We start from the raw sequence: 115,343 nt of genomic DNA, 5'->3' as shown, positions 1-115,343 counted from the left end.
AATGCGCTTGAACCCCAGACCGCGCAGCCGCGCCACCTCGCCCATGAAGGCATCGCGGACCTGCCCGGCCGAACTGAGGTCGGTGGCGCCGAGCCGGCTGTGGCGGGCGAAGCTGGTGATGGCCCCGCGCTCGAACGCGGTGCGCACCGCGGGGTCGGTCGGATCCGGATCGACCAGGTAGCCGCGCGCCTTGAGGAAGCAGGCATAGTCGATGTCACTGACCTGGATCTCGCCGCCGATGTTCTTCGCTCCCTGGCCCCACTTCAGTTCGATGATGATCTGGTCGCCATATTTGTCGATCAGATATTCGGCCACCCCGTTGCGGGTGTCTTCCACATTCATCTGGACGATGATGGCGCCGAAGCCGTCGAAATAGCGGCGGAAGATCGCGATCCGCCGATCCAGTTCCGGGGCGGACGTGATGCGGCCGTTGTCGAGGACCGCGGCGCGGTCGATGCCGACCACGTTCTCCCCGATCACGATGGGGAAGCCGCAGAGTGCGGCACCCACGGCGAACGAATTCCAATACTTGGCGGCGATGAAGGTCGACCCCAGCGCACCGGTCATGATCGGCAGACGACAGGTCGTCTTGACCTCCTGACCGAAGCGGGTGGTGATATCGACGTTCGGGAAGGTGCGATCGTCACTCGTGGTGGAGAGGCGGTCGGTGAGCCCGCGCGCACCGTAGGCGTAACCCTGAATACGCACGGCGTGGTAGCCGATACCCTCCGCCACCGCGTTGCCGGAACCCGAGGTGGTATCACCGAAATTGCGGGGATACAGGAGCTTACGACCCAGGAGCGAGGACAGCCAGGTCTCACACTTGCCCTTGCAGTCACTGCTGCACAGGGTGCAGAGCCCGGATTCACAGGGATTGCCCCGATTGGTGGTTCCCAGGGCATCGTTTTGCTTAGGTGCTTCGTACATGGATCGTCCTCGTCGTGCAGTCGTTAGCGAACACAAAGGTTTGCACCAATGCGGCGCGGCATACTACACCGCGAGATCGATACGCTACAACATAGCGCATTACTGCGCTTCAGGTTGGCGCAGGAGGAACGCAGTCATTCCCCAGGGGAAGGCGGCATCGGCCCCAGTCGGGTGCAAGATCGGGCACGGACATGCACCGCCATCGCCCATCAAACGCCTTGGTGACCAGCCCGACCGTCGGCGCGCTCGACACGGTTGCGGCCGCCTTGTTTGGCGCGATAGAGCGCCTCATCGGCGCGCCGGATCAGTCCGTCGAGCGGTTCGTGCTGCCGGCGTTCGGCGACCCCGATGCTCACCGTGACGCTCAGGGACAACCCCGGTCCCAAGGCGCAGGGGTGACGCTCGATGGCGCTGCGAATACGCTCAGCGTACTCGGCGACACCGACGGAGCTGGCCCCCACCAGGAACAAGATGAACTCCTCGCCGCCGTAGCGCACCGGGATGTCGGCCTCCCGCACGCTGTTGCGCAGGACCTCGGCCACCTGCTTCAATACCTCGTCCCCCGCGCCGTGACCATGGGTATCGTTGACGCGCTTGAAGTAGTCGACATCCACCATCAACGCCGCCACGGGGGCGCTCGGGTCGCGATCGTGAAGACTGCAATGGCGCTCCATCGCGTCCAGCATGTAGACGCGGGTGAAGAGCCCGGTGAGCGGATCGCGAATCGAGCGTTGATAGGCTTTCTGCCGCTCGGCTTCGATGGTGCGATAAATCACCTCGCGCTCCAGCGCGACCTGCAGCGGCATGGCGATCTGCCGCACCACCTGCTCCTCCTCGGGGGTGATCGGAACCTCCTGGTGCAGATGGATCAGGGCCGCTCCCTCCAGGCGGTGGCGCTCGGGTGAGAACAGGGGCAAGGTCAGCACCTGACCCCCGGCCCCGTCCCCACGACTGCAGAAGGCCCCCGTGTGCAATCGGTGCCCCGCCATCAAGGGGTCGTCCTGATGGGCTTGCGCCCAATCCTCCCGGCTCTTGCCCAGGATGCGCGTCACATCCGGCGGGGCATCGCCGACGAAACCGGAGAAGCGGGTCTCGTGGGACAGGGTGAGGACCTGATCGCCGTCGATCAGCGCGTAGTAGTCGATCCGGTCCGCCGGCAGATTGTTCTGCACGACCTGGAAGAGTTGATCGGCGATGTCGCGAAAATCGCGGTACAGCAGCATGGTCTGGGTGATTTCGCGCAGTGTCCGGTTCAGCCGCGAGAGCTTGACGAAGTCGGTGTTCTCGCGCGCGAATAGATAGATACCGCAGTCCAGATGGCGCAGCTTGTCGATCATGAAGGCCACCAGCCGCTCCGGGATGATGGATCCATGCTGGGGGGCGATGACCTTGACCGGATGACGTTCGATCTGACTCAGAGCGAAGTCGAGGATGTCGCGGCTGGGCATGTAGTGCTCATGGAAGGGCCGCAAGGCCTCGAAATAGGACTCGTCCGCGGCAACCAGGGCCGGGTGCTCGGTGAAGCCGCCGAAGAGGTCGCTGGAGAAGCAGACGCCCGTGGCCGGGTCAAAGCTCGCGATTGCCCCCGGAAAGTGCGCATAGGGGGTGAAGATGAAGCGCAGTTCCCGATCGACCAGCGGCAGGCGCCAGCCGTGCTCATCGACCAGCCAGAACGGCATCTTCAATCCATAGTGCTTGAGCAACGCCTGGGTGCGCCAATGAGTGACCAGCACCGCATCCTTGCGATCGATCATCTCGTCGATCAACGGCATGGCCGCGGCGATGTCCGGGTCCTGGTGGTGGCAGACGAAATAGCGGATATTGGTGAATGGGATCACCTCCTCGATCTTGCGCAGGGTCCCGGCAAAGGTCAGGCGCGAACCGGGGTCGAACAGCACCGATTGGTCTCCCTGTTCGAGCAGATAGACATGACACTGAAAGACATCGTCGTCCAGCACATGCCCAACCCACCAGACACGCGGCGCGATCTGCACGGCATGCTGGGTGTCGACCCCGACGAGATGGGTAAGGTTCGTATCCATGGGGAATTCCCTTGCAGGGTCCGGACGCGGGGCGGCGTCGGGAGCGGTGTGGGACAATCGCCCGAAGGCTGTCGATTGTACCCGCTCCGCATCCCGGCGCGTCGGACGACAATGCAATGTGAACGCCGCGTGAATTACCGGTAAAAAAATGAAGGAATCGCTGAATTATTGGATCGGCATCGACCTCGGCACCTCGGGCTGTCGGGCGGTGGCGGTGGACGCCGACGGCGTGACGCTGGCGGACGCGCGCGTGGGGTTGCCGCCGCCGGAGCGCCCCGCGCCGGGCTGGTCGCAACAGGACCCCGCGGTCTGGTGGGCGGCCGTGTGCCGCGTCCTGCGTGCGCTGGCCGCCCAGTTGCCCGGTCGCCGCAGCGCCGGCCTGGCGGTGGACGGGACCTCCGCCTCCCTGATGCTTGCCGGCCTCGACGGCACGCCGCTGGGTCCGGCCCTGATGTACAACGACCGTCGCGCGATCACGGCGGCCGCGGCGATCGACCGGGCAGCGCCGGCGCAGAGCCCGGCGCGCGGGCCGACCTCGAGCCTGGCCAAGCTGATCCACCTGGCAGCGGAGCACACCGGACAACAGGACATCCTGGCCCTGCATCAGGCGGACTGGGTGAGCGGACGGCTCGCCGGCCGCTATGGCCGCGGCGACTGGAACAACGCGCTGAAGTTGGGTTTCGATGCGGCCCGTCTGATGTGGCCCGCGTGGGTCCGGACGTGCCTCCCGACCCACGTCCGCCTGCCGGAGGTGGTGGCACCCGGATACCCGATCGGCACCCTGGATCCCGCCCTGGCGGACGCACTGGGCTTGTCATCAGCGACCATGGTCTGCGCGGGGACCACCGACAGCACCGCGGCAGTCATTGCCACCGGCGCCGGACAACCCGGCGATGCGGTGAGCTGCCTGGGTTCCACTCTGGTCCTCAAACTGCTCTCGCCGCACCCGGTCGAGTCAGCCCGCCACGGCGTTTACAGCCACCGCTTCGGCGACGGCTGGCTGGTGGGCGGCGCGTCCAACAGCGGCGGGGCCGTGCTCTTGCAGCACTTCAGCCTGGACGAGATCCGCATCGTGTCGGCACAACTCGACACCACCGGCGCCAGCGGTCTCGACTACTATCCCCTGCCCGGTCCCGGCGAGCGCTTCCCCCGCTATGATCCGACGCTGGCACCTCGGCTCGAACCGCGCCCGGCGGATCGCGGACGCTTCCTGCAGGGCCTGCTGGAAGGGGTGGCCGCCATCGAGGCCGAGGGGTATCGGCTGCTGCGTGAACTTGGTGCACCGCCGCCGCGGCGGGTGATCAGCATCGGCGGCGGCGCCGCCAACCCGGCCTGGACCGCACTGCGCGCACGCGCCCTGGGAGTCCCGGTGGTCATGGCCGAGCACCAGGAAGCGGCTTACGGCAGCGCCCGCCTGGCCTTGAGCGCCTGGCCCGCATCCCCGGCAGCCTGTCGGGACCGCACTTGATCGTGGCGCGCGGGGGCCGCGGATCAGCCACCCAGTTTCTTGAGCAGCGCCGCCGCATCCGCGGCCTGCGCCGAGTTGGGGTTGTCGCGCACGACCTTGCGCAGCACCCCGATCGCCTCGTCGTTGCGTCCCAGACTCTCCAGGGCGACGGCCACGTGATAGCCGATCTCGGTTTGGGTCGGGAAAGCCAGATAAGCCTGTTGCAGAATCGACAGCCCATCCTCTTTACGCCCCGCGTTGTAGAGAATCCAGCCGTAGGTGTCGGCGATCTCCGGTCGGTTCGGGGCGAGATCGTAAGCCTCCTTGGCGGTGGCCTGAGCCCGCGCATCACCCGCAGTGTGGTAGAGCCAGGCAAGATTATTCAGCAACAGCGCGTTCTTCGCCGGCGCCTTCGCCATCACGGACTCATAGATCGCGATGGCATCCTGGGAACGCCCCGTCTGCTGCAGTAAGAGCCCCAGCATCGCCTGGACATCCAGGTCATCGGGGTTGGTTTTCACCCAATCCTCGAGCAGGGCCACGGCGCCGCCGGTATCGCCGGTTTGACTCATGACCTCGGCGAGTTGCCGCGCTGCCAAGCTCGTCTTTTCATGCGCAAACGCCGTCGTGAATACCGCAACCGCGGCTTTGAGGTCGCGTCTGGCGACCTGGACGCTGCCTTCGATCCGATAGCCGATCGCCGCCTCCGGGAAGGACTGCTGCAGTTCCCTGGCGATCTGCAGTGCCGCATCGGTATCGGCGGCATCCAGCAACACCGCGGCCAGCGCCACCTTGGCATCCACGAAGTCGGGCTTGAGCGCCAGGGCTTGCCGAAACGCCTGCTGTGCACCGGACTGGTCTTGTCCTTTCAAGCGCGCCCCGCCCGCGAGGTAATGGATCTGTGGGTCGTTCGGGTTCTTTTGGAGCAGCAGGTCGAATGAACGGATCGCATTGGGCACCTGACCACCCAGGGTCTGGGCGCGCGCCAGCATCAGGAGCACCGGTTCGTCGTCAGGGAAGCGGGCGCTCAGTTCGCTGGCCACGGCCAAGGCCTTGAGATAGTCACCCCGGGTCATATAGAACCGGGCCAAGAGGAGCCCGGGTTGGGCGGCGCCCGGACTGGCATCCTTGGCGCGCTCCAGGGCGGCCACCAGGGCGTCCGGATCGTTGCGCAGCTCGGCCAAGGCGGCCAGGCCCATCATGGCGCCCAGGTGCTTCGGATCGGCCTTCAGCACCTGATCATACCGCCGCGCCGCGGCGTCGAAATCCTTGTTTGCGACATCGATCCGCGCCAGATTGGTCTCGGCGGTGAGGAATGCGGAGTCCACCGCCAGGGCCTTTTCAAAACGCTCACGGGCACTTGGCAGATCCCCCTTGGCCAGATAGGCAAGACCGGTCAAGTTGTAGGGGATAGGAGACTCGGCCCGCCGCTGCTCGAGGCGCTTGCTGGCCTCCAACGCCTGCTCGTACTCCTGTTTCTTCAGATGGGCGAGCACCAGCAACACATCCGCTTGCAGGATGTCCTGGCCCAAGTCGACCGCGGATTGCAGTGCATCGATGGCCTTGCCGGTCTCGCCGCCGGCCAGCAGCGAGAGCGCCAGTTGGGTGCGCAGCGCGGCCACGTCCGGAGCCTTTTCGACCGCCCGGTTGAGCCATTCCTGACCCCGCTCCTGATCACCTTGCAGCATATAGGCGCTGCCCAGCAAAGCCAGGGTCTGCGGGTCCCCATCCTGAGCGACGGGCTCCAGGATCTGAATCGCGCGCTGCGGCTCACGCTGTTTGATCCGCGTCGCCGCCAGCACCTTACGGGCCTGCAGATTGCCCGGCGTCGCCTCGACGACCTTGCTCAGATACTCATCGGCAATTTCCAACTCGCCTTCACTATAGCGAATGATGCCGAGCAGCAGTTGGCTCTGCAGGTGACCGGGGATGGCGGACAGGACCCGATCGAACGACTCGCCCGCCTGTGTCCAGTTCCGTTCCTGAAATTGGATGACACCACGCAGATAGAACGTCAGCGGGACCTCTTGTTGCAACTCATCGGCCTTGGCCAACTCCTTGCGCGCCTCGTCCAGGTTCTGCATACCGATCAAAACCGTGGCCCGACCCAGGCGGGCCGCCAAACGCCGCGGATCGACGGCCAGCACCCGCTCGAACAAGGCCAGGGCGGCCGCGTTGTCACCCGCGATGCGATAGGACTCGGCCCGGATCAACAAGGCCTCGGGATTATCGGGGAACTGCCGCAGGAAGGCATCCGCGGCGCTGACCGTCGCCGCCTGATCACCCTCCTTGAGCGCGACCCGCAGCAGTCCCAGACCGGCCAACTCGCTGTTGGGGTCCAGGGCCAGTGCCTGGCGATAGCCGGCACGCGCGACCTCGGGTTGGTCCTGCCCCAGCGCGACATCAGCGCGCAGAATGAAGGCGCGCACCTGATCAGCGGCGGATAGGTCGGCGGCGGCATCCAAGCGCGCCAGGGCCTCGTCATATTTCGCTTGGGCGATCAGTGCCGCAATCAATTCGAGCCGCCACAAGGACGCATCCGCCCCCAGGTCGCTCGCGCTGCGCAGTTCCTTCTCCGCGGCGGCGCCATTGCCGACCTGCAGATAGATCTGCGCCAGCAAGAGGCGGGCGGCGGCATCATTCGGGTCCTTCTGTAACCTGTTCTTCAACTCGATGGTGGCTGAGCGCAGGTCACCTTTCTCGATAGAGAGACGGGCCTTGTCCGTGGCTTCGGAGGCCACGGATGCGCCGCCGGCCAGGCCCACCAACAGCGCCAGCGCCGCCGCCACGCGACGCATGCTCATTCTTCTCAAAGCCATGCCAGTCACCTCTCTCAAGCGTACCGGTTCAGCAGGACAAGTCATGTTTCTTCATCAGGTTGTAGAGTGTCGGACGGGTCACACCCAAAAGATCGGCGGTGCGTGATATGTTGTTCTCCGTGATGATCATGGCCCGCTGGATCGCCCGCTGCTCGGCGAGATCCCGGATCTCGCGCAGATTGAATGGCTCCGGGGGTGCCAGCGTATCGTTGAGATCCAGATCCTCAGGGCTCAGTTCAGTGCCGTCGGCCATGATCACCGCACGCTTGATCCGATTCTCCAGCTCCCGCACATTCCCCGGCCAGGGGTATTGTTCAATCAGGCGTAACGCGTTAGCGGTGAAGTCCCGGATGGGCCGTTTGTGCTGCATGGCAAAACGGCGCAGAAAAGCGCGCGCCAGCACCAGGGTATCGCCGCCGCGGGCGCGCAGCGGCGGTACGACAATACTGGTCTCGTTGATGCGGTAATAGAGGTCTTCACGGAAGCGGCCCTCGTTGATCAGCGCCAACAGGTCCTGATGGGTCGCGCACACGACGCGCACGTCCACCGGAATCTCCCGCCGCCCGCCGACCCGCTCGATGACCCGCTCTTGGAGAAACCGCAGGAGCTTACACTGCAGAGCCAACGGGAGGTCACCAATTTCATCGAGGAACAGGAGCCCACCTTCGGCCAACTCGATCTTGCCCGGGGTGCTCTTGACGGCCCCGGTAAAAGCGCCCTTCTCGTACCCGAACAACTCGCTTTCCAGCAGGTTCTCGGGGATGGCCGCGCAGTTGATCGCCACCAACTTCTTACCGGCACGGCCGCTCAGCGAATGCAGGATCCGCACCAGGATTTCCTTACCCGTACCGCTCTCGCCCAGGATCAGGGTCGTCGCATCGGTCGGTCCCAATTTCTCGACCATGCGGCAAACCTTGAGCATCTCGGGGCTGACCGCGATCAACTCGCGAAACGGGGAGGTCGAGGCGGCGGAAGACAGCTTGCGGTTCTCCGCTTCGAGCCAATTCAGACGGCCGGCACGCGCCACCATGAGCGCCAGGATTTCCAGATCGATCGGCTTCTCGTAAAAGTCGTAGGCACCCATGCCAATGGCACGGACCGCGTTGCCGCGGTCATCATGACCGGTGACCACGATGACCTTGATGGTCGGGGCGATCGTCAGAATCTCCGCCAAGGTGCGGTAGCCCTCACTGACCCCGCCGGGGTCCGGCGGCAGCCCGAGATCGAGCAGCACCACCCCCGGCTCGAAACGCCGCACCTCCGCGAGCGCTCCCTCCCGATCACCCGCGACGGCGATCTCGAAGCGATCGAAGCTCCAACGCAACTGGCCCCGCAGCCCGAGATCGTCCTCGACGATCAACAACCGATTGTTCATTTCGTCCATCATTCAACCCGCCGAAACGGCAAACTCGGCCTGAGCCTCGGCCGCCTCGACCGGAATCAGGATCCGGAACACGGTACCATGTCCAAGTGCGCTTTCCACGAAGACCTGCCCGCCGATTGAAACGATGAATTCACGCGCTTCGTAGGCGCCGATCCCCATGCCGGTGAGTCCCTTGGTCGAATCGAACGGCGTGAACAGTCGCTCCCGGACAAAGTCGGGATCCATCCCGACACCGTTGTCGCGGACTTCGATGACCGCCGCGGCGCCGGACTGCTGAAGTCGCACCACCACGCGACCGTCCCGCGGCGTCGCCTCCTGTGCGTTCTGCACCGCGTGAGAGAGGACCGACGTCAAACGATCAGGGTCGACGCACAGGTTCAACGGGTTCTGCACCGACATGTCCAGCACCGGCACCGGATCCTGGACCGAGCGCGCGCGAACCACCTCCGCCACCACCCGACGCAGGTCCACTTGGACGCCCGCGGCGCGCTGCTGCTGGTCGCGGAGTTGCGCCAGCAGCCGACTCATCTTATCCACTGAATGTTTAATGGTATCGATCGCGTCGTCCACGAAGGCCGGATTCCGGCGGTGGCGCTCTGCATTTTTCACGACCAGCGACAGCTGCGCAATCAGGTTCTTGAGATCATGGACGACGAATGCGGACAACCGATTGAACCCCTCGAACTGGCGCGCATCCGCCAGCGCCTGGGCCGCGTGATCGAGGGCCAGGAAACTCGCGGCCTGACGTCCGGCAGTCTTCAACATATCCATGACCTCCCAGTTGACGACCTGCGGGGCGCGCGGACCCACCAGAATGACGAAGCCCAGCAGTGCGTCGTCGTGCCGCAGCGGCACGATCAACCACAACCGTTCGTCCGCAAGCAGCCCGGCCGGCACCTCGAGTCCGTCGTAGGCGTCGGGCTCACGGCGCAACTCCGCGAGATCGATCACCGGATGACGCCGCTCCAGAAACCCTGCCAGTTGCGTCATATCGGTGGCTTTGTCCACCGTCGCTTCCGCCAGGTTCCAGGCCCGCGCGTGCTCGTACCGCCCACCGTCATTGCGCAGCCAGAGCACCCCGCCGGGACTGTCGACGAGTTCAGCGAGCGCAAAGACCACCCGCTCCGGCAGCGTTGCCTGGAGCACCCTGCCCGATAACACGTCGATCAGGTGCAGCCACTCCTCCCGATAGTCATACCGGTGCTTGAAGAAATGCTTGCTGACGAATACCTTGAGCCGCGACCGCAGATGTCCCGAGAACAGCAGCGCGATCAGAACCATTCCCGCACCAAAGAAAAACGCGATCTGAATGGCGGCACTCCACTCGCCGCCGTAATAGCGGATGTAATAGCCGACGAGGGCCATGACGAGCAAATAGACACCGGCTGCGAACAAGGCCGTGGAATGAAAGACGGCCGTGCGCGAGACGAAAAGATCGAACGACCACTGCGGATTACGCGCCGCCGAAAGTCCGATCAGCGGTGCGGCCAAGACGCTGGCCGCGCCGCGGGCAAGCCAGATGTCCTTATCCAGGCGTTGAAACAGCAAGGCATCGGCGAAAAAAAAGAAGTCGAACGCGAAGAGCCCGCCGACACCCAGACACAGGTACTTGACTCCCCAGCGATGCTGCCAGGGCGTATTGCGGAACACCTGCTCGATGAGTACCAGACCAGCAACCGCGGTCAACAAGGCAAAGACCAGACGCAGCGCGCCGAGATCGGCACGAACCCAGGGCTGGGCCCAGGCCACGAACCCATTCAGCGGCAACACCAGCAGTAGCGTGACCCCCAGCGCGCCGAGTCGTACCCAGCGCAGCAGCCGCTTGCGCGCACGATGGCCTGCGGCCTGCAACTCCAGCAACCGGATGAGAAACAGGACCCAGGCCAGGTTGCGGAGTGCCTCGCAGATCCAGATCCATTCGATCGGCAAGGTGTAGGAGGTCGCCTGCCAGGCGAGGAACCCGCCCCACAGAGCACTGGTGAAAACGGCGAACACCAGGAGTCCGCCCTGCAGTCGGCCATGCCAACCAGTGAGCAAGACCGTGCCGAGCAGTGCGAAGAGCAACGCGCTGAGGCCATACCCAAATACGCCGATCAGGCTGGCGGTGGATGCAGCGGTCGGCACGGTCATGCCGATCAGCGCGCACCTTTGCTGAACAAGACGACCTCGACCGTCTGCAACAGGATGACCAGATCGAGGATCAGACCGGCGTGTTTGACATAGTAGAGATCGTATTCGAGCTTGCGTCTGGCATCTTCCGCGTCGGAACCGTAAGCGTAGAGGAGCTGCGCCCAGCCGGTGACCCCGGGCTTGACGCGATGACGCTCGGCATAATACGGAATGCCGGCGGATAATTCCTGCACGAACTCGGGCCGTTCGGGGCGGGGCCCGACCAGACTCATCTCGCCTTTGAGAACATTGAAGATCTGCGGCAATTCATCCAACCGCGTCTTGCGAATGAATGAGCCGAGTGCGGTAATACGCGCATCGTTCTTGGCCGCCCAGCGGGCGACCCCGTCGGCCTCCGCGTCGACCCGCATACTGCGGAACTTATGGACCTGAAAGAGCCGACCGTGCTGCCCGACGCGCACCTGGTGGTACAGGATCGGATCCCGTCCGCGTGACTCGATGAGACTGGCGATGGTGACCAGCAGCATCAGTGGGAACGCGACGCTCAGCATCACGAGCGCCGCCGTCACATCGAACAGCCGCTTGGTCAGTCGCCCTCCCATACTCATCCGGAACCCATTGGTCGAGAAAAAGATCCAACTCGGATGAAGCAGGTCGATCTTGATGATCTGCAGCTCTTTCTCGAAAAATGACAGCAGATCCAGGACCTCGAATCCGCTCAGCTTACAATCGACCAATTCATCGACCGGCAGCTTGCCCCGCTGATCGTCGGCGGCAACCACGATCTCATCGACTGAATGCGCCATGGCCAATTCCAGCAGCGACCGATCCGCGGGCAGCAGTTTGGCGTGGTCGACCGTCACCTGACTGCGCGGCAACTGGACGTAACCCACCACCAGAAAACCCAGGTTCCGGCCATGCTCCAACGCGTTGGCAATCGAGTGTGCGTTGACGCCGGCACCCAGGACCAGCACGCGGCGGCGCCGCGACTCGACGTCGACCAGACGCGCGAACAGTTCGCGCACCAGGCTGATACCGATGAACGAAAAGACCAGACTCAGCCCGACAACGCCGCGTCCCATGAATAGAAACGGCACCGCGTAGAAACCGACGGCCAGCAGCACCAAGCCCAGGACGAAGGCCAGACCCAACCGGACCACGAAGCCCGCCTCCTGCTCCTGGGCGCCGCGCTGGTAAAGACCCATGGACAGCATGGCCACGCTCATGCCGACGGCGAAAAAGAGACCGGTGGCAACCCAGGAAACGGGCGAGACATCGGGCGGCAGTACCCATCCGAACCGAAAAAAGGCCCCGAGCTGGGACGCCAGGAAAAAAACGATCGCCTCGAAAACGCCGAGGTAGACGTAAGTTCTCGACACGGTCTTGCCCTCTTTCTATACAAGCCTTCGCCTACCGAGTTCGCGCGGCCAGCGGTGCGGCGACCTGCCCGCGCACACTCGTCGACGACGCGGTTTCCGGCCCCAGCATCCTATCACAGACGACGCGGCACCCAAGTCAAGCCTTCGCCGGGACGGCAAAGCGCCGCAGTCGCAATGGGGTCGGCGCACTGTTAAGATATCGGTCGGCGGATGAACGCGATTCCCCATGTCGGCGCGGGAGCAAGCGGCGATGACCCTGGAAACCAAGAACAGCGTGTGCAGCAGCGTGGTCGGTCCTGGCGAGGTCGGATCGCGACCGGCAGTCGCGTTGGACAAACGCGGCACCACCGTCGGCTTCGAAATCAACGCAGCGCGCATCGCCGAACGGATCGCGCGTCGGAGCAGTCCGTTCAAAGTCGAGCAGATGCGTTTCAAGCGACTGATATACATTAGATTTACCAACGCGGCGGAGGACATCTCCGGCGCGACTGTCGACCGTATGACCTTTCCTGACCCCGGCGACTTGATCAGAATCCCCAGGCCTGCGCCCACGCGCGGCGGCCAGCCCCCCGCAAGCGGCGTGATCAAGGCCAACGACCTCATGATCGAGGCCGTACTCCATGACATGAAGCAACCCGTCCCCAGGGAGCAGGTGGACGGGCGGCCGTGAGTCTCAATCGATGAAAGTCTTGATCACCGGCAGCGCCGGTTTTATCGGCTCCAACCTGGCCTTGCGGCTGCTGGAGCGCGGCGATCAGGTCATCGGGGTCGACAACCTCAATGACTATTATGATGTCGCCCTCAAGGAGGCGCGGCTGGCCCGCACCCTGGGCCACCCGGCCTACACGGATTTGCGCGTCGATATCGAGGACAGCGCCCGGATGCACGAGGTCTTCGCGACCCATCGACCGGAACGGGTGGTGAACCTTGCCGCGCAAGCCGGCGTGCGCTATTCGATCGAGAACCCGATGGCCTATGTCGCGACCAATCTGGTCGGGTTCGCGAATGTCCTCGAGGGCTGTCGTCATACCGGCGTTGAGCATCTGGTGTACGCCTCCAGCTCATCCGTCTACGGGGCCAATACCAAGATGCCCTTTTCGGTTCGACACAATGTCGACCATCCGGTGAGTCTGTATGCCGCAAGCAAAAAAGCCAACGAGTTGATGGCGCACACCTACAGCCATCTGTATGGCTTGCCGACGACCGGTTTGCGCTTTTTCACCGTTTATGGTCCCTGGGGCCGGCCGGATATGGCCCTGTTCAAATTCACCCGGGCGATCATCGCCGGCGAACCCATCGACGTGTTCAACTATGGCAAGCATCGCCGGGATTTCACCTATATCGACGACATCGTCGAAGGCGTGATCCGCGTCCTGGACCGGGTTCCCCAGGGCAACCCCGAGTGGTCCGGCGATGCGCCGGATGCGGCCAGCAGCCGCGCGCCCTTCCGTCTCTATAATATCGGCAACAACAACCCGGTCGAATTGATGGAGTACATCGCCCTGTTGGAACAAAGCCTGGGACTCAAGGCCGAACTGAACCTGTTGCCGTTGCAACCTGGAGATGTCCCGGACACCTATGCCGACGTGAGTGAACTGGTGCGCGATACGGGCTATCACCCAAACACCTCGGTCGCCGATGGGGTCGCCCGCTTCGTCGCCTGGTATCGGGACTTCTACCAGGTGTGAGCCGTGTTTCAGGCGGCCGGGGCGGTGTCACCCAGCAAACCGAACAAGGTGTCGAGACGCGCGATCAACGCGCGCAGTTGCAGCGCCATCAGGGCGAATTCCGCATCCAGCCGCGCTGCCGGGTCATCGCCGTCGTCGAGTTCGTCGAGCAGGGCATCGCCGACCCGCAGGCGTTTGAGCGACAGATCGTCCGCGAGCACGAAGGCCAGTCGTTCGTCCCACTCCAGGGCCAGTTTCACCACCTGCATACCGGCACGCAGATGATTGAGAATCTCCTCACTGCCGAGATCCTGACCCTTGCAGCGGATCACGCTGCCGCTGTCCTCGCTGTCGCGCAGTTCACAGGCATCGGCGGGAACGAAATCGGCGGGCGCTCCCCCTTCCAGCAGCCAGGCCGTGAGAATCCCCGCGGGCGGCTGCCGCGGGGCCGGGGGTTTGGCCGGCAGGGTCTCCAGGGTCTGGCGCAGCATGGACACGACCTCTTCCGCCTGCTTCTCGCTCCCCGCGTCAACCACCAGCCAATCAGACTCGGTATCGATATAGAGCCAGGTGCGTCGCGAACGGGTAAAGGCGCGCGGCAGCATCTCCCCGACCACTTGCTCACGCAAGGCCCGCCGCTCGGAGCGACCGACATCGCGTGCCTCGCCGGTCTCGATCTCGGCAATGCGCTCATCCACCGCCTCGGCCACGGCCGCGGACGGCAGCAGGCGCTCCTGCTTGCGGGCGCACAGCAGCAGGCAACCGCCGACCCCATGCACCAAGGCGGCCGTTTCCTCACCCAGCGGTGCCGACCAGCCCATGACCGCCGTCTCCACCGGCCCGCACGGCCGGAACCGGCGCGTCCCCAGCAACTCCTCCAGTGCCGCGGCATCATGGCCGAACGGCGTCCCCAAACGATAGATCCTGGCGTTCTTGAACATCGTAAATCCCCTGGTGAAAAGGGGCGGGATTATGACCGAGCGCGACGGCCGGGGGTACCACAATCCTTGTCGGACACGCTTGGAGGCAAGGGAGGGTCGGGCGATGGCCGCCGCGGATGAGCCGCGGATCGCCGCGTGGTGCCCGGAGCCGCTGGCGCCGGGGTCCTTGCTTGAGCGGATCGGCACCCTGGGTCTGCCGGCCGCGACGCTCTCACTGGGGTCGCTGCTGACGCTCGTGATCGTCCTGGGGGCGGTCCAACACAGCGCGGAGCTACGCTCGGCTTACAGCTTTCCCGTGCTGCCCGCGCGCTGGTTGTGGCTGGTCGCCCTGGGATCAGCGGCCTTGGCCTGGAGCATCGTCGGCGTCGCCAGCCGGCGGCCGGGCCCGTTGTGGCCGCGGCTCTGGGCCTTGTCGCTGGCCCTGACCGCATCACTTGTCGTCGTCGGCACCCTGGCGCAACCCCTGCTGCAATCGCACTGGCTGCCCAGCGCGCAACTGCACGCGGTGGTGACCGCCGTCCTGGCCGCCGTGCTGTCCCTGACGCCGCGCCTGGCCCGAATCCGCCCCGACAGCCCCTGGATCGCGCGCATCACACCGCTGACCTTCCTGACGACATTGCTGTTGATCCTGCCTCCTGCACTGCTGGGTTCATTCTGACATGACCGCGCCACCGGACAATTGGGGCGAGGTGATCGAGGACGCGGCCGAGCCCTGGATCAGCTTCGACGACCTGCCCTCCCCGGCCGCACCGGCCGGTACCGGCCCACCCGCGGATGAGGCCCAGCCCCAGTCCCGACCGACCGCGTGGACCATCCCGAGCGAGGACTTCTTCGATGTCGAACCGGAGCCGTTCGGACGCTACCGCAAAGTCCAGCAGCTCGGTATCCTGGGCGGCAAGGGGGTGGGTAAGAGCTATCTGTTCCAGGCGATGGTGTACCGGGCTCAACATGCACAGCGGGCCGGCGCACTGTCCTACTTCCTTGATAACGCCGGGATCGAGCTGGTGAAGACCGCGAACCCCGAAGAGCGCGCACGCACCGTCAACCTTCAGCGCTTCAACGCGGAGTATGAACGCTGGACCCGGCTCCCCACGACCCTGGCCGCCCATCAGCCTTGGTACCGGTTGACCCTGCCGTATCACATCGGTCTGCTCGGGCGGTCACGTGCCGCGCTGGAGGTCGAGTTCTTCGACGGCTCCGGCGAGCAGTTCTTCGAGGCGCAGGACCCACGGCAGCGCGGGCTCTGGGCGCAGGCCTACCGTGAGGCCCGGGTGCTGGCATTCTGTCTGCCGCTGTGGGCGGTATTTCCCGCGGCGGACCTGTCCATCGCGGCGCGGCGGGAGCGCGACGCGATCATCGAGTCATTCCACGACGTGGTACAGAATTACAAGGATATGCGCCGGCACCTCAAGCTGCGGGCGCCGGTGCGCACCATCCTGGCCCTGACCATGGCCGACGACCGCCGCTGCGCCCTGACCACCCTGCGCGACACCTGGATTGCCGGTTATCTGCAACGACCGGAGGCCTTTCTGGCCCAGACGCGCACCGGCCGGGGTGTCGCGCGTTATCTGGCCAATGCTCGGCGGGTCTCGCGCCTCCTGCTGGACGCCTTTGCCGCGGCCCGGTCGCCGGGGATTGCCGGCATCCCGAACCTGCTGCGCTTCGGCGCCTGCCGACCCTGGCTGATCCCGGTCAGTGCGATCCACGGCGACGCCCTGGATGCGCTGGAGCGCGACTACCCCAACCCCGACGACCGCCCCGCGCGCCTTCCCCCGGTTCCGGTGCATGTGGAACTGCCGTTGCTCGTGGCACTCTGCGAGCACGAGAACGCCCTGATGTGAGCCATGATGTGAGCCCTGATGAAAACCGGGATGTGACAGCGTGATAGCAACCAGCCTCAACGTCTACCGCGGCCAGGCCGATCACGGCATCGGCGAGGCCGGCACCCCGATCCGGCGGGGCGAACAGTTCATCGCCGCGGACGCGCCGCTGCAAGCCGATCCCGGCCTGCTGCACGCGATCCGCGATTGGCTGACCCTCGATGCCACCACCGGCGACCAGGGCCGGCTCCAGGAGCGTCTGGCGGGCTGGTCCTGCTTCCCCTGCGGTCTTTACTATTTCGTCTGTCGCCTGAGTACCGCCGGGAAGTACGACCGCCGCGATGCCTACTTCGCGCACGGCCGCGCCTGGCCACTCACTGCCTTCGCGGCGGATTTCGATCCCGGGCTCTATCTCGGCAACGACGCCGCCTTTCTCAGTCAGGCGCCGGATACCGCGGCGGCTGGTGCCCTGCCGCCGGCAACCGCCGAACCCCTGGACCCGATCCTGACGCACCCGGGGCTCACCGTCAGCCTGATCGCGCACCTGTTTCACGGGATGGTGACGGGCTATCCGGTGATCATGGCCGTCCCGCTGACCGACTTCTCCGCCGCGGCCCCACTGGCACGCATCATCGCCTTCGCTCGCGGGGCGCTGCCTGGTCGACTGCGCCGCCGCTGTCGGATCCGTCTCTTCAGCCGCAACCCGCAGCGGTTTCTGGAGACGACCCGACTGACCGGCGACGGGACGGCGGACCGGACGGACCTCCTGGTGATCCCCGAGGACCTCGCCGTTGCGGCCCTGACCGCGGCCAGGCGCCGGGCGCTGCTGCTCGATGCCCAAGGCGAGCGGCGCGCTGGACCCGAACCGGCCGCCGGTCTGTTCGACTATGGCCGCGCCGTGCTCGACAGCGCCCAGCGCTTTCCCGCCCACCTCACCGCCTTCGGCGAACGCTTCGATCAGTGCTGGACCGACCCCGCAACGCTGCCCGGGCCGGAGCAAACCCGCTGGGTCACACTGACCTACAACACGGCGGTCGCCCTGGCCGGCACCCAGGCGCAGTGCGGCAGCCTGTTCGCAAACTATCTGCTCAATCAGGCCCGCGCCGCCGCCCAACTGCCCTGGACGGCACTGTTTCGCGCGCAGGAATGGGCCAGCTTCCCGCAGGACCCATTGATCCGTTTCATCCTGCGGGCCGATGACGACCGCAGCGCGGGCGAACGCCACCTCCAGGACGTCCTGACCGCCGCCTTTCAGGAGCGCGGTGCGACGCTCGATGCGGGTCTCGCGGCTTGGTGGGACCCGTCCGATCCGGGCAAGCGCGACCGCCTGCTGGAACTCGGCGACCTGACGCCGCCGGTGATCACGGCGGAACAGTCCGCCGGACTGATCCGGACCCTGGTCGCCGACGACCTCGCCGCGCTGCCGTCGTCCCGGTTGGCGGCCCTCGCCCAGGCGCTGCTCGCGCACCCACGGGTGCTGACCACGCCTGACCTCTCGGCCCGTCTGAGTGCACGCCTGCAGCACGAGCCCCAGATCCTGGAAACCCTGGCTGATGACCTGGAGCGGGCCGTCGAGACCATCGACGCCACCGCCTTCCCGGAGCACATCCTCGACCTCGCCGGGCTCCTGGCCCGGACGCGGCCGGCGCGGACCGCGGAACTGCAGCGCCGGTTCTGGACCGCGACCGACGCATTGGCGAAGACCCCCGACCCGGCCGGACTGCTGGCGCAGGGACTCGCCGGCCGCTGGACCATCCTGAATCTGGATGCACTGATGCGGCAGGAGCCCGCGACCACCACGGCACTGCTCATCCGGCACGACGCCTGGCTGGACTGGCGGCGCGCGGCAGACGAACGCTTGGACCAGGAAGCCAGGCGCGCGCTTGCCATGCATTGGATGATCAGCCCGGTCTTCGCCGAGTTGCGTACGGATGCGGCCTGGCAGCGACCGCCCCAATGGCGGAGACACCGGACCGCGGCCCAACCAACCGTTGCGGTGGACACCACCCTGGAGACCTGGCATCAGGTGCTCGATGATCTCGGCCGCCTCAGCCGTGACGACTGCCGACTGCTTGGCCGGCCGCCGATCCATTGGCCCTGGATTCACCCATTTCAGTGGGACCAATCCCAAGACCTGGCCGCCCGCTGCGACAGCCTGGAGGCCCTGGCCGAATTGGTCGCGTCGCTGGTGCGGACAGCGGGCGCGGACACCATGACGGCACGGCTGTGGCAGGCGTCAGGACTGCCCGAGCGCCAGCCCGGCGCCACCTTGAACAGCCTGCGCGATGCGGTCGCCGAGCTGTTGGAGCCCGGGATTGCGGCACGGCGCGCGGATGCCGCATGGATCGATGCGGTCATCGCGGCGCTGGCGGAAGACTCCGGGGAAAATCGCGTGCTGGACGATCTGCGGCAGCGCCTCGCGGACCGGGCGGACCGCGGCGAACGCGGCGCCGAGACGCATCCGCTGATCCTGATCGCCCAGGCGATCCGTGCGCTGCCGGCGGCGCAACGCGCGCCCGCCGGCCCCCTGATGACGCACGGCTGGCATAACCTGCAGCAGGTCATCGCCGGCGCGAGCACCTGTTACGATTGGGCCTTGCCGACCAACGGACAGCCGATCCTGCCCCTGTTTCCTATCGCCGCCATCCTGCGGGCGCGAACGCGTCGTCAAGCCGGCGGCCTGGCCCGTTGGTTCATCCATCAACCAGCCGTCGCCCCGTTGCGCGCGGATCAACAGTGGTGGCAAGGACTGCTCGGCAGCGTGCTGGCTGAAACAGCGCCGGTTGGCCCGGATGGGGACCGCCGGTTCGAACCGTGGCCCGAGGAGGCCGAAGCGACCAGGCAAGCGGCCCTGGGCCTGATCGACGCCGAGCGGGACGCACTCCCGGAGACCGCGGCCCAGGCATTCGCGTGCGCCTGGCAACGCATGCACAGCGATTTTGAACCAATGAACGGATGAGCAATGAACGAACGGCTCGCCTATTTCTGCGACCGCGCGACCGCGCCCTGCCATCTCTACGCCTGGCCGGGCACGGACGGGGCCGGAACCTCTTTGTACCAGGTGTTTTGCAGAGCGCCGCTGGATGCTTCCCGACTGGATGGGAACGGGTCCGCAATCGACAGCGAGACCCTGCGTCAGTGCGTCGCCGCGGCCGGCGGCGGGCTGATTGCGCAAACCAGACAAACCGACACGACGACTGAGTTACGCGTCGCCGTGATCCCCGGCGACGGCTACGCGCCATCCACGCACCTGCTGCTGCTCGATCCAGGTGCCGAACCGGAACCGTTGCCGCTCGACGATCGCACGCTCACACTGGCACCAGGCACTTTCGTCCTGCTCCCAGCCACCCGCACCGATCAATCCACCCTGGGAACCTTCCTGGAGCACCTGCACCGACTGCCGGGCGATTACCGCGGCCTCTTGCTCAACGTGCTGCGCCGGCCCGGAATCGAAGCGACCATGGGACGGCTGGAGCACCGGCTCGACCGACTCGATCGGCTGCCGGCGCCGGCCGCCGCGACCGTCCCGGAGGACCGCACACCAAAGTACCGGTTCGCTGACCGCTGGCCCTGGCTGCTGGCCGGCCTGCTGGTGCTGAATCTGTTCGGCGTGATCGGCCTCTGGGTCAAGATCACAACGGACCAGGCGGCACCGCCCAGCTACCAGATCGCGTGGCCGGACGCGACTGATCCGCCATTCCTGCCCGCGGCGATCGGATCAGCGATTGAAGCACCGTTGTCCGAGGCTCAGGATGGCCACCCGCCGCGGGAACCGGGTCCGGACCGGCACGACACCGCCGATCGCCCTGACTCAGGACGCGGCAAGGCAGGTCAATAAGCAACCCTTTTCGGACTGGGCGCAGGCCCGATCCGGTCTGAGAATCGTCTATGGAATCCGATCCGTTATCCACGGCGATCGACCCGCACCGGTCGGTCACCGCACCTGCACCGCCCGCGACCATCACCCTGACCGTGATCCCGGAGGGCGGCACAGTCCCGGAGCCGATCGCAATCGAACCAGACGCACAGGGCTGCTGCCGCATGTGTCTGGAGTGTCTCCCCGGCGCCGATGCCATCCATCTGGAGATCGCGGTCGGCGGCGTCCCTCGGTTGCGCGCCGAGGTGCGCGCCCAGGCGGGTGAACGGGTGTCCCTGGACCTGCGGATCGACGCGGACGCGCTACCGGCGCTGCACGCCGGCAGTCATCAGATCCTGTTCCTGCCCATCGAGCCCATCTACGGTCCGCTGCCGCCGATTCCGCCGCCGCGCGGGAGCGAAGCCTGGGACTGCTGCCTGGTGATCGACGCCACCGCCAGAACGTCCAGGATCGCCGACCACGCGCCCGCGGACCAGCAGGAGGCGCAGGACGCCGTGCCCGCGACACTGGACACTTATTTGTTGAACTGCCCGGACCAGTGGGGCGCGATCGTCGAGTCCGTGGTGGAACTGGTCCGACAATTGGGGCAGCCCGGCCCGAACTGCCGGCTCGCCGTCATCGCCTTTGGAGACGAGCCGCCGGAACCCGGCGTCTTCGCCGCCGATCTGGTCCCCCGCTTCCACCTGCTGCACCTGCCCGACAACCGCCCCGCACACCTGCTGATGCCGCTCGCGCCGGAACGTCTGGGCGAGTTACTGCACCGGCAGATCAAGCCAACACCAGGCGCCGATTTCGTCGACGCCCTGGCCGATGCCCTGGTTGCAGCGGGCCAACTCCAATGGGGTGACCGGACCCGCCGCCTGCTGGTGCTGATCGGCGACTCGCCCGGTCACGCCACGGCGCATCCGGTCCCTTATGGCGGCGATGCCCTGGCCCGCCGCGGCGATGTCGACGCCGAGGCGGCTCACCTGCACCGCGACGGCGTCACCATCCTGACGCTCTATCAGGCCCCGCCGGCGGCGATCACCGCCGCCCTGCTGGAGGCCCAGTGCGCCTTGGTCGACCACGCCCGCAATCAATACCGGCGTCTGGCCTCGGTCCCCGAACTGGCCTTCACCACCGCCGACTTCGACCCCCAGGCCGCACTGACGACGCTGCTCGACCGCACCGCCCCGCTGGGCCGCGGGCCTTGCTGGGGACGGTTGGTTCAGCACACGACCGACGACGAGCAGCCGTCGAAGTCTTGGTAACGAAAGAGGCAATCCGGATACGTTGTCGGCGCATCCACTATCGGCTTGACCAGCCGCGTTCGCCGGTTGACCTTTTCCCGCCGCCCATTAAGCTAACGAGGTTTCTCAGCCGCACCGCCCTCCCCGTACGGACAGCCGTTTATGACCAGTTCCCCGCCCCGCGATCCGGCCGCCCGCCCGGCCCTGTCGGTTGTGATTCCGATGTTTGACGAGGTGGAGAACGTGGAGCCGATGTTGGCCCGTGTCCATCAAGGGTTGGCGGACTATGGCGGGGATTGGGAGCTGATCTGTGTGGACGACGGCAGCCGCGACGGGACCGGCACGCGCCTGATGCAACTGGCCGCGACGTTCGGCAGCCATGTCCGGGTGATCCGGCTGCGCCGTAATTTCGGCCAGACGGCGGCGATGCAGGCGGGGTTCGATGCCGCCCGCGGTGAGGTCATCGCGACCCTGGACGGGGATTTGCAGAACGATCCGGCGGATATCCCGCGGATGGTCGATGAACTGCTGGCCCGCGATCTGGACCTGCTCCAGGGCTGGCGGCAGCGGCGCCAGGACGATCTGTTGCTGCGCAAGATTCCGTCGCGCATCGCCAATGCGCTGATCGGACGGGTGACCGGGGTGGCCCTGCACGACTACGGGTGCAGCCTCAAGGTCTATCGGGCGGAGGTGATCCGCGAGGTCACACTGCTCGGTGAAATGCACCGCTTCATCCCGGTGTGGGTGGCCGGGGTAACCGCCCCGACACGCATCGGCGAGACGCCGGTCAGCCATCAGGCGCGCCGCTTCGGTGCCTCCAAGTACGGCATTTCGCGCACTTTCCGGGTGCTGATCGATCTGCTCTCGGCCTTCTTCTTCCTGCGCTTCGGCTCCCGGCCGGGGCACTTCTTCGGGTCGATCGGCATCCTGTTCGGCGCCGTCGGCGGGGCCATGATGGCCTATCTGCTGGTGGTGAAGTTCGGTCTGGGTCAACACATCGGCCAGCGACCCCTGCTGCTGGTATCCATCCTGTTGCTGGTCGCCTCGATCCAGTTTCTGACCACCGGCGTGCTTGCCGAACTGCTGACCCGGACCTTCTACGCGTCCAGCGCGCTGTCGCACCACCGCATCCGCGTCCAGACCGATCCGGCCGCCGCCGGCTGGAGGGCGCCGTCGTGAAACTCGTCCCGGACCGGTTGGACGTTTTCTTCACCTCGCCCTGGATTCTGGCGGCGGTGGTGCTCTTCGCCTTCTTCTGGCAACTCGGCGCCCTGCCCCTCTACGACCTGGACGAGGGGGCCTTCACCGAGGCGACCCGCGAGATGATCGCGAGCGGCAACTACATCACCCCGCACAAGGACGGTGAACCGCGCTATGACAAACCGGTGTTGATCTACTGGGCCCAGGCCGCCTCCGCCCAGGTGCTCGGATTCAACGAGTTCGCGCTGCGCCTGCCCTCGGCCCTGGCCGCCGCGCTCTGGGTGTGGGCGCTGTGGCGGTTCGTGCGCGAGCGGCTGGATGCGCCGACCGCCGTAGTCGCCGGCATGGCGCTCGCGCTGTCGCTGCAGGTCTCACTGGTGGCCAAGGCGGCGGTGGCCGACGCGCTGCTGAATCTGTTCATTGCCCTGACCTTCTTTGAGATTTACCGCTTCTACACCCGGCCGGAGGCGGGCAGCCGGTCCGGCCCGGTGGTGCGCGCCTGGCTGTGGATGGGGCTCGGGTTTCTGACCAAGGGGCCGGTGGCGGTGTTCTTTCCGGCGCTGGTGAGCCTGCTGTTCTTCTGGTCGGCGGGCGCCTTGCCGCACTGGCGCCGGGCCGTTCTTTCCCCGGTCGGCTGGCTGATTTTTCTCCTGGCGGCCGGTCCCTGGTATCTGGCCATCTATCTGGACGACGGCGTCGGCTTCTTCAAAAGCTTTTTCCTGCACCACAATGCCGATCGGTTTGGCGCGACCATCCATGGTCACAGCGGCTTTTTCGGCTATTACGTCGTGATGCTGCCGCTGATCCTGCTGCCTTTCACCGGTTGGTTCCTGCGTCTGCTGCTGCCCTGGCGAACCGCCTGGCGCCAGGCCTGGGCGGACCCGCTGGAGCGCTTTCTGTGGATCTGGTTCGCGGTGGTCTTCTGCTTCTTTTCGTTTTCTGGGACGCAACTGCCGCATTATCTGCTGTATGGCTGTACGCCCCTGTTCATCCTGATGGCGCGTCATCGCGACCTGCTGACCAACCGTTGGCTCGCGTTCACGCCGCCGCTGACGCTCTTCGCCGTGCTGCTCGCCCTGCCCTGGATCCTGGGGATCATCGCCTCCGGTGACCACAAGGCGCATGAGGCGGCGATGATCAGCGAGGGCCGGACGCTGCTGGATTGGTTCTATGTCGCCGGGGTCGCGGTCGGCGCCGCCGCCCTGGTCGGTCTGCTGCTGTGGTCCCGGCCGACGCTCTGGCAGCGGCTGATGCTGGCCGGTGTGATTCAGGGTCTGGTGATCTTCGGCGTGCTCGCGCCCCGCGTCTTCACGGTCTTGCAGGCGCCGGTCAAGGAGGCGGCGGAGCTTGCCCGGCGCCTGGATCTGCCCACCGTGGCGTTTCGCACCTCGATGCCGAGTTTCAGCGTCTACCGGGAGGCCATCACCCCGAACCGTATCCCGCGCACCGGGGAACTGGCCTTCCTGCGCGTCGACAAGCTCGATGCACTGGCCCGCGAGTTGCCGGACTTGCGGCTCGATCTGCTCTATCGGCGCGGCCCCGTGGCCCTGGTGTGGGTGCGTGAGCATCTGCGTCCGACCGGCGACTGGCAGCCGCGGGAGCGCGACGGTGGTTAGGGGGCTGGTCGGCTGGCTGCGCCGCGACCTGAACCGGGCGCTCACCGCCGGGGCCGCCCGCACCCCCCTGGACCCGCCGGGCGGGGCCCTGTGGCTGTCCACCTGGGCCTGGTCCAGCCTGGCGGTCGGGCTGACGCTCTGGCTCGCCTGCGGCTATCACGCGGGCTTCGCGGCACTGAATGATGCCGGGGCCCTCTATCCGGACTGGGTCTGGCAGTGGCTCACCTCGATCGGCGGCGAGGGCGTGCCCTTCGTCCTCTGTCTGTTCTTTGCGCGGCGTTATCCGCGGGTGTTCTGGGCCCTGGTACTGGCCGGGCTGGTGGCCGTGGCCTTCAGCCGGGGCCTCAAGCCGCTGTTCGATGCAGCCCGCCCGCCGGCCGTGCTGCCGCCGGACAGCTTCAACCTGATCGGCCCGCTGCACCGGCGGGCGAGTTTCCCATCCGGTCATGCCACGACCGCCGCGGTCTTTTTCGGGGTCCTGGTCTACTACGTCCGTTGGTCCGAACTGCGGGTACTGCTGGTCCTGGTGGCGGTGCTGGTCGGCCTGAGTCGGGTGGCGGTCGGCGTGCACTGGCCGGTGGACGTGGCCGTCGGGTTCTGGGGCGGCGCGCTCGCGGCCTGGATCGGCGCCCGCCTGGCGGCACGGCGGCCCGCCCTGGCGACCGATGCCGCGGTCCATCTGGCCCTGGTGACCCTGTGCGGCTTTGCCGCCGTCGGGCTGATCCTCGGGGATGCCGAGTATGCCCAGGCGCGGCCCCTGCTCCAGGCCCTGGGATGGGCGGCCCTGGGATATGGGGTCCTGGGCTATCTGGTCAGCCCCCTGCTGCGGGGGTTGGCCGCGCCGCGGCTGACCCGCTGACCGGAAGAACCTGGATAATCATGCCGGCCGCAGGGTGGACAAGCGCGGGCCTTGTCCACCTTCCGGCCAGCCGAGGCGCCGGCCCACGGAGATCCAAGGCTTCAGCCGTATGCCCAGCGCGTCCCAACCTGAAGGCCAACCGCCCGCCCACGTCGGGTATCATGCCTGGTCACCAAAGCCAGCGCGCCGCGCTGCCTGAACAACGGAACCCAACCGACGCGCATGAACTCGGAGACCAACGCCCAACTCGCCGCTTTCATCCGGGACATCTGCAACCTGCTGCGCGGTCCCCATAAGCGCAACGAGTTCCGCAAGGTCATCCTGCCGCTGACGGTCCTGCGCCGCTTCGACTGGATCCTGGCCCCGACCAAGCAGGCGGTGCTGACCGCATGATCACGCGCCTCTATGTCGACAACTTCCGCTGCCTGGTAAACTTCGAACTGAAGCTTGAGAATTTCAACCTGTTAGCGGGCCTCAACGGATCGGGCAAGTCGTCGGTGCTCGATGTGGTCGATGGGCTGCAGCGCTTGCTTTCGGGGCAAGCCAAGGTCAACGACAAATCCGTCCTGCCCTACGCCAGCCGCACCCGCTGGAGCGACCGCGACACCCAAGTCGTCGAGTTACACACCCAGGTCGGCGGCGAGGAAATGCGCTACCGCCTCAAGGTTCAGCACGAATCGGGCGGACGCAGGGCGCGGATCATCGAAGAGCGACTCGCAGTTCCGGATGGACCTCTGTTCCTGTTCGAGAACGGGGATGTACAGCTGTATCGCGACAATCTCAGCGAGGGACCCAAGTTCGCGGCTGAGTGGAGCGAATCTGCCCTTGCCCGCGTGCCGCCGCGCCACGATAACCAGCGCTTGACGGCTTTCCTTGAACTCATGCGCAGGGTCCAGGTCTGCCGGTTGAACCCGGCCGCATTCGTCAACGACACCCCCCAAGAGAGCCAGGGCCTCAGTCGCAATGGGGAGAACTTTTCATCCTGGTACCGGCATCTGCTTCAGGAGCACGGAGACAGCTTTGAATACCGGGCGATTCTCCAGAAGACTATCCCAGGCTTCCAGAAGCTCAGGCTTGAGAAGGTTGGGTCTGAGGCCAGGACACTGGTGGCGGTTTTCGGCTCCGGTAAGGAAGAGTACGAGTTGGCGCTCGAAGAGCTATCCGACGGCCAACGCGTACTCCTGGTTCTTTACGGCCTGCTCCATTTCCTGGATAAGTCCGGGCGTCTTCTCTTCCTGGACGAGCCTGACAATTTCCTGGCGGCTTCGGAGATTCAGCCATGGCTCCTTTGCGCTGAAGATGCCATCGGCGACGGGCTGCCGCAGGTGGTGATCGTCTCTCACCACGCCGAGGTGATCGACTATCTCGGCGGGGACCGCGGCATCCTCTTGGAGCGTGAGGTCACCGGGGTGACCAAGACTCGGCCGCTGCGCGATGTCGGCATCCCCGATACGATGAAGCTCTCCGAAGTCATCACCCGGGGATGGGAGCAATGAGTCGGCGCCGCGTCCAAATCGTTGTTCTGTGTGAAGATCGCCAGCACGAGACTTTTGTGCGCCGTTTCCTCATCCAGAATGGTTGGGAGAACCGACAGATCGTCGTGGTCATGAACCCCCACGGCCGCGACGGGCGCGGTAGCGGCGAACAGTGGGTCCGGGAGCAATACGCCCAAGAAGTGCGCAAGCTGCGATCCGCGCCGCACGTTGCCAAGGCGTTGATCGCGGTAATCGATGAAGATAAGCAGGGCGGAGGCCGCCGTGATGCCCAGCTTTCCAAAGCGTTGGAAGCAGCGGCGTTGCCCGCAAGAAAACCCACCGAAGCCATACTGCACATTATTCCGGCACGCAATATAGAGACGTGGCTGGAGTACCTGAAGGGTAATGCCGTCGACGAACAGGAAACATATTCCAAATTTGACAAAAGCCTCGATTGCCGCCCCATGGTCAACACGCTCAAGGATATGTGCGATGCCGGAAAGCTACGCGAGCCCGTGCCCCCTTCGCTTGAACGCGCCTGCCGCGAGTATCGGGCGAGGATGCCATGAGGCCGCGCCTGTCTTGGACAACCGCTGGTGGGGAGTATCAAAGGTAACCGCATGATCGATCACATCCCTTTCTTGAGCCCCCGCATGGAGGGTGAGCGTTTCGACGAACATGCGATCCCGCTGGAACTGCTCAAGGACTTGGCCGTGCTGGAGGAAATGGTCATTGAGGTTGCCAAATGGCGATATCTCCAGGATCACGAGGACCGCAAGCGCACTCCCCGTGGCTTCACCGACGGCATCGCACTCAAGCTGACGGCGGTCGAGCCGGGCAGCGCTATCCCGCGGATCGACTTATTCGCCCAATCAGACGGGTATTTCCCTCCCGGTAGTCAAGTCTATTTCGAGCAGGGCCGCGAGCACATCCTTGGGGCCATCGATGCCGCCAACCGCGACGGCCGTATCTCGGATTACCTTCCTGAGTCCTTGCTCGGCTATTTCGACAGGGCACCCGGGTGCAGGTGAGGGGCATCGGGCGATTCAATCGCAACGAACGGCTTCAGGGCTTGGCCGAGGTCGAGCACATCGGCATCCTGGACGCCAACGACGTGGCGGCCAGGCTGGACGACCTGCGTGGGTTAAAAAACGGCTGGCTCGACGGCCGCGGATTTGCCCCCAGCCCGCAAGGCTTGGATTGGCTCGCCCGGTGCTTTGGCTCACACTACCCGGACCTACTCCCGCCACCCTATCTCTATCCCACTGCCGAAGGAGGCGTCCAAGCAGAATGGTCGCTCGGCACTCACGAGATTAGCCTGGAAATCGACCTGGATCGCCGGGCCGGCGAGTGGCATTCACTTGATACCGGGGCCCAAGTCGACGACTGGAAGGAACTGGATCTGGCGCAACCCGGGGCTTGGGCCATGATCGCCGAGGACGTCGGCTTCAACCGCCCTTGAGAATCTGAATCGCCCCCCGCGCCGCCGCTTCGAAGCGGCGATAGACCGGGTCTTCGAAGTCATTGCGCCGCTCGGCGAGGATCTGCTTCAACTCGTCACGCACGGCCGCCTGCAGCGCGGCGCGCTGGTCGACGTGGCGGAAGGCGTCTCCCGCCAACTGCGCCTGGGTCGCATCGACGAGCCGTTGCGCGGCGGCGAGGTCGATGCTCTCGAACACGTCCGGCAGTCCCTTACCGAGGCGGGTGCGCACCGGCAGGCCGTCAGGGTCCTCGCCGATCAGGTAGAGCTCGTTGAGGCCGGTGGTCGGGCTGGTGACGGTGCTGATGAGGCCCAGCGCCTTGGCCAGCATCAGGGCCGGCAGGGCCTTCTCGCGTTGGACGCGCTCATCGGCCAGGACAATCTCGGGCCACTGGGTGCCGTCGCCTTCGCCGTGCAACTCCAGCTTCAGTCGCTGCGGATTGTCGACTTGCGTGAGACGGCGCTCGTATTGCTCCTTGAGGAAGCGGGTGGCCTTGGCAAGGCGCAGTGGGAACAGGTTGGTCAGCCCGAGCAGGGTGATCTCGTTCGGCTTGGTCTCGCTCTTGATAATGGCCACCGGGATGTCACCGCGGAAGTTGTCGCGGAACAGGGCCTCCAGGTCTTCACTGAACTGGGCCAGCTCGGGGGTCGCCGGGAGTATGACCAGGAACTGCGAGACCTTGGTCTTGGCCGCGCCCATGACGACCGCCTGGGAGTCGAACTCAAGGAAATTCCCCGCCTGGTTGACCAGATCGTGAATGAATTTCTTGAGTTCATCGGTGCGCCCCGAATACTCCCGCTCCAATTGGCCGACGATGTTGACCCCGAGCAATGGACGGCGGTCACGGTGCGATGCCACCAGCGCGTCATGCGCCGCCTGAGAACTCTGCGCACACCGCTGTTCCATCACGTCGAAGAAGCGCTGGCGGCTGATCCGCGCCTGGAAGGCGGAGAATGACGGATCGGCGGCAATCTGTTCGATCAGGGCGAGACGCACCGCCTGCGACTGCCGGGTCTGTTCGCCGCGGTCTTTCTCCAGATCGCGCGCGAACACACGGACGTTCTCCGCATTGTAGAAGCGCACCAGTGACTGGCGCAGATCCGGGGTGTCACCATCGTTGATGCGCGCGTCGATGCGCTCCTTGAATTCTTTGATGGACTCATCCACCAGCCGGGTGCAGGCCGCGACATCGGCCGCCAGTGCATTGAATTCGTTGACGGCTTCCTGAAGCAGGCGTTTCGCGAAAGCCCAGGCTTCCGCCTGAGTGCGGGCGGTATACAGTTCGCGCAGGGCCTCGCCCTGGAGATCGAGCAGGTTGCGGCGCTTGCCGAGCAATTGCGAAACCAAACCGACCTGGGCATAGTCGGCACGATTGGCCGCCACCCGCTGTTCAGCGCTGTCGGCATTGTTCTTGGCGCGGGTGATGCGGTCGTCCGTCCCCACCAGCCGCTCTTCCAGCGCGCCGATGAGGGCGGCCAGACACCGGGTGATGTCCTGCATGGACTTGACGCCGTTCCTCCACTCATCGAACAGCTCGCCCTCGACCCGGCGGCGTAATTCACGAACGTGGTCCTTGCGCGCCTGGAGTTTGGTTTCATAAAACTTGCGCACGCCGAGGCCACGGTAACTCTCCGCGAAGCGCTGGGCCATGAGCTTATCGATCTCATTGATCCAGACCTTGTCGTCCTGGGTCTGTACCAGCCCCATGAGCTGCGGCAGCACATCCAGCCACTCGTTGACGATGGGCTTCCATTTCTTATTGTTGATCTCCTCAGGCAGGATGCCGCGCGACAGCGTCAGGTGCTCGTCGGTCAGGGACCAGCGCTCCAGGGTCTGACCGTCGCGCACGAACTCGCCGAAATCCTGGTTGCGCGGCTCATCCCGGAACCCGAAGGTATCGTCCCAGTTGTTATAGCGCAGTTGCAGGGCGGCCTGGCGGGCGAAGCGATACGTGAGATATTCCCGGATTTCCATCTCGGGGACGGCCAGGCGCTTGATACCGAAGGTGAGAAAGCGTTTCGAACGCAAGGGAGCGGTGCTGCCGGGGCGGGTCTCCGCCGTGCCGTCGCCGTTCTCGGCATTCTCCATCTTCTCCAGCAGCTTCATCGCCTCCGCATTGCGTACGGCGACCAGCTTCTGGAACAGGAAATCGGCGACGACGCCGGGTAGCGTCTTGTCGACATCCACCTGCAGACCGTTTTCGTTGCGATTGGAGAAGAGATAACAGCCGTTGAACGGATCGCTGAGGGCGAGCCGCTCACCCCGCTCGGCGATATCGTGGGGCTGATAGGCGCCGACGCTCAGCGCGTTCAATTCGACCAGCGCGGCATAGCCGTTGGCGTGGTAATTGCCGGTATCCCAGTTCGGATTCGGAATTTCCTCGGGCAACAGGGCATAGATGACGATGCGGTACATGCGCGGGTCGCGATAGAGCGCGCGAATCTGCGCCACCGTATCGATGACCGCGCCGCTGCCGGTCCCGCCGGCCAGACCGCAGCAGACATGGAAGGTCACGCTGGCATCGGCACCGGTGCTGAGCTCGCCGGCGAGTTGCTTGAGTTGGTCCTTGAACTGGCGCGCCTTGCAGGCGAACAGAAAGCGCCCCAGCCGGCGTTTCTGGCCGCCCAGAGTCTCCCCGACGATGCTGCTGAGAATGTCTTTCCATTGGTCACGGCTGCCGATCCAGGGCTGGATATTCGGGTGACCGCTGAGATTGTCGAGAATCTGGTTGAGGTTCCCGCCGGTGATCAGGAGCTGACTGCGGGTGGCCAGTTGCACGCTTTCCCCGAGAATACGCCAGGTGGCGTCGTCGATGGCCATCATTTCCTTGCTCGAATCGACATACAGATAGCGCAGCCTGACCTGATCGGGCTCGTTGCCGCGGTATTCCTGAAAGACGTTCTTACGCAGGGCACGGAGGATCTTGCCCCCGGTGCCGCCCAGACCGATGATCAGGTGGTTCTTCATAGCCGATTCTCAGGGTTGAACAGGGCAAGATGACAGCTTGTCCGCGCGGGGCGCGCCTGGCTGCCGGGCGATTATGGGCCATGCGCCGGTGATTCGTCATGCGTCCTTGCCCGTCGCTCCCGGCGTCGCTATGATCACGCATCATGTCGTGTAGCCGCCGTTTCGATGTCCTGTCCATTCATCGGCATCCGTCACCGTTGGAACCGTCGCGGCCGAGTCTGTCGCCAGCCCCGTGGACAGACCGTTCGGCGCGGGGCCGATGAGACTGTCGACATCCTTAGATTTTTTGGAGCTAAACCATGGCCGAACAGACCGTCCGCACCGGCAAATGCACCAACTTCGGAAATTGCACCCTGGCCGACACCGGGGTCGACATCAGTATCCCCGAGGGTGCCGCGCCGGTCTGCACGGAATGCGGCCGGGGCCTCATGGTGAGCCAGCCCGGCAAGGACCGTTCCAAGCTGATCGGCGGCGTCATCGCCCTGCTCGTGCTGGTGGCCATCGCCCTGGTGGCGATGAAATTCCTCTGGGGCTACCTGAGCCCCGCGGCCGCACCGGAACAACCGGCGCTCGCGATACCGGCGGAACCGCCGACTCCTCGTGACGAACCTGTGCTCCCTGTGCCCCCCCAAGCGGAACCCGTTCCGCCACCGCGTCCCCCTGCCGCGGCGGTTGATCCGAATATGGTCAAGCTCGCCGATTTTTGGATCGACCGGACTGAAGTGAGCGTCGGGGACTATCGGACCGTGTTCCCTGGTTACCAAGCCCCCAAAGGCTTCACCGACGACCTGCCGGTGGTGGATATCACCTGGGAGAACGCCGGACGGTTCGCGGAAGCGAACGGCAAACGCTTGTGCCGGGAAAGCGAATGGCTCTTTGCCCTCGGTGATGAGCTGAGCGACCCCGCCAAAGCCGCGCTGGGCGGCAGCACCATGGACAAGCCCCGCAGCGTCACCGATGACCGCGACGAGAACAGCCACGGCCTGCTCAACATGGTCGGCAATGTGAGCGAATGGGTGGACTCGGGAACCGACGAGGCCGCTTTCCTGGGCGGCTACTGGTATTGGGATCGGGAAGGCCGTCCGCTCGCCGATCTGAAGCGGGTGAACCGGCTTGGCACCAAAGGAACCTATCATCACTACATCGGATTCCGGACCTGCCGCGACGCTGATCCGGCAGCACATTAAGGAGCACGCGATGAAAGCACTGAACCGCCGGCTGTTGCTGCTCGTTGTCATGAGCCTGGTACCGGTTTTGCTCCCATGGCGCCTCGCCGAGGCTCGCAGTCTCGCTGAGATCAGGAGCAGCGGGGTGATCAACATCGGCATTCGGGAGGACATTCCGCCCATCCAATACCGCGACAAACGCGGAGAACTGGTGGGCATCGACCCGGATCTCGGGCGGGCGCTGGCCGATGCGCTGGGCGTCAAGCCGCAGTGGACCATTCTTCCCGGCGCGAAAGCCCGCGAAGAGCTGTTGCTCAAGCAGACATTGGATGTGGTGATCTCCAGCTTCTCCATTACCCGTGAGCGGCTGGAGGTGATCGACTTTTCAGACCCCTATTTCACGACCGGGTTGGCGGTCATGATCCGTACCAAGGACCAGGATCGGATCAAGAGTTATAAGGATCTCACCGGGAAGACGGTCACGGCCACCCGCGGCAGTACGGGCGAACGGCTCATCACCGAACTGATGCCCGGTGCCAATTTTTTCCTGGTGACCGCGACCGCCGATACCTATGCCGCGCTCACCGGCGGCAAGACGGATGCGCTCATCAACGACAAGGTATTTCTTGAGCACTTTGCCTCCCAGAATCCCGGCCTGCTCGTCTTGGATGGTACCCTGTCGGCCGATCAGTACGGCATCGGGGTCAACAAGTCCGACAACGAGCTGCTTGTCTTCATCAATGAATTTTTGGCGAAGATCAAGGGCAACGGCACCCTGGCCCGGATCATCGGGAAATACTCCAAGTTCGATCCGAACATGGAGCCGGAACCGGTCAAGACAGAGACGCTGAGCACCTATGTCGTCAAACCAGGGGACACGCTGTCGCGGATCGCACTGGCGTTCTACAACGATCCGACACGCTGGCCCGTCATCTACGCCGCCAATCGGGACACGGTGAAATACGCCAATGTTCTCAACGTCGGCGCGACACTGCGGATACCGTCATTGGAAAAATCGGCGGCGGCGGCCCCGGTGCCGCCCAAGGATCCGGCCGCGGGCGATGAACTCAAACGCAAGCTCAAAGAGGCGGAGTCGCTGTACAAGAACAACTATATCGATAAGCAGACCTATGAGGAGATCAAGAAGGAACTGCTGCGCAAGCATCTGATCGAGAGTCGATAGGTAAATGGTCAGAAATAAGTGAAACGACGACCGAGATGCCAAAGGCGGCCTCGATCAAGATTCCGGCCACGTGAGCTCGCCGAATGCGTAGTCAGGCCATCCTGGCCTGACACGGTCAGGGCTGGAAGCCCTGACTACGCACGCCGCTGGCCGGGACTACCATCAAGGCCAGAAATTTCGGAACTGATCGCGGCCGGAACGATGATCAAGGCCCCAAAGACATCCCTAATGGACTTATTTAGCCTATGAGTGAACGGCTCCCGGGCGCTATCAACTCTTACGCTTCGCCCGCGGGTGCGCCTGGTCGTAGACTTGGGCCAGATGCTGAAAATCCAGGTGGGTGTAGATCTGGGTGGTGCTGATATCGGCATGGCCCAGCAGCTCCTGCACCGCGCGCAGGTCCCCGGAGGATTCCAGCAGGTGGCTGGCGAATGAGTGGCGCAGCAGGTGAGGGTGGACATGACGGTCCGCACCCTGCTCCTGAGCCCACTGGGCGACGCGGGTGCGCACCGTGCGCGGGTGGATGCGGTTGCCCCGGCTGCTGACGAACAGTGCCGGTTCGTCGCCCGCGGCCAGGTTGGCGCGCACACGCAGCCAGTACGCAACGGCCTCGCGTGCCTGGGTACCGACCGGAACCACGCGGGTCTTATCGCCTTTGCCGGTGACGCGCAGCGCGGCGTCCGCCATGTCGATGTCGCCCAGATTGACACTGACCAACTCGGCCAGGCGCAGCCCGGATGAGTAGAAGAGTTCGATCATGGCCGTGTCACGGATGGCGAGCAGGTCATCGACGGGGCGATCGAGCAGACCGCACAGTTGGTCTGCATCCAGGGTGGCCGGGAGCTTGCGCGGGGTCTTGGGCGCGCGGATGCCCACCGCGGGGTTGTTGGGCACCCGCCCTTCGCGCAACAGCCAGCGATAGAGGCTGCGCAGACTGGACAGTTCCCGTTGCAGCGTACGGCCGCCGACGCCGGACCGATGGCGCCAGGCGATGTAACGACGGATTTGCGGCTGGTCGAGCCGGGTGATGGCGTCGGCATCGCCCCCGGCGTCGGTCAGCCAGGTGCTGATGCGCTCGAGGTCGGCGCGATAGCCGGTGATGGACAGGTCGGCCAGCCGCCGCTCATGGGCGAGGTGGGCAAGAAAGGGCTCAATCGGGCCGGCCCCGTCGCTCATTCGCTGCCGACGTCCTCGACGACCTTCGGCTTACGCGACCGCGGACCGCGGGGCTTTTTCGGTGTCGGCGCCGTCGGCGTCACGGGCAGCGCGGCCTTCAATGGATCGGGCAATGGATCGGGCAGCAGCGCCGGGCGTGATGCGGAGGACGCCTGGAGTCCCTGCAGCTTGTGGCTGACGACCTCCCCCAGCCGATCCAGCAGGTCGGTGCGCATATCCGGCTTGAAGCGGTCCGGATCGGCGGCGCCGATGGCCAGCACGCCGGAACAGCCGGTCCCGCGCAACGGGATCAGCGCGGCACACTGAACCTGACCGCCGAGGTCGCCGAACAGGAAGCGGTTCTTCTCCTCATCCAGCGGACCGCACAGGGCGTGCTCGCGCAGCAGGAACTCCTTGAAAGCGACCGCCAGCGGATCCCGCGCCGCGTCCGCAGATGACGGGTCGATCGGGAAGAGTTTGAGCATGACCGCCTGGGCGCTGAACTCGCGCATCAGGGCCTCGTGAAGCACGGCACCGACCTGCTCCAGGTCGGGGGCGCCGATCAGTTGCAGCACCAGCGCGTGCAGACGGGTGGAAAGCGTTTCGTACTCGCGAGCGCGAGCGATCAGTTGTGCCAAACGACTGCGCTCGGCCTCCAGGTGACGACGCAGGACTTTCACCTGGCGCTCGATCAAGGACACGGTGCCGCTCGGCGCGTGTGGCACACTCAAGCTCGCCAAAACCGCTGCATTGCGTTCAAAGAAGTCCGGGTGATCGCGCAGATAGGCGGCCACCATCTGTTCCGCGGCAGCCGCCTGCGCTGCTCCCGCGTCGACGGATGCCTGGGCTGACTCGGTGCCCGGCTTGGTCCTGGTTTTGGTCATAGCTCGATCTCCCCCTCGAAGACCCGTTGCGCCGGTCCGGTCATCAGCACCGGTGTACCATTTCCGTCCCACTGTATCACAAGATCACCGCCGGGCAGGCTGACCTGGACCCGCGCCGCGAGCAGCCCGCGCAGGCGTCCGGTGACCACCGCGGCACAGGCGCCGGTCCCGCAGGCCAGGGTTTCGCCGACGCCGCGCTCGAAGACCCGCAACCGGATGTGCTCGGGCGACAAGACCTGCATGAAACCCACGTTGACACGCCGGGGAAAGTGCGGATGCGTTTCCAAACGCGGACCGAGCCGCTCCACCGGCGCATCGTCGGCATCCTCCACCAGCAATACCGCATGGGGATTGCCCATGGACACGGCGCCGATGGAGACCTCCTGTCCGTCCACCGACAGTCGGTAGACCAGCGCCTGCTTCGCGGCCCGGAAGGGGATGCGGGCCGGCTCCAGCACCGGAACTCCCATGTCCACCCGCACCTGACCGTCCGGCTCGACGAAGAGTTGGATGGCTCCCGCGGCGGTTCCGACCGGGATCGCGTCCTTGTCCGACAGCCCCTGATCGCGGACGAAGCGGGCGAAGCAGCGGGCGCCATTGCCGCACTGCTCCACCTCGCTGCCGTCGGCATTGAAGATCCGGTAATGGAAGTCGGTGCCGGGCAGACGCGCCGACTCGACCAACAATACCTGATCGCAGCCGATCCCGCGGTGCCGATCGGCGAGGCGGCGAATGGCCGCCGCCTCCAGCGTAACCTGTTGGCGGATGGCATCGAACACGACAAAGTCGTTGCCGAGGCCGTGCATTTTCGTGAATTTCAGGCGCATAAAGATCAGGAGATGCTCCGCGGGTCGGGATCGCTCAGGGGGCCGCCAGCCGCCCGAACACCGCCAGGTGCCGGTCGCTCACCACCCCAACCTGCAATTCGCTCAATCCGGCCTCCTGGAGTTGGTCTTCGACCTCCTTGGGCTCGAAGGCGGCGAACAGCGAGTTGCGGAAGTCGGTACGCAGGAGTTCCGGTTCGTTCGCGGTATAGGTCGCGACCAGCGCCTCGGCCCAGCCGGCGGAAGCCGGCCGCATCAGGTCCATGACCAGCACCAGGGCGCCGGGCCGCGCCGTCTCACGGACGGTCTGCCACAGGACCTGAGGGTTATGCAGTTGATGCAACAAGCTGTTGGAGAGGACCAGATCATACTGACCCGGCGCCAGCGCGGGGCTGGGCAGGCACTCCAACAACAGACGGCAGCGCGGGGCGAGGCCGGGCAGCCGCTCCAAGGTGGCGCGGGCCTGATCCAGCATGGCGGGCGACCCGTCGACCGCATCGCAGGTGGCGTTCGGGTAGGCGCGCAGAAACCGGCAGACGATATCGGCCGGCCCGCAGCCCAGATCCAGGGCGCGCGCGCCGTGCAGCGGCCCCGGCTTCAGTTGCGCGAGCAATTTGATGAACAGGGTGTTGGACTCGGAGAAGTCGGCCTGGGCATAGGCCAGGGCCTGCTCGGGCTCTTCCATGAGTTCCGGTTCGGGACGACGTTTCATGATAGGACTGACTCCCCGGCGAAGAGGTCGGCGATGGTCTCGCGGCGCCGCACCAGGCTCGCCTGGGCGCCATCCACCATGACCTCCGCGGCCCGCGGCCGGCTGTTGTAATTGGAACTCATGCTGAACCCATAGGCGCCGCTGCCGCGGATGGCCAGCAGATCGCCGGGCGCCAGGGCGAGCAGCCGGTCCTTGCCCAGGAAATCCGCGGTCTCGCAGACCGGACCCACCAGGTCGTAACGCGCGGGCACCGCGTCCGCATCCAGCCGCACCGGCACGATTTCCTGGTTGGCCTGGTAGAGCGCCGGGCGCAGCAGATCGTTCATCGCGGCATCGACGATGGCGAAGCGCCGGTATTCGGTCGGCTTCAGGTACTCCACCCGGGTCAGCAGGATGCCGGCGTTGCCGACGATGGCGCGCCCCGGCTCCAGGATGATCTCGTAGCCGCGCCCACCCAACCGATGCAGCAGGGCCGCGGCGTAGGCGCCCGGCTCCGGCGGGTGCTCGCCCCGATAGCGGATCCCCAAGCCCCCACCCAGATCCAGGTGAGCGATGGCGATGCCTTCCTGCGCCAGCCGATCGGCCAGCTCCAGCACCCGCTCCAGGGCCGCCAGAAAGGGCGCCAGATCGGTGAGTTGGGAGCCGATGTGACAGTCGATGCCGGTGATCCGCAGGTTCGCCATGCCGGCGGCGCGGCGGTAGACCGCCAGGGCGGCCTGGATGTCGATGCCGAACTTGTTCTCTTTGAGGCCGGTGGCGATGTAGGGGTGGGTATTGGCGTCCACATCCGGGTTGACACGCAGCGAGATGGGCGCGATGCAGCCGAGCTCCCCGGCGACCCGGTCGATTCGTTCCAACTCGGGTTCGGATTCCACGTTGAAGCAGCGGATGCCGACTTCGAGCGCACGGCGGATCTCGTCCTCGCGCTTGCCGACACCGGAGAAGATGACCCGCGCGGGCTCGCCCCCCGCCGCCAGCACCCGCTCCAGCTCACCCACCGAGACGATGTCGAACCCGGAGCCGAGCCGCGCCAGAACGTTGAGTACCCCCAGATTGGCGTTGGCCTTGACCGCGAAGCAGATCAGGTGCGGGTGGTCGTGGAAGGCGCGGTCGAAAGCGTGCCAGTGCCGCTCCAGGGTCGCCCGCGAGTAGACATAACAGGGTGTCCCGAAGCGCTTGGCGATCGCGGTGAGCGGGACCTCTTCGGCGTGCAACAGCGCACCGTGATAGTTGAAATAATCCATGCGATGCTCGCGGGGCGTCTCGGTCAGTGTCTCGATCGGTCGAGTGAAGGGTACACTCGGGGCCGCGGAGTGTACCTTGCAGCGCGCACGACGCTGTCGCCGACTGAAGGTCTTATCGGGGCCATGTCTGCCCCGGAGCGTCCGCGGCCCGGTCGACCGGCTTGGGGACATCCGCGCCGGGCGCCGGGACCGCTTGCGTGGCCGGCGCCGACGGTGTCGCCGCAGCGTTCTCCGGAGCTTTTTCCGCTAGATACAGCGGACCTTTCTGACCGCAGGCGCTGATCATGCTCAGCGTACCGAGTCCGATGACGACGCCGACGAAAAGATAGCGGGCCCAACACATGGTACGGCGCCTCGGGCGCGATCTGGGGAAGAAGCATAGGATTGTAATCCCTTCGGCGCCGCCTGGCGCATCGGCGTCGACGCCGGCCTTGATCGTAACCCCGGCCAGCGGCGTGCGTAGTCAGGGCTTCCAGCCCTGACGGTGTCAGGCCAGGATGGCCTGACTACGCACCCGGCGAGTCCAAATGGCCGGAATCATGATCGAGGCCTCGACGCCTTAGGCCAGCGCGACGATCTCGACCTGGAATCCAACCGGGACGCGGTAGTACCACCAGTGCGTCGCCGGTCGATGCCCATAGGCTTGCTCCCAGGCCGCGCCCCACACATGCGGTGACGGTTGCGCACTCGCCAGGAAATCGAAGTCTGCGGCATCCAGCACAAGGCTGATGCGCTGCGCGATCCGCCTGGGCGACAACAGAACCTGCTCCCGCACCTGAGTGCGCAAGTGCAGGCCCTGTCGATAAGACTCCCGGTTCAGCAGATCGGACCAGGCGACTTCGGTCCCAGTCGCCCACCGGATGAAGTCCGCCCAGGAACTGGCAAGCAGATCAGGAGTGGCCCAGACGGGGACGATGGGGCCGTTATCGCGCCACAACCAGAGACTGACAGGTGGGGAACAGGATTGTGCGAAGGCCGGTGGCGGCAGCGCATTGCGCAGCATCTGGTGCGACACACCGAAATAGCGCCGGGACAGCACCTCGGCGATCCGTTCCAAATCATGGAGCCGAAGGCGGTCTAGGTGTCGGTAGGGGACGCAGACCGTCAGCAGCCGGATCGCCACGTACAAGTCCGGCCTCGGTGCGGCAGCATTGCGGGCGAAGCACTCGGCAAGGTACAGGTCGTTGTCGGTGGCGGTGCGCACGCGACGACGGTTGCGGCGCCGACTTTGCGGTTGTAGACCCCGCAGGTGCTCGGCTAACGCACATAGTTCGGCCGCGGGACGGGGCTCGGTTTGCATCAAGTCGATGGTGCGTTCGAGCAAACAACGCAATTCCGCATAAGGGACCGGTGGGGTCGGAAACAACGCCGGCCATTTCCGCTCATCCTCGCGGCGGCGCACCTCCTCGGCGACTGTCCTTGGAAGCGTATCCAGTGCCTGGCGAAGCTCCCTCACCTGAAGCTCGATGGCCAACGCAGCATCCCAGTTCAAGGCGCGTACCGCCATCATCCGGCTGATCGGGATGATGCCGATGCGCTCATGATCGTCCATGAGCCGGAACCATCTGAATAAACATCGTAACACCTGTTCGCGGCGCGCGGCCGGCAGGCGTTCGGCGCGTGGGGGCGGGGCGTCGACCGCCGGATCGTCGCTCAAGATGGCGGTAACGGCCTCGACCTCGGAAAGAAAAGCCCAATCCAACCGGTCGCGCCCGGCCCCGCGGTCCAGTTCCGGATCCCCGGCCAGACGCCGCTGCCAGGCCGCGAGCTGCGATCTGAGGATCTGCTGCCACTCGTTCTCGGTAACCAGGGTGTCGGTCGACGGGGCAGGATCCGCCAGCGCACCCAAGACCAGTGTCACTAGCCAGAGCCGACGGGGTAGCGGATCGGTCCAGCCCTGCATGAAGTTCCCGAATAACTGCACCCAACCGCTGCCGCGCTCGAGTTGCTCGGGGTGACGCAACGCCCAGAGGTCCAGCGCCCAGTTTAAGGCGGTGTCTAATTGCTGATAGCCAGTAAAGCGTTCGCCTTTCGAGAACGCTCGCCGGGCATTGCTCAGGGCATTGCCAAGGGCATTGATCTGGTAAGGCGGACCGACCATCCGCGGCGGCGAACGTGGAAGCGATGGAGGCGGCGCCGGGTCAGGCGTATCTCCCGGCGTCAGTGAGCGGATCGTGAAGCGGATACCCAGTCCATCACCGTCCTGATCGACGCTCACCACGCAGCAACGCAGATCGAACCCCGCATCCAGTCGGTGCGCTATCCCGGCATTCATACGCCGCGGGACATAGCCGAGCTTAATTCCAGCCTCGGTCAGAATCTCGACCGCGTTGCCGTCGTGCGGGTTTCCCGGCTCACGGCGTAGCGCCAGGGGGGAGCCTTCGCCAAGTTGCGGCGCGACCCCACGTGCGTCGTAGTAGAAAATGCCGGCAATCCAGGCGTCGAGCAGGACCAGACCCGTACTCACCGCAGCAGCCGCATCGAGGTCAGCATGGTTATTTTTATGTCTCCTTTGATCGCTCCAGATTTAACGCCAGCAGCCGCCTTAAAATCTCCTCGTCAGCCATCTCCGGCCCGTAGTCCTTCCACCCATAGGCTGCGGCAACCGCCGCATCAAGCGCCTGGTGCGCGTTATCGAGCCAGGTCGGACGCGCGTTGTAGAGGTTGGTGAGGGTCCGCTTCTTCAACTCAACCGCGTGCTCGGACTTGGGGACGATCCGATCCGGGTAGCCGGGGACGACCTCCGGGACCCGATCCACCCACTCCGGCGGGTTCAGCCAGTTCTCGCGCAGGACGTTGAATCGGTGGGCGGCCTCGGCAATGGCCAGGGCGGCGGCGCGGTGCTGCGGGGCCACGGGCGGGAGGACGATACCGGAGTCCAGGGCCTCGGTGGGGCCGGCGGTGTCGGCGGGGGTCATGCCCGCGGGAAAGGGGAAGGTCTCGAAGGTAGTGGTCGGTGTGTAACGTGGATCGTTGCCCTTTCCGAGCCAAGTACATAGGCGAAGCGCCCAGATTTCATGGACCCGGGAATGCAGGATGCCGAAAGTGGTGTCGTCGGCTCTGGTGATCACGATGATCTGGCTATCGGGAACGATACGCGCATCCAACCAAACAAAGGTCCGGTGCTTGGCTACCCGCGGTGTCGCGGCGACACGGGGCATCATCGCCATCACAGCCATCATGTCTTCCCTGGGTCGCTCGTGTTGCCACCAAACCCTGCGTAAAGATGGGTTCCGATTCCTCTGACGCTCCGGCTTCACCGCTCGTTCAATGTATGAGAAAGGCGCCTCGTAAAGGGATGCATCGGCTTCCGTCATCCCTACGCCGAAATCAATGATCCAGGTATCTGATGGCCGACGGGTGATATCCATGCCATTCATCCAGGGTTTGAGAACATCGGCGTTCGATCTTCCGTGCGGATTTGGAGTAAGCATCCAAGACTTTGCAAGTTCCCTTGAAATGTCGAACGCCGCACCTTTCTTGGTACCCTGAAAGCCGATCCGGCGGTTTTCCTTCAGTGCCTTCGCGCGCGTAAGGTCCGAGGCCCCGTCCCCATCAAGCGACGGTGTCAGGTCCGCATTCACAGCGCTGGTGCCGACCCCATTCAACTGCACCAGCCGCCTGTACTCCGGCGCGCCGAAACAGACCATCGACACGCGGACTGCCGCGCCCTCGTTGATCCAGGGCTCGTCGGACCAGGCATTGAAAATGCTTAATGGTTTACCTAGAAGAAGCCCTTCAGGATGAGGGACATCACCCCCGCCAGCAGAACCCCCATCATCCATTTCAGCACGGTCAGATCGGTCCGCAAGGGGGCGAGCGTCCGTTCCAGGGTATGATCCAGATAGGCGGTCGTGACCAGCTCCGCTTGCGCCTCGCCAATCGCCCGAATCACGGACTCCGCTTGTTCGGGCGGAAAACCCGCGGCCTTGAGCTTGTCCACCAGTTGCAGTGTATCGAACGTAATCGTTGTCATGCGACTCTCCATCACTGATTAGTGTTTCAGTCCGCTGGATTCGCTCCAGCACGGTTCGGTTGGCCCCGCCCCGGATCGAATTCGTCGCGACCAGTCCGGCCGCGCCGGCCTTGCCCGCGACAATCTGGGCGCGCGACTTCTCGAACCAATAGGTTACCAGGTCCGCCCCGCCCGGCACGCGTCCAGCATAAATCCGGTCGAGCGCATCAAAATAAGTGTCACCCAAGCCACCGCGCTTCTTGCTCCCGCCCAAGAACGGCGGATTACCCACGATCACATCCGCCTTCGGCCATTCAGGTTCCGTTCCGTCCGGGTTTACTATGGCGTCGCGCTGCTCGATGGTGTTCAAGGGCTTGAGGATCGGATTCTTCGACAGCGAGAACCCGTGGGACAGCATCCACTGGATTTCGCCAATCCACACGGTCACGCGGGCGAGTTCTGCCGCATAGGGATTGAGTTCGATCCCGAGCACGCACTCCGGGCCGACCAGCGGGAAAGCCCTGGAGAGCCCAAGGCCCTCGGCCTCCAGGATGACCTGATGCTCCAGGTCTTTGAGCCCCAGTAGCGACAGCAGGAGGAAGTTGCCGGAGCCGCAAGCAGGGTCCAGGACCCGGAAGTGTGCGAGCCGCGCGAGGAAGCCTTGTAGCAGTCCGTGGGCCTCGTTCTGGGCCTTGGTCCGTGCGGAGGGCGACTTCGCTCCGACGGCCTTCGCCATCAGGGGCTCGATCTCTGCTTTCTTCGCCGTCCACTCGTCGCGTAGCGGGTCCAGAACAACCGGGTCTACCAGCCGCATGATGGAACCCCGGTCGGTGTAGTGGGCGCCCAACTGGCTGCGCTTGTCCGGGTCGAGCCCGCGCTCGAAGAGCGTCCCGAAGATCAAGGGTTCGATAGCCGACCAGTCGAGACCGGCCAGGGCGCGCAGCGTCTTGATGTCGTCCCGTTCCAGAGGCAGCGCATTGCGCGAGTCGAACAAGCCCCCATTGAACCGCTCCACCGTCTCGAAGCCTATACGGCCGCCGGTCGCCATGGCGCCGAACAGGTCCTCCAGCATCGCGGAGAGGCTCGTCGAGTCCTTGAGTCCGGCATCCAGCAGCCGGGTGAACATCTGCCGGGGCAGTAGCTCGATGTCCTCGGCGAACAGGCAGAACAGCAGCCGGATGCAGAAGTGCCCGACCGTCCAGGGGTCGTGACCGCGGGCGCGCAAAGTCTGCGCGAGACTGCCGAAACTTCCGGCCGCACCTTCGGTGAGGGCCGCGGTGGTCTGGCCTGGCCGTAGCCGCTCGGGCTCGCTGAAGGCCCACTTCAGCAGCCGGCGCTTGCCGGCGTCGCGCAGGTCGTCGAGGGCCAGGACATGCACATCCGGCACCGTCCCGGTGAAGGCGGTGTGGATGACGATCCGATCCAGGTCGCAGACGATCAAGAGCGGCGGGTACTCCAGCGCCGGGGTGTAAAGCTGAAGCTGCTTGAAGGCTTCCTTCAGGTCCTTACCCTTCCCCTTGTACTCCCAGCCGAAACAGTTGCGGCGCCACACGTCCGCCCAGCCGTCCCCTCCCCCAGCCTTGGTGGCGCCCTTTTCGAAGCAGTACCAGGATCCGGACGGGTCGGCCTGTGCCGGCGTTGGTTCGTCCAGCAGGCGGCAGAGGTCGAGAAAATGCTCCTGAGAGGCCGAGCGTTCCTTGAGGGTGGCATCCTTCCACTTGTCGATGAACTGGTCGGGGGTCACGCGCTGATCTCTCCTTGCTTCTCGCTGATGGTCTATTTATTCTGGCTGCTGACTGCGCAGTATTTTTTCATTATCAAACCCCTTATTCTTTCGAGAGGAAACTGGCCTCGCTGGTCTTAAGCGCGCATAACCGATACATCGTCCAGCCTCGCGTCACCGACGTTCTTCAGGTTCTCCTGCCGCGCAAAATGCTGCTTTAGCTCCCGGATCGTGCTTTCTTTCAATGCCGGCTTCATCTTGAAAAAATACAATGATCCGAAAGCGGCGATAGACGCTTGGTTGTCGGGAAAAACGATCTTGAGGTCTTGGGCAATCGTTTCTTCCGTATCGGTTCCTGTCACCAGACGGAACCACAGCATTTTCGCGAGTTCGAGTGCCATCTCTTGCTGGTGATCGGTGACACAGGCATGAAGCAGCGGCCAGGAAAACTGAAAAAAGAGATCGTTGACTCTTTTGCTCTTGAGTGCGCGGTGAGGGCTAGCGAGTGACATGGATCGTCTTCTTTACTCAGGCTGCGCTGGTGTCGACTGCACCACCGGCTCCGAAGTCTGGGTCGGGCCCGAAGCCGGAACCACGACCGGCGCCTCGGCGTGCAACCGGATCGCCGCTTTACCCTCGCCATCGAGCAGGGTCAGCTCGCCGCCCTCGATCCGGTAGCCGCGAACGGTGCCCAGGGCCGCCGCGTAAGCCCGCGCCTGTTCCGCAGCCCCTTGCGGGCCCTTGCAGGCCATGCGGGTGGTGGCGACCGGCCCGATGGTCAGGGTCTCACCCTCCAGGGTGTAACCGCTCATGTAGCGGTTGCAGCCGTCGGAGCCGCCCAGGGTGCCGTCGTCCCGGAACTCCAGAGTGATCTCGGTGCCGTTGCGCGCCGAGACGATGGCTTGTTTGCCGTTATTGTAGCCCTGGAGTTGCCAGACCTGGCCAACCAGCGGCGTGGGCTTGAGGCGCACGAAGCGCAGCAGCGGCTGGCCGGAGGCGTCCGTGAATTCCAGCAGCTCGCCGTCGAGCCGGTACGCCGCGACCTTCACCAGGGCCGCACCAACCGCCTGCTCCTGCTGCATCAGCGGCTCCGGGCACGCCATCATGGTCGAGGCCAGGTTCGCGTCGAAGCTGAGACGATCACCGTCCAGGGTGTAGCCGCCGCCGAGTCGATTGCAGCCGGGGCTGCCCGCGATCCGCCCTCCGGCGAGCTGAAAGCGGGCCGGCGGCGCGCCCGCGGTGACCTCGACCAGGGCATCGCCGACGCGATAGGCCGCCAGTAACCACGTGGTGTCTTCGAGTGTCGGCGCACTGAGCGTCGGGGCCGGCGCGGGCGCGGCGGCCGGGGTTGCCGGGACTGCGGCCGCCGCGAACAGCGCGGCGGCGAACAGGGCAAGAACGACGGGCACGGGTGGGTGGTTCATGGCGGACGATCCCTAGTTGTCAGGTGTATAAGGGTTTGGCTCAGACTGCGGGCAACAGGCACCCGGGCTTGACCGGCGGGACCAAGTGTAGCGGCGAATACGCATGCCCATAAAGTATCGCGTACTGCGGCGTAAGGTTCGCAACGACTCGGTGCCGGTGTGCCGCCTGAGCCGGCGACGGCCCGCGCCGCAGGAGCCACGGGCTTTACCGTGAACGTCGCGCAGCGACCCTGTGGGAGCGGCGTCCCGCCGCGACGGGGCCGGGCGCGCCGCCGCGGCGTTCGCGGTCACCGCAGCACCGCATCGCGGCGGGACGCCGCTCCCACGGGGAACTTACATCTTGCGGGGTGGCTTGATATTCCTTCCATGGCCGTTAGCCGGAGTCCGGGGGGCGCCAAGGCTGAAGCCTTGGACTCCTGGCGGTCGGTCGGTGGTGCTTGAGTCAACCGGCCATGACCCGTTACCCTTCGACCACCTCTTGACCGCCGCTGCTTTCACGCTGACATGACCCGCCGATCCCTGATGCCGGCCCTGACCCTCTGCCTCGCGCTCGGCACCGCCGCGGGCGCGCCGCCGCTGCCTGAGCCGCTTTCACTGGAGCAGGCGCTGGCCCTGGCCGACAGTCATCCGCGCACCCAGGCGAGCCCATCCGTTGCGGCACGCCTGCCGCGCCGCCATCCGCTCTATCTGGACTGCCATGCGCTGGCCTTCGGCGTCGTCGATCCCGCCCGGGGCCGACCCCCGGCGCCGTTGATCGAGCCGGTGCCGGCCCAGCGACTGGAAATCATGGAGCGCTTTTTCGATGTCCTGCTCGCGGACTTGGCCTATTCCAGTGCCAGCGAGGCCATGGCGGTCGCCTATGTTCAACTCGACCGCGCCAGGGCACGTGAGGAACTCGGACAGACCTCACCATTGCGCGTGTCCGAGCTGGATGCGGTCTATGAGGATATCCTGCAGGAGCGCACCGTCGGCGAACTGGGCCAACAATGGACCCGCGCCCTGCTGGCCCAGGCCCTCGGCCGCCCGGAGACCCTGCCGCGCGACCTCGTGACGCCCATGCTGCCGCCGCAGCCCGCGGCCCCGCCGCCGCTCGACACCCTGGCCGCCGCGGCCGTCGGCGAACCCGCGGCCGACACGGCCGCCGACCAGCAACTGGAACGGCTGGAACTGCACCATCAACTCGCGGAGATCCGGCTGCGGCTGCTGGCCTTGGCCGCCGCCGAGCGCAAGCTCCGCAGCGAAGCGGCCTACCGCGACCTCAAACTCGACGAGAGCCGGACCCTCTACGAACAGGAGGTGTCGGCCGACCTGGGCTACGCCATGAGCCGGCAGACCATGACCAGGATGCAGGAGGCCCGGGTTGGTTACTGCCGGGCGCTCGCCTGGGCCGAACTCAACGCCTTGACCGGTCGTCCGGTCTGGCCTGCAGCGGGATCAACACCATGACGCTTCTACGCACCGTCAGCGAACAGCCGCCGGCATCCGGCGTGCGTCAAGGAAAAGGTGAAGGTCGGCGCCTGACCCGGCTGACCCTCGGTGTTCTCCTGCTGGCCGGCATCGCCCAGGTTCAGGCCGCCGTCGAGTTGAAAGGCTGGCTCGAGTGGGTCCATGAGGTGCAAATGCGCGTCCTGGAGAACGGCCTGGTGCAGGAGGTCGCCGTCAGCGCCGGGCAGCACGTCGGCAAGGGCGCCCTGCTCCTGCGCATGGACCAGCGCGAGGCCCAGGCCCGGGTGCTGGAGGCGCGCGCCCGCGTCGCCCGTTCGCTGGTGGAGGTCGAGGATGCCGAGCGGGCGCTCGCCCGCGCCAAAGAACTGTTCGACCGGGGCCTGATCGCCAGCGAGGAACTCAAGGACGCGGAGCTCGCCCAGACGGCGGCGAACGCCGAGGCGCAAGCCGCCGCCGCGACCGAGGCCGCCGCCGCCGTCGCGCTGGAACATACCGAGCTGCGCGCCCCCTTCGACGGCATCGTGGTGGCGCGCAATGCCTGGAACGGGGCCGTGATCTACAAGACGCTGCAGCAGGAGCCCCTGATCCTGTTCGCCCCGGACGACCGGATGCTCGCCCGCGCCCTGGTCCCGATCAACGTTCTGCGGAGTTTTCAGCCGGGTCAGGCGGTCAAGGTGCGCGTCAACGGCGCCCTGCGTGAGGCCCGCATCTATAGCCTGGGCGTCCAGGCCGTGCGAGTGGAGCGCGAAGGCGCTGTATACTATCTGGATGCGATCTTCGAGCGCCGTCCCAACGAATTTCTGCGTCCGTCGGAAACGGCGCAGATCATCGCCCCCTGAGACGCCGATGCCCGTGTTTTATCGACCAACGACACCCTGAACTCCCATCGCCACCACACTCGCTGGGCAAGATCCGGCCCCGATATTACCCATGAAGAAGCCACACAAGGTCGCAGCGGCGCCCAAAGCGCCGACGCCCGATGACTTGCTGACCGCGGCCCAAGGCCAGATCGCGGCGGGCCGTTACCGCGAGGCCATCAGTACGTGCAAGGATCTGCTCAAAATCGAGAACCGCCCGGAATGGCGGCAGACACTGGCCTGCGCCTACGCCGGGCGGGCGCGGGAACTGGCGGCCAAGGGGATGACCAAGGAGGCCCTGACCGTCTGGGAGAACCGGACGCAGATCGCACCGGAACTCCCCGCGGATCTGGACTATATGACGCTGCTGCTGCGTCTGGGCCGGATCAGTCAGGCGGTGGCCCTCGGCGCGCTGGCCGGCGATCGGCTGGACCCCGCGACCTTGACCGCGCTGCGCTCGCAGTTGGCCGCCCATCATCTGGCGGGCAAAGCCGAGGTGGCCGCGGGTCTGGCCGCTGATGATCCGATCCTGGTCCAGGGGGTGGCCGCGGCCCAAGCCCTGGATGCCTATTGCGCAGGCGATGACGCCGCGTTGGGTGCGGCACTCGCCGCCATCCCCTTCCGCTCCCCCTATCGCGATCTGGCTCAGATTCTCAAGGCGCTGCAGCGGCCCCCCGCGGCGTTACACGAGGCGCTCGAACTGCTCGCCCGCGTCGACGACGCGTCCGGGTTCGCCCCGTTACGGCGTACCTGCGAATCCGCACTCGGCCCGCCGCAGACCTTGACCGAGCGGCTGGCGGACGCCGGGGAAGCGACCCGCCGCTTCGCCATGACCCTGGCCGGCTGGGGCGAGCAGCGCCAGGCGATCTGGGAGGAGGCGCGGCGCGCCGGGAACTCCGAACCCAAAACCCTGCTGCGTCTGCTGCACCGTCACCGGACCCTGCTGGGGGAAACCTGGGCGCGCCGTCAGGGGCTGCGCCTGCTGGTCGCGGGTTTTCCCAAGAGCGCCGGCTGGATCAAAGACAGCGGCGGGCCGCAACTGTCCGCGGAGGAGCGCCTGCTGATTGCCGCCTGGCGTGCCGAGCAGAACGAGCGTTCGGGGAACGATCTCGAGGCCTGGGATGCCTACGCGCAGCATCTGACAAAGGACCGCCTCCCGGAGCCGGGTACCGATGACGCCCTGCGGGTCGCCTTGGTCCTGCGCCGGGTCGACAGTCACCGGGACCTGCTCCCGCATCTCGTACCCGACGATGATCCCTTTGTGCCGACCGCGTCCCTGGCGGAAGCGGTCGAGTCCAGCCTCCAGTTCGACCCGGATGACCGCGACAGCTACGAGCGTCTGGTCCGCTTCTATCTGCGCGGCCCCGACCTGAAGTCCGCCCGCCGCCTGCTGGACCTTGGCCTCGCGCGCTTCCCCGCGGATGTCGGCCTGCTGACCGCGGCCATGGATGTCGCACTGGCCGCGGACGCGCACAAGAAAGCGGCGCGTTATGCCCGTGAGATCCTGGCCCTGGACCCGATCAACACCGGCGCCCGTGAGCGCCTGGTCAAGTCGCACCTGGCCCATGCCCGCAAGCAGCTCAAGGCCCGTCGCCTTGATCTGGCCAGCAAAGAACTCGAGCAGGCGGCCGAGTGGGAACCCGCATGGGATCGGGGCGGGCGGCTGCGCGAGCGCCGTGTCCTGCTGAGCGCGCTGCTCGAGCTGCAGGCCGACGCCGCCCGCGGGGCGTCTGTCCTGCGCGCGCAGGTCCAGGCCATGGGCGGGGGCATGGCCGCCGCGCTGGCGCTGGCGCTGGAAGGCGCCGCCATCGGGCGCGCGGCCGCCGGACTGCTCAAGACCGCCGGCCTGGGCAAGGCCGCGGTCGCGGACCAGGCCGACCTGACCGCCGTCCTGAGTCGGCTGCGCACCTACCTGGATGAGGAAGCGGGCGCGGAGCTTGCGCCCGAACTGCGCCGATTGTTTGAAAAACCCTTGAGCGCCGCCGCCCGCTGGCCGCTCAGCCAGCCGGAGTCCGAGAACGCCTGCGAGACCCTGCGCCGGGCCGCGCTGGAGCAGGCGCGACTCGCCTTCGCCGAGGCCGCGCTCAAGCGCTGGCCGGACGTGCCGATCTTCGAGCTGCATCGCTTCGAGGCCGGCCTGGCCGGGCGTCGCGGCAATCCAGCCGCACGCGAAATCGACCGGCTCGCGGAAGCCGGCGAACGCGCCCGCGAGAGCGGCGACCAGCGGACCGCCCACCGGATCGGCGAGTGCCTGGCGGAGTATTCGCCGTTCGGGCACTTCGGCCGCAGCCCCTTCTTCCCGTTCGACGACGAGGACGAAGACGAAGACGAGGATGGAATGGGCTTCGACCCGCTGGGGGGCGACCTGAACGACGCCCTGCGCGCCTTCATCGAGGTCGTCGGGGTGGACGGGGTGCTGAAGGCGGCCGGCGTCGGCGCCAAGGAACGGTCCACCTTCAAGGACATCGAACGCCAGCTCGGACACGAGACCATGATCAACGTCCTGATCACGATGCTCGGCAACCAGTTGCCCAACCTGCTGGGCGGGTTGCCGCCGGGCCTCTTACCGGCGCCCGGCCCAGCCCCCAAGCCGTCGCGACCGGGCCGCAAACCGGGCAAGACCACCGGTCGGTCGAACGCCCCGCAGACGCCGGACGACGACGACCCCGAACAATTTGACCTTTTCTAGCGAGTCCGCGATGAGCGACCCCTATCTTCTCCTTGGCATCACGCCGGACGCGGATGACGATGCGGTACACGCCGCCTATCTGGCGGCGGTCAAAGCCTGCCCGCCGGAGCGCGATGCACGCCGTTTCGAATCGCTGCGCGCCGCCTACGAGGCGCTGCGCACCCGCCGCGCGCGCCTGGCCCAGGCCCTGTTCGACCAGACGCCGCCCACGCTGGCCGACATCCTCGACCAGGCCGACCCCGTGGGCGCACCGCGCCGACCGGATCGCGAACAGTTCAACAAACTCCTGCGCGGGGAGGCCTGATGGATCCAATCCTGGACTCGAACCCGGACCCAATGCCGGATCCGTACTCAATCCCGGAACCGATCCCGTATTCACTACCGGAGCCAATCCCGTACCGAATCCCGGAACCAATCCCGGAGCCGACCCTGGACCCGGCCGTCCGCGAGCAACTGCTCACCCGCTTCGCCGACTATCTGGACGGCGTCGCGGCCCCCGCCGACCAGGGCACGGACACCGAACCGGTACCGGACCTCTTCACCTTGTTGGCCGAGGTCGCCGCGCTCAAGAACGAGGTCAAACTCGAATCGCGTCAGGTCAAGAGCGCCCTGGACCAATTCCGCGAGGCCTTCGACCTGGTGCGTCAGGCCCAGACCCGGCTTGAAACAGGCGAAGCGCAGCGGGTCGAGGCCGAGCGGCGTGCCCGACAGGGCGCCGAACGCGATCTGCTGCTCGAACTGCTGGATCTGCGCGACCGACTGCAGGCCGGTTACGATCAGGCGCGCCGCTACCATCCCGGCTGGCTGAGCCGACGCGGCAAGGCCCACACCTTTGTCATCGGCATGGCCGAGGGACTCGCCATGAACCTCAAGCGGCTCGACGACACCCTGGCCCGCCGCGGGGTGCTGCCGCTGCGGGTCATGGGCCTGCGTTTCGACCCGCTGACCATGTACGCCGCCGAGGCCGCCGCGGACCCGACACAAGCCGACGGTCTGGTCCTCGCCGAAGTCCGCCGCGGCTTCAGTCAAGGCGAACGCCTGCTGCGCCCGGCGGAGGTCGTCGTCAACCGGCTGACCAGTGCGCCGTAGATTGGCCCTCGGTCCGAAAAGATCGACCGACATGTAGGGGCGATTTCAATCGCCCCTACAGCCCTCTACGGATCTTGCAGACGTGCGCAGTCGGGATCTTTAATCCAGGGAATCACCTAAAGACCAGATCCAGGGCGCGCCTGACCACCCAGACCCGCCATCCAACACCCTTACACCTAGACCCCGACAGGGAACACCATGAACGACATCATTATCGGCATCGACCTCGGCACCACCAACTCGGAAGTCGCCGTGGTCGACGGCGGGCAGACCCGCATCATCGAGGTCGACGGGGCCAAGCTCCTGCCCTCAGTCGTCGGACTGGCGGACGACGGCGCGCTGCTGGTCGGTCAGACCGCCCGCAACCAGTACGTCCTCTATCCGGAGCGGACCGTCCGCTCGATCAAGCGGCGCATGGGCGAGGACACCAAGGTCGCCATGGGGCCGCAGTCCTATACCCCCCAAGAGATCTCGGCCCTGATCCTCAAGCGCCTCAAACAGGCCGCCGAGAAGGATCTGGGTCAGGCCGTCACCAAGGCGGTGATCACGGTACCGGCCTATTTCTCCGACGCCCAGCGCCAGGCGACCCGCGACGCCGGTGAGTTGGCCGGGCTCGAGGTGGTGCGCATCATCAACGAGCCGACCGCCGCCGCGCTGGCCTATGAGGTGGACCACGCGCAAGGGAAGACCATCCTGGTCTATGACTTGGGCGGCGGAACCTTCGACTGCTCGGTGGTGCGCATCGCCAAAGACGTGACCGAAGTCCTGGCGAGCCACGGCAACAACCAGTTGGGCGGCGACGACTTCGACGCGCGCATCGTCGACCACCTGATCACACACCTCAAGTCCCAGGGCCATGACCCGAGCGACAACCGCACCGCCATGGCCCGGCTGATGCGCGCCGCCGAGACCGCCAAGATTACCCTCTCCGACGCCCCCTTCGCCCTGATCCAGGAGGAGTATCTGCTGGAACACGCGGGAGCGCCGGTGCATCTCTCACTGGAACTCGCGCGCGAGGACTATGAGGAAATGATCGCCCCGTACATTGCGGAAACCCTGGAGGCCGTGCACATCGCCGTCAAAGGCGCCGGGCTCACGGTCGCGGGTCTGGACGAGGTCTTGCTGGTGGGCGGGGCGACCCGCACACCGCTGGTGCAGAGCCGTCTGGAAGAGGAACTGCGGATGCAGCCGCGCAGCGAGGTGGACCCGGATCTGTGTGTCGCCACCGGTGCCGCCATTCAGGGCGCGGTGATCGCCGGGGCTCAGGTCGCGAGCGTGCTGGTCGACGTGACGCCCTACACCTTCGGCACCAGCGCCATCGCCGAACTGAATGGCGAGATGTACCCCTACACCTATATTCCGCTGATCCGCAAGAACACCCCCATCCCGGTCACCAAAAGCGAGGCCTTCGAGACCTCCTATGACGGTCAGCGAAAAATCATCGTCAATGTCTATCAAGGAGAGGACCCGGACGCGCTCAATAATACCGAGATCGGCTCATTCAACATCGACGGACTCTCCGATGTGCCGGCCGGCAATATCCTCATCACCACCTTTTCATTGGACGTGAACGGCATCCTGCACGTCAGCTCGCGCGAAAAACGCACCGGACTCGAGGCGCGGACCACCATCGACAACGCCACCACCCGTTTTGCCAGCGATGAATTGGCCGCCGCGCGCGAGCGACTGTCGGCGCTCATCGACGGCTATGAGCCGGACGCGGGCGCGGTGACGGACGCCGACGCGGCTGGCGATGCCGACGCGGGCGTCGGCGAGCGGCGTGAAATCGTCGCCGCCCGCGCCTTGGTGGAGAAAGCAGAGCGTCTGCTCGATGGAGCCAACGCCGAGGATCGGGACGATCTGGTGGACGGGATCGAGGCGGTCAAGGACGCCCTGGCGCGCGACCACGGCGAGGCCCTGGACAAGGCCGTGGCGCAGCTCGCCGACCTGATCTACTACCTGGAATCCTAGGGGCGACACCTGATGGAGCGCTGCCCCAACTGCCGTGCCCGCCGGGATGACGGAGCGACCTGCCGCCGCTGCGGGATGGACTTGAGCGCCCTGCTCGCGGTGGAGCGAGCGGTCGAGACCCTGACCGCCCGGGCCTTTGCCCATTTGGCGGCGGGTGCGGTCCCGGCGGCCATTGACACCCTGATCCAGGCCCACCGGTTGAGCGCCGAGCCGTTCATCGGACAGTTGCTGGGGTTTGCGCTGAGCCTCGCTCGAGACGCGCCGCCGCGGGATCAGCCCGACTTGCCGCCGGCCGCCCCGGATATCCCGGAGCCGGTTGCCGCGCGGAACGGGGTTTACAACCCTTTCCCGGACATCTGGGGACGGCCGGGTGATTGGGATGTTGCCGCTTTGGACCCGCTGCCCTGAAGTCTGCATGGGGCGCATGTCCCGTTCGACCTAGGCTTGAAGCCGTTCACTTTAGGGCGGGTCAGTAGAGCGTCGGCTCGGATGTCGATGCGACTTCAGTCGCACCGACTCGGACGCAGGTGCGACTGAAGTCGCACCTACACTGACCGGTATCCAAATTGTCGGAAATCGCCTAGGAGGCCCCGCGCGCGGTGGTCTCCGCCCGCGGCGCACGCGTGCTGCGCTTGCGCTCGATCTCGGTGAGATGGCGCTTGCGGATGCGGATGGCGCCGGGGGTGATCTCGACCAGTTCGTCGTCCTCGATGAACTCCAGCGCCTGCTCCAGGGTGAAGCGGATGGCCGGGGTGAGGATGATGTTCTCGTCCGAGCCGGAGGCGCGGATGTTGGTGAGTTGCTTGCCTTTGAGCGGATTCACGACCAGATCGTTGTCGCGCGCGTGGATGCCGACGACCTGCCCCTCGTAGACCTCCTGACCGGGCGAGACCAGCAGGCGCCCGCGATCCTGAAGGTTGAACAGTGAATAGCCCAGCACCTTGCCCTGGCCGTTGGAGATCAGGGCGCCGTTGCGCCGCGGCGAGATGCCGCCCTGATTGGCCGGACCGTAACGGTCGAAGACGTGGTATTTCAGCCCGGTGCCGGAGGACAGGGTCATGAACTCGGTCTGGAAGCCGATCAGGCCGCGTGAGGGGATTTCGTAGTCCAGGCGCACCCGACCCTGGCCGTCCGGCACCATGTCCTTGAGCTCGCCCTTACGCTCGCCCAGGGCTTGCATGATGGCGCCCTGGAAGGTGTCGTCCACGTCCACCGTGAGCTGCTCGTAGGGCTCGCAGATGACGCCGTCGATCTCGCGGAAGATGACCTCCGGGCGCGAGACGGCCAGTTCGTAACCCTCCCGGCGCATGGTCTCCAGGAGCACCGACAGGTGCAGTTCGCCGCGGCCGGAGACGCGGAATTTCTCCGGGTCGGTGCCCTCTTCCACCCGCAGGGCGACGTTATGGATCAGCTCACGTTCCAAGCGCTCCTTGAGCTGGCGGGAGGTCAGATACTTGCCCTCGCGCCCGGCGAAGGGGGAGGTGTTGACCTGGAAGGTCATGGTTACCGTGGGCTCATCGACGCTGAGTTGCGGCATCGCCTCCACGTGATCGGGGTCGCACAGGGTGTCGGAGACGTTGGGAGCCTCGATGCCGGTCAGGGCCACGATGTCGCCCGCGGACGCCGACGCGACCTCATAGCGCTCCAATCCCAGGTAGCCGTAGACCAGACCAATCTTGCCCTTGCGCCGGGTGCCGTCGGGCTTGACCACGACCACCTGCTGATTGGGCTTGACGCTGCCGTGGCGGATGCGGCCCACGGCGATGGCGCCGACGAAGCTGTTGTAGTCCAGCGTCGAGACCTGCATCTGGAACGGCGAATCCGGGTCCACTTCCGGACGCGGGCAATGCTCGATGATGGCCTCGAACAACGGCGTCATGTCGCCGTCGCGCACGTCATTGGTCAAACCGGCGTAACCGTTGATGGCGGAGGCATAGACGATGGGAAAGTCGAGTTGCTCGTCGGTGGCGCCGAGCCGGTCGAACAGTTCGAACACCTGATCGATTACCCAATCCGGCCGGGCGCTCGGCTTGTCGATTTTGTTGATGACGACGATGGGCCGCAACCCGTGCTGGAAGGCCTTGGTGGTGACGAACCGGGTCTGCGGCATCGGGCCTTCCTGCGCGTCGACCAGCAGCAACACCGAGTCCACCATGGACAACACCCGCTCGACCTCGCCGCCGAAGTCCGCGTGACCGGGGGTGTCGACGATGTTGATGCGGTATTCGCGCCAGCGCAGCGCCGTGTTCTTGGCCAGGATGGTGATGCCCCGCTCTTTTTCCTGGTCGTTGCTGTCCATCACGCGCTCCACCGGCCCGAAGCGGTCGCCCAAGGTCCCGGACTGCTGGAGCAGCTTGTCCACCAGGGTGGTCTTGCCATGGTCGACATGGGCGATGATGGCGATGTTGCGAAGGTTCTCGATCACGGGATTGCTCTCTGTGGGGATGCCCGGGGAATGGGACTGGCCGGGCTGCCGACGGTCCAGGGCGGGGATATCAGCCCAGCAGTATAAGCGCAAGCGCGGTCCGACGCCCGGCAAGACTGCTGGAAGGGTGCGATCCAAAGTGATGTGGTCGTCAGAACTGATCTCTCGTTCCCACGCTCCAGCGTGGGAATGCCGTCCGGCCGCTCCAGCGGCCGGTGGCGCCGCGCGACGGCTCCCGCGTCGCGACTTGCTCCCACCCTCGGGCGTGGGAGCCAGATCAAGAGCCTGTTTGTGTCTGGTCGGAGGGGGGCTGACGCAGCTTTCAAGCCGTTAGCCGTCATTTCTGTGTCGCAGTTCCACAACTTCCCGGAAATATTTTCGATCACAAGCGGTTAGCCAGATACCAACAACATCTGTGGATAAGTCTGTGCGCAACCTTTGGGCGCAAGACTCAAGTGCGTGTCGATACTGGGTCTGAAACAGATCGGCCGAAAACTGACCAACCAGAAAAAGCCTTTGCAAATCAATATTGTTGAGATCTTCCATGGGTGTCTCGGAGGCCGCTGCTGCAACCCTCTGAAACAGCCGGCCAAACCTTTGGTCCATGTGCACAAATCCGCGCACCGGACCATGCGCACCTGGCCGGGAACCCGGCGTCGACCGGAATCACGCCCGACCAGAGCGACCAGGCGAGCGTTGGGATTGGGTGATTTCCGGTAAAGGATCGACCGAAGGGGAGCGGCGACTGAAGTCGCCCCTACAGTCGCCCCGACGGTCGGATCAGGTTTCCGATAAGAATTTTCCATCGACGCATAAAAACAACGTAGTTCGCTGTTGCCGGCACAGGCTTGCGCTCGCCGCCGAAAAGCCCCAGGATTCTGGGGGAGGATCCGCGGGCTGGAGCGCCGGCGGCAAATAACAGGCGCGCACCGACGCGCCGCGCACCACCGGACCTGGTATCTCCAGTATGACCCCTGCCGATCTCAAGCCCGTTCGCGACCATATTGCCTCCCGCATCATTGGTCAGCAGTCGTTCGTCGACAGCATGCTCATCTGCCTGCTGAGCGACGGCCATCTCCTGGTGGAAGGGATGCCCGGTCTGGCCAAGACCACCGCGGTCAAGGCCCTGGCGGACGCATTGGAGGGCGATTTCCATCGCATCCAGTTCACCCCCGACCTGCTGCCCTCCGACCTGATCGGCACGGACATCTATCGTCATGACAAGGGCGAGTTCGAATTCCGTCAAGGTCCACTGTTCCACAACATTCTGCTCGCCGATGAGGTCAATCGGGCGCCGGCCAAGGTGCAGTCGGCGCTGCTGGAGGCCATGGCCGAGCACCAGATCACGGTGGGCCAGCGAACCTACCCCTTGCCGCAGTTGTTCATGGTGCTGGCCACCCAGAATCCGGTGGAACAGGAAGGGACTTACCATCTGCCCGAGGCGCAACTCGACCGGTTCCTGATGCAGGCGGTGGTGACCTACCCCACGCGTGAGGATGAACTCAAGATCCTGGATCTCGACAGCCGCCAACAGCAGCAACATGGCACCGTGCCGGCCAAGCGGCTGAGCCAGGCCGAACTGTTTGCCATGCGCCGCGACGTGGCCAATCTGTACCTGGATCCCAAGCTCCATCACTATATCGTCGATCTGGTCCAGGCGACCCGCTCACCCCAGCGCTATGACGCGGATCTGGGCCGCTGGTGCCGCTTCGGCGCCTCGCCGCGCGCCAGTATCGCACTGGCCCGCTGCGCCCGGGCCCGGGCCTGGTTGGACGGCGACGCCTTCGCGGCACCCCACCATATCCAGGCCGTTGCCCCGGAGATCCTCCGCCATCGTCTGCTGCTCACCTTCGAGGCCGAAGCCGAGGGCATCACCACCGACGCGTTCATCAACCGCCTGTTGAACCTTGTCGCAATCCCCTAGGCCCGGCGGATGGCGAGGGGGGTACCGCGGGCCTGGAAAGTCGCGCAGCGACGCTGTGGGAGCGGCGTCCCGCCGCGACGGGGCCGGGCGCGCAGCCGCGGCACTGGAAGTTTCTGCTGCACCGCATCGCGGCGGGACGCCGCTCCCACAAGGTCCCGGCCGGAACGCTGATCAAGGCCAACACGATCACGACAAGGATTGGATTGTATTCACTGTTTAACTTATTTCTGACTCGTGACTATGAGCCTCCACCCCCGTCTCGACGATCTGCTGGAACTGCGGCACCAGGCCCATACGCTGGGGCTCTCCTCCCATCATCTGGTCAATTCCAGTTTCGCCGGGCTTTATGCCTCCGTGTTTCGTGGAGCCGGGGTGAACTTCGAGGAGGTCCGCGATTACCGGGAAGGTGACGACATCCGCTATATGGATTGGAAGGTCACGGCCCGCACCGATCGGCCGCACTTGAAGATCTTCCGTGAGGAGCGGGAGCGCAGCGTCGTACTCTGCCTGGACAAGGGGCCGCATATGAATTTCGGCACCCGCGGAACCTTCAAATCAGTCCAGGCCGCACGCGCCGCGGCGCTGATCGGCTGGGCCGCGAGCCGACTGAACGACCGCGTCGGCGGCCTGGTGTTCGGCGACCCGCGCGCCGGGCTGCAACATTTCCGCCCGTCACGCGGACGGCGCGCACTCTGGCAACTGCTGCGCACCCTGACCGAACCGGGCAGCGCGCCGGAGGCCTCGGTCGACTGCCTGGCCGGGGCTTTGAAGCGCGCCGCCACCGGGCTGCCCACCGGATCATTGGTCTTCGTCATCGCCGACCTCAATCGTGAGGTGATGGGTCTGGAGCGCGTCCTGGGTGACCTGACTCAGCGCAATTCGGTGGTGCTGATTCCGGTGGACGATCCAGCCGACCGGGAGATCCCGGCCATGGGGGTGGTTACCTTTGCCGGCACCGACGGCCGCCTGATCGAGATCGACACCGCGGACCCCCAGGCCCAATGCGCCTTCAGACAGGCTTGGGACCAGCGGCGCGACCTGCTCCAGGCAATCGCCCACCGGCTGCACATCATCCTGCTGCCGGTGCGCACCAATGAGGAGATTCACCTGACGCTGATCCGCGCACTGGAACAGCGCGCACGTTCGCGGGGGGTCTGATGGAACCCGACGGGATACCGGCTCTGGACCGACTGCGCGACATCCACGGCATCGCCGGGGTACCCTGGTGGCCGCCGGCTCCCGGCTGGTGGCTGCTGCTCGGTGCCGGCCTGCTGCTCGGGCTGGCGGCCTGGCGCTGGCGGACGATCCTGAAGCTGCGCGTGCCGATCCCCGGTCTCACCCTCGGTACCTGGCGTTGGGCCGCCGCTGCCGCGCTGCGCGACCTGCGCCGCCGCGTCCGCGGCGGCGCCGATGCCAAGGCCGCCTTGGGGGAACTCTCCGAACTGCTGCGACGCATCGCCATGGCCCGTCTGGGGCGACCCGCCTGCGCCGGACTGACCGGGGAGGCCTGGCTCGGCTGGCTGGCGGCCCATGACCCCGCGGGCTTTCCCTGGACCGAGCACGGGCGGCTCTTGCTGGCGGCGCCCTATGCGCCGACCGTGCAGGCGGGACCGACACAACTACTGACCCTGATCGATGCCGTCTACGCCTGGGTCACCGCGCCCGCCGCAACCCGGCCGGAGTCCGGCCGTGTTTGAATTCCACTGGCCCTGGGCGGCCGTCCTGCTCCCCCTGCCGCTGCTGCTGCGCTATGCCTGGCCGCTGCGGCCCGACCAGGCGGACGAGGAACAACTGGAAGGACAGCGCCAAACCCTGCTGCATCCGCGTCTGGACGCGTTGCAGGCCGCTTATCCGAACCGTCGGCCGCGATTGGCGATCGGCGGCTGGGTGCACCGGTCACTGCTGGCGCTGCTGTGGATCGGCTTGGTCGCCGCCTTGATGCGCCCGCAGTGGCTCACGCCCTATACCGAGATCAGCAGTCCGGGCTATGACCTGATGCTGGCGGTGGACGCCTCGCACTCCATGGATGCTCTGGACTTCACCGTCCAGGGACGTCAGGTCACCCGGATGCAGGTCGTCAAGGGCGTCATGGGACGGTTCATCGAACAGCGCGAGGGCGACCGGATCGGGCTCATCATCTTCGGCAGCCAGTCGTTCGTCCTCTCCCCCTTGACCCTGGATCGGCACGCCGTGCAGCAGTTGCTGGACGGGGTGGTGGCGAGCATCGCCGGCCAGGGAACCGCGCTCGGGGATGCCATCGCGCTGGGCGTCAAGAAGCTGCGCGAGCGTCCGCCGCAGTCGCGGGTGCTGATCCTGATCGCCGACGGCGACAACTCGGCCGGCGGCTTCGCCCCCATCGAAGCGGCGCGGCTGGCCCGCGTGGCCGGGGTGCGCATCTACGTGATCGGCGTCGGCAGCACCCAGGAGCAGATCCCCATCACCGAGGACGGCGTGATCAAATACCGCGATGATCTCACCATGAATGAGGCGACCCTGGAGGAGATCGCGACGCTCACCGGCGGGGCCTATTTCCGTGCCACCGATACCCGCGCCTTAGAGGAGATCTCCACCCGCGTCGGCCAATTGGAGAAGACCGAGGCCCAGGCACGGACGGCCTTCATCGCCGCCCCCCTGTTCCGCTGGCCCTTGGGGCTGGCCCTGGCCGCGCTCCTGGCCCTGGGGCTCTTTCCCGAGGGGCGCAAGCGTTTCGTGCGTGTTTAACCTGTTCTTGACTCGTTACCAAGCAGGCATATGCGATGAATGAAGCAGGTTTCAACTTCGCCCAACCGGCCTGGTTCTGGGGGCTGTTCGCCATCCTCCCGGTGGCGGTCTGGTTGATGCGCAGCGGCGCGCGCACCGCACGCGGACCAGTGCATCGGTATGCGGACGCGCACCTGCTGCCTCACCTCACCGGCACCCGCGACCTCGAAACGCGCGAGCGCTGGGGGCGCTTCCTGCGGTGGTGTCTGCTGTGGACTCTGCTGCTCGCGGCCATGGCCGGACCGCGCTGGGACGCCGCCGACGTGCGCCTGTTCCACCCCGGCAACAACCTGCTCGTGCTGCTGGATATCTCGCGTTCCATGCAGACGGATGACGTGACCCCTACCCGGCTGGGACGCGCCCGCCAGGAAGTGCAGGATCTGATCGTGCAGAACCGGGAGGTGCGGCTCGGACTGATTGCCTTCGCCTCGGTGCCCCATGTGATCGCGCCGATCACCGAGGACACCCAGACGATCCTGAACAGCCTGCCGGCCCTGTCCACCGATCTCGCGACACTCCAGGGCAGCCGGCTGTCACTGGCCCTGGATCGGGCCGAGGCCCTGTTGGCCGGGCTGTCGGCGGACAGCGCCCGCTCGATCCTGCTGATCACCGACGGGGACTTCGACGAGCCCGATCTCATCCCGGGAGTCCAGGCCCTGGCCGCCGCCGGCATCCGCCTGCATGTGCTGGGTATCGGCACCCCCGAGGGGGCGCGGGTCCCCGGTTACCGCGGCGCCTTCATCACCGACCGCACCGGTGCCGCCGTGATCTCCCGACTCAACGAACCCCTGCTCGAATCACTGGTCCAGTCAGGCGGCGGCCTCTACCGGCGCGCGGACTTCCGTGACGCGGACACCCGCGCCCTGCTCAAGGCCGCCGCCGTCATGCAAGTACCCCCGGAAGCGGGAGACGAGCGGACCCGGGTCTGGAATGAACGCTATTGGATCCCGGTCCTGTTGCTCGCCGCACTCTTGCTGCCCCAGTTCCGTGGTCAACCGCGGCGGAAGTCTCAGTCATGAACCGGACGATACGCATCGACAGTCATCAGGGTCCGGCCAAGACCGGGGGCGCTCGTCCACTGACGCCGGCTCTGAAGCTGGCCCTGAAGCTGGTTCTGATCGGGACCCTGGTCCCGACGGGTGCCACCCATGGCGGCTGGTTCAAAAACACCGAGCAAGAGGCGCTCGATCGATTCAAGGATGGCGACTATCAAGCCGCCGCGGATGGTTTTTCCGACCCCTACCGCCGCGGTGTCGCACTCTACCGTGCCGGGCGCTTCGCGGACGCGGCCCAGGCCTTTCAGGAAGCGGTGCCGGACGGCGATGCCCGATCGGCTCGCTACAACCTGGGTAATGCCCGCTTCAATTTGGGGGATTACACCGGGGCCGCGCTCGCCTACGAGCAAGTGTTGAGCGCCGAACCGACCGACGATGACGCGGCCCACAATCTGGCGCTCGCCCGCGCCATGCTCGCACGCCTGGAGCAGCGCGCGTATGAGCGCAAGGAGGAGAAGCCGACGCCTGAACCGAAATCTGAACCGAAAAGCGAAAAGCCGGAGCAGCCGCAGAAATCAAAGGAGCAGCAGACCCAGGCGCAGCAGCAGGACAAACAGCAAGAGAAGAAAACGCAGGAGCAGAAGCAGGAACAGAATCAGGGACAGCAGGAACAAGAAAACCAGCAGCAACAGGGTCAGCAAGCTCAGCAGGACCAGAAACAGCAAGGCGAGCAAGAGCAGAAGGATCAGCAACAACAGGGCGGGCAAACGCCAAAAGAGCAGCAGAAGGATCAGCAACAATCCGGCGGCGCGTCCGGACAACAGGAGGGCGCGGGCCAGTCCGGCAAGACCTCCGCGGACGGGACTGAGGGCAAAGACGAACCGCAGGGAAAGGGCGCCGAGCGGACCAAGACCGCGCGCGGCCAGGGGGGAGACGAATCCGCCGCTGATCAACCGCCGGGCGGATCGCCGGACAGGTCCAAGGAGCAGGAGGTCGGCCGCGACCAGAGCCGGTCCACGCAACAGGGTCAGGACGAGGGGCAGACGCCGGGCCGGAAGAACACAGAGAACGGCAAGGATGGAGATGATCAGACCCGGCAGGAACAGACGGCCGGCGGGGCTGACACGCGAGAACAAGCGCGTGAGGCCGCGGGCCAGGCGAAGGGCGAACAGGATCGGGACACCGCGGCCAAGACCGACCGACAACACGGTCAGGACGAGGGCGGCCAGGCGCCGGATGAGGGTGACGGCCGGCGGCCGGACGATCGCCGGGCGGCCGAGAGCGTCGCGGCGGGCGACCGCAAACCCGATGCGCCGGGCGGACAAGCGGACGGCGAAGGTGATGGCAAGCAACCGGACACCCACCGGGACACCCAGGGCGACGCCGAGGCCGGCCGCAAACCCGAGGCTCAGGGCGGTCAGGATGCGGGTGAGGGCCAAGGCCGGCGACCGGACGACCGCGGTGAACGCACGGGCCAGGCCGCGGCGCCCGAGCAGCAGGACCAGACCGGTGAACAGGCCGACCCGGCAGACCCGGCAGACCAGTCATCCAAGGACGGTTCCGACCCGGCCGGCCGGCAGCCGACCGCGGGCCAGGGCACCAGGCCGGCCGGCAAGCCCGACATGGCGATGCCCGATGCGCCGCGACCGGACGAGCAAACCGCTGCGATCGACCAGTTCGACCAGCAGGGGCAGCAACCCATGACCGAGTTGCCGCCGGATGCCCGACTCGGCGACACCCCGGCGCTGGGCGGTCAGCAGGCGATGGGGCCGGGCATGGCGGTCATGGAACAGCGGTTGCGACAGGTCGAGGGCGACCCGACGCTCCTGATCGGCAACCAGTTCAAGCTCGAAGAGCAGCGTCTGATGCAGGCGGCGGGCGGTCCACTGCGGGAGAGTCGGCCTTGGTAACAACATCACCCGAACACGACCAGCTCACATCGATCGGCGATTCCAATTTTTTTGCAGCATCTCGCGGTCCCCGGTGGATGCGGCGCGCGCGACCGACGTGCCGGGTCCCTGACACCGAGCGGCGCGCCTTATCCACCCTACAATGGAGCCGGTTTCGTAGGGTAGATAAGCGCGGCGCATCCACCATCAGCCTCGCAGCCGGCACGTTGTCGGCGGCAGCCACCCAAATTTGGAATTGCTGCACCCCAATTGGCCGCTGCGCTCGGGTCACCATGAGATTTGGACTTGGACTCGGACTCTGGCTCCTCTGGTCCGCCGCATTCGGCTGGACCCCCTATGAACCCTACGGCGCACCGCCGGCCGGCGCCCCGGCGCAAGCGCCCGCGGGCCAGTGGACCCCACCCCAAATCCAGGGCCAACCCTGGCAGTTCCGTCCCACCCCGCCGGACAACTCCAGAGGGGCGCCGCCGAGCTACCCCATGCCGCCCCAAGGCCCGCTGCCGGGCCAGGCCCCCTATGGGTTACCCGGTCAAGCCCCGCGCCTGCCGTCCGGCTCCTATCCCGGACCGGCGCCGGGTCAAGGCTATCAGCCTAACTGGCCCGGCGGTTACGCTGCGTCGCCGGCGCCGACCCAGCGCAGCCTGCGACCGCCCAGACTGGAATGGTCGCTCGACGCGTCCCAGCCCTATGTCCAGCAGAACCTGTTGCTGCGGCTGGATCTGATCAGCCCGGATGAACTGACCACCGCCGATCCGGACCTCGGCGGGCAAGACGCTGTTCTGCTGCAGAAGCTCGCGGGACCGACCACCAGCACCCGCGGCAGCGGTGACAGCCGCGAACTGGTCACCCAATTCTGGCTGGTACTCACCCCGCTGCGCGCCGGCGATCTCACCTTGCCGCCACCGAAGATCACCGGGACGCGCCCCGGCAGCTACGGCGCCCCTGAGCGTTACGAGGCCGTCGGCACCAGCCCGATCGTACTCCAGGTCCGCCCCGCGATGGCCGCGGTGCGCCCCTGGCTGCCGCTGCGCTCACTCAGTCTCAACGCCGACTTCGACCGGCCCGAGCGGGTCGAACCCGGCCAGCCGGTCACACTGGTGCTGGAGAGCACGGCAGCGGGCGGGCTCGCCGCCCAACTCCCGAATCTCGAGGAGCAATTGGTTAGCCCGGATTTTCGCATCTATCGCGAACAGACACTCAGCGCCAACAGCCTGTCGAAGGACGGCCGCCAACTGACGGCAACGCGTACCGAATACTACACTCTGGTGCCCCAGGGCGGCGGCACCCTGCGCCTGCCCGAGATCAAAGTCCCCTGGTGGAACCTGGAGACCGGATCGCGCCAGGTCGCCACCCTGCCGATCCGCACCCTAAGTATCCAGGGCGCCAGCGGACCCTTGGGACTGGCCGTCTCGCTCATCGAGGCCGGCGCCGGTTGGTCCAAGGTTTGGCTGCCGATCACCGGCATCCTGTTGGTCCTCGCCGGTTACTGGGTCGGCGTCCTGTATCAGCGGCGCCTGCCCGGCGCGGGCCTGAACACCAGACTGCGCTCATGGTCATCGCAGAGCATCGACCGCTTGATGAACGGCAGCACCCGTCTTTTGAAACGGCTGGACCCGACGCACCTGGCGGCCCGCGCCAAGGCGGCGGCCATCAGCCGCTTACCGGAGAGCAGCCGCCTGCTGATGTGCGCGCGTGACGCCCATCAGGCGCAGGACCCGGTTGCCTGGTGTGAGCGCTTCGAGCAGTCCGCCCGACACCTCCTGCACGCGCCCGACCAGGGCGGCACCCCCAACCTCACCGAACGCATCCTGACCCTGCGCCCGCGCGCGGACCGCACCCAGTTGACCCGGCTGATGCGTGAACTGGACCGCGCACTCTACGGCCGCCAGCCGCTCGACTTCGCGCGCTGGAAACGCGAGTTCATGCGGCAGGTCGGCCGTATCCCCAACGTCTGGCGGCCGCGTCGCCCCGAGACCCGCATCCGCCGCGCAACCTTGCCGGCGCTTAATCCGGGTGGGGCCTGAGCGATCAGAGCTGAGCCAAACCGCTCAGGTTGACCTGGTTGACCAGACGCGCGAAGACATGGTCGATCTCGTCATAGTTGTTGTACATGGCATGAGTGGCGATCCGCAATCCCACCCGGTCGTCCGCCGGGACGTTCTGGCTGCTGCGCCAGGAGATGGAACGGATATAAATCTTCGGGGTCTCCAGGGCCAGATTGCTCAGGATGACGTTGATGGCGCTGTTCATGGCCGCGAAGCTTGCACCATCATCCTTGTTCGCGAAGGGATTGAAGGCCGTGAGCCCGGTAGCGAAGCGGGCATCGGGGTTTTCCTGAACCCAGAGTGCTTCCGGCCCCCAGTGGGCAGCGATCAGGCCCTTGAAATAGTTGCCGAGGGCAACCGCGCGTTCGTAGATCGTCCTGATACCGATCTGGGCGAAGAACGACAGTGAATCGGTCATGGCATAGAGCGCGGAGACATTGAGCTCGCCGCGCCTCTGCATCTGCGATGCAGGACTCCAGTTACGGTTCTGATACAGCACGCTGGGCACGACGAAGGGATTGCCGTAACTCCCGAAGTTCCCCATCGCAAAGGGCGGCAGCAGGTGGGTCGACGCATCCGAGTTACGTACATAGCAGATACCGGTGCCGGGACCTCCGCACAGCCACTTGTGGCCGGCCCCGACGATGAAATCCGCCCCATAGTCGTGGCAGTTGATCGGCAGCATGCCCCAGCCGTGGGCACTGTCGATGATCGAGAAAGCGCCGCGACTCCGGGCGAGCGCGCACAACTCAGGCACCGGCAGGCGCAGGCCGTTCTTGTAGAAGACCTCCGAAATGGCAAGATATTGTTTTTGCTCGGTATCCGTATCAATCAGGGCCGCATCGAACCACGCTAGCACATCATCGACCGTAATGTCGGCCGTGAAGTTGGACGGTATGTCGACCATCACGACCTCCACCCCGTGGTAGTCGCGCGCCCAGGCAATCGGGCCGGCCAGGGCCGAATGCTCGAGGTTGGTGGTGACGATACGGTCGCCGGACCGCCAGGGGGTACCGGCGAAAATCAGGTTGCAGGCATCGGTGGTGTTGTAGCTCAGGACGATCTCGTCGGCGTTGGCCCCATAGGTATTGGCGACCAACAACTGGCGGGCACCGGTGGCGGAGGGCACCACCGGGAAGAGGTCGGGGAAGTCCGCCGCCAGATTCAGGGACCAATCCCGCGGGTCCTGACTCTTGTAGAAGTTGTAGGCCGCAAGGTTGTTCTGCACGAACTCGGGCTGGGAGCCGGTGGTCCCGGTATTCATATGGATGTAGTCATTCCCCAGCGCGAACGCCTTACGGACCTTTTTCCAGTATTTCTCGGTACCGGGCGTCGCGTCGATGGCGGGCGGCGCCAGGAGTCCGCGGCCGAACCGCTCGGATGCACTGTTCTGGTCGGCGAACACCTCGCGCGACCCGACCAGGCCGGCGGCCACCGTCGCCGACGCAAACCCTTTCAGAAAGCCGCGGCGATCGATGCCGAAACCGTTGTTGTCACGTTTTGTCATGGAGAAACTCCCACTGAATTGGGTACATTCGCGCGGAGACTGCGCCGAGCCGGGCGTCTACCGCAGCCGATGCGAGATGACGGTGACTCCACCCCGATGGTTGGGAACCGTCGCTGACGCCGGACAGGGCCCGAGTTCGGACGCGGCACGTCGTTCCTCCGGAGCTTAGCAAGGTCCTGATCAGACATTGTGATCAGCATCGAACATTGGTGAAGTTGCCTTTTGCCCGCCGTCCGTCACAATAGCGACAGGCAGTGCGCCGCCGTCATCCGGAGCTCCCCATGAACCCAGAGAAGGTCGTTTTCGGCTTTTTCATCGTATTGTCACTGACCCTGAATTTCGGGTTCGTGATCGGCGACATCGACGATCCGTCACACCACCACCCGTGGGAGTTCTTCGCGGTGATCGTGGTGAACCTGATCGCGACGGTGCTCAAGTTCGGCGACCGCTCGCAGTTGGGCGCACTCTTGCTCGCCACCAGCCTGGTGGCCATGCTGCAGCTCATGGCAGGAGCCCTGGTGTGGGTCATGGCAGCTTACACGAGCGGCATCGGCATGACCCCGTCGACCATGGCCAGCATCGTCTCACTGGCAGCAGGAGCACTGATTGCAAACGTGATTTCTGTCATCCTGCTGGTGATCGAGACTTTCTTGCTGCGGCGCTAGCCCGGCCCGGACCGCCGACCCGCGCTCCAGACCTCATTCTCAACACGCGCGCACTGGGTTCACCATGGACAGCATCGTTTTTCTCATCATGCGGCGTATGCGTGCGCCGCTGATCATGCTGATCGTGAGTTATGCCGTGGCGATCCTGGGTCTCGTCCTGATTCCGGCCCAGGACTCGGCCGGCAACCCCGTATCGATGGGGTTTTTCCACGCTTTCTACGTCGTCGCCTACACCTCGACGACCATCGGCTTCGGCGAGATCCCCAACCCCTTTACCGATGCCCAGCGGCTGTGGGTCTCCTTCGTGATCTTCGGGACCGTGGCGATCTGGATCTATGCCGCGGGAGCGCTGATCGCCCTGCTGCAGGAACCGACCTTTCGCCGGGCCCGCGCCGAAAGCCGCTTGCGCGCCCGGGTGGCGCACCTGCGCGACCCCTTTTATCTGGTGTGCGGTTACGGTCAGACGGGCAGCGCCCTGGTCAAGGCACTCACGGACCGTCATCAGCACGCCGTGGTCATCGACAGTGACCAGGAGCGCATCAGCCTGCTGGCGCTGGAGAATCATCGCGAGTACGTACCGGCGCTCTGCGCCGATGCGCGCCGGCCGTCGAATCTGCTGGCGGCGGGCCTCGATCATCCCCTCTGTCAGGGGGTGGTGGCGGTCAGCAACGTGAACGAAACGAACCTCAAGATCGCCATCGCCGCCAAACTCTTGCGCCCGCGGATCAAAGTGATTTGCCGTGCCGACTCACATGAGGTGGAAGCCAACATGGCCTCCTTCGGTACCGACCATATCTACGACCCTTTCGATGCCTTCGCGCTCTATCTGGCCATCGCCCTCGAAGCGCCCTGCATGACCCTGCTCTGGGACTGGCTCACGGGCGAGAGCGACGAGCCACTCACCGAGCCGCTCTATCCGCCGGTCAAGGGGCTCTGGGTGATCTGCGGCTTTGGGCGATTCGGCAGGGCCCTGTACCGGCATCTCAAGGACCAGGGCCTGGACCTGATGGTCGTGGACGCCAAACCCCATCTCACCGGAATTCCCGGCGCGGCGGTGGTTCAGGGCCGCGGGACCGAGGCCGCGACTCTGGAGCAGGCACATATCGATCGCGCCGTGGCCTTGGTGGCCGGAACGGATGATGACGCCACCAACCTGTCGATCATCATGACCGCACTGCAACTGAACCGGGACCTGTTCGTGGTCGCCCGCAAGAACCATCTCGACAATCAGGAATTGTTCGACCGCGTCGGAGCCCAGGTGGTGATGCACCCGAGTATCATCATTGCCGACGGTATCCGCGTGCGTCTGACCTTGCCGCTGCTCTGGGAGTTCATCCACTACTCCCGGTTCCAGGAGGATGCCTGGGCCTGTGCGCTGATCAGCCGGATCAGCGCCGTGCTCCAGGATCAGGTCCCTCAGGTGTGGCAGATCGAGATCAACAACGAACAAGCCGGGGCGGTGATGGCAGAGGAAGAATGTGCCGCCGCACTCACCATCGACCACCTGATCACGGATCCGCGCGACCGGGAGCGGCGGCTGGCGGTCATCCCACTGCTGCTGGAGCACAACGACGAGCGCCGGCTCCTCCCGGCCTTGACCGACCGGGTCCGCAAAGGCGATCAGTTGCTGTTCTGTGGTCGGGAGGGCGCACGCGGCAGCATGGACTGGACCTTGATCGACCGCCATGCGCTGCGTTACGTGGTCACCGGCGAGGATGGCCCGGACGGCTGGGTTTGGCGCCAACTCGCACGGCGGCGCCAGCGTCGTCAACGCCGGGGCGGTGTCGAAGAGGCCGATGCGTGAGCATGGCCGACGTCCAATCGTGGTGGTTCCCTTGGCAAGGCGGCCCCGATGCCCTATTAAGAGGTCTTGGAGCGGGACTGGCCGACTCCCGGCCTGTCCAATCGCGCCGTGCCGATCCCGCCGTGCGGGCCGGCCGGACCTGTCAACTCGGAGGAATGTGTCCATGCACCCGGTAATGACCCGACTCAACCAGGATCATCTCCGTCTCGCGAGCCTGCTCGACCTGCTCGCCGCCCTGCTCGACCGCTTCCACGCGTGCGAGGAGCCCGACTACGAACTGATCAGCGAGATGCTCGAGTACCTGGAGAGCTATTCGGATACGATCCATCATCCCACGGAGGATCTGATTTACCGGCGCGCGATGGATAAAGGACTGCAGAATCGCGATGTTTTTGAGGTCCTCATGCGCCAGCACGGGGTCCTCAACCAGCTCAACAAACGCTTCCGCCGCTCGCTGGAGGGTATCGTCAACGAGGAGGTTCTGCGTCGCGACGAGGTGGAGACCCAGGGCCGGGAGTTGGTGAACACGCTGCGCGAGCACCAGGCACTCGAGGACGCGGAAGCCTTTCCAATCGCGCTGGAGCGCCTCGCTGAGGCGGACTGGGACGCCGTGGACGCGCTCGCGCCGCGAGCCGATGACCCGGTCTTCGGCACCCCGGACCCCCAGCGCTTCCGTGCCCTCTTCCAGCACCTCAAGCAGCAGGCTTGAAGGCTTGCGCCGCAACGATGGAACTGGACGCGAATACGCGCTGCTACTGTTTGCGCCGGGTGAATCCGTTCCTGGGTGTCGTGGCAGTGGTCGGGACCAGCGACGGGCGGGCGCTGACCCTGGACGGCCGACATTGGCAGATCCAGGTCCTGGCGCGCCCGCGGTCCGGTCCCTGGAGCCGGGATCAGGAACCGGGCGCCGCGCGCTATTTCAACTTCGGCGCCTGGTCGCCAACGGCCGGGCTCGCCCGCGTGCCGTTGAACCCCGCCCTCGATGTCGAATCCTCGCTCGCCGCATCGACGGCCCTGATCGCGCAGGTCCGGCTGGCGGCACCCAACCTGCCCTTTGCGCCGGCAGCGGAGTTGGAACAGTGGCTCCTGGATGAAGACATGCGGCCGCTGGCCCTGATCGGCACCGCACTGATTGGCGACGACACGGCACTTGCCGGGCGTGAGCAACACGCCGCCTGGAATGCCGGTGGGCGCGGCGACACGCGCCCTTTCTGTTCCCCGACCCTGACCGCACAGGGCATCCCGGAGCGTGACGACAGCGGTCGGCGTCCCCATGTAGAGACACTGGAGCGGATGATCGCGAACGCGGCAGGAGCGCGACGCCATACGCAGTGGTTTCGCCGGGACGGCGCGTACGCGCTCGGACTGGAGCAGCCGGCCGCGTCCGGATTGAGCGGCCGGCGACTGGCACAGGCCGACTTTCCACCACTGACGATCAACACGCAATGGACGCATACCGCTACCGGGCGTCTGGTGGGCGAATATATCGCCTGGCTCTCCCCGTATTTGCTCGCTCTGCCCGGGCTCGATGAGGCCACACGCCATGATCTGGAGCGCGAGGCCGTGCGCCATGCGACCTTAGTCGACGCCATCTGGCGTCTTTACCCGCGGGTGATCGACGATCGCCTGCTCAAGCAGGCGCGGGTCGAGGCCAGCCTTCGGCGTGCCGCGGCTTGAATCAGCACCTGACCGCGACGGTATCCGCGACCCCCGGTGGGCCGGGACCGACGCGGTCGGGTCACGTAAGTGAGATGGAACGATGACCTACATCAACAACCCGGACCTGCGCCACGACACCCCCGAACGCCTGGGTGTGCTGCTGGTCAATCTGGGCACGCCCGACGCTCCCACGGCCGCGGCCGTGCGTCGTTATCTGGCGCAGTTCCTCTGGGATCCGCGGGTGGTCGAATTGCCGCGGCTGGTCTGGTGGTTGATCCTGCATGGTGTCATCCTGCGGGTACGCCCGCCGCGCACCGCCCAAGCCTATCAGGCCGTATGGACCGCGGACGGCTCGCCCTTGCTGGCAATCGCCAAACGTCAGGCCAAGGCCGTCCAGGAGGCACTCGATGCCCGTCTCCCCGGACCGGTGTGCGTGGCCCTGGGGATGCGCTACGGCAACCCCTCGATCCCGAGCGCCCTGGCCCAACTGCGCGCGGCCAATGTGCGGCGCTTGCTGGTGCTGCCGCTTTACCCGCAGTATTCGGCCACCACCACGGCCTCCACCTTCGACGCGGTCAGCCGTGAACTCTCGACCTGGCGCCTGCTGCCGGAAGTGCGCTTCGTCAACCAGTATCACGACGACCCCGGATACATCACCGCCCTGGTCTCGAGTATCCGGGCCTATTGGGGCGAGCACGGCGAGCCTGAGCGGCTCCTGTTCTCGTTCCATGGGATTCCCATGGATTATTTCCTCAATGGCGATCCCTACCACTGTCAGTGCCAGAAGACCGCGCGTCTGGTCGTCGAACAATTGGGGCTGACGGCGGAGCGCTGGCTCCTGTCTTTCCAATCCCGGTTTGGCGTGCAGGAATGGCTGCGGCCCTACACCGACGAGACCCTCAAAGCGTGGGGTGGTGCCGGGGTGCGCTCGATCCAGGTCATCTCACCGGGGTTTTCGGCGGATTGCCTGGAGACCATCGAAGAAATCTCGGTGGAGAACCGCGACTACTTTCTGCAGGCCGGCGGTCAGTCCTACGGCTACATTCCCTGTCTCAACGATCGACCGGAACACATCGAGATGCTGGCGGGTCTGGTCGAGCGGCATTGCGCGGGTTGGCCCGAGTTGGCGCCCGCCGCGGATGCGGCGGCGCTCACCGGGCGGCTGGAGCGGGCACGGGAAATGGGGGCGGCGGCCTGAGCGGCGGATACACTCGCGCCATGATGCGGGCAAAGACCTCGCAATAGCATCGAAACAACGGAACACCAATATGAAAATCGCACTCTTCGGTGCTACCGGCGGAACCGGACAACAGGTGCTGGCACAGGCACTGGAACAGGGTCACGACATCAAGGCACTCGCCCGCAACCCGGCGACGCTGCAAACGGCACCGGGGCGGTTGACCGTCATCGTCGGTGACGTACTCAACCCCGCTCAGGTCGCTGACTGCGTTCAAGGAACGGATGCGGTCATCTGTGTCCTGGGGACGCGACCGGGGGGCGCACCCATCGAGGCGCTCGGCACGGCCGTGATCCTCGCGGCGATGCAGGCACAGGGCGTGCGGCGACTGATCGCGGTCACTTCCATGGGTGTGGGCGACAGCAAGGAGCAGGTGCCCCTGTTCTTCAAAGTGCTGATGCAACTCGCGCTGAAAAAGGTGATGGCCGCCAAGGAGGAGCAGGAACGCCTGATCCGGGCCAGCGGACTGGACTGGACCATCGTGCGCCCGGGCGGGCTGACCGATGGCCCCAAGACCGGCAACTACCGCAGCGGTTTGGACAAATCGCTCACCGCCGCACGACTCTCCCGCGCCGACGTTGCCGACTTCGTACTCCAGCAACTCGGCGACACGCGCTTTCTACACCAGACGCCGGCTGTCACCTAAACCGCGCCGGGCGCGGTATGCGATGTTTTTGGATGGGATCGGCCCCGGCAGACTCGACGATCGCTGGAGCTGGCGCGGTTTATAGCGTTCGCACCTGATATCCAGACAGACCTTCATGTAGGGGCGGGTTTGAAACCCGCCCCTAGCAGCCTGTCGGACTTTAGGCGATTTCCGAATAAGACGCTATCAAGAATCAAGCTCCGTAGGAGCCCGCTTGCGGGCGACGTGACCTGCCGGAATCGCGTCATTGTGCCCCNCCCGTCGCCCGCAAGCGGGCTCCTACGGGTTGGATTTTTCGCGGAAATCACCTTACTCCAAGCGCCGCCGCCTGCCTCAGCAATCGACACTGTTGCGGTCGATGCCCGCCTCCGCCAGGGACACGGCGCGAAAGATGGCGCGGCCCTTGTTCATGGTCTCCTGCCACTCGAGTTCCGGCACCGAATCGGCAACGATGCCGGCGCCGGCCTGGATGTGGAGGATGCCGTCCTTGATGACGGCGGTGCGGATGGCGATGGCGGTGTCCATGTTGCCGTTCCAGCCCAAATAGCCCACGGCGCCGGAGTAGATGCCGCGCTTGACCGGTTCCAATTCGTCGATGATCTCCATGGCGCGGATTTTTGGCGCACCGGAGACGGTGCCGGCGGGGAAGGTGGCGCGCAACACGTCCATGGCGGTGAGTCCTTCAGCCAGTGTGCCGACCACATTGGAGACGATGTGCATGACGTGCGAGTAGCGCTCGACGATCATGCGGTCGGTCACGCGCACGGTACCGACCGCGGCCACCCGGCCGGTGTCGTTGCGGCCCAGGTCGATCAGCATCAGGTGCTCGGCCAGCTCCTTGGGGTCGGCGAGCAGTTCGACTTCCAGCGCCTTGTCCTCGGCCTCGGTATAACCACGGCGGCGGGTACCGGCGATGGGTCTGACTGTGACCACGCCATCCTCCAGCCGGGTCAGGATCTCAGGGGACGAGCCGACGATCTGGAACCCGTCGAGATCGAGAAAATACATGTAAGGTGAGGGATTGAGTCCGCGTAAGGCGCGGTACAGATCCAACGGCCGGGCCTGGAAGGGAATCGAGAGCCGCTGGGACAACACCACCTGCATGCAGTCCCCTTCCAGGATGTAAGCCTTGATGCGGTCGACCGCTGACTCGAAGCCGTCCTGGGTGAAACCGGAAACGAAGTCGCCCTCATGGACCCGGCGCTCATCCGCCGCGGGCCGGCGCGGGGCACCCCGCTGCATACGCCCGATCAGCTCACGCATCCGCTCGCGGCCGGACTCCAGGGTGTCGCCGGCAACCGGGTCCAGGTGCAGGATGATGTACATCCGGCCGCTGAGGTTGTCGAACACCACCACCTCGTCCGAGACCATAAGCAGACAATCCGGAGTACCGAGTTGGTCCGGATTGGGGCAGCGGGCGAGTTTCGGCTCGATATAGCGGATGGTGTCATAGCCGAAATAGCCGACCAGACCGCCGGTGAAACGCGGCAGGCCTTGATGGGTCGCCACCCGGAAGCGCGCCTGGAAGGCGCTGATCCAGGCCAGGGGGTCGGCCGTCTCGACCGACTCGATGAGCGCTCCGTCGCGCTCGACCTGGATCCGGGTCCCGGTCACCTTGAGCACGGTGCGACAGGGCAACCCGATGATCGAATAGCGGCCCCACTTCTCGCCGCCCTGCACGGACTCGAAGAGATAGGAGTACGGACCTTCGGCCAGCTTGAGATAGACGCTCAGCGGGGTGTCGAGGTCCGCCAGGACCTCACAGACGAGCGGAATACGGTTGTGGCCCTGATCGGCCAGGGCAGAAAATACGTCGGGAGTCATCGGGGTCTCCTAAGCCGCCCCGGCCACAAGCCCTTTGAGTTCAGCCAGCGAGTCGATGACACCGTCCGGGTGGGCCTCACGAATATCCTGACCATGGTTGTAGCCATAGCTCGTGCAGATGATGCTGAAACCGGCCGCGCGCGCCGCCTTCACGTCACTCACCGAGTCGCCGATCATCAGCGACTCCGCGGGATCGACCCCGAAGTGCCGGGCGGTGTGGAGCAAGGGCAGCGGATGCGGCTTCTTTTCCGGCAGGGTATCTCCGCTCACGACGATGCCGAAATCGTCCAGGACCCCGAGGTCTTTGAGCAGGGGCAGGGTGAATTGCGCGGCCTTGTTGGTCACACAGCCGAGCGGATAGCCGGCGCCGCGCAGATAGTCGAGCCCTTCACGCACGCCGGGGTACAGCATCGAACGCCCGGAGGTGTTCTCGCTGTACAGCTCAAGGAAGAGCGGATAGGCAAGAGCGTAATCGGCGTCCGGCGGCTCACCGTCCAGTTTCCCGATCAGGGCCCGCCGCACCAGACGCTCCACCCCGTTGCCGACCCAGTTGCGCACCGCCGCCGCGCCGCGGGGCGGGCGCCCCAGCCGGACCATCATTTCATCCACGCAATAAGCCAGATCGGGAACACTGTCGACCAGTGTCCCGTCCAGATCGATCAAAATCATTTTGGGGCGCAGCATCCGGTCAGGACTCCTGGCGAATCAACCGCGGGGTCAGCCGCGCACGGCCGCCAGCGCTTCGCGCATCTGGCGGATGATGGTGTCGTAACGGTGGGGGTCGCCGTCGCGCGGCTTGCCGAAGATACCGGAGCCGGAGACGAAGGTGTCGGCACCGGCGGCCTTGATCTCGGCGATGTTGTCGGCCTTCACCCCGCCATCGACCTCCAGACGGATTGCCAATCCGGAATCGTCGATCAGTTTCCGCACCTGCCGCAGCTTGTCGAGCGCCGCGGGGATGAAACTCTGGCCGCCGAAGCCCGGATTGACCGACATGAGCAGGATCATGTCGACCTTGTCCATCACATAGTCCAGATAGGACAAGGGTGTGGCGGGATTGAACACCAGACCGGCCTTGCAACCCTCGGCGTGGATGAGTTGCAGGGTGCGATCGATGTGCTCGCTGGCTTCCGGGTGGAACGTGATATAGGTCGCGCCGGCTGCCGCGAAATCCGGGATGATGCGATCCACCGGCTTGACCATCAGATGTACGTCGATGGGCGCCGTCACCCCATGCTTACGCAGGGCCTCGCAAATCAGCGGACCGATGGTCAGATTCGGCACATAGTGGTTGTCCATGACGTCGAAGTGGACGATGTCCGCCCCGGCGGCGAGCACGTTGTCGACATCTTCCCCGAGCTTCGCGAAGTTCGCGGAGAGAATGGAGGGTGCGATCAGATCAGGCGCCATGGTTACCCCTAAGTATTTCACCGGCCGAGCTGTGACTGCGTCGGCCGCGGTTGAGATCCGGCAAGCGCATCACTCTACCGCAAGCGCCGAAGATTTTCACTCGGATCAGCCCCCCGCGCGTGCGCGGGTGATGGTCTCGTAAGCGCTGCGTATCTCTTGCGTCTTCTGGGTGGCCATCTTGAGGGCCTCCGCGGGTGCGCCGCGCGAGACCAGCTTATCCGGGTGGTGCTGGTTCATCAGAAGCCGATAGGCGCGTTTGACCTCGGCGTCACTTGCCTTGGGCGTGACGCCGAGGACCGCATAGGCTCCTGACAGGGACCCGGCGGCCGGTTGCTGGTTCGTGCCCGGACGCTCACCGCGGGCCCCGCCGCCGCGCCAGGCACCCCCGCCGCCCAGAATCTGGGCCTGAATCTGGATCAAGCGCTCCACCCGGCGGAAACCGGCCGCGGGAATCTGCAAGCCGGCACGGATTTGCTCCAGCACCAGACGCTCGGCCGGGGCCGGCGCCCCGCCCGCATAGGCCGCCGCCAATTGGATTTCAAGAAAGAGCAGGTGCAACTGGGCCTGACCGGCGCTCAGGCGCCGAAATTCAGCCACGGCGGGCGCGAGCACGAAGTTCTCCGACTTGCCCTGCTGGAAGAGACGGATAGCCGCACGTCGGCCGGAGTCGTCGAGGCCCATCCGCGTCATGACCGACTCGGCAAAGGCGATATCGGTCTCGCTGACCCGACCATCGCTCTTGGCGAGGTGGCCCATGACTTTGAAGGTGGTCTCCAGGAACACCTGCTGGAGGCGCGCGCGGTCGGCGGCCCGTACCGGCCCGAACAGGTCCACCTGTGCCGCCCCGCGATCCAGCCCATGACCCAGGGTCGCCCCCACCAGTGCCCCCCAGGGTCCGCCGACCAGCAGACCCAAGGTACCGCCTACCGCTTTGCCCCACCAACCCATTGAAGCCCCCTGCTGCCGGTCTTGCCCCGAACATTACCTGAAACTGAATCAACCGCTCGCGACGCGCAACGAAGCCCCGTCAATTGATGCGCGCGATGATGCGGGTCACATAGGCGCGGGTCTCGGCATAGGGCGGGATGCCGCCATGGCGCTCGACCGCACCTTCCCCCGCGTTATAACCGGCCAGGGCGAGTTCAACGTCCCCCTTGAAGCGCGCCAGCAGCCAGCGCAGGTAGGCCATGCCCCCGCGCAGATTCTGCTCGGGGTCCCAGGCGTCCTGGACACCGAAACGCTCGGCGGTCGCGGGGATGAGTTGCATCAGACCCTGCGCGTTCTTGGGTGAGAGTGCGCGGGGATTGAAATTGGATTCGGCCTCGATGAGCGCCAGCACCAACTCCGGGTCCAGTTGGTAACCTGGGGCCAACCGGCGCACCAATTCGGCAACCTTACCCTTGGCCGGATGGGGGCGGGACGCGAAGCGCCCGGCCGCCGCCGCGGGGGGCAACGGCGGGTCCAGCAGGCATTCCGTCTCGCGCTTGGGTTTTCCGTCGACCTTCAACACCTTGAGCAGGTTGATCGCGGTGCTGTCCCGTTTGCCGGCGGCCTGATAGAACCAGGCGGCTGCCAGGTCTTGATCACGGTAGATACCGCGTCCGAAAGCATAGATTTGGCCAAGCTGCACCGCGGCTCGGGTGGCACCCTTGGCCGCGGCCTTGCAGTAGAGTTGAACCGCCTTGCGGGTGTTCTGAGTGACGCCGCGGCCGTTCTCATAGCGCGCGGCCAGCTCCAGGAGTTTGGCCGGCGACTTGCTGAGCAGCGCCTTTTCAAAGGCCGGGTCTTTGTCTTGCTCGCCGATCCGGTCCTTGGCGCAGACCGGCAGCGCGACCAATAGGGCAAGCAGCAGGCCGATCCGCGTTATCCGACGAGTTGGCGCTTGAGCGTGCATGTGCCTTTGGTCAGACTCGATCGGTTAGGCCGTGATCGGCCACCGATGAGATGCACCGTGACCGCGGCATGCGAGCTTGGACGCTGGGAAAAGACGTCCGCTTTGCCGGTTCGGCGAGGCGAACATCACAGGGCAGTATACATTTTCCAGCCGGCCGGGACGAGCGCGCACGACCGTGTACCATGTTACGCCGCCGGATGTAGGGGCGGGTTTCAAACCCGCCCCTACGCCAAGACCATGTCCGGATCCAGCCGATAGACCCGTTCCACCAGTTCGGTCAACCCCTGTTGGCGCCATCCCGGTGACTCGTCGAGGACATCGAGCTGCGCCAGCACGCTCAGCCGGTAGCGCTGCCCGAACAACTGCGCGATCTCCTGGGTGTGGACCGAAAACGGCGGTCCGGAGCGCAGCGCCTGGTCGTATTCCAGGGTAATCAGGAGATGCGGCACCCGCGCCGGGAGCAACGTGTCCAGATGGGCAGCGTAGCGGAGTCGCAGGTCAGGCGGGAGAGCGATCAGGGCGGCCCGGTCATAGACGGCCCCGATGTCGTCGAGCAGCGCCGCGGGCAGATCGAAAAAATCGCCGCAGAGCACTTCGATCTCATCGACGCGGTAACGGCTGAACCCGGACACCTGCGTCACCGTGGGATTCAAGCCGTTCTCCGCGAAAAAGGCATCCACGGCGAGTTGGCTGAGCTCGACCCCCAGCACCCGGTCTCCGCGGCTGGCGAGCCACAGCAGGTCGGTGGTCTTGCCGCACAGGGGCACCAGGACCCGGGTCCCGGTCGGGAGGCCGAGCTGGGGCCAGAACTCGCACAGGTGGCGGTTGATTTCATCGCGGTGCCAGCCGGTTTCACCGCGCTGCCAACGCTCCAACCAAAAGTCGGGGTTCATGGGATCCTCCTAAGGTGCGTCCGGGTCCGCCTCGGACCCGGCAGCGTCACCGCGTTTTTCGAAACGCAGGAAATAGTTTTCCGTGAGGAAATCGGGCTCCTCGACCAACCGGAACCCCGCCTGCCGGACCTCCTCCACCACCCTGTCGCGGTCCGCGCGCACGTGTTGCATCACCCAGGGTGAACTTAGGCCGGGACGGCGGCGGTAGTCGATGATGATCAGCACGCCGCCGGGGACCAGGGCCTGATGGATCGAGTCCAGCATCGCACGCGGGTACTCGAAGTGGTGATAGGTATCGCAAACGAAGGCCAGTTCGATCCCCGCGGCCGGCAGGCGGGTATCCTCCTGGGTGCTGACGGCCGGGACGATATTGTCGACCCGATAGCGCGCGGCCAAGTCCTGCAGGCCGGCAACGAAACTCGGCGAGGTATCCACCGCGTAGACCACCCCGTCCGGTCCGACCGCACGCGCGAACAGCACCGTAAAGAGCCCGGTCCCGGCACCGATATCAGCGATGCGCATCCCTGGGTGAGGTCGAACCGCATGAACGATCTTGAAGCGCTGGTCGAAGACTTCCCGCCCCGGCCGCTCGAAGACCTGGGTCCATTCGCGCGGGTCCCCGTCCTGGTAGTGACGGTTGAGCAACGGGCTGACCGCCCGGTCGCTGTGGACTGAACGGGTCGGAGCCGCGGGCGCCGTGTCGGGCTCCGTGGGCCGTTCGCGGTCCTCTGCCGCCACCGCAGCCGCGGCCGGGACCAGATTGGTCAGGCCGACCAGTACCAACACGCTAAAGTGCAAACCGTTCATTCGAGTCGAACCTGAGACGATGTCCGCCGGATCGAGCAACCCCGGGGATTGGCTGTGCTCCAGTCGCCTCAGGGTGCCAGTTTCCCCATGATACGGGCGACATAGGATTGCGTCTCGGCGAAGGGCGGCACCCCGCCGTGACGATCCACCGCCCCTTCGCCGGCGTTGTATCCCGCGAGAGCCAGTCGCAGGTCGCCTTTGAAGTAGCCGAGCAACCACCGCAGATAGGCCATACCGCCGCGCAGGTTCTGCTCCGGATCCCACACATCGCGAACTCCGAATCGCGCGGCGGTCGCCGGGATCAGTTGCATGAGGCCCTGGGCGTTTTTCGGTGACTGGGCGCGCGGGTTGAAATTAGACTCAACCTCGACCAGGGCCAAGACCAGATTCGGGTCCAACTGATACTCACTCGCCAGGTCCCGCACCAACGCGGCAAGCGGCCCCGCGGCCGGTTGGAGACGCGCCGCGCCGCGCCGCGCCGGAGGTAGCGGAGGCGGCGCCGGCCGTAGCGCGTCGCGACCGTCGGTCAGTGCGCAGACGGGTTCACGCTTGGGCTTTCTCGAATAGCCCAGGCGACTCAAGATCCGTTTCGACTGCGCGTCCTGCTGCGCGGCCGCCAGATGCAGCCAGGCGGCCGCCAGTTCCTCGTCACGCTTGACCCCATTGCCGTTGGCATAAAGCCAACCGAGGTAATACTGGGCCTCGATGTCGCCTTGCCTGGCCGCCTTGCAATAGAGCCGGATGGCGTTATCCAGGTTCCGCGGGAGGCCCTCGCCATGCTCGAAGCGCCGTCCCCATTCGGTCAATTGACGTTTATCCAGCGCGGCATACGCCTTGGCGAAAGTCGCATCGGCGGCGCCGGCCATCGGCAGACCCGCGAGCAAGCAAGTCAAGAACCGGCACAACAGTCGCTTGAGGATGCCCTGTCGCATGTGACGGAAGTCCGCGCGGTGTCGCCCCGGTGTCGCGGCGTGCAGGAGTCACGGAGCCGGAGCGTCGATCTGTTAGGATGCCCGATATTACCCGAACCCGACGGATGCAGTCATGCCCAACCACACCGGACGGCTGGTTCTGACGACCGCCGATCCACTCGCTGGTCCCGCGGCAAGCGTGCTGATCGAGACGCTGTCCCGGGCTGGCTTCATCGCCGTCCCCCTGCCCGGCCATCCCCATGCTTACGCCGTCGGAGCCAATTTCCTGAGCCTGCTCGCCTTCAGCGGCTGCGCGGTCGTGGTTCCCACCGCGGCCGGGCCGGACCCGCACACCGCGTTCTGCCATGTCCGGATTTCGACTTTGAGCGCCGCACCGCGCTTATTGTATGGCCGCAACACCCGCCCGCCGCGCTGCCCGAACTGCCGCGCCCGGCTCATCGACTGGCGCGACCGGATGATCGCGCAACTGGAGCGCCCACATCCGGAAACCACCTGCACCGCCTGCGGCGACACCCGTCCGCCCTGGCGCTGGGATTGGAAGGAACAGGGCGGATTCGGACGCCTGTTCGTCCTGGTCGAGGAGGTCTTCCCCGGCGAAGCGGTACCAACGCCGCCGCTGATCGATATGCTCACCGACGCTTGCGGCTTTGGTTGGCGTCACTTTTATGTACAGGATTGAACGGGGTTCCGCGCAGGTCAGCCGGCTCGGCAAAACCCAGCCCCTCCGGCAGACCCAGCGTCATGCTGAGCGGGAGGTGGTCGGACAGGGGATAATCGATCACATGGGCACTGAGGATCCGCAGCGGCTGAGTCACCAGGATGTGATCCAGATTGTGCCGCGGGCGCCAACTGGGAAAGGTCTTCAGATTGTAGTCCAGCCCCTGCATCCCGGTGCGTTTGACCATCGCCCGCAGACTGCGTGAGTCGCTGCCGCAGTTGAAGTCGCCCATCAGCACCAGCAGCGGATGCTCCTCCACCAGACCGGCCAGGTAGCTGAGCTGACGCTTGCGAGCCCGCCAACCCAGGGCCAGGTGGACGATGCCGATCGCCAGTTGCTCGCCATCCGCCAGCGGGATCTCCACCACCACGGCGCCGCGGCCGGGCAGCCCCGGAAGCTTATGCTCGGTGACCGGACCCGGCCGCAGTCGGCTCAGCAAGCCATTGCTATGCTGAGCAAAAAGTCCCAGGTCGCGGTTGATCTGGCGGTACCAGTAAGGAAAGCCACCCTGCCGCGCGAGATATTGTATCTGGTCGATGTTGGCGCTGCGCAGGCTGCCGGCGTCCACCTCTTGCAGTCCGACCACATCGAACTGCTGAATCAATTGGGCGATCCGTGCCAGATTGACGATCCGTTCCGGGTGCGGCAGCACGTGCTTCCAACTGTTCGTCACATAGTCACTATACCGACGGGAGTAGATTCCGCCTTGGACATTGTAGCTCAGCAGTTTGATGTGCTGCATGGACGCGCCGATCGGTGGCTCGAGGCCCGGGTAGTGAATGCCTGGCCCAAGCTAACGCGACGCCCGGCCGTCGGGTCTACCCCAGCGACGACTGTTGGACGCTGCCCTGCCACCGGAAACAGGGCCTGCGCTTCGCTGCATGTCGATGTGGACGCTGTTACTGGCTGAGCCCCTGAACGTACTGAGCAACCGCGGCAATCTCATCGTTGGTCAGACGGGCGGCGACCCCGCGCATCATCCCGTTGGGGTCGTTCGCCCGGCTGCCGTCGCGGAACCAGGTCAGGGTCTGCTTGGCGTAGTCCGCATGTTGACCCGAAATGCGCGGGAACTTGGCGAGACCCACACCCATGCCGGCGGGGCCATGACACCCGGCGCACGCGGGTACACCCGACGTCGGATTACCGGCCCGGTAGATACGCTCACCCAGCTCCGCCAGCGCCGGATCGGCGGCACCGCCGGCCTGGGATTGCTTGGAGTAGTAGGCCGCCATATCGCGCACCTCCTGCTCCGACAGTGGCGCAGCCATCGGGCTCATCTGCGCGTTCTGGCGTCTGCCGGCCTTGAAGTCCATGAGTTGCTTATAGATATATTGGGGGTGCTGGCCGGCGAGCTTGGGCCAGATCGGGACGATGCTGTTGCCCATGGGGCCATGGCAGGCGATACAGATAGCGTTTGCCTTGGCTTCCCCCGCCTTGGGGTCTCCGACCGGCTGCGCCCCCTCGTTCGCCGCCTGGTTGGCCCAGGCCGCGCCTGAAAGCCCGCCGACCAGGAGTGCCGCCGCCGAAACCGTCTGTAGCCAGTTGCTAGTCATTTCCAGTGCCCGTTTTAGGTTGTGCGTGACCACGCCCGATCGCGGTCACCTTGAAGAGTGAGAAAATCCCCGGATGTATATCAGAGGTGGCTCATACGGGTCAATTTCCCCGCACGAATTCTTGTCGATAGGACGGCATTTCACCCCCCTGCCGGTGCACAGACCCCCGGCCGCGGAGAAGATTCCGCTAAGCACACCGATCGCCTGGATGATCACGAGGGAGCGTCGGCAGTACGGGAGCCGCAGTCCATCGCGCAGTGTAACCAAACCTTCGCCAGGCACCAAGGCCGCCGCGCGATCACACGACAAGCGAGATCAAACGGTGTATACAAACCAGGTCAACCTCCGAACATCGTACCCCGTGATTCCTCAGATGGGGCCGGTCCTGCACAAGCCTACGCGGACGTCCGCACCAACGGGGGTGCGTGCGTGGGCGTGCTGACCCGTTGGTGGCAGTCCCGAATCCTCGCCCGGGAGCGGCGACGCTACCGCCGGTCGGATTGGCGGGCCGCCCGCGCCGCCCTCCCATTGCTCGCCGGATTGACCGACGAGCAGGATGGCCGACTCGCCGACCTTGCCCTGTTGTTCCTGCGGGACAAGCGGTTGGAAGCAGTGCAGGGACTTCAGTTGACCGTGCGGATGCGGCTCGTCATCGCCCTGCAAGCGGCGCTGCCGGTTCTTGAACTGGGGCTCGACTGGTATCGCGGATGGTACGCGCTGATTCTCTACCCAGCCGAGTTCGTCCCAGCTCATGAGTACGTGGATGACGATGGCCTGGTCTGGGTGGACGACGCGGTCAAGAGCGGCGAGGCCTGGGAGCAGGGACCCGTGATCCTGTCGTGGGCCGACGTGGCGGCCGGTCGGACCCTGGACGGCTATAACGTCGTATTACACGAACTGGCTCACAAGCTCGACATGCGCGACGGTTCCGCCAATGGCCGACCGCCGCTGCACGCCGACATGTCGGGTCAGTCATGGACCCAAGCATTCGCGGCGGCCTATGCAGACCTCAACCACCGGGTAGCGGCGGGGGAGGAGACCCCGATCGACCCCTACGGCGCCGAGTCACCCGCGGAGTTTTTCGCAGTCGCCAGCGAGGCGTTCTTCGAGACTCCCGGCCTGCTCAACGCCGACTATCCGGCGGTCTACGCGCAACTGCGCGCCTTCTATCGCCAGCATCCGCTGGCGCGACTGGGAGCCGGAGCACAGCCTGGGAGTCGGTAACCGCCGCGCTGCACGCCGCCCGCCCGACCGCAGGCCGAGGCTTTTCCGTCCTTGATGCATTGAAATGCGAAAATTGTTGACTAACTTAGTCAGAGTCGCGTCTGGCCGCGCGATCTTCTGGGCTCAACCCACACCTGGCAGGCAATAACTATGAGACTCTCGACCAAAGGCAGATACGCGGTAACCGCCATGCTCGATCTGGCACTGCACGCCGGCAACGGCCCGGTGACCCTGGCGGATATTTCAGTCAACCAGGGCATTTCGCTGTCCTACCTGGAGCAGTTGTTCGCAGCGCTGCGCAACAAGCAACTGGTGCGCGGCGTCCGTGGACCCGGCGGCGGATACTACCTGGGGCGACCGGCGGCCGAGGTGTCGATCGCCGACATCATCTGCGCCGTCGACGAATGGGTGGAGTTCACCCGCTGCGGCGGACGCGAGAACTGTCGGGACGGTCAGCGCTGCCTGACGCATCACTTGTGGGATCAATTGAGCGACGAGATTTTCCACTTCCTGAGCGGGATCACCCTGGAAGATCTGGTCGAGCGCGGGCGTGCCGACAAGCAGAAATCCCGGCCGGACTTCCTCACCGCGAACGGAAACCGCCGCGCCGCTTGAAGGGGCGCATGCGATCCGGTGTGCCGGGCCGCCAAGTGCTATCCTTGGCATCCCGCCGCCGACGCGGGAGCGGCCCCCGTGCGGTGGGACCGCGCAACGAACCGGGAAACGCGAGGCGATGGCCGAACAAGCTGATGGATTGATGACGATCCAGGACTATGTCCGCTGGGGCGCCAGTCGCTTCAACAGTGCTGGAGTTTTTTTTGGCCACGGTACGGACAATGCCTTGGACGAGGCGGCGCAACTGGTGCTGGCCGCGCTCTCCCTGCAGCCCGACCTTCCAGCCAGCTTCCGCGACTGCCGCCTGACCTCGGCCGAGCGCACGCTAGTCACGGACCTGATCGAGCGGCGGGTAAGCGAGCGGCTGCCGGCAGCCTATCTCACGGGACGCGCCTGGTTCGCCGGGATGGAATTCGACATCGACGAGCGGGTCCTGGTCCCTCGCTCACCGATCGCCGAACTGATCGAGGCGGGGTTTGAACCCTGGATCGACGCCGAGCGCGTGGATCGCATCCTGGACCTGTGCACCGGAAGCGGCTGTATCGGGATCGCCGCGGCAGTCTACTTGCCACACGCGGAGGTCGACCTGGCGGATATCTCGCAGGCCGCCCTGGCGGTCGCACGACGCAATGTGGAGAAGCATCAGGTTGCCGATCGTGTCCGCGTCCTGGAGTCGGACCTGTTCAACGGCCTCGCAGAGGAGCGCTATGACGTCATCTGCTGCAATCCGCCGTATGTGCCGCGGGCGGAACTGGACGGTCTGCCTCCCGAGTACCAGCGGGAACCGCGGCTGGCCCTGCTGGGCGGCGAGGACGGACTGACGCTGTTGCTGCGCATCCTGCGCGAGGCCGGACGACACCTGACCGATAAGGGCATTCTGGTGTTGGAGGCCGGTTCCGCGGCCCCTGGACTGGAGCAGCGTCTGCCGCGGGTGCCCTGGACCTGGATCGAGTTCGAACGCGGCGGCGACGGCGTGTTACTGTTGTCACGCGCACAAATCAATCAGTATCAACGCGAGTTCGAGGAGGCCTGACCCATGAGTTTGAGACGGGCGCGGTGCGCGGATGAGTATGTCGAGTGGGTGTGTCAGGCAACCTTCGAGGTCGCCGACCTGCGGGACTGCCTGGAGTACGAGCTCGAGGACCTGACCCGATTTCCCGCATTTCTCGACCCCCTGGAAGAAGGCATCAAGACGGTCTACCAGTCCATGCAGGACGGAACCTACTGCTTCGGACGTGAAGATTTGCCGTTCGTGGAACTGGCGGAGCGGTATGCCGACGAGATCCCCTTCCAAACACTGCTGCGGCAAATCAACGAGACGCACCGGCGCGGTCTCGATGTCGCCGGCACCGATACCTGAGCCGGCCCCGAATGAAAACATGCAACCATTTTGAGGCGCCAACGTCGGCGCTAGAGGTTTGAATCGATGGAACAGGGTATCTCTTTCGACCTGGACCTGATCCGCCGCTACGATCAAAGCGGCCCGCGTTACACCTCTTACCCGACGGCAGTCGAGTTTCACGAGGGCTTCGATGCGACCGCGTACGCTGCGGCCTGTGCACGCAGCAACGTCAGCAAACGCCCGCTGTCCCTATACTTCCATATTCCGTTTTGTGACACGGTTTGTTTCTACTGCGCCTGCAACAAGATCGCCACCAAAGACCGGTCGCTGGCGCCGCCCTATCTCGAACACCTTTACCGTGAGATCGAAATGCAAGCGGCGCTGTTCGACCGCGATCGGGTGGTCGAGCAACTGCACTGGGGTGGCGGTACCCCGACATTCCTGAGCCACGACCAGATGCAGGGGCTCATGCAGCAAACCCGTCGCCACTTCACCCTGGCCGACGATGCGACCGGCGAGTACTCCATCGAGATCGACCCGCGCGAGGCGGACGCGGCGACCGTGACGTTGTTGCGGCGGATCGGATTCAACCGCATGAGTCTGGGGGTACAGGACTTCGATCCCCGCGTTCAGGAGGCGGTGAACCGCATCCAGACCGAGGCTCAGACCCTGGAGGTGCTCAACGCGGCACGTGCAGAGGGTTTCCGCTCCATCAGTCTTGATCTGATCTACGGCCTGCCGTTCCAAACGGTTGCCAGCTTCCTGCGCACGCTGGATCGGATCATCGCGTTCGCCCCGGACCGGGTTTCGGTGTTCAACTACGCTCACCTGCCCGAGCGCTTCAAACCCCAACGGCGAATCAATGAACCTGACTTGCCGGCACCGGAGGTCAAGCTCGATATCCTGCAGAGCACGATCGCCCGTTTGAACGAGGCGGGCTACGTCTACATCGGCATGGATCACTTCGCGCGACCGGACGACGAACTGACGCTGGCGCAACGCGCCGGAACGTTGTATCGCAACTTCCAGGGCTACTCGACCCACGCCGACTGCGACCTGATCGGCCTCGGCGTGACCTCCATCGGGAAGGTTGACACAACCTACGGCCAGAACCGGCGGGCACTGGAAGAATATTATGCGGACATCGATGCCGGGCGCCTGCCGGTGTTCCGCGGCCTTGAACTGAACCGCGACGACCTGATTCGCCGGGACGTCATCACCCGCCTGATCTGCCATTTCGAGCTCGCGATTCCCACCATCGAATCGACTTGGGACATCGTCTTCGCCGACTATTTCGCCGACGCACTGGCGCGACTCAACCCCATGATTGGTGACGGTTTGGTGGAGATCGACGCCGGCAAGATCCGCATCCTCCCGCGCGGGCGGCTCCTGGTGCGCAATATTTGCATGGCCTTCGATGCCTATCTTGCAAACAAGACCGGTCCGATCGGATTCTCGAAGGTGATCTGAGCCTCGGCCGACGGGGCGGGTTGAAACCCGCCCCGACCTCCGGTTAGCACGCTGGACGCCCTTTAACGCGACGCCAAAGACGGGCGAAACGACAAGCGAAGCGGAGCATGGTCTGACAGCACGCTCCCAAGCCCCAGTCCCGTCAACACAAATCGCGCGCTGATCCCGGCGCGTCACGCGCGTTCACCGTCGCGAGACGGCGGATTACGCCGAATTCTCCGCAATCGCTGGCGAAATCACTGGCTTTGCCTTGGATCATGAGGGCAAGCCGGGCTATAATCTTACGCTTTTCATGTCGGGCATCGCTGCCCGATGGACTGAATTGATTCGACCCGCGCCGGGGTGATATCCGACGCGGTGAAGATCGTCTGGACGGTGGGAGACACGACGCATGCAAGTTACGGTGGAGTCGGGAGAGGGTCTGGAGCGGCGGATGCGCATCGAGCTCCCCTTTGAACGCATTCAGGGCGAGGTGGACAAACGCTTGCAGGGCATCGCGCGCTCGGCCCGTCTGCCCGGCTTTCGACCCGGCAAGGCGCCAACGAAGGTGCTGCGTCAACGCTACGGCAATCAGATCGAGATCGAGGTGTTCGGCGAGTTGGTCCAGTCGAGCTTCGCCGAGGCGGTGGAGAGTCATGCCTTGCGCCTGGCCGGCGCTCCGAGCATCCAGCCGGAGATCGATCAGGCGGCGCGGAGCTTCGGCTTCACCGCGACCTTCGAGGTGCTGCCCCAAGTCGAACTCGCGTCCCTGGCCGGCCAGGTAGTCAAACGGCCGGTCGCGCAACTGACGGATGAAGATTTGGGACTGATGATCGAGCGGCTGCGCGAACAACGCAAGACCTGGGTGGAGGCCCAGCGGCCCGGCCAAGCGGGCGACCGCCTGACCATCTCCTATACGGGCACCCTGGACGGCGAACCCTTCGATGGCGGTTCGGCCTCCGGCACCACGGTGGAACTCGGTACGGGGCGCATGATCCCCGGCTTCGAGGACGGACTGGTCGGTGCCGGTGCCGGGGAGACCCGCACCTTGGATCTGCGTTTTCCGGAGGGCTACCAGCGGGCCGACCTGGCCGGGCGCCCGGTGCGCTTCGAAGTCACCATCGATGCGGTGAGCGAACCCCTGCTGCCCGAAGTGGACGAGGCCTTTGCCCGCAGCTTCGGGGTCGCCGACGGCGATGTCGAGCGCTTTCGTGCCGACGTGCGTGCCAATATGGCGCGTGAATTGAAGCAGCGCATCCACGGCCGCATGAAGGAGCAAGTGATGGATCTGATCCTGAAGTGCAACACCGTTGACACTCCAAGGGTTTTGGTCGCAAACGAGATCAACGGGCTCAAACAACAGATGCGCGCCAACCTCGGCGGTGCCCAGTTCGAGTTGCCCGACAGCCTCTTCGAGGAGTCCGCGCAGCGTCGCGTCGGCTTGGGCCTGATCATCGCCGAGATCGTCAAACAAAATGGGATCAAGGCCGATCCGCAGAGCATCCGTGCGGCCGTAGAGGACATGGCGTCCACCTACGAGGACCCACAAGAGGTCATCAACTATTATTACGCCGACCGCAAGAACCTCGGCCCGGTGGAATCACTGGTTCTGGAGGAACAGGTCGTGAACTGGGCACTGAGCCAGGTGACGGTAGAAGAGGAACAGTTGAGCTTCGCGCAGTTGACCGACCCGGCGTCGGCAGCCAACCCCGCGGGGCTCTAGCCCCAACACCCCGGCATCCTGGGATGCCGGGGTGTTGGATCGAGTGCGGATCGACAGCGTTAAGCAGCAGGCGAGTGGAGTTCATGATCAATCCCGTGAGTCACAGCGAGTGGAGCCCGAAAGGTCTGGGGCTCGTGCCCATCGTCATCGAGCAAACCGCGCGCGGCGAACGCTCCTTCGATATCTACTCGCGTCTTCTGAAAGAGCGGGTCATCTTCCTGGTGGGGCCGGTCGAAGACTATATGGCCAACCTGGTGGTCGCCCAGATGCTCTTTCTGGAGTCCGAGAACCCGGACAAAGATATCCATCTTTACATCAACTCCCCTGGCGGATCGGTGACGGCCGGACTGGCCATCTACGATACCATGCGCTTCATCCGCCCGGATGTGAGCACCATGTGTGTTGGACAGGCCGCCAGCATGGGCGCTCTGCTCTTGGCGGGCGGAGCCGCGGGTAAGCGCTACTGCCTGCCGCACTCGCGGATGATGATCCACCAACCGCTGGGCGGCTTCCAGGGGCAAGCGACCGATATCGACATCCACGCCCGCGAGATCCTCCTGATTCGTGATCGCCTCAATCACATCCTGTCGCACCACACCGGTCAGCCGATCGAGAAGATTGCCGACGACACCGACCGCGACCGTTTCATGGGAGGCGAAGAGGCCCAGGTCTATGGTCTGATCGATACCGTCCTGACCGAGCGCGGTCCGGCTGGAAGCAAGCTCTAAGGGCATCCGCCGCACCATGAGGCACGCATCGCGCATGTGTTGCGGCGCTCGACGCCGGTTCCGGCCAGACCAACGGTCTGGTTTTGTGACTTTCTTGCTATACAGATTCAAACCGTTATGATTGACTTAAACGCGCGAGGGACGGCTTGGTCCCCGGCGTAAACCGACCTCCGGAGTGTCAACCCCGATGAGTGGAAGCAACCACGGTAAGAACGACGAGGGCAAACTCCTCTACTGTTCGTTCTGCGGCAAGAGTCAGCATGAAGTGCGCAAGCTCATCGCCGGCCCTTCCGTGTTCATTTGTGACGAGTGCGTCGAGCTGTGCAACGACATCATCCGTGAGGAGATGCAGGAGGGCGCGGGCGAAGCGACCAGCAACCTGCCAAAACCACACGAGATCAAAGAGAGTCTCGACCAGTTCGTCATCGGTCAAGAGTATGCCAAGAAAGTCCTTTCGGTTGCCGTCTACAACCATTACAAAAGGTTAGAGGTCTCGGAGGCTAAGGAAGAGATCGAGATCGCCAAGAGTAATATTTTGCTCATCGGGCCTACGGGCTCGGGCAAGACCCTGCTGGCGGAAACCCTGGCACGGGTGCTGAACGTGCCCTTCACCATCGCCGATGCAACCACGCTGACCGAGGCCGGGTATGTCGGCGAGGATGTCGAGAATATCATCCAGAAGCTGCTCCAGAAGTGCGACTACGACGTTGAGAAGGCGCAGACGGGCATCGTCTATATCGACGAGATCGACAAGATCTCACGCAAGTCGGACAATCCGTCGATCACCCGTGACGTGTCGGGCGAAGGTGTTCAGCAAGCACTGCTCAAGCTGATCGAGGGGACCGTCGCCTCGGTACCGCCTCAGGGCGGACGCAAACATCCACAGCAGGAGTTCCTGCAGGTCGACACCTCCAACATCCTCTTTATCGTTGGGGGCGCTTTCGCTGGTCTTGACAAAGTGATCCAAAACCGCCTAAATAAGTCAGGTATGGGCTTCACATCCGACGTCCACAGTAAGGATGACAAGCGTCAGATTGGCGAGTTGTTGGCCGCGGGTGAACCGGAGGATCTGATCCGTTACGGCCTGATCCCGGAATTCGTCGGACGCCTGCCGGTGACGGCCACGCTCGACGAACTCGATGAGGCGGCCCTGATGCGCATCCTCACCGAACCGAAGAACGCGCTGGTCAGACAGTATGCCCGTCTGTTCGAGATGGAGGGTGTGGAACTTGAACTGCGCGACGACGCCATGCGCTGCATCGCCCACAAGGCGATGGATCGCAAGACCGGGGCACGCGGCCTGAGGACCATCATGGAGCAGGTCCTGCTCGACACCATGTACGACTTACCGTCCATGAGCAACGTGGGTAAGGTTGTGCTGGACGGCTCGGTGATCAGGGGCGAGAACAAACCCTTCCTGATCTACGAAGGCCTCGAAAAGCAGGCCGCGTCGGGGGATTGACCCCAGGAGCCGCGCCCTCGCGCGGCTTTGCGTGTCCTCTTCTGTTGAAGTTGCCTGTTTCTGCCCTGATTCTTTTCCCCAGCGCACCAGCAATCATTCACCGATCTCTGCGCCAGCCTCGCGCTCCGGGTCCGGCCAAGCCGTCCGGGGCTGCGGGCCAGAGTGGTCGTCGTCACCCCACAAGTTTCAGCAAAGAGAGCGTCAATGGCACAGCACGAGTCCTCGCGATCCCCATCCACGGCCCCCCAGGAGGTACCGGTCCTGCCGTTGCGTGATGTGGTGGTCTACCCGCACATGGTCATCCCGTTATTCGTGGGCCGGGACAAATCCATCCGTGCGCTCGACGGGGCCATGGCGAACGACAAGCAAATCCTGCTGGTGGCCCAAAAGAGCGCGGATGTCGATGATCCGGCCGTGAAGGACTTGCATGAGATCGGCACCCTGGCGAACATCCTGCAGCTCCTGAAGCTCCCCGATGGGACCGTCAAGGTGCTGGTGGAGGGGAATCAGCGGGCACGCATCGAACGCTTTCTCACGACCGAAGAGTCGTTCTCCGCACTGATCGAGCCGCTGACCGAGACCCTGGAAGCAGACGATCGCGAGCAGGAGGTGCTGATCCGCTCCGCCGTCTCGCTCTTTGACCAATACGTCAAGCTCAATAAGAAGGTTCCGCCGGAGGTCCTGACCTCGCTGTCGAGCATCGATGAGGCCGGTCGGCTCGCCGACACCATGGCCGCGCACATGTCGTTGAAACTCGATGAGAAACAGCGCGTTTTGGAGATGATCGACATCCAGGTGCGGATCGAGCACCTGATGGGGCTGATGGAATCCGAGAACGACATCCTCCAGATGGAGAAGCGGATCCGCGGACGGGTCAAGCGCCAGATGGAGAAAAACCAGCGCGAGTACTACCTCAACGAGCAAATGAAGGCGATCCAGAAGGAACTGGGCGAACTCGACGAGGCCCCCAACGAGATCGAAGAACTCGCCAAACGCATCGAAAATGCGGGGATGCCGAAGGACGTCAAGACCAAGGCGCTGGCCGAACTCAATAAGCTGAAACTCATGTCGCCCATGTCGGCCGAGGCGACCGTGGTGCGCAACTATGTCGACACCCTGGTCAGCGTCCCCTGGAAGGAGCGCACGCGCATCCGCAACGACATCCGGGTCGCCGAACAGGTACTGGATAAAGATCATTACGGACTGGAACGGGTCAAGGAACGTATCCTGGAATACTTGGCCGTACAGCAGCGGGTACGCAAGCTCAAGGGTCCGATCCTGTGTCTCGTCGGCCCGCCGGGCGTGGGAAAGACCTCGCTGGGGCAGTCCATCGCGCGCGCGACCAATCGCAAATTCGCCCGCATGTCCCTTGGGGGCGTGCGCGACGAGGCCGAGATTCGCGGCCATCGGCGCACCTACATCGGCGCATTGCCGGGCAAGATCATCCAGAATCTGTGTAAGGTTGGTTCGCGCAACGCCTTTTTCCTGCTGGACGAGATCGACAAGATGGCAATGGACTTCCGGGGCGACCCGGCCTCTGCCCTCCTGGAGGTTCTGGACCCGGAGCAGAATCATACGTTCAACGACCACTACCTCGAGGTGGATTACGATCTCTCTGAGGTGATGTTCGTCGCGACGGCCAACACCCTGAACATTCCGCCGGCACTGCTGGACCGCATGGAGGTGATCCGGCTGTCGGGTTACACGGAAGATGAAAAGGTGGCCATTGCGGAACGCTATCTAATCCCCAAGCAGATCAAGAACAACGGGCTCAAGGAAGGGGAGTTGACGATCCGCGAAGCCGCCCTGCGGGATATCATCCGCCATTACACGCGCGAGGCCGGCGTGCGCAACCTCGAGCGGGAAATCTCCAAGATCTGCCGCAAAGTGGTCAAAGAGGTTCTCCTCAAGAAGCGCGGAACCGGCACGGTGGTCGCGGCCAAATCGCTGGAGAAGTACCTGGGAGTGCAACGCTTTCGCTACGGACGTGCGGACGAGCATGATCAGGTCGGTCAGGTGACCGGCCTGGCCTGGACCGAGGTCGGCGGAGAACTCCTGCGCATCGAGTCGGCCCTGGTCCCCGGCAAGGGCAAGTTCACCTACACCGGCCAACTCGGCGACGTGATGCAGGAGTCGATCCAGGCCGCCATGACCGTGGTACGTTCACGTGCCGATGCGCTGGGCATCGTCCCCGACTTTCATAACACCTTCGACGTGCATATCCACGTGCCTGAGGGGGCGACGCCGAAAGACGGTCCCAGCGCCGGTGTCGCCATGTGCACTGCCCTGGTGTCGGCGCTGACCAAGGTGCCCGTTCGCTCGAATGTCGCCATGACCGGCGAGATTACCCTACGCGGCGAGGTGTTGCCGATCGGCGGATTAAAAGAGAAACTGCTGGCCGCCCATCGGGGCGGCATCGATACAGTGATTATTCCAAGCGAAAACGCGCGCGACCTCACTGAAATCCCAAAGAACATCCAGCAGAATCTCGATATCCGACCGGTCCGCTGGATCGATGAGGTGCTGGAGATCGCCTTGACACGCAGACCCGAGCCGATTATCACCGCCGCTGAGGGCGGAGACGGGGCGAGTCCGCAGGAAGCGACCCCCGAGCAGCCGGCAGATCCGGCGCGTGAGCAGCCGGTGCGGACGCATCACTGACTTTTTCGACGTTTCTGGGGCAGAGTCGGCGAAACCGGGTTGCCCCGTTACTGAGTCCGCTTTAGCATTCGCGAACGCGTGCGATGCCTCCGGTTTCGGTTGCCAGACTATCCCGACAGGACTTCGACCGATCGCACGCGGGGTAGGACATGGTTTGCTCGCAGAGCATTGGTCACGACATTTGGGGGAATAAATGAACAAATCGGATCTGATTGAGGCGATGGCGGAGGCGGGTGACATCCCGAAGGCGGCGGCTGGCCGGGCACTCGATGCGTTGACCGACGCGATCGCCGTCGCGCTGAAAAACGGAGACACCGTCTCCATCATTGGCTTTGGGACCTTCTCGGTAAAGGAACGCGCCGCACGCACCGGACGCAACCCCCAGACCGGCGCCGCCATTGAGATTGCTGCATCAAAAAACCCTGGCTTCAAGGCTGGCAAAGCCCTGAAGGACGCGATACAATAAGCGTTCGTCTTTAGGGTGCTTAGCTCAGCTGGGAGAGCATCGCCCTTACAAGGCGAGGGTCGCAGGTTCGATCCCTGCAGCACCCACCAAGGGAGCGGTAGTTCAGTTGGTTAGAATACCGGCCTGTCACGCCGGGGGTCGCGGGTTCGAGCCCCGTCCGCTCCGCCAACACAGATGCGGGGTATCCGTCCTGGATACCCCGTTTTCGTTTGTGTCGATTTCACGCTATCCTGCGGTGCCCCGGTCACCGACGCTGTCGGCGGCGGCTCCGTTCCATCCTCAAGACCCCGTGCGAGTATAGAGACATGCTGCAGACCATCCGGGACCGCGCCCACGGCTGGATCGCCTGGACCATCATCATCTTGATCAGTATCCCGTTTGCACTCTGGGGTATCAGTTCCTATCTTGACGTCGGCGGTGAACCGGTGGCGGCCTCGGTCAACGGGAATGACATCCTCGAACGTGAACTCGATCGACGGGTTCAGACCGCGCGCATCCAACTGCATGAACGCCTTGGCGCGGCCTACGACCCGGCCCAGTTCGACGATCAGCGCCTGCGCCGCGAAGTGCTCGATGAGATGATCCGCGAGACACTCCTGACCGATATCGCCAATCGCATGGGTCTGCGCGTGTCGGATCAGGATCTGCGCGCCCAGATCCTCATGGAGCCGGCGTTCCAGAAAGAGGGTCGGTTCGACCATGCCTCCTACGAGCAAATCCTTCAGTATCAGGGGCAATCACCCGCCATGTTCGAGGCGCAGTTGCGTCAGCGGATCATCGGCAGCCAACTGATTCAGGCGGTCACCGGCAGCGAACTGGTGACCAAGGCCGAGCGGTCGCAATACCAGCGGCTGACCAAACAGCAGCGCGAGGTCACCTGGCTGCGACTGCCGCTCGAGCGTTTCCAGGGACAAGACCCCATCGACGAGGCGGCGATCACCGCCTTCTATGATGCCAACGCGGCGCGTTTTCAGATCCCCGAGCAGGTGAAACTCGCTTATCTGGTCCTGGACGTGGCCGGACTGGCCGCGAAAAACCAGGTCTCAGACGACGAGATACGCCGACTCTACGACACTGACCAGGCCCGTTTCGGCCAGCCGGAGCGGCGCCGAGTCCGGCACATCCTGCTGACGCTGCCCCAAGACGCCGACGCGGCGACGGCGGCGGCCGTGCTGACCGAGAGCCTGTCCGTCCGCCAACGCATCCAAGGCGGCGAGACCTTCGACGTGGTCGCCAAGGCGGTCTCCAAGGACCCCGGAAGCGCCAGCCAGGGCGGGTCTTTGGGCGAGATCGAGAAGGGCATGATGGACCCGGCCTTCGAGCAAGCGGCCTTTTCGTTGTCTGTCGGCGACCTCAGCGAGCCGGTGCGCAGCCGTTTTGGCTACCACCTGATTCAGGTGGAAGCCATTACCCCCGCTGCCGTCAAACCGTTCGAAGAGGTCCGCGAGCAACTGCGTGGGGAGCTGGCGAAGCAGCAGGCCGAGTCCATGTTCTACGACCTGGGAGAGCGCCTGGCAAACGTCGTCTATGAGTCGGCGGACAGCCTGGAACCGGCGGCCCAAGAACTCGGCCTGGAGATCCAGCACAGCGACTGGATCGGCCGTCAGGGCGGCGACGGCGTGCTGGGTCACCCGAAAGTGACCGGCGCCGCATTCAGCGACGAGGTCCTCCACGAGGGTCGCAACAGCGACTTGATCGAGCCCGAGAAGGACGTGTTGCAAGCCGTGGTCGTGCGTGTCGTGGATCACCGCGAGGCCAGCACCCGGCCACTGGACGAAGTGCGCGATGAAATCGTCGCCGACCTGCGCAAGGAGCGCGCGCGCAAACTCGCCGCGGAGGCCGCGTCCGTCGGTGCGGATCAACTCCGCGGCGGCGCGGACTGGTCGACCGTGGCGGGCGAGGGCAAGATCGAGGAGTCCGGGCTGGTCGGCCGCAATGACCCCAAGCTTCCGGCTGCCGTGCGCACGACCGCCTTCACCCTCCCGATCCCGGCCGCCGCAAGCACCAGCATCGGCACGGCCACCCTCGAGAACGGGGATGCGGCCATCGTGCGGGTGAGTAAGGTCGAAGACGGCCCGGTCGAGACCGTCGGGCCTGATGGGAAACCAGCCGCCGCCGACCCGTCGTCGATGCTCGGTCAATTGCTGGGGCGCCAGGCCTTCGACGCCGTGCTCAAGGATATGGAGGCCCGCGCCAAGATCGAGCGCAAGGCCCTTACCGCGTCCGCCGGGGGCGGCGAAGGCTGAGGGGAGATAGCGGGGGATCTTCGCCGGAGCCTTGATCATCGTTCAGGCCAGCGACGGCTTGTCCGCAACTGGATGTCGAGGCTCCAGCCGGTGGCGACTCCAGAGATCTTGAAGAAAATCAGTATTTCATGCACGCCGGACCGGCTAACGGCCATGGCAAGAACATCAAGCCACCCCGAAAGACGAAAGTCCCTCGTGGGAGCGGCGTCCCGCCGCGATGCGGTGCCGCGGTGACCTCGAACGCTGCGGCTATGCGCCCGGCCCCGTCGCGGCGGGACGCCGCTCCCACAGGGTCGCTGCGCGACTTTCACGGTAAAGCCTCACCTCCAGCGGCCGGAAGGATGACCAGGGCCGGGACATCGCCGCCCGGACGACGATCAACGCCGTCCGGGACGATCGCGGGAACCGACGCAACGTCAGCGAATCTGGTTGATCCCCTGACCCAGCATCTCCGGAGAAACCAGGGTAATCCCTCGTTCCGTAACGAAATACCCGGCCTTGCGGTCCGCCGCGGCATCGAAGCCGATCACACTCCCCTCGGGAATCGAGCAGAAGCGGTCGATGATGGTATTGCGAATGCGGCAACTGCGGCCGATCTCCACGTCCGGCAGAAACACCGAGTCTTGAACGTAGGCGTACGAGTTGACGCGGACGTTGGAGAACAGCAGCGAATGCCGCACCGTGGACCCGGAGATGACGCAGCCGCCGGAGACCATCGAGTCCACCGCCATACCGCGCCGATCATCGTCATCGAAGACGAATTTCGCGGGCGGCAACTGTTCCTGATAGGTCCAGATGGGCCAGTCCCGGTCGTAGAGGTTCAGCGGCGGGGTCACACCGATCAACTCCAGATTAGCCTCCCAGAAGGCGTCCAGGGTCCCCACGTCGCGCCAGTAGGCTTGTTCGCCGCTGCGCGGGTCGCGGAAACGGTGCACCATCACCCGATAGCGGGCGATGACCCCGGGGATGATGTCCTTGCCGAAATCATGGGACGAGTCCTTGGTATCCGCATCCTTGATCAGTTGCTCGAACAGGAAACCGCGATTGAAGACATAAATCCCCATGGAGGCCAGACAACGGTCTGGTTGTCCGGGGATGGTATCCGGCACTTCCGGCTTCTCCTGAAAGCCGATCACCCGACCGTCCGCCTCGGCGGTCATGATGCCGAACTCGAGGGCGCGCTCCCGCTCCACCTCGACACAGCCGACCGTCATGTCGGCACCGCTCTCGACATGCTGGGCGATCATGGCCCCGTAGTCCATCTTATAGACGTGATCGCCGGCCAGAATCAGGACGTAGTCCGGATTGTGGTTGCGGATGATGTCCAGGTTCTGGAAGACGGCATCCGCGGTGCCGGCGTACCAGGACGTCTCGGCCACCCGCTGCTGCGCCGGCCACAACTCGACAAACTCGCCGAATTCGCCGCGCAGGAACCCCCATCCCTTCTGGATGTGCAGGATCAGCGAGTGGGCCTTGTACTGCGTGAGCACGCCGATCCGCCGGATGCCCGAGTTGATGCAGTTCGATAGCGGAAAGTCGACGATGCGGAACTTGCCGCCGAAGGGAACCGCCGGCTTGGAGCGCCAGGCGGTTAGATGCTTGAGACGCGAGCCCCGCCCGCCGGCCAGGATCAGGGCCAGCGTGTTGCGGGTCAGGCGGCTGACGAACCGTGGGTTCGATGCCGACATAGATCCTCCTGGTGGAACCGTCGTAGTGATCGTCGTTTTGATCATTGGTCGGCACTGGGGCGTCCCCGCCGACAGCCTTATGGTACCATCCGAAGTCGTCGAGGCATCCACTCGCGGAGGATAAAATCACAATGACCACCCCCAAGCCCGCCGCCCCCAAGCTTCCCGAGCCGCTCGCGCGAATCGTCGAGGCCCGTCACCACGACCCCTTTGAGGTACTGGGACGGCATGCGGCCGGTGATCGTGTCACGGTATGCGCCTTCCTGCCACGCGTTCAGCGGGTCCGCATTCTGGAAGCGGACGCGGAAATGATCCGGATCGAGGGCACCGACCTGTTCACCTGGGAGGGCGCGGCGTCGCAGGTTCCCGAGCGCTACCGCCTGAGCTGGGAGGACAAGGCCGGCATCCAGGGTGTGGCCTATGACCCCTACTGCTTCCCGCCCCAACTCGGCGACCTCGATCTGCACCTCTTTGGTGAGGGCAAGCATTGGGACGCCTTCCGCTTTCTCGGCGCGCATCTGGGCGAGGTGGACGGCATCAGCGGCGTCCAGTTCGCCGTCTGGGCACCCAACGCCGAGCGCGTCAGCGTGGTGGGCGACTTCAACCATTGGGATGGGCGCGCCCACACCATGCGGGTGCGCGGCGGTTCCGGGGTCTGGGAACTGTTCATCCCCGGCATCGGGGCGGGCGGATACTACAAGTACGAAATCCGCGATCATGCCGGCAACGCCCACGTCAAGATCGATCCCTACGCCAACGCCTTCCAGGCGCGCCCGGAGACCGCCGGGCTGATCATGGCCCCGAGCGACTACCAATGGCGGGACGCCGCCTGGCTGAAAGAACGGGCGGCGATGGACTGGCAGCGTCGCCCCTTCTCCATCTACGAAATCCATCTCGGTTCCTGGCAGCGGGATGAAGATGGCAACTTCATGAATTACCGCGAGCTGGCAGTCCAGCTCGCCGAGTACGCGCTGGAATTGGGCTTTACCCATATCGAACTGCTGCCGATCACCGAGCACCCGCTGGACGCCTCCTGGGGCTACCAGTGCACCGGCTACTTCGCGCCGACCAGCCGCCACGGCACCCCGGACGACTTCCGTTTCTTTGTCGATCACCTGCACAGCCACGGCATCGGCGTGCTGCTCGACTGGGTGCCGGCCCACTTCCCCAAGGATGCCTATGCCCTGGCCCGTTTCGACGGCACGGCACTCTATGAGCACGCCGACCCCCGATTGGGCGAGCATCGCGACTGGGGCACCCTGATCTTCAACTTCGGCCGTAACGAGGTGAAGAACTTCCTGCTCTCCAGCGCCCTGTACTGGCTGGCCGAGTTTCACATCGACGGGCTGCGCGTCGACGCGGTCGCCTCCATGTTGTACCTCGACTACTCACGCAAGGCCGGTGAGTGGGTCCCGAACAAGTACGGCGGCAACGAGAACCTGGAAGCAGTCGACTTCATTCGTCAGCTCAACGCGGTCACCCACGAGCAGCATCCCGGCAGCCTGATGATCGCCGAGGAATCAACCGCCTGGCCGGCCGTCTCGCGCCCGACCTATCTCGGGGGCCTCGGCTTCAGCATGAAGTGGAACATGGGTTGGATGCACGATACCCTCTCCTACATGGAGAAGGACCCCATTTACCGCCATTATCACCACGACCTGCTGACTTTTGGCCTGCTCTACGCCTTCACCGAAAACTTCGTCCTGCCCTTCTCGCATGACGAGGTGGTACACGGCAAGAAGTCCATGCTGGACAAGATGCCGGGGGATGCCTGGCAGCGCTTCGCCTCACTGCGTCTGCTCTACACCTTCATGTTCTCGTACCCCGGCAAGAAGTTGCTGTTCCAGGGGTGTGAATTCGGCCAAGGCAAAGAGTGGAACTTCGGCGAGGCCCTGGACTGGAAGCTCCTGGAGCGCCCCCAGCACAAGGGCCTCAACGCTATCGTCTCCGACCTCAACCGACTCTACCGCGAACAGCCGGCGCTGCACGAAGTGGACTTCGACGGCGCGGGCTTCGAATGGATCGACTGTCACGACAGCTCCCAATCCGTGCTGAGCTATGTCCGTAAGGACCGCGCCGGCGGGGCCCTGGTCGTCGCCGTGTTCAACTTCACCCCGGTGCCGCGCACCAACTATCGCATCGGTGTCCCACAGGCAGGCTTCTGGCGCGAGGCGGTGAACTCGGACGCCGAGGTTTACGGGGGCAGTAACGTCGGCAACCAGGGTGGTGTCCGGTCGGAGGAAGTCAGTTGGATGGGCCGGCCGCACTCCATCCCGATCGCCTTGCCGCCTTTGGGTGGGCTGATCCTGGTCCATGAACCGCTGCCGGAACCCAAGAGCGCGGCCGCGGCGACTGTTCCTTCCGCGGTGAAAGGCGCGGCCGAACCGGCTGCACCGGCCGTGGCGACGCCCGCTGCCGACTTGGCCGCGGCACCGTCCGCGGGTCAGACCGAGGAAACCCCGGCCTGACACCAAGCGGCGACCCACGCGGGTCGCCGCTTGGAACCCCATTCCAAAACAGCGGCTGCTCACAGCAGTTCCAAGTGTGGGTGGCCACCGCCGGCAGCGTGCCAGCGGCGAGGCTGACGGTGGATGCACCGCGCTTATCCACCCTACAAAACCGGCGTCGCTGTAGGGTGGATAAGGCGCGCCGCTCGGTGTCAGGGATCCGGCACGGCGGTCGCGCGCGCCGCATCCACCAAGGGTCGCGCGATGCCGCCCAAGTTTGGAATTGCTGGGCCGCTCATGCCAAACTTGAATCGCTTGTTCGATTACGACAACGAGTGTTTAACTCATTTCCGACTCGTTACTTATCGGTTATTCCGGATGGCATCAATGATTTGCCGCATGGGGTCGCCTTGTCCTGCACCCCCCGACCCGGTATCGCCGGACGGGGGCGGAGAGACGGGCGGTTCCGCTTCACGCCCTGCCACCTGGACGTTACGGCCGTCAATGAGGCCGTGACCATAGGCGTTGTTGGGCACCGGGCTCCCCTGTGCCCGCACATGCTCCATCACCAACTGCCGCAGTTGGACCTGACCGGCGTCCGGGTGGAGCTGCTTGAACAGTGCGGCATAACCCGCCACGTGGGGGGTCGCGGCGGAGGTGCCGGGGAAGCGGCCGGCCTCCTCACCGCGCCCGTAGGCCGCCGAGAGGTTATTGTCGGGTGCCGCCACCTCGGGCTTGAGGCGGGCATCGTCGGTGGGCCCCTGGGAGCTGAATGACTCGAGCTGGTCGGAACGAACGTCCACTGCACCGACCGTCAGTGCCTCGCGCGCGGTCCCGGGACTGGCGACGCTGCCGGCGGCGCCCACGGGCTCCAGGGCGGACCCCCGTGCGAGCAGGTGCAGGCGGACCGGGCGACTGACGTTGGTGGCGCGCAGGACCACTCCATAAACGCCCGCGGGGACCTGCCCGCTGATGAATTCCATGGGTTGCCCTGAGCCTTGTTGCGGGCGCTCGGAGGCGGCCACCACCACGGGCTTGCCGTCCGGCCCTGGTCCGATCAGGAACAGGTCCAGGTCCTGACTCGCGGCGGGAGACTCGGGGTTAGTCCCCCAATCGTCCCAGGTGGCGAGCAGGTTCACCCGATCATCGGTCTGGATCAGGAGCAGGTCAGCCTCGCGACCGGTAATGTCCACGAAGCCGTTGCCGTTGCGATCCTGGGTGGCACCGAGCCAATGGGAATCGCCCTCGTTACCCGCCGCAATCGTCCACAGTACACCCTGTTCGCGCACCTGCGAATCCACCATCCGATCGAGCAAGGCGCGGCCGTTGAGCGGTCCGCCGTGGCCGCCGCCGGAGAAGCTGATGATATTGACTCCCTGGCTGACGAGCCACTGGGCGGCGGCGACGATCTGGTCTTCGGCGCCGTCGACTGCCGCCAGATAGAGTTGGGCATCCGGGGCCATCTCGTGGATGATCTCGGCACAGGCGGTGCCGTGGACCGTACTCGTCTCCAGTTGCCCGGCGCCGTTGAACGGCCGCGCCGCGACCGGGGCCGGCACCCGGCCGCGCCCCTGCAGTTCGCTATAGCGCTGGAAGCCGAAGTCGAGGATACCAACCTTGACCCCCTTGCCGGTGATCCCGGCCTGGTGCAGGCGGTCCGCGCCGGTGCGCCCCACGCCCTCGCCGAGAGGACCCTCAGCCCCTGGCGTCATTGGGTGGTAAAGCGGTTGCGGCGCGGCGTAGTCGAGTGACTTGGCGCCGGACAGCTCGGTGATCCGGGGCGCCGGCACGCGGGCATACACCACATCCTGGAAGCGCGCGGTGACCTCCCCGCCGAGCGCCCGGACCTGGCGCTCCAGCGCCTGGGGATCGGCGCCGCTCAGGCGCACCGCCACCTTACCCTGGCTGACGGCGAGGTCGAGCGTCACCGCCTTGGCCGCAAGATCCGCCCCTGAGCCCTTCTGCTGCGCCAGCTCGGCGAATTCCAGCAGCGCCGGGTCGATGCGGGGGTGCTCGGCGAACAGGGCCTTGGGGGCCTTGGGCGCGGGCAGCGGCACGTCGGCGGCGTTCAGTCGCTCCGGGTGCCAGGCGCCGGACTGCTGGCCGCTGGGGGCGGCCGGCGGACGGGCGGTCGCCGCCGGCACCGGCCCCCCGTTGCCCTGACCGAGTCGCGACCGTTGCTGGTCGACGGCATCCGCCAACCCGGCCGCCTGCGCCGTGGCGGCGGCAAGCCACAGACCCGCCAGACTCGCGGTCATCAATCGCTTTGACATCGCTTGTACTCCTTAGATTCAGGGTTGTTGCAACGGGGTTGCCGCCACGCGGGTGGCGGACAGTGCTTTCAGGTCCGTGTGCGCACCCAGCGCCGCGATGGCGGCCGGCGGTACACGGACGAAGAGGACCTCTTCAAAGCGGCTGACCACCTCGCCATTGGCCTGAATGATCACCGGTTCCAGCGCGACGGCCGCCGCGGGGGAGGTCGCCGCGAGCTTGACCCGCACCAGGTCGCCATCGACCAGGACCCCACGGGTCGCGGCGAGTGCGCGCCAGTCCTGCCCCGCCTGGGCGGCGGCAATCACCGCGGTCAGATCGTCCTCGATCCGGGCGGCCGGGGGCGGGGGCTTGGGCAACGCATGGTCCCAGCCCTGCAGGTAAGTCGCGGGCGGTGGGGTCGTCTTAGCCGCCTCAGCGCCGGGGTCGCCGGCGAGATAGGCAGCAAGCTCGTAGGCACTCACCGCGCCGTTGCTGTCGCGGTCGGCCGCGCCCTTCAGGCCCGCCAACAAGCGCTTGGTGTAGTGGCCGCCCTGGGGGGTGTCCAGTGGCGACAACCCGGGCACGGCCGCGCAGAAGACATACAGTGCCGCATCCGGTGCGGCCAGGCGCTGCGCGAGGGCCGCGGGGGCGCACAGTGCGGTGTCGCCGCGGCTGAAATCCAGCATCAGCCAGACGCGTAAGGCGCGGGAATCCGCAATCCATTGCGACAGCTCATCGCCGCCGATGACGGTGGCCGGATCGAGTTGCCGGTGGGCGCCGACCTCCTGGAATGCGGCCCCGGCGCTGAGGAGTGCGCCACCCTCGTTGTATCCGGAAAAAAAGAACAGCAGATCGCCCGGCGGCGGGCCGTCCGCACCCTGGATGGCAGCGCGCACGGCCTCCTTGGTCGCCGCGGCACCGCTCAGATGACTGACCGCGACCCCGGGGATGGCGCCAAACCAGGCCGCCATGGCCGCCGCGTCCAGCTCGGCGACTGCCAAGCCGTTAGACAGGGAGGGGATCGGTTGATTGACCCCCACCGCGATGACCCGCATACCCTGCGGACGCTCCGGCGGGGGCTCCTGCGGGGGCTGGGGCATACTCGTCGCAAGCCCCGCGGCGAGGCCCGCGGCGAGGCTGGTGCTCGCCAGCGCGAGGCCGGCCAGTCCCCAGCGGCCCAGATGCCGCGCCCGGCGCTTCCAATGATGGTACTTGTTCGCGTGCATCGCATACTCCGCTGCGTCGGGTGACGGGTTGTTGTGCTATCGAATCCGGGTGTCGGGTGTTTGATCAAGCGCGGCCTTGATCGAAATCCCGGCCGGCGGCGTGCGTCGTCAGGGCTTCCAGCCCTGACCGTGTCAGGCCAGGATGGCCTGACGACGCACCCGGCGAGCCCAAGTGACCGGAATCTTGATCGAGGCCGGGCGGACTGGGCGCGGCGCTCGATCGCGCTGCATCCACCCCCGCTGACCGGGGAGCGTCGCTGGATTGCGGACAGCGGCCCGCATTCATTGCGGCAGCACCACCGCCACCCGGCGGTTGAGCGGCTGGTCGCAAGCCGGCCGCTGATTGCCGGTCGGATAACGCGGCTCGCGCTCGCCGCGACCCTCGCCGCGCAGTCGGCCGCGCAACTCGGGGTAGTCGCGCTCGATCAAGGCCGCCACCGCGCGCGCGCGCCGCTCCGACAGGTCCTGGTTGAAGGCCTCCTCGGCACACTGATCGGTGTAACCGATGAGGCCGACCGTGCTGGTGCCGGGGGCCGGGCCGGGGGCCGGACTCGACCCCGGGCTCGACTCCGGGCGGGGCCGCGGGTCGAAGCCCTTGCTCGCCCCGGCGAGATACCGCCCCAATTCGGCGACGGCCTTCAGGCCGGCCGCGTTGGGTTGATCCTGGTTGGTGTCGAAGAGGATGTAGAGATCCAGTCGCGGCCGGGCATCGAAGCCACGCTCACAGGTCTGCCCCTCGCCGCAGACCCCAAAGCCGCGCTGCGCCTTAAAGAAACGGCCGATCGTCTCCGCGCTCATGTCCTGCCGTTCCGGGTTCTGGTCGATAGCCATCTGGACCCCGGCGAACCACGCGGGCCCCGGTGCGGCGGCCAACCCCTTGGTCGCGGGTCCAGTCGCCGCCGTCTCACTCCGGGCGAACAGTGCGCGCGCCGTATCGGCTGCCGCCAGGGCCTCGGCGACTTCACCCAGTGCCAGGCTGGCTTGGGCCTGGCGGCCCAGGATGGCGCCCTGCACCTGCGGGTCGCTCTCCGCCAGATCCATGGCCTGCCGCAGCGCCGCAGCCGCCGCCTGGGGTTCGTCGCGCGCCAGCCGGGCCACCCCGAGTTGGTAATAGGCCAGGGTCTCCGGGCAGGCTTGTACTGAACGTTCCAGGAGTGCGGTCCTGTCCGCCAGGTCACCGCTCGCCATCGCCTGCTGATAGAGCCGCGCGCCCTGATCGCAGTCCGCGGCCCTGACCAACAGCGGCAGCATCGCCAGGACGAACGCGCTGCCGCGTACCAACTGCTTCGATTTCGATTGCATTGCGTCGTCTCCATTACAGCAGGGTGCCGCGGGGCAGGACGCCCCGGCTCCATGGTTATTACTTGGCGGGTCGCTCCTGGGTGATCAGCGCCAGCGTGGCCACCGCCACCCCGGTGGGGTTGGCGGCGACGGCGGCGACGATCTGCTGGTAGAGCGACTCGTTGGTCGCGAGCTTGGCGCGACCGACGAGCGCCTCGAGAAAGGCCGGGCGCTCGGTGAAGGCATAGGCCACCACCAGGTCAGTGCCCAGCGGGTCCTGGACCACGAGCAGGGGCGTCCCCGCCGCCGGGATGGTCAGCGACTGCCCGGCGGCGAGCGGGGCCGCCTCGCCGGCCACGTAGGGATACAAGGCCGCGACCTCGCCTGAGGAGTCCGCATACAGGATGACCAGCCACGCCTGGCGGTCGAGCTGCAGGTTCAGGCTGAATTTCTCGCCGCGAAAGAGCCGGCTGCCGCGGGTCTCATCCGACAGACCCAGACGGAAGCGAAACGGGTTGTCCGCGTCCCCTCGCCAGCTCATCTGATGAAACCAATTCAGTTGCATCACCCGGTCGTAGACCAGCGCGCCGGCGTCGGCCGCGAAGGTGCTCACCGCCTCACCACCCCCGGTGCTGAGTGTCAGTGCCTGGGCGGTGCGCTTGATCACCAGATCGGCGGTTCCGGAAACCAACTCAAGGCCTGGGGCGCGTGCGAGCTGCTCGCGCAACGCGGGGAGCGTCCCTTCCAGACGGACCCGGTAGGGGGGACGCGCGGTCGGCCGCGCCACATTGCTCGCGGTGTGTCCGAAGAGGCTGCGCTGCGCCAACTGGTGTTGGTCCTCCTTGGCCTGCGGCAGACTCTGTGGTTGGTGGTCGTGCCCCTTGGATTTGACCTCACGCACCAGGGCGGCCTTCAGCTCCTCATGGCTGAGCTGCCCGTCACCGTTGCCATCCGCGGGCAACTGCCCGGCGAGTACCCGCAACAGTGCGTCGGTAAAAGCCCCGTGGGGCTTGCCGTCGAGGGTGGGACGTTGCCGCAGCAGCGCCTGCGGGACGTCGTCCGCCTTCTCCCAGTCGCTGGCCGCGGATAGGAAAAAGACTGAATCGTAGGGCCAGGGATCCGCCGGCGGACGGTCCGCCGAGCCGTGGCGGCGGCGCGTCATCGGGTCGTCATCGGTGATGGCCCGGCTGAAATCCTGATAGCGGGCCGGGAATCCCAGCATGCCGCGCGCGGCGCTGCCGGAGTAGCAGCTATCGAAGAGCACCGTGAGGCGCCGTCCGCCCTGGTCGAGTTTGGCGAACCGGGGCCGCAGGTCATCTTTGCCCACGATCAGCGACTTCACGACCTCGTGTACCGAGGCGCGCAACTTTGCGTCCGCGGGCACGATCGCGCCGCTGCTCTGGGGCAGGGGCAGCGAGGTCAGCGGATCGGCGGCGCTGGTCCCGTGGCCGCTGAAATAGAACAGCACCTCGTCACCTGGAGCGGAGCCCTCGGCCAGGGCGTCGAGACCCCGCAGAATGGCGGCACGGGTCGCCTCCCGGTCCACCAGGGTATGCACATCCGGCGCGGCGAAGCCCCAGCGCTGGATCAATAGATCACGCAGGACGGTCACGTCGTGGGGTGGACCCTCAAGACCGTGGATCGCCTCGTCCTGATAGTCGCCCACCCCCACCAGCAGGGCCAGGTTCCTGGCCTGACCAGGGGCCGCGGCGGCGACGAGCGCCAGGGCCAACAGCAGGCCCCCGCGGCGGCGGGGCCTGGTCGGCGCGCCGCCCACTCGACCCAAGAACCTGCGATGATCTCTGGCCATACTCATGCAACTCCGTCTCGTTGGCAGTCTCTTTGCCCTCTCCCTGATGGGCAAGGGTTTGGGTGGGGGGAGCGGCCGTTACGGCCCCTTGGCCTCGGCCGCCAAGCGCGCCCGCCAGCCGGCGTCATCCAGCCGTTGATCCAGCGGCTGTTTGAATTCACGATGACTCAGGCGGGCCCCGCGCGCCTTGCCCTGCGTCACCACCACGGCGTCGGCGATGGCCTCTTCCACCACCTGACCAGCCGCCGGATTGACGTGAATATCCACCACGATCGGCGCATCGGCAGTCCCGCCACCCAGGGCGAGCAGGCGCCGGTCCAGGTCGTTGAGAAACGCCTGGTCGTCCGCCGCCGGCTGGTGCTGCTCGCTGATCTTCACCACCCGCTCCAGCAGCGTGCCGAACGCCTGCCAGGGCGCGGTGTCGGGCGCCTGCCGCTGCTGTTCGGCGACCAGCTTCCCCAATGCGCGGTACAGATCAGTCGAGGGCTCCAGGGTGGCGCCGGGGCGCGCCGGATCCAGTTCCAGCCCCTTTCCGGAAGCCGTGTATGACTGTTTGGCATAGAGCACGTCGAGGTAACGTTGCCAGGTCCAGAACGCGGCGGCGGCATTGTCGCGTGCCGCCCGGTCAGTCGCCGGTGCCGCGAGGGCGTCGCGCAGAAACCGCAGGTGGGCACCGTTGCCGCCCGCGGCCGCGTCGAGCATCTTACGTGCATCCCGAGCGGCCTCCTGATAGCCGGCGAACCGCTCTTCCCCGGCCTGCTTCAGCTGAGCCGCGGCCTGTTCGCTGCCGAGCAAGGCCAGCAATTCGCGATAGGTGGGATAGCCCTTGACTGGCTGACCGGCGATGACGGCCAGGCCGAATGGCGCCGTGCCGTCGGCATCCGCAACGCCTCCCTGATAAGCACCGGTGGCGTCATACACAAGGCGCTGGAAGGCGGCGCTGTCCGCGCTGTAACGAGCCGGCAGCAGGCGCCAGCCGGTGAGGACGTCGCGGGTCGTCAGTCCCGGCTCGAGCCGGTCGGCATCCACCAGCCCGCCAAGTATCCGGGGCTGGTGCCCATGCGTCTTCGCGTAGGCGAGCAGCGCTTGGGCCACCGCCGCCGGGGCGGCGTCCGGGTGCGCGGCGCGGACCTGCCCCAGGTCAGCGTCGCTCAGATCGTCGGCCGGCCCGAAATGCCAGGCGAGCAGTCCCTCCAGCGTGTCGCGCTGTTCCTTCAGCCGCGGATCGGCAGCGATGACGTCGACCAGTTGCAGCGCCTGGACGGTCATCCGGGCGGCCGTCTCCGGGGTCACACCGGTCGCCGCCGAGCCCTGGACCGGGAACAGCAGTGCCCCGGCGTAGCGCATGGCGCGGAAATAAGCGGCCAGCGCCGGGTCCTCGGTGTAGCGCCCGCGCGGCTTGAACTGGCCGTAGTCGAGCGGGTAGCCCCACAGCGGCGAGGGCGCGATCCCCTGCGCCGCGACCACCAGATCAAACTCGGCCGACGCCGGGCCCGCCGGCAGGGCCGCGCGCGCCGCGGCCTGGTCGGTACCGAGCAAGGCCAGCAGCACGGCCAGATAGGTCCGGTTGGCCTGGGTCGCTTGCGCGGTCACGGCCGGGGTTGCGTCCGGGGTCTGCGCCGCGGCAGTTGCGGTGGGCAGCGCCGCCAGTCCGGTGGCGAGCGCGGCAATGAAGTCGGCGAACCGCGGGCGGATCGCCTGGTCCTCCAGGGCCTTCGTCGCCTCCCGGGCCGCCAGGCTGTAGCCGATCAGCAGTAGATCCTCGGTGACATAATTGGGAATCCCCTCGGCGCGATTGCGGGCATACAGGGTGAGCAGGCCGGGGGCGGTCGCGGTCGCCGGGGTGCCCGCGACGGTCTGCACCGCTGCCGCCCCTGGGGCGCCGCCGACCGCCAGGGCCGGCAGTGCCGCGAGCAGGCCGGCCCCCGCGCACGCCAGCAACCGGCGCGCGCGCGGTCGAGACACCACGGCGGCGATCATTTCTGCACCTTCAGGACCTGCTTGGCCATACCCCAGGCCCCGCCTTCGGTCACCACGCGCACCGCCTTGCTCATCGCCGTCTTGTTGCCTTCGCCCTGGGCCAGGATGTCACTGATATCGGTATCGCCGGTAGTGACGATGAACGCGAAGATGCTGGTCCCGAGCGGCTCATCCGCCTCGAGCGTCCAGGCGGCGTCCGCGGGCGGGACCTGCTGCCAGGTGTCGGCGGTGATCGGTGCCTGCTTGGCCGCGGCGTTGGGGTAGACCAGACTGACCTCATCGGCGGGGTCGACCTGCACCACCCACAGCGAGCCGGACTTCTGCGAGCGCACCGAAAATTCGATCTTTTCGCCAACGGCTTCGTGCTCGGGCCCGCGCACCTCGACCGGGAAAGACCCCTCGCCGGGCTGGAGCTGCTGCAGGCTTTCCCAGTTTGGCCCGACGTGGACGTATTGGGTTTCCTCACAGCCAATGAGCAGGACAACGGCACCGCAGCAAATGAAACGGGTCAGTGAATGCATCATGATTCTCTCTGGTGATGAGCCGGCCGGGCACATTGTTCGGCGAATGACGAATCGGAATAGGTTAAGAAAACGAATGCCAACGACGGAGGCTCAACAACCCTCGCACACCTCCACCACCTGCTGGCCGGCACGCAAGGGCGGGTCGGTCTCCACGCGCTGGCGGGGGTTGAAGCCCCTGGCATAATCGGAGACTTCCTTGGTCGTCAGCGTGCGGAAGATGCCGGCGGTGCCCTTGGCCGACTCGGCGAAGAGGTTGGTCGACGTGGCACTCCAGATCGCGACGATGAGGTTACGACCCGCGCCGCTGGCGGGCAGGTCGAAGTTCATGGTCGCGTCGGGGATGTGCAGGGTGCCCGCCGCGACGCTGTTCCCGGTCCTCAAGGCATTCGGAAAAATCACCGTGGGCTGATCGCGCTCGTCCACATAGAGCACGTTGAGATAGCCCGCCTTGGGTACCTCGACCGTGATCTCCATCAGTGTGTTCGGGGCATACTTGCCGGCGTTGGTCCGCACCGTCAGGGGCGCCATCCGACTGGCCGCCGCCTGGATCTCGCGCCAGGCGGGACCCCCATCGGCGGGCGGTGCCGCGCCGCCGGTGTCGGCGCCGGGACGTTGGGCGATCGGCGCGGCGGCCAGCACCGGGTTGCCCTGAAGCTGCGGATGGAACTTGCCCTCCACCCCGGTCGTGGCCTGCCGCGCGAGTTCCTCCGGGGTGAGTCGATCCGGCGCTCCAGTGCCGAACGCCTTGACGATGGCCAGGGTAAAGAGGCTGCCGTCGCGCGTGGCAATCGAGGCCTCGTCGTCCTGGGCGGCGGCGATCATCACATAGTTGCCGCTCGCCGCACTCCTCGTCAGCCCCTTCGTCGCCATCGCCGCGGGCATCCCCTGGTACCAATAGGCCTTCGACACGCCCCCTTGCGCGGCCAGCGACCGGGTGGCGGCGCGCTGCAGTCCCTTGTCGGCCGTGCCGCTGTGGCAGGCATCGACCAGAACCAGCACCTTGCGGCTCGGGATCTGTGCGAGCAGAGCGGCCAACTGGTCGTCGACCAGCACGCCGTCGAGGGTGTCGCGCCCGTTGCGGCGGGCCGCGCGCAGGTCGTGCATGGTCAGCGCCTCGTCGGCGCCGTCGTCGGCCTCGTCCCCGCTTTCGTCGGGGATACGCGAACCGTGGCCGCTGAAATAGAGCAACACCCGGTCGGAGGCCGTCGTGCCCTGGATCAGCCAACTCTGAATCTTGGCGACGACCTGGTCGAGGGTCGCCTGCTGATCGGTGACCGTGGCGATCTCGGTGAACCCCAGCGCCTGGGCCAGCGTCCGCATTTGTTCGATGTCAAGGTCGATGCCTGGAAGATTGTTACGGCTATCCGCGTAGTTGCCGACCCCGATCAGCAGTGCGCGATCGGCGGCGTCGACCCTGGCAGGCAGGCCGGCGAGTACGCAGGTGCCGAGCAGGGCGGCGCAAGGCAGTAAGGCATAAGAGAGGTGTCGGCGCATGGGGTCCTCGCAGTGCAATTGCGGTCGTGTGGTTGGTGGGTGCCCGGCGGTGCCCCGCCGGGCGCTGCCGCGCGCGTCCGTCAGCGTTCAGCGCTCGACGCGGATCTCGCGCACCGCGATCATGGCCTGCGGCTCGCCATCCGGTACGATAGCCTTGGCTCCGAACCCGCTCGCCCGAACCCCCGGCAGACCGTCGAGCGCCGACTCGTCCACCTGGCCGTCCTCGCTGAACACGGCCGCCAGGGTGTGGGCGCCGATCGGGTCCTCGGCCCGGGCGCTGAGGTTGTACACCTTGTCGCCGGTGACCTTCTCACTGCGCAGCCGCGAGACGGTGCCGTCCGGCTCCACCGAGAACAGGGTCACCCAGCCCGAGCGGTCGGCTCCATAGGCGATGCGGATGCGTTCACCCTCGCGGTAGCGGGTCCGGTCGGTGTTGACGAAGGCCACGGCGCCGGCCGTATCGGTGGTGCCGGTGCGGTCCCCGCGCGGTGCCGCACCCGTGATCTTGACCTCGAGTTCGCGCACCGCCACATCCGGGTTCGGCTGATCGGTATTCGGTTCGCGCACCCGTACGCCCTTCTCGGCGAACATCCCTTCGAGTGCAGACTCCTTGGCCACCAGCCAGTCGCCTCCCTCCTTGGCCGCGGCCGCCTGCAGGTCGCCCGGGTCCGTGCGTTGGGCGCGGGCCAGGTCGATCTGACGCGCGCTGGCCACAAACACGAAGCGCTCGCGCTTGGCCTTGTCCGCGACGAACTCCAGATCCTTATCCGGCACGCGGAACTCGCGCCCGCCCCGGTATTTGTTGTTGGTGTGCCGGCGGCTCGGGATCAGCAGCGTGGCGTCGCCGGTGTCCTGGTCGACGCTGTAGACATAGAGATAAAAGGTGCGGTTGCCGCTGACCTTGAAGCGGATGGGCTCGTCGATGCCGAAGCTGTCTTTGGTTGACGCGACCTTCAGCGCCAGCCGGTCAGACTTGGTGTCGACGACCCGCACCGCCTTTTCCTCGGCGGCCGGTGCCGCGGTCTGCGCGAAGGCGGGGGCCGCCGCGGCAGCCGCGCAGGCCAGGAGCAGGGTCCGCAGCGCCCACCGGCGGGGGTGGGGGCGCTTGGCGGTCTGAGGGGAGGTGGCGACGTTCATTGGTCAACTCCTGAGGTGGGTTTGGTCGGCACTGTCACCGCCGGTCGGGCCGCCCGATGGCGTCCGCGGCGGCGTCATGATCAAGAAACGGATCGCTTGGCGGAAAATGACAAAGCGGTTGGGTGATTGACGGAAATCGCCTTAGGGGGACAGCGTCCTGGCAAGACGAAAGCCAAGACTGCTGTGCCGTCTCGTGGGAAAGTAAGAGCCGCGGTAAGCGCAGCGCACCTGCTTGAGTCCGTCGCCCCAACCGCTGCCGCGCCACACTCGCGGGGTCTTGCCGTCACGATTCTCGTCGCACTGGCGCTCGGCGCCGCCGTAAGACTTGGCATAATCCGAACAGGTCCATTCCGAGACATTGCCGAGCATGTCCTTGAGCTCCCAGGCGTTGCCTTGAAACTGCCCGACCGGGGCCGCCCATTCCTCGCCATCGTCGCAGGGAAAGCCGGAGTCCCAGCCTTGGTCGCGGTCGGCCAGATTCTCATAGTCGCAGGCCTCCGCATCCCCGTCGCCCCAGTAGCGCATCGTCTTGGTTCCAGCGCGGACCGCGTATTCCCATTCCGCCTCGGTCGGCAGCCGCCAGTCCCCGCCAATCTCCCGCTTGAGCCAGTCGATGTAGGCCGCGGCGTCGTTCCAGCTCACGCAACTGACCGGATGCTCCTCTTGGTTCTCCTGGTACCGGTTGGGCGTACGCCAATCGGCCCAGTCGCGCTGGCTCCAGGGGTCCTTGGCATCGTCGCGGTCATAGGTCCGGCAGCCATCGAAGCCGCCGGCGTCGCGTTCGGCGTCGCTGCGATACCCGGTGGCCGTGACGAAACGGCGAAACTCGCCCACCGTCACCTCCTGGACGCCCAGCGAGAAGGCCTCGACGCAGACCCGGTGCAGGCGCTCGTCTTTTTCACGGCCTTTTTCGGTCGCCGGGCTGCCCATCTCGAAGCAGCCCCCGGGGAGGCGGACCATGGCGGGTTCGGGAACCTTGGGTGCGGGCGCAGGGGATGGGACCACTGGACCTGGTGCGGGAGCAACCGCGGGAGCAACGGTCGGAGCGACCACCGAACCGGCGGCTGGACCGGCCAGATAATGCTTGCCGAGCAGGTTCCCCTCCTTGTATGGCAACTGGGCGCCGCCGCTCGCGGCCTTGACCGCCAGCGCAACCTCGTCGAAGGCATCCTCGATGTCGAGCCCCGGACGGTCGAGCACCCCCAGCAGGTGCTCCGTAAAGCGTCCGTTACGGCCCTGCGGGTTGTCGTCGGCGGTTTGATTGGGGCTGGCGGCATAGAGCACCAGGGTGCCGCCGTTCGCCGTCACCCGGCCGAGTCCCTTGCCGCCGCGCGAGGCGGCGTAGGGATTATCCCGGCAGGCATCGAGCACCACCAGGCTCACCGCGTCATCGGGCCGCCCGGCCAGCTCTTCGAGAATGGTATTGACGCTGATCCCTTCGCTCTTGACATCCGCCTCGCCCTCGATCCGGGCATCCACCGGCAGCAGATAACCGGCGCGATGGCTGTCCTGGATGCCGTGACCGGAGTAATAGAGGATGGCCAAGTCCTTGACCCCGCGGATCGACTCCAGAAACCGACTGACCTCCCGGCGCATCTCCCGCCCCGGGAGGTTGGTCAGCGGGACGACCTCAAAGCCCAGGCCGCGCAGTTTGGCCGCGACATCCTCCGCATCATGGACAGTGTTCGCCAGCGGCCGTTCGCGCTCGTATTTGGCATTGCCGATGACCAGTGCGCGGCCCCCGCCGGCCGCGGCCAGGGTGCTGCCCAGCAGCACGATCAAGCCCATACCGAGCGGCCGGCACCAGTGACGGAAGCCGCCGTGGTTGCGCTGCGATCGTCCCTTCATATCCGCCCACCTCACTCGGTCAATCGAGGTCTGTGCATCCGCTCTTGACGGTGAACTATATCCGCAGGAACGCGATAAATCCACGCCCCGGCGAGTGGATTAGTCACGAGTCAGAAATACGTTAAACAACGACAACGGCCGGGGCGCCAAAGGCAGGTTGTTTCGCTAGCAGCCTGTCGGACTTAGCCCCTAGGATTAGGGTATGAGTCAACATAAAGGCTTTTTGTTGCTCCACAATTTAAGGTGATTTCCGCGAAAAATCCAACCCGTAGGAGCCCGCTTGCGGGCGACGGGTGGGGGCACAATGACGCATCCAACCCGTAGGAGCCCGCTTGCGGGCGACGGGTGGGGCACAATGACGCATCCAACCCGTAGGAGCCCGCTTGCGGGCGACGGGTGGGGGCACAATGACGCGATTCCGGCAGGTCACGTCGCCCGCAAGCGGGCTCCTACGGAGCTTGATTCTTGATAGCGTCTTATTCGGAAATCGCCTAAAGTCCGACAGACTGCTAGGCCGGCTCAGGATCAGTTCGGGGCGCCCCCACGCTC

The 115,343-nt window shown here is 65.6% G+C and carries 92 protein-coding genes and 2 tRNA genes (1 of these 94 running past the window's edge); 53 read left to right on the top strand and 41 right to left on the bottom strand.

Translation table 11 applies throughout. The annotated features are described in order from the left end of the window. Both A39O_RS0124785 and A39O_RS0124780 read right to left on the bottom strand, forming a co-directional pair. A protein-coding gene (locus tag A39O_RS0124785) for a glutamate synthase-related protein (RefSeq protein WP_020507356.1) crosses the window boundary here: on the bottom strand, positions 1–927 show its 5' portion. 714 nt of this gene lie to the left of the window's left edge; 927 of the gene's 1,641 nt are visible here — the first part of the coding sequence; the start codon lies at positions 925–927; the stop codon falls past the left edge of the window. Between the two features lie 209 nt (positions 928–1,136). After that, on the bottom strand, positions 1,137–2,969 hold the full coding sequence (locus tag A39O_RS0124780; protein WP_020507355.1) for an oxygen-binding di-iron domain-containing protein: 1,833 nt from the start codon (positions 2,967–2,969) through the stop codon (positions 1,137–1,139). Positions 2,970–3,117: 148 nt separating this feature from the next. Between A39O_RS0124780 and A39O_RS0124775 the strand changes: the two genes are divergently transcribed. Beyond that, positions 3,118–4,437 carry an FGGY-family carbohydrate kinase gene (locus A39O_RS0124775; RefSeq protein WP_020507354.1) on the top strand — a complete coding sequence of 440 codons (1,320 nt, stop codon included), beginning with the start codon at positions 3,118–3,120 and terminating at the stop codon, positions 4,435–4,437. A 23-nt stretch (positions 4,438–4,460) separates the two neighbouring features. On the opposite strand, the gene prsT is transcribed toward A39O_RS0124775, so the two are convergent. From prsT to A39O_RS0124755, 4 genes are read right to left on the bottom strand one after another with little or no spacing between them, the layout of a single operon-like run. Beyond that, positions 4,461–7,235 carry an XrtA/PEP-CTERM system TPR-repeat protein PrsT gene (prsT, locus tag A39O_RS0124770; RefSeq protein ID WP_157640394.1) on the bottom strand — a complete coding sequence of 925 codons (2,775 nt, stop codon included), beginning with the start codon at positions 7,233–7,235 and terminating at the stop codon, positions 4,461–4,463. A gap of 28 nt (positions 7,236–7,263) precedes the next feature. After that, complete coding sequence (prsR, locus tag A39O_RS0124765; protein WP_020507352.1) at positions 7,264–8,622, bottom strand: PEP-CTERM-box response regulator transcription factor; 1,359 nt, start codon at positions 8,620–8,622, stop codon at positions 7,264–7,266. Then, positions 8,623–10,749 carry an XrtA/PEP-CTERM system histidine kinase PrsK gene (prsK, locus tag A39O_RS35020; protein ID WP_020507351.1) on the bottom strand — a complete coding sequence of 709 codons (2,127 nt, stop codon included), beginning with the start codon at positions 10,747–10,749 and terminating at the stop codon, positions 8,623–8,625. A gap of 5 nt (positions 10,750–10,754) precedes the next feature. Beyond that, positions 10,755–12,128 (bottom strand): TIGR03013 family XrtA/PEP-CTERM system glycosyltransferase, encoded by a 1,374-nt coding sequence (locus tag A39O_RS0124755; RefSeq protein WP_020507350.1) that lies wholly within the window; start codon positions 12,126–12,128, stop codon positions 10,755–10,757. Positions 12,129–12,378: 250 nt separating this feature from the next. Here A39O_RS0124755 and A39O_RS0124750 point away from each other — a divergent pair, with 250 nt between their 5' ends. Continuing rightward, positions 12,379–12,798, top strand: a complete 420-nt coding sequence (locus A39O_RS0124750) for a nucleotide sugar dehydrogenase (protein ID WP_157640393.1) — start codon at positions 12,379–12,381, stop codon at positions 12,796–12,798. Between the two features lie 10 nt (positions 12,799–12,808). Then, positions 12,809–13,816, top strand: a complete 1,008-nt coding sequence (locus A39O_RS0124745; protein WP_020507348.1) for an NAD-dependent epimerase — start codon at positions 12,809–12,811, stop codon at positions 13,814–13,816. 8 nt (positions 13,817–13,824) lie between these two features. On the opposite strand, the gene A39O_RS0124740 is transcribed toward A39O_RS0124745, so the two are convergent. Then, entirely contained in the window at positions 13,825–14,736 is a 912-nt protein-coding gene (locus tag A39O_RS0124740; protein WP_020507347.1) for a recombination-associated protein RdgC, read from the bottom strand. A gap of 103 nt (positions 14,737–14,839) precedes the next feature. On the opposite strand from A39O_RS0124740, the gene A39O_RS0124735 reads away from it, so the two are divergent. From A39O_RS0124735 to A39O_RS40005, 13 genes are all read left to right on the top strand, one after another. Beyond that, positions 14,840–15,394 (top strand): hypothetical protein, encoded by a 555-nt coding sequence (locus A39O_RS0124735; protein WP_157640392.1) that lies wholly within the window; start codon positions 14,840–14,842, stop codon positions 15,392–15,394. Between the two features lies 1 nt (position 15,395). Beyond that, positions 15,396–16,577, top strand: a complete 1,182-nt coding sequence (locus A39O_RS0124730) for a hypothetical protein (RefSeq protein WP_020507345.1) — start codon at positions 15,396–15,398, stop codon at positions 16,575–16,577. 40 nt (positions 16,578–16,617) lie between these two features. Then, positions 16,618–19,515 (top strand): hypothetical protein, encoded by a 2,898-nt coding sequence (locus A39O_RS0124725; protein WP_020507344.1) that lies wholly within the window; start codon positions 16,618–16,620, stop codon positions 19,513–19,515. A gap of 3 nt (positions 19,516–19,518) precedes the next feature. After that, positions 19,519–20,394 (top strand): hypothetical protein, encoded by an 876-nt coding sequence (locus A39O_RS0124720; RefSeq protein ID WP_020507343.1) that lies wholly within the window; start codon positions 19,519–19,521, stop codon positions 20,392–20,394. 50 nt (positions 20,395–20,444) lie between these two features. Then, positions 20,445–21,683: a hypothetical protein gene (locus A39O_RS0124715; RefSeq protein WP_020507342.1), complete on the top strand. Its 1,239-nt coding sequence runs from the start codon at positions 20,445–20,447 to the stop codon at positions 21,681–21,683. A 141-nt stretch (positions 21,684–21,824) separates the two neighbouring features. Then, positions 21,825–22,841, top strand: a complete 1,017-nt coding sequence (locus A39O_RS0124710; protein ID WP_020507341.1) for a glycosyltransferase family 2 protein — start codon at positions 21,825–21,827, stop codon at positions 22,839–22,841. Continuing rightward, positions 22,838–24,478 (top strand): ArnT family glycosyltransferase, encoded by a 1,641-nt coding sequence (locus A39O_RS0124705; RefSeq protein ID WP_020507340.1) that lies wholly within the window; start codon positions 22,838–22,840, stop codon positions 24,476–24,478. The genes A39O_RS0124710 and A39O_RS0124705 overlap by 4 nt, the downstream gene beginning before the upstream one ends. After that, a complete protein-coding gene (locus tag A39O_RS0124700) occupies positions 24,471–25,337 on the top strand; it encodes a phosphatase PAP2 family protein (protein WP_020507339.1) in 867 nt (288 codons plus the stop codon). The genes A39O_RS0124705 and A39O_RS0124700 overlap by 8 nt, the downstream gene beginning before the upstream one ends. Positions 25,338–25,559: 222 nt before the next feature. After that, a complete protein-coding gene (locus A39O_RS39255; protein WP_020507338.1) occupies positions 25,560–25,730 on the top strand; it encodes a type I restriction-modification system subunit M N-terminal domain-containing protein in 171 nt (56 codons plus the stop codon). Then, positions 25,727–26,833 carry an AAA family ATPase gene (locus A39O_RS0124690; protein WP_020507337.1) on the top strand — a complete coding sequence of 369 codons (1,107 nt, stop codon included), beginning with the start codon at positions 25,727–25,729 and terminating at the stop codon, positions 26,831–26,833. Before A39O_RS39255 ends, A39O_RS0124690 begins: the two co-directional genes overlap by 4 nt. Then, the gene (locus A39O_RS0124685; RefSeq protein WP_020507336.1) at positions 26,830–27,381 is read left to right on the top strand and encodes a hypothetical protein; all 552 of its coding nucleotides are present in this window, start codon (positions 26,830–26,832) and stop codon (positions 27,379–27,381) included. The genes A39O_RS0124690 and A39O_RS0124685 overlap by 4 nt, the downstream gene beginning before the upstream one ends. A 51-nt stretch (positions 27,382–27,432) precedes the next feature. After that, positions 27,433–27,843 (top strand): hypothetical protein, encoded by a 411-nt coding sequence (locus A39O_RS40010; RefSeq protein ID WP_026199722.1) that lies wholly within the window; start codon positions 27,433–27,435, stop codon positions 27,841–27,843. Then, positions 27,834–28,274, top strand: a complete 441-nt coding sequence (locus A39O_RS40005) for a hypothetical protein (protein ID WP_026199721.1) — start codon at positions 27,834–27,836, stop codon at positions 28,272–28,274. Before A39O_RS40010 ends, A39O_RS40005 begins: the two co-directional genes overlap by 10 nt. Here the strand turns inward: A39O_RS40005 and A39O_RS0124670 are convergent. Beyond that, positions 28,261–31,260: a tubulin-like doman-containing protein gene (locus tag A39O_RS0124670; RefSeq protein WP_020507335.1), complete on the bottom strand. Its 3,000-nt coding sequence runs from the start codon at positions 31,258–31,260 to the stop codon at positions 28,261–28,263. The two genes, A39O_RS40005 and A39O_RS0124670, sit on opposite strands and share 14 nt — an antisense overlap. Before the next feature lie 299 nt (positions 31,261–31,559). Between A39O_RS0124670 and A39O_RS0124665 the strand changes: the two genes are divergently transcribed. Continuing rightward, a complete protein-coding gene (locus tag A39O_RS0124665) occupies positions 31,560–32,447 on the top strand; it encodes a formylglycine-generating enzyme family protein (RefSeq protein WP_020507334.1) in 888 nt (295 codons plus the stop codon). A gap of 10 nt (positions 32,448–32,457) precedes the next feature. After that, entirely contained in the window at positions 32,458–33,609 is a 1,152-nt protein-coding gene (locus A39O_RS35015; RefSeq protein ID WP_020507333.1) for a transporter substrate-binding and LysM peptidoglycan-binding domain-containing protein, read from the top strand. A 270-nt stretch (positions 33,610–33,879) separates the two neighbouring features. Here the strand turns inward: A39O_RS35015 and xerC are convergent, their stop codons facing one another. From xerC to A39O_RS0124610, 10 genes are all read right to left on the bottom strand, one after another. Next, on the bottom strand, positions 33,880–34,785 hold the full coding sequence (gene xerC / locus A39O_RS0124655) for a tyrosine recombinase XerC (RefSeq protein ID WP_020507332.1): 906 nt from the start codon (positions 34,783–34,785) through the stop codon (positions 33,880–33,882). Beyond that, positions 34,782–35,648 carry a DUF484 family protein gene (locus A39O_RS0124650; RefSeq protein ID WP_020507331.1) on the bottom strand — a complete coding sequence of 289 codons (867 nt, stop codon included), beginning with the start codon at positions 35,646–35,648 and terminating at the stop codon, positions 34,782–34,784. The genes xerC and A39O_RS0124650 overlap by 4 nt, the downstream gene beginning before the upstream one ends. Continuing rightward, complete coding sequence (dapF, locus tag A39O_RS0124645) at positions 35,645–36,475, bottom strand: diaminopimelate epimerase (protein WP_020507330.1); 831 nt, start codon at positions 36,473–36,475, stop codon at positions 35,645–35,647. Before dapF ends, A39O_RS0124650 begins: the two co-directional genes overlap by 4 nt. Before the next feature lie 34 nt (positions 36,476–36,509). After that, the gene (locus A39O_RS0124640) at positions 36,510–37,184 is read right to left on the bottom strand and encodes a class I SAM-dependent methyltransferase (protein ID WP_020507329.1); all 675 of its coding nucleotides are present in this window, start codon (positions 37,182–37,184) and stop codon (positions 36,510–36,512) included. Then, a complete protein-coding gene (lysA, locus tag A39O_RS0124635) occupies positions 37,181–38,428 on the bottom strand; it encodes a diaminopimelate decarboxylase (protein WP_020507328.1) in 1,248 nt (415 codons plus the stop codon). Before lysA ends, A39O_RS0124640 begins: the two co-directional genes overlap by 4 nt. Before the next feature lie 112 nt (positions 38,429–38,540). Then, positions 38,541–38,771 (bottom strand): LPS translocon maturation chaperone LptM, encoded by a 231-nt coding sequence (gene lptM / locus A39O_RS35010; protein WP_020507327.1) that lies wholly within the window; start codon positions 38,769–38,771, stop codon positions 38,541–38,543. A 216-nt stretch (positions 38,772–38,987) separates the two neighbouring features. Further along, on the bottom strand, positions 38,988–40,895 hold the full coding sequence (locus A39O_RS37085) for an HIRAN domain-containing protein (RefSeq protein WP_020507326.1): 1,908 nt from the start codon (positions 40,893–40,895) through the stop codon (positions 38,988–38,990). A 34-nt stretch (positions 40,896–40,929) separates the two neighbouring features. Next, positions 40,930–44,127, bottom strand: coding sequence for a class I SAM-dependent DNA methyltransferase (locus A39O_RS42320; protein WP_020507325.1), 3,198 nt, complete (start codon positions 44,125–44,127; stop codon positions 40,930–40,932). A gap of 116 nt (positions 44,128–44,243) precedes the next feature. Next, positions 44,244–44,618: a hypothetical protein gene (locus A39O_RS0124615; RefSeq protein ID WP_020507324.1), complete on the bottom strand. Its 375-nt coding sequence runs from the start codon at positions 44,616–44,618 to the stop codon at positions 44,244–44,246. Between the two features lie 12 nt (positions 44,619–44,630). Beyond that, positions 44,631–45,530, bottom strand: coding sequence for an META domain-containing protein (locus A39O_RS0124610; protein WP_020507323.1), 900 nt, complete (start codon positions 45,528–45,530; stop codon positions 44,631–44,633). Positions 45,531–46,034: 504 nt separating this feature from the next. On the opposite strand from A39O_RS0124610, the gene A39O_RS0124605 reads away from it, so the two are divergent. The 7 genes from A39O_RS0124605 to A39O_RS0124575 all read left to right on the top strand — a co-directional run bounded on the left by A39O_RS0124605 (position 46,035) and on the right by A39O_RS0124575 (position 53,990). Next, positions 46,035–46,976, top strand: a complete 942-nt coding sequence (locus A39O_RS0124605) for a TolC family protein (RefSeq protein WP_169338489.1) — start codon at positions 46,035–46,037, stop codon at positions 46,974–46,976. After that, positions 46,973–47,815 (top strand): efflux RND transporter periplasmic adaptor subunit, encoded by an 843-nt coding sequence (locus A39O_RS0124600; protein WP_020507321.1) that lies wholly within the window; start codon positions 46,973–46,975, stop codon positions 47,813–47,815. Before A39O_RS0124605 ends, A39O_RS0124600 begins: the two co-directional genes overlap by 4 nt. Positions 47,816–47,906: 91 nt before the next feature. Beyond that, on the top strand, positions 47,907–50,522 hold the full coding sequence (locus A39O_RS0124595; protein WP_020507320.1) for a tetratricopeptide repeat protein: 2,616 nt from the start codon (positions 47,907–47,909) through the stop codon (positions 50,520–50,522). Between the two features lie 10 nt (positions 50,523–50,532). After that, a complete protein-coding gene (locus A39O_RS0124590; protein ID WP_020507319.1) occupies positions 50,533–50,826 on the top strand; it encodes a hypothetical protein in 294 nt (97 codons plus the stop codon). Further along, entirely contained in the window at positions 50,826–51,611 is a 786-nt protein-coding gene (gene grpE / locus A39O_RS0124585; RefSeq protein ID WP_020507318.1) for a nucleotide exchange factor GrpE, read from the top strand. Before A39O_RS0124590 ends, grpE begins: the two co-directional genes overlap by 1 nt. A 198-nt stretch (positions 51,612–51,809) precedes the next feature. Then, on the top strand, positions 51,810–53,582 hold the full coding sequence (locus A39O_RS0124580; RefSeq protein ID WP_020507317.1) for an Hsp70 family protein: 1,773 nt from the start codon (positions 51,810–51,812) through the stop codon (positions 53,580–53,582). 12 nt (positions 53,583–53,594) lie between these two features. Then, positions 53,595–53,990 carry a hypothetical protein gene (locus A39O_RS0124575; protein ID WP_020507316.1) on the top strand — a complete coding sequence of 132 codons (396 nt, stop codon included), beginning with the start codon at positions 53,595–53,597 and terminating at the stop codon, positions 53,988–53,990. Between the two features lie 172 nt (positions 53,991–54,162). Here the strand turns inward: A39O_RS0124575 and typA are convergent, their stop codons facing one another. Both typA and A39O_RS41210 read right to left on the bottom strand, forming a co-directional pair. Beyond that, positions 54,163–56,007, bottom strand: a complete 1,845-nt coding sequence (gene typA, locus A39O_RS35000; RefSeq protein ID WP_051088880.1) for a translational GTPase TypA — start codon at positions 56,005–56,007, stop codon at positions 54,163–54,165. A 330-nt stretch (positions 56,008–56,337) separates the two neighbouring features. Beyond that, entirely contained in the window at positions 56,338–56,553 is a 216-nt protein-coding gene (locus A39O_RS41210; protein WP_157640389.1) for a hypothetical protein, read from the bottom strand. Positions 56,554–56,974: 421 nt separating this feature from the next. Between A39O_RS41210 and A39O_RS0124565 the strand changes: the two genes are divergently transcribed. The 7 genes from A39O_RS0124565 (at position 56,975) to A39O_RS34995 (ending at position 65,620) form a co-directional block, all read left to right on the top strand. Continuing rightward, the gene (locus tag A39O_RS0124565) at positions 56,975–57,931 is read left to right on the top strand and encodes an AAA family ATPase (protein ID WP_020507314.1); all 957 of its coding nucleotides are present in this window, start codon (positions 56,975–56,977) and stop codon (positions 57,929–57,931) included. Positions 57,932–58,171: 240 nt separating this feature from the next. Continuing rightward, positions 58,172–59,089: a DUF58 domain-containing protein gene (locus A39O_RS0124560; RefSeq protein WP_020507313.1), complete on the top strand. Its 918-nt coding sequence runs from the start codon at positions 58,172–58,174 to the stop codon at positions 59,087–59,089. After that, entirely contained in the window at positions 59,089–59,628 is a 540-nt protein-coding gene (locus tag A39O_RS0124555; protein WP_020507312.1) for a DUF4381 domain-containing protein, read from the top strand. Before A39O_RS0124560 ends, A39O_RS0124555 begins: the two co-directional genes overlap by 1 nt. Continuing rightward, entirely contained in the window at positions 59,621–60,652 is a 1,032-nt protein-coding gene (locus A39O_RS0124550; protein ID WP_020507311.1) for a VWA domain-containing protein, read from the top strand. Before A39O_RS0124555 ends, A39O_RS0124550 begins: the two co-directional genes overlap by 8 nt. Before the next feature lie 35 nt (positions 60,653–60,687). After that, positions 60,688–61,710, top strand: coding sequence for a vWA domain-containing protein (locus A39O_RS0124545; RefSeq protein WP_020507310.1), 1,023 nt, complete (start codon positions 60,688–60,690; stop codon positions 61,708–61,710). After that, a complete protein-coding gene (locus A39O_RS0124540; protein WP_020507309.1) occupies positions 61,707–63,596 on the top strand; it encodes a tetratricopeptide repeat protein in 1,890 nt (629 codons plus the stop codon). Before A39O_RS0124545 ends, A39O_RS0124540 begins: the two co-directional genes overlap by 4 nt. Before the next feature lie 272 nt (positions 63,597–63,868). Continuing rightward, entirely contained in the window at positions 63,869–65,620 is a 1,752-nt protein-coding gene (locus A39O_RS34995; protein ID WP_020507308.1) for a BatD family protein, read from the top strand. Positions 65,621–65,624: 4 nt separating this feature from the next. On the opposite strand, the gene A39O_RS0124530 is transcribed toward A39O_RS34995, so the two are convergent. After that, entirely contained in the window at positions 65,625–67,148 is a 1,524-nt protein-coding gene (locus A39O_RS0124530) for an aminotransferase class V-fold PLP-dependent enzyme (protein ID WP_020507307.1), read from the bottom strand. Between the two features lie 281 nt (positions 67,149–67,429). On the opposite strand from A39O_RS0124530, the gene A39O_RS0124525 reads away from it, so the two are divergent. The 6 genes from A39O_RS0124525 (at position 67,430) to A39O_RS0124500 (ending at position 73,159) form a co-directional block, all read left to right on the top strand. Beyond that, positions 67,430–67,813 carry a DUF6394 family protein gene (locus A39O_RS0124525; RefSeq protein WP_020507306.1) on the top strand — a complete coding sequence of 128 codons (384 nt, stop codon included), beginning with the start codon at positions 67,430–67,432 and terminating at the stop codon, positions 67,811–67,813. Positions 67,814–67,877: 64 nt separating this feature from the next. After that, a complete protein-coding gene (locus A39O_RS0124520; protein WP_020507305.1) occupies positions 67,878–69,617 on the top strand; it encodes a potassium channel family protein in 1,740 nt (579 codons plus the stop codon). Positions 69,618–69,780: 163 nt separating this feature from the next. Then, on the top strand, positions 69,781–70,326 hold the full coding sequence (locus A39O_RS0124515; protein WP_026199719.1) for a hemerythrin domain-containing protein: 546 nt from the start codon (positions 69,781–69,783) through the stop codon (positions 70,324–70,326). 17 nt (positions 70,327–70,343) lie between these two features. Then, on the top strand, positions 70,344–71,294 hold the full coding sequence (locus A39O_RS0124510; RefSeq protein WP_020507303.1) for a hypothetical protein: 951 nt from the start codon (positions 70,344–70,346) through the stop codon (positions 71,292–71,294). An 82-nt stretch (positions 71,295–71,376) separates the two neighbouring features. Further along, positions 71,377–72,474, top strand: a complete 1,098-nt coding sequence (gene hemH, locus A39O_RS0124505) for a ferrochelatase (protein WP_020507302.1) — start codon at positions 71,377–71,379, stop codon at positions 72,472–72,474. A gap of 70 nt (positions 72,475–72,544) precedes the next feature. Beyond that, entirely contained in the window at positions 72,545–73,159 is a 615-nt protein-coding gene (locus A39O_RS0124500) for an NAD(P)-dependent oxidoreductase (RefSeq protein WP_020507301.1), read from the top strand. 333 nt (positions 73,160–73,492) lie between these two features. On the opposite strand, the gene trpE is transcribed toward A39O_RS0124500, so the two are convergent. From trpE to A39O_RS0124460, 8 genes are all read right to left on the bottom strand, one after another. Beyond that, positions 73,493–74,983 (bottom strand): anthranilate synthase component I, encoded by a 1,491-nt coding sequence (gene trpE / locus A39O_RS0124495; RefSeq protein WP_020507300.1) that lies wholly within the window; start codon positions 74,981–74,983, stop codon positions 73,493–73,495. Between the two features lie 9 nt (positions 74,984–74,992). Then, the gene (locus tag A39O_RS0124490) at positions 74,993–75,667 is read right to left on the bottom strand and encodes a phosphoglycolate phosphatase (protein WP_020507299.1); all 675 of its coding nucleotides are present in this window, start codon (positions 75,665–75,667) and stop codon (positions 74,993–74,995) included. Positions 75,668–75,700: 33 nt separating this feature from the next. Then, a complete protein-coding gene (gene rpe / locus A39O_RS0124485; protein ID WP_020507298.1) occupies positions 75,701–76,393 on the bottom strand; it encodes a ribulose-phosphate 3-epimerase in 693 nt (230 codons plus the stop codon). A 105-nt stretch (positions 76,394–76,498) separates the two neighbouring features. Then, positions 76,499–77,341: a co-chaperone DjlA gene (gene djlA / locus A39O_RS0124480; RefSeq protein ID WP_020507297.1), complete on the bottom strand. Its 843-nt coding sequence runs from the start codon at positions 77,339–77,341 to the stop codon at positions 76,499–76,501. 79 nt (positions 77,342–77,420) lie between these two features. After that, positions 77,421–78,287, bottom strand: coding sequence for a transglycosylase SLT domain-containing protein (locus A39O_RS0124475; RefSeq protein WP_083924875.1), 867 nt, complete (start codon positions 78,285–78,287; stop codon positions 77,421–77,423). 224 nt (positions 78,288–78,511) lie between these two features. Then, positions 78,512–79,180, bottom strand: a complete 669-nt coding sequence (locus A39O_RS0124470) for a thiopurine S-methyltransferase (protein WP_020507295.1) — start codon at positions 79,178–79,180, stop codon at positions 78,512–78,514. Between the two features lie 9 nt (positions 79,181–79,189). Beyond that, a complete protein-coding gene (locus A39O_RS0124465) occupies positions 79,190–79,987 on the bottom strand; it encodes a class I SAM-dependent methyltransferase (protein WP_020507294.1) in 798 nt (265 codons plus the stop codon). A 68-nt stretch (positions 79,988–80,055) separates the two neighbouring features. Further along, on the bottom strand, positions 80,056–80,919 hold the full coding sequence (locus A39O_RS0124460; RefSeq protein WP_020507293.1) for a lytic transglycosylase domain-containing protein: 864 nt from the start codon (positions 80,917–80,919) through the stop codon (positions 80,056–80,058). Positions 80,920–81,031: 112 nt separating this feature from the next. On the opposite strand from A39O_RS0124460, the gene A39O_RS0124455 reads away from it, so the two are divergent. Continuing rightward, the gene (locus A39O_RS0124455) at positions 81,032–81,598 is read left to right on the top strand and encodes a hypothetical protein (protein WP_020507292.1); all 567 of its coding nucleotides are present in this window, start codon (positions 81,032–81,034) and stop codon (positions 81,596–81,598) included. Here A39O_RS0124455 and A39O_RS34990 read toward each other — a convergent pair. Together A39O_RS34990 and A39O_RS0124445 are read right to left on the bottom strand one after the other, a co-directional pair. Further along, on the bottom strand, positions 81,549–82,379 hold the full coding sequence (locus A39O_RS34990; RefSeq protein ID WP_020507291.1) for an endonuclease/exonuclease/phosphatase family protein: 831 nt from the start codon (positions 82,377–82,379) through the stop codon (positions 81,549–81,551). The two genes, A39O_RS0124455 and A39O_RS34990, sit on opposite strands and share 50 nt — an antisense overlap. 157 nt (positions 82,380–82,536) lie before the next feature. After that, positions 82,537–83,190, bottom strand: a complete 654-nt coding sequence (locus A39O_RS0124445) for a c-type cytochrome (RefSeq protein WP_020507290.1) — start codon at positions 83,188–83,190, stop codon at positions 82,537–82,539. Between the two features lie 429 nt (positions 83,191–83,619). Between A39O_RS0124445 and A39O_RS0124440 the strand changes: the two genes are divergently transcribed. From A39O_RS0124440 to A39O_RS0124380, 13 genes are all read left to right on the top strand, one after another. Further along, positions 83,620–84,414 (top strand): M90 family metallopeptidase, encoded by a 795-nt coding sequence (locus A39O_RS0124440; protein ID WP_020507289.1) that lies wholly within the window; start codon positions 83,620–83,622, stop codon positions 84,412–84,414. 150 nt (positions 84,415–84,564) lie between these two features. Further along, positions 84,565–85,029 carry an Rrf2 family transcriptional regulator gene (locus A39O_RS0124435; RefSeq protein ID WP_026199718.1) on the top strand — a complete coding sequence of 155 codons (465 nt, stop codon included), beginning with the start codon at positions 84,565–84,567 and terminating at the stop codon, positions 85,027–85,029. A gap of 118 nt (positions 85,030–85,147) precedes the next feature. Further along, positions 85,148–86,062, top strand: a complete 915-nt coding sequence (gene prmB, locus A39O_RS0124430; RefSeq protein WP_020507287.1) for a 50S ribosomal protein L3 N(5)-glutamine methyltransferase — start codon at positions 85,148–85,150, stop codon at positions 86,060–86,062. Positions 86,063–86,065: 3 nt separating this feature from the next. Then, a complete protein-coding gene (locus tag A39O_RS0124425; protein ID WP_020507286.1) occupies positions 86,066–86,389 on the top strand; it encodes a hypothetical protein in 324 nt (107 codons plus the stop codon). A gap of 66 nt (positions 86,390–86,455) precedes the next feature. Then, a complete protein-coding gene (hemN, locus tag A39O_RS0124420) occupies positions 86,456–87,841 on the top strand; it encodes an oxygen-independent coproporphyrinogen III oxidase (protein ID WP_020507285.1) in 1,386 nt (461 codons plus the stop codon). Positions 87,842–88,232: 391 nt separating this feature from the next. Continuing rightward, positions 88,233–89,543: a trigger factor gene (gene tig, locus A39O_RS0124415; RefSeq protein ID WP_020507284.1), complete on the top strand. Its 1,311-nt coding sequence runs from the start codon at positions 88,233–88,235 to the stop codon at positions 89,541–89,543. An 83-nt stretch (positions 89,544–89,626) separates the two neighbouring features. After that, entirely contained in the window at positions 89,627–90,271 is a 645-nt protein-coding gene (gene clpP, locus A39O_RS0124410; RefSeq protein ID WP_026199717.1) for an ATP-dependent Clp endopeptidase proteolytic subunit ClpP, read from the top strand. Positions 90,272–90,458: 187 nt separating this feature from the next. Then, the gene (clpX, locus tag A39O_RS0124405) at positions 90,459–91,733 is read left to right on the top strand and encodes an ATP-dependent Clp protease ATP-binding subunit ClpX (RefSeq protein WP_020507282.1); all 1,275 of its coding nucleotides are present in this window, start codon (positions 90,459–90,461) and stop codon (positions 91,731–91,733) included. A gap of 204 nt (positions 91,734–91,937) precedes the next feature. After that, positions 91,938–94,394 (top strand): endopeptidase La, encoded by a 2,457-nt coding sequence (gene lon / locus A39O_RS0124400; RefSeq protein WP_026199716.1) that lies wholly within the window; start codon positions 91,938–91,940, stop codon positions 94,392–94,394. A gap of 193 nt (positions 94,395–94,587) precedes the next feature. Continuing rightward, positions 94,588–94,860, top strand: a complete 273-nt coding sequence (locus A39O_RS0124395) for an HU family DNA-binding protein (protein ID WP_020507280.1) — start codon at positions 94,588–94,590, stop codon at positions 94,858–94,860. A gap of 13 nt (positions 94,861–94,873) precedes the next feature. Beyond that, positions 94,874–94,949: transfer RNA gene (locus tag A39O_RS0124390), tRNA-Val, on the top strand. Positions 94,950–94,951: 2 nt separating this feature from the next. After that, positions 94,952–95,028 (top strand) — tRNA-Asp (locus A39O_RS0124385). 137 nt (positions 95,029–95,165) lie between these two features. Continuing rightward, entirely contained in the window at positions 95,166–97,106 is a 1,941-nt protein-coding gene (locus tag A39O_RS0124380; protein ID WP_020507279.1) for a SurA N-terminal domain-containing protein, read from the top strand. 416 nt (positions 97,107–97,522) lie between these two features. On the opposite strand, the gene glgC is transcribed toward A39O_RS0124380, so the two are convergent. Next, positions 97,523–98,794 carry a glucose-1-phosphate adenylyltransferase gene (gene glgC, locus A39O_RS0124375; protein ID WP_020507278.1) on the bottom strand — a complete coding sequence of 424 codons (1,272 nt, stop codon included), beginning with the start codon at positions 98,792–98,794 and terminating at the stop codon, positions 97,523–97,525. Between the two features lie 131 nt (positions 98,795–98,925). Between glgC and glgB the strand changes: the two genes are divergently transcribed. Further along, on the top strand, positions 98,926–101,262 hold the full coding sequence (glgB, locus tag A39O_RS0124370) for a 1,4-alpha-glucan branching protein GlgB (RefSeq protein WP_020507277.1): 2,337 nt from the start codon (positions 98,926–98,928) through the stop codon (positions 101,260–101,262). Positions 101,263–101,603: 341 nt separating this feature from the next. On the opposite strand, the gene A39O_RS42315 is transcribed toward glgB, so the two are convergent. The 9 genes from A39O_RS42315 to A39O_RS37075 form a co-directional block, all read right to left on the bottom strand. Next, on the bottom strand, positions 101,604–103,514 hold the full coding sequence (locus A39O_RS42315; RefSeq protein ID WP_157640388.1) for a S8 family serine peptidase: 1,911 nt from the start codon (positions 103,512–103,514) through the stop codon (positions 101,604–101,606). Between the two features lie 18 nt (positions 103,515–103,532). Beyond that, the gene (locus A39O_RS0124360; RefSeq protein WP_020507275.1) at positions 103,533–104,720 is read right to left on the bottom strand and encodes a hypothetical protein; all 1,188 of its coding nucleotides are present in this window, start codon (positions 104,718–104,720) and stop codon (positions 103,533–103,535) included. A 282-nt stretch (positions 104,721–105,002) separates the two neighbouring features. Next, complete coding sequence (locus tag A39O_RS41875; protein ID WP_020507274.1) at positions 105,003–106,022, bottom strand: OmpA family protein; 1,020 nt, start codon at positions 106,020–106,022, stop codon at positions 105,003–105,005. 58 nt (positions 106,023–106,080) lie between these two features. Continuing rightward, positions 106,081–107,817: a caspase family protein gene (locus A39O_RS0124350; protein ID WP_083924874.1), complete on the bottom strand. Its 1,737-nt coding sequence runs from the start codon at positions 107,815–107,817 to the stop codon at positions 106,081–106,083. Between the two features lie 72 nt (positions 107,818–107,889). Continuing rightward, the gene (locus A39O_RS0124345) at positions 107,890–109,791 is read right to left on the bottom strand and encodes a DUF3160 domain-containing protein (RefSeq protein WP_026199715.1); all 1,902 of its coding nucleotides are present in this window, start codon (positions 109,789–109,791) and stop codon (positions 107,890–107,892) included. Continuing rightward, the gene (locus A39O_RS0124340) at positions 109,788–110,312 is read right to left on the bottom strand and encodes a DUF4384 domain-containing protein (RefSeq protein ID WP_169338488.1); all 525 of its coding nucleotides are present in this window, start codon (positions 110,310–110,312) and stop codon (positions 109,788–109,790) included. Before A39O_RS0124340 ends, A39O_RS0124345 begins: the two co-directional genes overlap by 4 nt. 93 nt (positions 110,313–110,405) lie before the next feature. Further along, entirely contained in the window at positions 110,406–111,809 is a 1,404-nt protein-coding gene (locus tag A39O_RS0124335) for a caspase family protein (RefSeq protein ID WP_020507270.1), read from the bottom strand. Positions 111,810–111,896: 87 nt separating this feature from the next. Further along, positions 111,897–112,946 carry a DUF4384 domain-containing protein gene (locus A39O_RS0124330; protein ID WP_020507269.1) on the bottom strand — a complete coding sequence of 350 codons (1,050 nt, stop codon included), beginning with the start codon at positions 112,944–112,946 and terminating at the stop codon, positions 111,897–111,899. Positions 112,947–113,087: 141 nt separating this feature from the next. Next, positions 113,088–114,794: an SUMF1/EgtB/PvdO family nonheme iron enzyme gene (locus A39O_RS37075; protein WP_020507268.1), complete on the bottom strand. Its 1,707-nt coding sequence runs from the start codon at positions 114,792–114,794 to the stop codon at positions 113,088–113,090. Positions 114,795–115,343: the final 549 nt, after the last annotated feature.

This window comes from Lamprocystis purpurea DSM 4197 (assembly GCF_000379525.1).
GTDB classification, from domain to species: domain Bacteria; phylum Pseudomonadota; class Gammaproteobacteria; order Chromatiales; family Chromatiaceae; genus Thiodictyon; species Thiodictyon purpureum.
The sequence above is the reverse complement of the archived record's forward strand: the minus strand, read 5'-3'. Positions and strand labels throughout refer to the sequence as shown.

What these genes read in the sequence shown, in the direction of transcription:
- A39O_RS0124780 (WP_020507355.1), bottom strand. Translation starts at nt 2,969, where the DNA reads ATGGATACGAACCTTACCCATCTCGTCGGGGTCGACACCCAGCATGCC.
- A39O_RS0124775 (WP_020507354.1), top strand. Translation starts at nt 3,118, where the DNA reads ATGAAGGAATCGCTGAATTATTGGATCGGCATCGACCTCGGCACCTCG.
- prsT (WP_157640394.1), bottom strand. Translation starts at nt 7,235, where the DNA reads ATGGCTTTGAGAAGAATGAGCATGCGTCGCGTGGCGGCGGCGCTGGCG.
- prsR (WP_020507352.1), bottom strand. Translation starts at nt 8,622, where the DNA reads ATGATGGACGAAATGAACAATCGGTTGTTGATCGTCGAGGACGATCTC.
- prsK (WP_020507351.1), bottom strand. Translation starts at nt 10,749, where the DNA reads ATGACCGTGCCGACCGCTGCATCCACCGCCAGCCTGATCGGCGTATTT.
- A39O_RS0124750 (WP_157640393.1), top strand. Translation starts at nt 12,379, where the DNA reads ATGACCCTGGAAACCAAGAACAGCGTGTGCAGCAGCGTGGTCGGTCCT.
- A39O_RS0124745 (WP_020507348.1), top strand. Translation starts at nt 12,809, where the DNA reads ATGAAAGTCTTGATCACCGGCAGCGCCGGTTTTATCGGCTCCAACCTG.
- A39O_RS0124740 (WP_020507347.1), bottom strand. Translation starts at nt 14,736, where the DNA reads ATGTTCAAGAACGCCAGGATCTATCGTTTGGGGACGCCGTTCGGCCAT.
- A39O_RS0124735 (WP_157640392.1), top strand. Translation starts at nt 14,840, where the DNA reads ATGGCCGCCGCGGATGAGCCGCGGATCGCCGCGTGGTGCCCGGAGCCG.
- A39O_RS0124730 (WP_020507345.1), top strand. Translation starts at nt 15,396, where the DNA reads ATGACCGCGCCACCGGACAATTGGGGCGAGGTGATCGAGGACGCGGCC.
- A39O_RS0124720 (WP_020507343.1), top strand. Translation starts at nt 19,519, where the DNA reads ATGAACGAACGGCTCGCCTATTTCTGCGACCGCGCGACCGCGCCCTGC.
- A39O_RS0124715 (WP_020507342.1), top strand. Translation starts at nt 20,445, where the DNA reads ATGGAATCCGATCCGTTATCCACGGCGATCGACCCGCACCGGTCGGTC.
- A39O_RS0124710 (WP_020507341.1), top strand. Translation starts at nt 21,825, where the DNA reads ATGACCAGTTCCCCGCCCCGCGATCCGGCCGCCCGCCCGGCCCTGTCG.
- A39O_RS39255 (WP_020507338.1), top strand. Translation starts at nt 25,560, where the DNA reads ATGAACTCGGAGACCAACGCCCAACTCGCCGCTTTCATCCGGGACATC.
- A39O_RS0124690 (WP_020507337.1), top strand. Translation starts at nt 25,727, where the DNA reads ATGATCACGCGCCTCTATGTCGACAACTTCCGCTGCCTGGTAAACTTC.
- A39O_RS0124685 (WP_020507336.1), top strand. Translation starts at nt 26,830, where the DNA reads ATGAGTCGGCGCCGCGTCCAAATCGTTGTTCTGTGTGAAGATCGCCAG.
- A39O_RS40010 (WP_026199722.1), top strand. Translation starts at nt 27,433, where the DNA reads ATGATCGATCACATCCCTTTCTTGAGCCCCCGCATGGAGGGTGAGCGT.
- A39O_RS0124670 (WP_020507335.1), bottom strand. Translation starts at nt 31,260, where the DNA reads ATGAAGAACCACCTGATCATCGGTCTGGGCGGCACCGGGGGCAAGATC.
- A39O_RS0124665 (WP_020507334.1), top strand. Translation starts at nt 31,560, where the DNA reads ATGGCCGAACAGACCGTCCGCACCGGCAAATGCACCAACTTCGGAAAT.
- A39O_RS35015 (WP_020507333.1), top strand. Translation starts at nt 32,458, where the DNA reads ATGAAAGCACTGAACCGCCGGCTGTTGCTGCTCGTTGTCATGAGCCTG.
- xerC (WP_020507332.1), bottom strand. Translation starts at nt 34,785, where the DNA reads ATGAGCGACGGGGCCGGCCCGATTGAGCCCTTTCTTGCCCACCTCGCC.
- A39O_RS0124650 (WP_020507331.1), bottom strand. Translation starts at nt 35,648, where the DNA reads ATGACCAAAACCAGGACCAAGCCGGGCACCGAGTCAGCCCAGGCATCC.
- dapF (WP_020507330.1), bottom strand. Translation starts at nt 36,475, where the DNA reads ATGCGCCTGAAATTCACGAAAATGCACGGCCTCGGCAACGACTTTGTC.
- A39O_RS0124640 (WP_020507329.1), bottom strand. Translation starts at nt 37,184, where the DNA reads ATGAAACGTCGTCCCGAACCGGAACTCATGGAAGAGCCCGAGCAGGCC.
- lysA (WP_020507328.1), bottom strand. Translation starts at nt 38,428, where the DNA reads ATGGATTATTTCAACTATCACGGTGCGCTGTTGCACGCCGAAGAGGTC.
- lptM (WP_020507327.1), bottom strand. Translation starts at nt 38,771, where the DNA reads ATGTGTTGGGCCCGCTATCTTTTCGTCGGCGTCGTCATCGGACTCGGT.
- A39O_RS0124615 (WP_020507324.1), bottom strand. Translation starts at nt 44,618, where the DNA reads ATGTCACTCGCTAGCCCTCACCGCGCACTCAAGAGCAAAAGAGTCAAC.
- A39O_RS0124610 (WP_020507323.1), bottom strand. Translation starts at nt 45,530, where the DNA reads ATGAACCACCCACCCGTGCCCGTCGTTCTTGCCCTGTTCGCCGCCGCG.
- A39O_RS0124605 (WP_169338489.1), top strand. Translation starts at nt 46,035, where the DNA reads ATGACCCGCCGATCCCTGATGCCGGCCCTGACCCTCTGCCTCGCGCTC.
- A39O_RS0124600 (WP_020507321.1), top strand. Translation starts at nt 46,973, where the DNA reads ATGACGCTTCTACGCACCGTCAGCGAACAGCCGCCGGCATCCGGCGTG.
- A39O_RS0124595 (WP_020507320.1), top strand. Translation starts at nt 47,907, where the DNA reads ATGAAGAAGCCACACAAGGTCGCAGCGGCGCCCAAAGCGCCGACGCCC.
- A39O_RS0124590 (WP_020507319.1), top strand. Translation starts at nt 50,533, where the DNA reads ATGAGCGACCCCTATCTTCTCCTTGGCATCACGCCGGACGCGGATGAC.
- grpE (WP_020507318.1), top strand. Translation starts at nt 50,826, where the DNA reads ATGGATCCAATCCTGGACTCGAACCCGGACCCAATGCCGGATCCGTAC.
- A39O_RS0124580 (WP_020507317.1), top strand. Translation starts at nt 51,810, where the DNA reads ATGAACGACATCATTATCGGCATCGACCTCGGCACCACCAACTCGGAA.
- A39O_RS0124575 (WP_020507316.1), top strand. Translation starts at nt 53,595, where the DNA reads ATGGAGCGCTGCCCCAACTGCCGTGCCCGCCGGGATGACGGAGCGACC.
- A39O_RS41210 (WP_157640389.1), bottom strand. Translation starts at nt 56,553, where the DNA reads ATGGAAGATCTCAACAATATTGATTTGCAAAGGCTTTTTCTGGTTGGT.
- A39O_RS0124565 (WP_020507314.1), top strand. Translation starts at nt 56,975, where the DNA reads ATGACCCCTGCCGATCTCAAGCCCGTTCGCGACCATATTGCCTCCCGC.
- A39O_RS0124560 (WP_020507313.1), top strand. Translation starts at nt 58,172, where the DNA reads ATGAGCCTCCACCCCCGTCTCGACGATCTGCTGGAACTGCGGCACCAG.
- A39O_RS0124555 (WP_020507312.1), top strand. Translation starts at nt 59,089, where the DNA reads ATGGAACCCGACGGGATACCGGCTCTGGACCGACTGCGCGACATCCAC.
- A39O_RS0124545 (WP_020507310.1), top strand. Translation starts at nt 60,688, where the DNA reads ATGAATGAAGCAGGTTTCAACTTCGCCCAACCGGCCTGGTTCTGGGGG.
- A39O_RS0124540 (WP_020507309.1), top strand. Translation starts at nt 61,707, where the DNA reads ATGAACCGGACGATACGCATCGACAGTCATCAGGGTCCGGCCAAGACC.
- A39O_RS34995 (WP_020507308.1), top strand. Translation starts at nt 63,869, where the DNA reads ATGAGATTTGGACTTGGACTCGGACTCTGGCTCCTCTGGTCCGCCGCA.
- A39O_RS0124530 (WP_020507307.1), bottom strand. Translation starts at nt 67,148, where the DNA reads ATGACAAAACGTGACAACAACGGTTTCGGCATCGATCGCCGCGGCTTT.
- A39O_RS0124525 (WP_020507306.1), top strand. Translation starts at nt 67,430, where the DNA reads ATGAACCCAGAGAAGGTCGTTTTCGGCTTTTTCATCGTATTGTCACTG.
- A39O_RS0124520 (WP_020507305.1), top strand. Translation starts at nt 67,878, where the DNA reads ATGGACAGCATCGTTTTTCTCATCATGCGGCGTATGCGTGCGCCGCTG.
- A39O_RS0124515 (WP_026199719.1), top strand. Translation starts at nt 69,781, where the DNA reads ATGCACCCGGTAATGACCCGACTCAACCAGGATCATCTCCGTCTCGCG.
- A39O_RS0124510 (WP_020507303.1), top strand. Translation starts at nt 70,344, where the DNA reads ATGGAACTGGACGCGAATACGCGCTGCTACTGTTTGCGCCGGGTGAAT.
- hemH (WP_020507302.1), top strand. Translation starts at nt 71,377, where the DNA reads ATGACCTACATCAACAACCCGGACCTGCGCCACGACACCCCCGAACGC.
- A39O_RS0124500 (WP_020507301.1), top strand. Translation starts at nt 72,545, where the DNA reads ATGAAAATCGCACTCTTCGGTGCTACCGGCGGAACCGGACAACAGGTG.
- trpE (WP_020507300.1), bottom strand. Translation starts at nt 74,983, where the DNA reads ATGACTCCCGACGTATTTTCTGCCCTGGCCGATCAGGGCCACAACCGT.
- A39O_RS0124490 (WP_020507299.1), bottom strand. Translation starts at nt 75,667, where the DNA reads ATGCTGCGCCCCAAAATGATTTTGATCGATCTGGACGGGACACTGGTC.
- rpe (WP_020507298.1), bottom strand. Translation starts at nt 76,393, where the DNA reads ATGGCGCCTGATCTGATCGCACCCTCCATTCTCTCCGCGAACTTCGCG.
- djlA (WP_020507297.1), bottom strand. Translation starts at nt 77,341, where the DNA reads ATGGGTTGGTGGGGCAAAGCGGTAGGCGGTACCTTGGGTCTGCTGGTC.
- A39O_RS0124475 (WP_083924875.1), bottom strand. Translation starts at nt 78,287, where the DNA reads ATGCACGCTCAAGCGCCAACTCGTCGGATAACGCGGATCGGCCTGCTG.
- A39O_RS0124470 (WP_020507295.1), bottom strand. Translation starts at nt 79,180, where the DNA reads ATGAACCCCGACTTTTGGTTGGAGCGTTGGCAGCGCGGTGAAACCGGC.
- A39O_RS0124465 (WP_020507294.1), bottom strand. Translation starts at nt 79,987, where the DNA reads ATGAACGGTTTGCACTTTAGCGTGTTGGTACTGGTCGGCCTGACCAAT.
- A39O_RS0124460 (WP_020507293.1), bottom strand. Translation starts at nt 80,919, where the DNA reads ATGCGACAGGGCATCCTCAAGCGACTGTTGTGCCGGTTCTTGACTTGC.
- A39O_RS0124455 (WP_020507292.1), top strand. Translation starts at nt 81,032, where the DNA reads ATGCCCAACCACACCGGACGGCTGGTTCTGACGACCGCCGATCCACTC.
- A39O_RS34990 (WP_020507291.1), bottom strand. Translation starts at nt 82,379, where the DNA reads ATGCAGCACATCAAACTGCTGAGCTACAATGTCCAAGGCGGAATCTAC.
- A39O_RS0124445 (WP_020507290.1), bottom strand. Translation starts at nt 83,190, where the DNA reads ATGACTAGCAACTGGCTACAGACGGTTTCGGCGGCGGCACTCCTGGTC.
- A39O_RS0124435 (WP_026199718.1), top strand. Translation starts at nt 84,565, where the DNA reads ATGAGACTCTCGACCAAAGGCAGATACGCGGTAACCGCCATGCTCGAT.
- prmB (WP_020507287.1), top strand. Translation starts at nt 85,148, where the DNA reads ATGGCCGAACAAGCTGATGGATTGATGACGATCCAGGACTATGTCCGC.
- A39O_RS0124425 (WP_020507286.1), top strand. Translation starts at nt 86,066, where the DNA reads ATGAGTTTGAGACGGGCGCGGTGCGCGGATGAGTATGTCGAGTGGGTG.
- hemN (WP_020507285.1), top strand. Translation starts at nt 86,456, where the DNA reads ATGGAACAGGGTATCTCTTTCGACCTGGACCTGATCCGCCGCTACGAT.
- tig (WP_020507284.1), top strand. Translation starts at nt 88,233, where the DNA reads ATGCAAGTTACGGTGGAGTCGGGAGAGGGTCTGGAGCGGCGGATGCGC.
- clpP (WP_026199717.1), top strand. Translation starts at nt 89,627, where the DNA reads ATGATCAATCCCGTGAGTCACAGCGAGTGGAGCCCGAAAGGTCTGGGG.
- clpX (WP_020507282.1), top strand. Translation starts at nt 90,459, where the DNA reads ATGAGTGGAAGCAACCACGGTAAGAACGACGAGGGCAAACTCCTCTAC.
- lon (WP_026199716.1), top strand. Translation starts at nt 91,938, where the DNA reads ATGGCACAGCACGAGTCCTCGCGATCCCCATCCACGGCCCCCCAGGAG.
- A39O_RS0124395 (WP_020507280.1), top strand. Translation starts at nt 94,588, where the DNA reads ATGAACAAATCGGATCTGATTGAGGCGATGGCGGAGGCGGGTGACATC.
- A39O_RS0124380 (WP_020507279.1), top strand. Translation starts at nt 95,166, where the DNA reads ATGCTGCAGACCATCCGGGACCGCGCCCACGGCTGGATCGCCTGGACC.
- glgC (WP_020507278.1), bottom strand. Translation starts at nt 98,794, where the DNA reads ATGTCGGCATCGAACCCACGGTTCGTCAGCCGCCTGACCCGCAACACG.
- glgB (WP_020507277.1), top strand. Translation starts at nt 98,926, where the DNA reads ATGACCACCCCCAAGCCCGCCGCCCCCAAGCTTCCCGAGCCGCTCGCG.
- A39O_RS42315 (WP_157640388.1), bottom strand. Translation starts at nt 103,514, where the DNA reads ATGTCAAAGCGATTGATGACCGCGAGTCTGGCGGGTCTGTGGCTTGCC.
- A39O_RS0124360 (WP_020507275.1), bottom strand. Translation starts at nt 104,720, where the DNA reads ATGCACGCGAACAAGTACCATCATTGGAAGCGCCGGGCGCGGCATCTG.
- A39O_RS41875 (WP_020507274.1), bottom strand. Translation starts at nt 106,022, where the DNA reads ATGCAATCGAAATCGAAGCAGTTGGTACGCGGCAGCGCGTTCGTCCTG.
- A39O_RS0124350 (WP_083924874.1), bottom strand. Translation starts at nt 107,817, where the DNA reads ATGAGTATGGCCAGAGATCATCGCAGGTTCTTGGGTCGAGTGGGCGGC.
- A39O_RS0124345 (WP_026199715.1), bottom strand. Translation starts at nt 109,791, where the DNA reads ATGATCGCCGCCGTGGTGTCTCGACCGCGCGCGCGCCGGTTGCTGGCG.
- A39O_RS0124340 (WP_169338488.1), bottom strand. Translation starts at nt 110,312, where the DNA reads ATGCATTCACTGACCCGTTTCATTTGCTGCGGTGCCGTTGTCCTGCTC.
- A39O_RS0124335 (WP_020507270.1), bottom strand. Translation starts at nt 111,809, where the DNA reads ATGCGCCGACACCTCTCTTATGCCTTACTGCCTTGCGCCGCCCTGCTC.
- A39O_RS0124330 (WP_020507269.1), bottom strand. Translation starts at nt 112,946, where the DNA reads ATGAACGTCGCCACCTCCCCTCAGACCGCCAAGCGCCCCCACCCCCGC.
- A39O_RS37075 (WP_020507268.1), bottom strand. Translation starts at nt 114,794, where the DNA reads ATGAAGGGACGATCGCAGCGCAACCACGGCGGCTTCCGTCACTGGTGC.